Here is a 110,471-nt window from a genome sequence, read left to right on the forward strand (position 1 = left end):
CGGCGCAAAGCCGAAGGACGCGGCGTAGAAGGCGGCGGGGACGCTCTCGCGGGCCGCATTATATTCGGCCGAGGCGTTGTTGAAGAAGCGCCGCGCCGCCGCGATCTTGTTCTCCACGTCGGACAGCTCGCTCTGCAGCTGCTGAAAGTTCTGATTGGCTTTCAGATCTGGATAATTCTCGGCGAGGGCGAACAGCCGGCCGAGCACGCCGTTGAGCGCGCTCTCGGCCGCGGCCTGCGCCTGCGGCCCCTGCGCGGCGACGGCCTTGTTGCGGGCGGCGACGAGCTCCTCGAGCGTGCCGCGCTCATGGGCGGCGTAGCCCTTCACCGTCTCCACCAGATTGGGGATGAGGTCGTGACGCTGCTTGAGCTGCACGTCTATGTCCGAGAAAGCCTGGCGGCAGCGCTGCCGCAACGTCACCAGGCTATTGTAGGAGCCGACGAGCCAGAGGACGGCGAGGGCCAATACGCCGAGAAGGACGAGAGCGGTCATTTGGGGCTCCTTGATCTTCCCGCCGCACGCCAGCGGCGGAATGCGCAAGTCGTATCCGGCTTTCACGACCCGCGAAAGTGCGCCGACGCACAATGGAGCGGGACCCACCTGTCGAGCGTAAATCTGCCGAACGCCTCAAAGGGGCAAAGATCGAAGCCTGACATTCTTGCCGATCGGAATCTCATGCATCGAAGGCGGCGCGATCAATTTGGTGACGGCCTCGATTTCAGGCCACTTCCAGACGATCGTGGCCGCGACCTGATGCAACGGCGTCTTCTGATATGCGGGCGCGAGAACGAAGCCGTGAAGACCGGCCGAGCGAAGCGCAGCGCGTTCGGCCGCATTTTTCAAGATGCGGCCGTCTCCCGAAACGAACATCCATGCGTCGGGACTTTTCCGTAGATAGTCGATCCATTCGAAATCGGAGGCATGGCGGCCATTGGGCAACCCCGGCGCGTCTTTGATATGAAATGCGCGATGTCCAAATGATGAAACAAAGCCGTCTAAAGTCGACGCCATGACCGGCGCTGTGCAATTGTCGAACAGCACCTTCACGCGGCGAGCCGCCGCTCTAGCTCGGCCTCGAACTCGACAGCGCGTCTGACCGAGGTCTCGGGGACGTCAAACGCCACGGCGGCCGTCTCGACCCCGTCTCGATTTGCCGCCACGGCCAAGACCGCGGTCGGCACGCTCGTCGAAGCATCGATCGGCTGGCCGAACGACCTCGCTGGATCGACCACGATGCTCGTGCGACGCCCGGCCGGCCACCATTGAAAAGGCGCGCCTTTATCATCGAAATCGACCGACTTCAGCAATGGCTCGATGATCTGCTTGAACTCGTATTGACGCCGGAACAGGTTCAACAATCCTTCCCGCTCTTCCCCATGCTCGTCGGTTTCGGCGACGCGCAGAAAAATGTCTCGACCGTCTGTCCGAAATCGATCGGTCGACAGCGGCCGCTCATCGCCGATGATCTCGCGCGCGATCTGGATCGCCGCGCGCACGCGTCGGGACGAGACTCCGCAACGCATGAACTTGTCGGCAATTCGCGCTTCCATGAGATCGCGAAATCCCAAATAGACATGGCCGTTGTCGAGGTCGATTTGCGATTTCCAAAGCGGAGCATATTCATGCTCGCCGACGTGACGGCCGCGCAGCCACCGCGCCAGCTTTCCAGGAGCGATCGCGAGGAGCCGGCCCGCCTCCGCCGGGGTGTACAACCCCACGCCTATGAGATTTTCCATGAGCGCCTCCTGCGCCGTCATAGATTCAGCGCGATGGCGCGCTGTCAACAAAATCCTCGGCCAGTGCGCCGCCCGATCGCGCTTACATTGCGGAGCGAAGCGGAATATAATCTGCGACAAAGCCGCGCCGGCGTCCATTTGACGGAGACGGCGCGCATCCCTATTTCGACCGAGAAACCCTCGACCGCGAGACTTCAGGCGCGACAGCAATGGCCATTCGTCCCATCATCACCCTGCCCGATCCGCGGTTGCGGCTCGTTTCCGAGCCGGTCGCGACCTTCGACGGCGAGCTTCAGCTTCTGCTCGACGACATGCTCGAGACGATGTACGAGGCCCCTGGCGTGGGCTTGGCGGCGATCCAGATCGCCGTGCCCAAGCGCATCGTGGTCGCCGACGCGACGCGCGGCGACGAGCCGAAGAATCCCATGTTCTTCATCAATCCCGAGATCGTCTGGGCCTCCGAGGAGCTGTTCGTCTATCAGGAGGGCTGCCTCTCGGTCCCCGATTATTTCGAGGATGTGCAGCGCCCGGCCCGCGTGCGCGTGCGCTATCTCGACCGTACGGGCGCGACGCAGGAGATCGAGGCCGACGGGCTGCTCGCCACCGTGCTCCAGCACGAGATCGACCATCTCGAGGGCGGGCTGTTCATCGACCATCTCTCCCGGCTCAAGCGCGAGCGCGTGGTGAAGAAATTCGCCAAGGCCGCCGCGCGCGCCGCTCCCGTCGCCGACAAGGTCGAGGCGTAACGCCCTGATGCGCGTCGTCTTCATGGGCACGCCCGATTTCGCCGCGCCTCTGCTCCAGAGAATCGTCGCCGACGGCCATGAGGTCGCGGCCGTCTACACGCGCGCGCCGGCCCCGGCCGGCCGCGGCATGGAGCTGAAGCTCTCGCCCGTGCATCGGCTGGCCGAGACGCTCGCCATCCCCGTCTTCACGCCCAAGAGCTTCAAGAACGCCGAGACCATCGGCGCTTTCGCCGATCTTCGCGTCGATGTGGCGGTGGTCGCCGCCTATGGGCTCATTCTGCCGCAGGCGGCGCTGGACGCGCCGCGTTTCGGCTGCCTCAATCTGCATGGCTCCCTGCTGCCGCGCTGGCGCGGAGCGGCGCCGATCCAGCGCGCGGTGATGGCCGGAGACGCCGAGACGGGCGTGATGGTGATGAAGATGGAGGCCGGGCTCGACACCGGCCCCGTCGCCGCGACGGCGCGCATCGCCATCGGCGAGGATATGACGACGGGCGAATTGCATGACGCCCTCGCCGCCGCCGGCGCCGAGCTGTTGGCCAAATCGCTGCGCGATCTCTCGGAGGACGGCCTCTCCTTCGCGCCCCAGGCCGAAGAAGGCGTGACCTATGCGCAAAAGATCGACAAGAGCGAGAGCCGCATCGACTGGCGGCGCCCGGCGCGTGAGATTCACAATCTCGTGCGCGGGCTCTCGCCCTTTCCGGGAGCGTTCTTCGAGAGCGATCTCGGCCATGGCGTCGAGCGCGTGAAAGTGCTGCGCACCAAGCTCGAGACAGGCGAAGGCGCGCCCGGCGCGGCGCTCGACGACAAGGGCCTCATCGCCTGCGGCGAGGGCGCCGTTCGGCTCGTCGAGGTGCAGCGCGGCGGCAAGGCGCCCATGGCCATAGCCGAATTTCTGCGCGGCCGCCCGCTCGCGCCGGGCATGACGCTGGCGATCTGACAGTGACGACAATATCCAATACGGCCGCCCCACCTCCCCCTGGAGGGGGGAGGTCGATCGCCGCAGGCGAGCGCGAGGGGGCGCCCCCCGAGTCTCGGGATTTCACCCCACCCCGGACGGCTGCGCCGTCCGACCCTCCCCCTGAAGGGGAGGGTGGGCGCGCCGCCTTCCGCTATGCGCTCACCATCGAATATGACGGCTCTCCCTTCGTTGGCTGGCAGCGGCAGGAGAATGGCGTCTCCGTGCAGCAGCGCCTCGAGGAGGCGGTTTCGGCGCTGGAGGCCGGCGCGCGGCGCGTGGTGCATGGCGCCGGGCGCACCGACGCCGGCGTTCATGCGCTGGGGCAGGTCGGCCATGTCGATCTTTCGCGCGAATGGCGCGAGGACCGGCTGCGCGACGCGCTCAATGCGCATCTGCGGCCGTCGCCGATCGCCGTGCTGGAAACGCGCCGCGTCGCGCAGACTTTCGAGGCGCGCTTCTCGGCGATCCGCCGGCATTATCGCTATGTGATCGACAATCGCCGCGCGCCGCTGACCTTGCAGCGCGGCCGCGCCTGGCATGTGAAGCGGCCGATCGATGCGGAGGCCATGCACGCGGCGGCGCAGGCGCTGGTCGGCCGGCATGATTTCACGACATTCCGCTCGACCGAATGTCAGGCCAATTCGCCGGTGCGGACGCTGGAGCGGCTCGATGTGCGTCGCGACGGCGACATCATCGAAATCGTCACTTGCGCGCGGTCGTTCCTGCACAATCAGGTGCGCTCGCTGGCCGGCTCGCTGGAGCATGTCGGCTCCGGCAAATGGAGCGCCGACGATCTGCGCGCGGCGCTCGAGGCGAAGGACAGGACCCGCTGCGGTCAGGTCGCCCCGCCGCATGGGCTCTATCTCGTCGCCGTCGATTATTGACGGCGGACGCTCACAATCGTCTCGTCGCCTGCGCCAGCCATTTGCGCGTCTTTGCGTCGAGATGCGGCGACAATTCCGCGCGCACCCGCGCGTGATAGGCGTTGAGCCAGCGCGTCTCCTCGAGGCTCAAAAGCTTCGGCTCGACGAGGGCGAGATCGAAAGGCGCGAGAGTGAGCGTCTCGAAGCCGAGCATCTCGCGTTCGGCGCCTTCGATCTCCCGCTTCTCGACGACGATCAAATTTTCGAGGCGAATGCCATATTCGCCGGCGCGATAATATCCCGGCTCGTCGGAGAGGATCATGCCCGGCTGCAAGGGCGCCGAGCCGAGTTTCGATATGCGCTGCGGCCCCTCGTGCACCGAGAGATAGGCGCCGACGCCATGACCTGTGCCATGGTCGAAATCGAGCCCCGCCTCCCACAGGCTGCGGCGCGCGAAAGCGTCGAGCTGCGCGCCGCTAACGCCCGCGGGAAACACCGCGCGGGCGACGCCGATATGGCCCTGCAGCACGCGGGTGAAATGCTCGCGCAATTGCTTCGACGGCCGGCCGACGCCGATGGTGCGCGTCACATCGGTGGTGCCGTCGAGATATTGCGCGCCCGAATCGACGAGATAGCAGCCGCGCGAGATGCGTAGATCGCTCGCCTCCGTAACGCGGTAATGCGGGATGGCGGCGTGCGGGCCGAAGGCGGAGATGGTGGGAAAGGAGAGATCGCGCAGCTCGCCGCTCTCGCGACGGAAGGTCTCGAGCGCCTGAGCGGCGGAGATTTCCGTGAGCTTTCCTTTGGGCGCCGTCTCCGTGAACCAGGCGAGAAAGCGCGTCAGCGCCACGCCGTCGCGCAAATGGGCGGCGCGCGCGCCATCGAGCTCTATGTCGTTTTTGATCGCTTTGAGCAGCGCGATCGGATCATCGCCGAGCTTGGGCTTGCCGCCTTTGGCGCGGAAGAGCTCGACGAGCTTCGCCGGCGCGGTGGCGGAGTCGAACAGGATCGTCATGCCGCGCGCGCCGGCGTCGGAGAGATCCTCGACGACATCGGCCGGCTCATAAATATCGGCGAGGCCTTCGAGGCTGCTCCTCGTCTTGGCCGAGAGCTTGGCGGGATCGACATAGAGCAGCGGCTTGCCCTCCTTGGGAAGGACGGCGAAAGCGAGCGCGATCGGCGTATGCGCGACATCGGCGCCGCGCAGATTGAACAGCCATGCGAGCGCATGGGGATCGGAGACCAGCAGCGCATCGGCCTCGCCGAGCGCCTTGCGCACGCGCGCGATCTTCGTCTTGGCCGCGACGCCGGCGAGGCGCGGCGGATAGAGCGTTACGGCGCCTCGCGGCGGCTCCGGCCGATCGGTCCAAACAGCGTCGATCGGATTGCTGTCGAGCGGAACGAGCGTGACGTCCTTGCTCTCCAATGCTTTGGCGTAGCGTTCGATCTGCGCCGGCGTGTGCACCCAGGGATCATAGCCGATGCGCGCGCCCTGCTTCGCCGTCTCGGCGAGCCAGCGCGCGGGCGCCTTTTGCGAAATGTCGAAGACGGCGACGCGTTTCGTATCGACCTGCTCGGGCGCTTGCAGCGTATAGCGCCCGTCGACGAAGAGCGCCGCTTTGTCGGCCAGCACGACGACGACGCCGGCCGAGCCGGTGAAGCCGGTCAGCCAGGCGAGCCGCTCCGCCGATTTCGGCACATATTCGTTCTGATGCTCGTCGGCGCGGGGGGCGATGAAGCCGTCGATGCGGCGGCGCGCGAGCTCTGCGCGCAAGGCCGCGAGTCGCTCCGCGCTGTCCTGCCCGCAGGCGTCGTCGGCGAAGCTCTGGAATCTGCTCTCGAACATGTCTCGAACCTATGCCCTTCCCCGCTCTGCGGCAATATGTCGGCTACGGCATGTTCCCGAAAAGTGCGAAGCGGTTTTCGGGAAAGAACATGCAATTCAAATAGTGCTGGAGGCGAACCGCAGCGCCATCAGCGCTTCATCGAGATAGGCGCCCTCCGCCGTCTTCACCGACGCCGGCTCGACGCCATAGATCGTAAATCCCCAACGCTCGTAGAAGCGCCGCGCTCTTTCATTGTCGCGCATCACGGTCAGCGTGACGATCTCATAGGTTCCGCGCGCATGTTCCATCAGCGCGGCCATGAGCGCGTCGGCGCCGCCTGCGCCTCTGTGGCGCGCGCGCAGATACATGCCCCAGAGCAGCGCCTTGTGCTTCGTCTTGACGCCGGCGAAGCCCGCGAGCCCGGCGACGCCCTCGAGGCTTTCGCCCTCGAAAGCGCCGACGGCGAAATCGCGCGCCAGCCGCGCCGCGACCTCCGCGAGCGTAAGATGCGCCTCATCCTCGGGCGCGAAGCGAAACTCCCGCTCGTGCAGGCGAAATCCTTCCTGTCGCAGAGCGTGGAACTCGGCGGCGTCGGCGGTCGTGAGTCGTCGGATCGTCAGCGCCATTGTCGCGGTCGCATCCTCCTTCGTCGTATCTCGCGTAGCAAGGCGCGCGCCGATGTGCGAATCGAAGCCGCTTCCTTCGCTTCGGCTTTCTTTCGTTGGAGCGAATTCTGATCGATCGAACGATTCCGTTCGATCGGAATGCGCTCTAGACTTTCCGTGTTTCCAACGCCGAATCGGCGTCCACTTCGGCTGGAAGCGCTCGTAAAGGCGAGGGTCGGCCGGCGATAGCCGGACGGGGTGGGGTTTCGCGGCGAAGACCAGCGATCTGCCGACGGAACCGAAACGTTTCCAAAGAGCGAGCCCGAAAGCTCGCTCTTTTTCGTCCGTCAATCGCCTTTGCCGGCGAGGCGCGGCGTCATGATCTTGCTCACGAGACAGTGCGTGCCGTCGGTCGGATCCTCGGTGCGGCGCGGGCGCTTGGCCTTGCATTCCGCCTTGTCGGCCGGATTCGTCACGCCATAGAAAGCGTTGATGATCGCCTGCTCCTGCTCGTGATCGAAAGCGTGAGTCTGGCCGAACATCACATATTGGAAGACCAGCGGCTGCGTCTTCGGCACGAAGGCGATGAAATCGGCGGCTTCCTTCAGCGTGCCCGCCGCGCAGCCGCGGTAGGCCGCAGGACGCTGATATTTGAGGCCTGCGGGCGTCGATCTGCCGGACAGCGCATATGTGTAGCAGGCGCGCGGCTTGGACATTTGGCAATAATAATGGATCGTTATGTCCGACCAGTCGGTCGGCGCGTAATTGGTCTTGAGACAGTCGGCCGTATATTGATAGCCCTGGTCCGTATGCTTGGGCTCGCCGGCGCGGCGGCTGCCATAGATGTCGGCGCTCTGATTCATCGCCGCGAGGATCGCCGCGCCCGGTAGCGAGAGGCCGGCCGCCGCGGCGTTGGGTAGATAATTGCTGTAGGCCCGCGCCGGATCATTCTTGGCGGAAACGAGCTTGTCGATCTCCTCTTGCGTCGGAACGGCGATCCAATCGGCGACGGGCTTCGATGCGGAGACGCCGATCCCGAGCTTCTCCAGCGTCGCCGGATCGAGCGCGCCGCTCTGCGGCAGGCCGGACTTCTGCTGAAAGGCGGCGATCGCGGCGGTGGTCTTGGTCCCGACGACGCCGTCCAGCGTTCCCGGATCGAAGCCCTGGGCGGCGAGTTTCGACTGCGCCGCCTGGGCGACGGGATTATAGGGGCCGGCGAGGCTCGCAGAGCCGATGGACGAAGTCAGGACGATCCCGAGCGCCGCGAAGGCGGCGCGCATACCGATGCGCATTTACAAACTCCCTTCGAGAAAATCTCATGTCGAAACAGCGACGGCGAGGAGTCTTATCATTCGCCGCCGCGCCGCCAAGGTTTTTTCCTCTCGCATTTTTTCTCGCGGCTGCCTCCGCCCGCTTGTCCCGGCTCGCCTCTGTCAGGCGAGCAGGTCGGCGCGCGGCGCTTGAATCCAGGGCCCGTCGTTGGAGGCCTTGTTGACATCCGGGCCGATCTCGAAAAATTCGAGCGCGTCTTCCGGCGCCGGGACCAGCAGGCGCCAGGCCGCCTCGGCGGCATATTCGTCGAGGCCGAGCCAGAGATCGAAGTCTTTCGGCGCGAGAATGGCCGGCATACGGTCGTGAATGGCGACCGTCGCGCCATTGGCCGAGACGGTGAGAATGCAGGCGGTGTCGAGCTCGCCGCCGTCGCTGCCGATCCATGTCTCATAGAGGCCGGCGAGCGCCAGCGGCGTTCCATCGGAGTGGCGGAAGAGATAGGGCCGGCTCGCGCGGGCGCGTCCCTTGGCCCCCTCACGGCGCCATTCGTAATAGGCGTCGGCGATGAAGAGACAGCGGCGCCGTTTCATCGCGGCGCGGAAGCTGGGCTTTTCCGGCGCGCTCTCGGCGCGCGCGTTGACGATGAGCGGAAAGCTCGCCGGGTCTTTCACGAAGCCCGGCAGAAAGCCCCAGCGAACGAGCTGAAAGCGTCGCGCCTCGCCGCCGCGCGGGTCGCGCTCCTGCCGCACGATGGGGACGGGCTGCGTCGGCGCGATATTGTAGCGCGGCGGAAAATTCGGCTGATCGACATAGCCGAAATAGTCGCGCGCCGCTTGCGGCGGCAGGGTGATGGCGTATCTCCCGCACATGACGTCCTCGCGTTCCCCTTTTGCGGCGCCGCGAAACCGCGGAAATCGCGCGCATTCTCCCTATCGCGTCGGCGATCTGGAAAGAGATTCTTATCAATTCGCGCTCATATTGGGCCCCAACATATCGGGATTTCCTATGACGGCTGACGCGCAATTCGCGACGCTCGATCAAGTCGACGGCTCTCGGGCGCCGAATCACTTTTCCGCCACCAAGCCGCTGATCAGCCCGGTCTCCGGGCTGGCCAACGACTATCTCAACCTGTTCAACGAGCTGGTCATGATGCTGGAGCAGCTTCCGCACATGCCCGAGCTCATCGACGATCTGCTGGCCTGGCGGCCGGTGACCTACAAGGAATATTTCGAGCGCTCGCAGCTGCCCGGCCGTCATTCGGCGCTCGCGGCCTATGAGAAAGTGAGCCCGGACTTCAAGCGTCGCTTCGAAGCCTATGTCGCCGAGCTCGACACCATCGCCGTCGCCAGCGTTGCAGCCGTGCGCCTGCAATATCGTTCCGGCCCGCCGCAGAATATGGAGCGGCTCGCCGGAACCTGCGCCCGCGCCGGCGAGAAGATGCGCGGCATATTGTTCAAGGCGTCGCGTCTCGTGAACTACGCCAGACTGTCGGACGACTGAGCCTGTCGTCGCTCGGTCACGCTTTCTTCACGCGAGCCGGGTCCCGCTTCGCTCGAAAGCGCTCTATAGCTCGCCGTCCTTCACGCCGGCGAAAAAGGCCTCGAGCCGGGCGCGGGTCTCCCGCGTCGTCAACGCCGCCGCGAACAGAGCGGCCTCCTCCTCTATGCGGTCGGCGATCGTCGCCGCATCGCCGCGCAGCAGCCGCCTCGTCGCGGCGAGCGCCGCGCGCGGCTTGGCGGCGAGCCGGCGGGCGGCGTCGAGCGCCATCTCCTCCACCTCGTCGAAGCCGGCGATCGCATTGACGACGCCGAGACGCAGCGCCTCGCTCGCTCCGAAGCTCTCGCACAGCAGCATGAATTCCGTGGCCTTGACGTGGCCGATGCGCTGCGGGACCAGCAGGGTCGACGCCGCCTCCGGGATCACGCCGAGATCGACGAAAGGCATTTTGAAGCGCGCGCCATGCGAGGCGTAGACGAGATCGCAATGGAACAGCATGGTGACGCCGACGCCGATGGCGTCGCCGACCACTGCGGCGACGATGGGCGTCTGCAACGCCGCGAGCGCGCGTACGAAACGCAGCGCCGAGAATTCCTGCACATTGTCCAGCGGGCGCCGGAAATCCTCGAGATCATTGCCGGCGGTGAAATCACCGCCCGCGCTCGACAGCACGATGGCGCGAATCTCCTCATCCGCATCGGCCTTGGCGAAGGCCGCGATCATCGCCTCGTACATGGGCCGGCTGAGCGCGTTGCGTTTGGCCGGCCGGTCGATGACGATCCGCATCAGCGGGCCGTCCCGGCTCACGATCAGCTCGCGGTTCTGCATGAACGTCTCTCTCGTCTCAATCGCCGCCGGACGACAGCAGCGCCAGCCCGGCGCCGACGGAGTCGCCGCCGTCGACGATGGCGCGCTCCAGCCCCTCCGCCGCCACGGCGAGATTATCGGCGAAGAAGCGCGCCGTGACGATCCGGTCCTGCGCCGCGGCGTCGCCGGCGCGCCGCGCGGCGAGCGCTCCGGCCCCGAGCAGGGTGACGCCGCGCGCGAGCGCGAAGAGCCGCAGATAGGGGGTCGCTCCGGCGAGCGTCTCCGGCCCGCGCGGATCGGGCGTCGCCGACAGAAAGTCGGTCGCCCGCTCGAAAGCGTCGACCGCCGCCGCGGCGCGCCGGGACATTGCGACGAAGAGCGCGTCATTGCTCGCCGCCATCGCGTCTATGTCGGCGCGCATATCGTCGATCTCCCGCCAGACGGCGGCGCCTTTGGAGAGGCGCAGCTTGCGGGTGACGAGATCGATCGCCTGAATTCCGTTGGTCCCTTCATAGATGGGCGTGATGCGCGCGTCGCGCAGCAATTGCGCGGCGCCGGTCTCCTCTATGAAGCCCATGCCGCCGTGGATCTGAACGCCGAGCGAGGCGACTTCGCAGCTTATGTCGGTGGAATAGGCCTTGGCGAGCGGCGTCAGCAGGCCGGCGCGCTCCTGCGCCGCCTGCGCCTGCGCCCCTTCGAGCCGCCGGGCGCGATCCAGCGAGGCGGCCGTGAGATAGCAGATCCCCCGCGCCGCGGCGGTCTGCGCCTTCATCGTCAGCAGCATTCGGACGACGTCCGGATGCTCGACGATGGGCGCCGGATCACCGGAGGGGCCGCGGCCCTGGCGGCGCTCGCGCGCATAGGCCAGCGCCGTCTGCGTCGCCCGCTCGGCGAGGCCGACGCCCTGCAGGCCGACCGAGAGCCGCGCATTGTTCATCATGGCGAACATGCAGGCGAGGCCCTCATTCTCGCGGCCGACGAGAAAAGCGATCGCGCCGCCAGTGTCGCCATAGGACATCGTGCAGGTCGGCGAGCCGTGAATGCCGAGCTTGCGCTCGATCCCGACACAGCGGACATCGTTGCGCGCGCCGGGACGCCCGTCCGGCCCCGGCAGGAATTTGGGCGCTAAAAACAAGGAAATTCCGCGCGTGCCGGCGGGCGCGTCGGGCAGCCGCGCCAGAACCAGATGAATGATGTTCTCGGACAGGTCGTGCTCGCCATAGGTGATGAAAATCTTCTGGCCGAACAGACGATAGGAGCCATCCCCGGCGCGCTCGGCGCGCGTGCGCAAATTGGCGAGATCGGAGCCCGCCTGGGGCTCGGTGAGATTCATCGTCGCCGGCCATTCGCCCGAGATCATCTTCGGCAGATAGGCGGATTTCAGCGCCTCGCTCGCATGAATCTCCATCGCCTCTATCGCGCCCTGGCCGAGCAGCGGGCAGAGCGCGAAGGAGATATTGGCGGCGTTCCAAATCTCCGTGCAGGCGGCGGCGAGCAGCAGCGGCAGCCCCATGCCGCCATGACCGGGCGGCGCAGAAAGCGCGTTCCAGCCGCCTTCCACCCAGAGCGAATAGGCCTCGCGCCAGCCGGGCGCGGTCGTCACCGTTCCGACCGAAAAGTTCACCCCGTCGCGGTCGCCGACGTGATCGAGCGGCGCCAGCGCATTCTCGGCGAATTTGGCGGCCTCCTCGAGCGTTGCCGCGGCGGTCGCCGCGTCGAGATCGGCATAGAGCCCGCCGGGCGCGAAGGCGGCCTCGCCCGCCGCCCGCCGCATGGCGAAGAGCAGATCGTCGATTGGCGCGCGATACGGCATGGGCGGGCTCCCAAAGAGAATCGTTCCGTCATTCTAGCGCCGCCGCCGCGCTATTCCACCAAGGCGCGCGATTTCGAAAATCCCATGTCGGAGGAGCTTCGGCGCGCTGCGCGGGCGTGCTGAAAACTCTTGTTCGCCACGCCGAACCGGCGTCTACTCGTTATGTGAGCTGCAGGCTCGCTCGAGCGCGGAGAAGCGTCTTGACTCATGTTCGAATTCTCGCCGCCGTCGCATCGGCGCTGATCGCGACCGCCGCGCAGGCCGGCTCCGCTCCGAAGGCGAAAGCGCCCGCACGGCCCGCGGAAGACGGCTATTACGTCCCTCATGTCACGGGTCCCGGCGGCGAGAAGCGCCCTGTGATGGAAATTCCCGGCAGCGTCACCGTCGTGTCGCGCAAATTCATGGACGATATTCAGGCGACGACGATCGGCGAGGCGCTGCGCTTCGTCCCCGGCGTTCAGTCGATGGGGCGCTGAGCGGCGGCCGCCGCCTCGGCATGGTGAACGAAGGCTTTACGGCGCACATCGATTTGCGCGCGCTTCCCGGCGCTCGGGTTAAAACAATCGCGGTAGGACTGGCTCACGAGAACATCGTGATCGAGGACAATACCGTGTCATTGGCGCTTTCCAGCATCTCCTCCTACAGCCTGCCCACCGTGCCGAGCGTCGAGCGCCGGCCGTCGACCCCCGATGTCGCGGCGGTCGACGCGCAGCGCGCGCAGAATTCGTCGCGCGCCGACGCCGAGGCCGGCTCCGACCCTTATGCGCAGATCGACGCTCTGCTCGCGAGCTTGCGCGATCTCACGCTCGGCGGCGCGAAGCTCGACAGCGCCTCGACGACCTCTCGGGCCAATGCGGCCTACGCCGCCTATTCGAATTGACCTTCACGCGCGCGCGGCCTTCGCCTTCAGCTCATAGAGCGCGGCGAGAGCCTCGCGCGGCGTCAGCGCATCGGGATCGATCGCCGCCAGCGTCTCGCGCAGCGCGTCCTTCGGCGGAGCCGCCTGCGCCGCGCGCGCGAAGAGCGGCAGATCGTCGATGAGCTTTTCGACCGGCGCGCGCCGATCGGCCGCCTCCAGCTCGGCGAGAATGGCGTGCGCGCGCGCCACCACGCTCGCCGGAAGCCCGGCCAGCTCGGCGACATGCACGCCATAAGAACGATCGGCCGCGCCTTTCGCCACCTCGTGCAGGAAGACCACCTCGCCGGCGTGATCCTTCACCTTCATGGTGAGATTGACGAGCCGCCCCATGCGCTTCGTCAATTGCGTCAGCTCGTGGAAATGCGTCGCGAACAGCGCGCGCGCGCGATTGACCTCATGCAGATGCTCGATCGTCGCCCAGGCGATGGAGAGGCCGTCGAATGTCGCCGTGCCGCGGCCGATCTCGTCGAGAATGACCAGCGAGCGCGGGCCGGCGCAATTCAATATGGCCGCCGTTTCCACCATCTCCACCATGAAGGTGGAGCGCCCACGCGCGAGATCATCCGCCGCGCCGACGCGCGAGAACAAGCGATCGACCGCGCCGAGCCGCGCGCTCTTGGCCGGCACGAAGGAGCCCGCCTGCGCGAGAATGGCGATCAGCGCGTTTTGGCGCAGATAGGTGGATTTGCCGGCCATGTTCGGCCCGGTGACGACGGCGATTTTTCCGGCGCGCGCGTCGCCGAGATCGCAATCATTGGCGGCGAAGATTTTTCCCTGCGCTTCCAGCGAGGCTTCGACGACGGGATGACGCCCGCCGATAATCTCGAAATCGAGCGAAGAATCGACATGCGGGCGCGTCCAATCGCGTTTTGTCGCCAGCTCGCCGAGCGCCGCGAAGACGTCGAGCGCGGCGAAGCCTTGCGCGAGACGTTGCAGCTCTTGCGCGCGCGCTAGAACGGCGCCCGCGAGTTCCTCGAACAGCGCCAGCTCGCGCTCTTGCGCGCGATCGGCGGCGGAGGCGATCTTTGCCTCCAGCTCGGCGAGCTCGCGCGTCGAGAAGCGCATGGCGTCCTGCATCGTCTGGCGATGGGTGAACACCGCGTCGAGAGGCGGACGCAGCAGCTTCTCGCCCTGCGCCTGCGGAACCTCGATGAAGAAGCCGAGAAAGTTGTTGTGCTTGATCTTGAGCTGCTTGGTCTCGGCCAGCTCGACATAGCGCTGCTGCAGGCTCGCGATGACGCGGCGGCTCTCGTCGCGCAGCGCGCGCGCTTCGTCCAGCTCGGCGTCGAAGCCCTGCGCGATGAAATTTCCGGCGCGCTTGTCGAGCGGCGGATCGTCGGCGAGGCGCGTCGCAATGGCGCGCTCCAATTCGCCGTCCGAGACGGCCAGCTCGGCGATCTCCTGCGCGACCAGCGACGCCGCTTCCTGCGCGGAAAAGAGCGCGACGATCTCGCGCGCGGCGGCGAGCGCCGCGCGAATATTGCCGAGATCGCGCGGGCCGCCGCGCTGCAAGGACAGACGCGAGAGCGCCCGCGCCACATCCGGCGCGCGGGCGAGAATGGCGCGCAGCCGCGCGCGCAGCTCCGGCGCGGTGACAAAGAAGGAGACGGCGTCGAGCCGCTGCGCGATCAGTTCCGGCTCGGTGGAGGGCGCGGCGATGCGCTCGGCGAGCAGGCGCGCGCCGGCGGGCGTCGCGGTCATGTCGATCGTCGCCAGCAGCGAGCCGTCGCGCTCGCCCTTCAGCGTGCGCGTCAGCTCGAGATTGACGCGCGTCGCCGCGTCTATCTCCAGAGTCGCGCTGCGGCGCAGGCTCGAGGGACGGCGTAATGCGGGGCGCTTTCCCTTTTGCGTGCGCTCGACATAGAGAATGGCCGCGGCCGCCGCCGCGATCTCCGCCTCACCGAGCGCGCCGAAACCCTCTAACGTCGCGACGCCGAAGAAATCGAGCAATCGCCGCGTGGCGCTCTCGCCGCCGACATCGCGTCCGAGCGCGGTCAGCGGCGCGTCGAGATGCGCGAGCTGCGATGTGAGCCGTGCATCGGCGCAGATCGCTTCCGCCGCGACGATCTCGCGCGGCTCCAGCCGCGCCAATTCGCCGGCCAGCTCCGCCTCGCCGACCTCCGCGACATCGAAGGCGCCGGTGGAAATATCGACGCAGGCGAGCCCATAGCGCCAGCCTCCATCGCAGGCGCGCAGCCGCGAAAGCGCCGCGAAGGCGTTGGGGCGCGCTGGATCGAGCAGTTGCTCCTCGGTGATGGTGCCGGGCGTGACGAGCCGCACGACGTCGCGTCTGACGACGGATTTATTGCCGCGCTTGCGCGCCTCGGCGGGGTCTTCCATCTGCTCGCAGACGGCGACGCGATGGCCGAGCGAGATGAGCTTTTGCAGATAATCATCGGCGCGCTCCACCGGCACGCCGCACATGGGGATATCGGCGCCCTGATGCTTGCCGCGTTTGGTGAGCATGATGCCGAGCGCGCGCGAGGCGGTCTCGGCGTCCTCGAAGAACAGCTCGTAGAAATCGCCCATGCGATAGAAGAGCAGGCAATCGGGATTGGCCGATTTGATCTCTATATATTGCGCCATCATCGGCGTCGGCCGGGCGGCCTTGTCGTCGGATCGCGGTTTCTCGTCCATGAGACGCTTCATGCTCTTTTTCGGTTCGCGTCTCACTAAGACACAAAGGGCAGGAAGTTCAAAGGGAGCGCGCGGCGCTGGGCGGGGCGTTCGGATGAACGCCCGAGCGCCTTCGGCGTTTCCGGGCGAGAGAAAGAAGCGCGCTATCCCTGGCGCGCCAGCAGCGCTTTGATCTGCTCCACCAATTCGCTCTCCGGCGCAGAGAATTGCGCCGGCCGGGCGGATTTCCATTCCTCATTGGTGGAGATTGCGGCGCTCGCTCGCGCGCCCTCGATCAAATCCTTGATCTGCACCTCGCCCTTGGCGCGCTCGTCCGAGCCTTGGATCACCACGGCCGGGCTGTTGCGCTTATCGGCGTATTTCATCTGCGCCTTCATGCCGGAGGAGCCGAGATAGAGCTCCGCCGAAACGCCGGCGTTGCGCAGAGCGGCGACCATGCGCTGATAATCGGCGATATGGTCGCGGTCGAGCGCCAGCACCACCACCGGGCCGAGCCGCGTCACGGCCGAGACGACCGGGCTGCCGACGAGCTTCAGCGCCGCATAGAGGCGCGAGACGCCGATCGAAAATCCGGTCGCCGGCGTGCTCTCCGAACGGAAACGGCCGATGAGCCCGTCATAGCGCCCGCCGCCGCCGACCGAGCCGAAGCGCACCGGATGGCCCTTCTCGTCCTTGGTCTCGAAAGTGAGGTCGGCCTCGAACACCGGCCCCGTGTAATATTCGAGCCCGCGCACGATGGAGGGATCGATGCGGATGCGGTCCGGGCCGAAGCCGGCGTCACGGACGAGATCCTCTATCTCGAGCAATTCCTCGGCGCCTTCCGCGCCGACATTGCTGCGGCCGAGCAGCTCGAACAGGCCGAAGCGCGGCTCGCCGTCTTTATATTGCCCGCCGAGCGTGAAGGAGAGGATCGTCGCCACGGCGTCATCGGCGAGGCCGGCGCCTTTGGTGAAGTCGCCGCTCTCGTCCTTGCGGCCGGGGCCGAGCAGCAGGCGGACGCCCTCGGGGCCGAGGCGGTCCATCTTGTCGATGGCGCGCAGCACGGTGAGGCGGCGGCCGGCGTTCTCGTCGCCCTCCAGGCCGATGGCCTTCATCACCCCGTCCAGCACTTTGCGGCTGTTGATCTTGATGACGTAATCGCCGCGCGGAATGCCGAGCTTTTCCAGCGTGTCGGCGGCCATCATGCAGATTTCGGCGTCGGCGGCCGGCGAGGCCGCGCCCACCGTATCGGCGTCGAATTGCATGAATTGGCGGAAGCGCCCCGGCCCCGGCTTCTCGTTTCGATAGACATTGCCGAAGCGATAGGACCGGAACGGCTTCGGAAGCCGGTCGAAATTCTGCGCGACATAGCGGGCCAGCGGCGCGGTGAGGTCATAGCGCAGCGACAGCCATTGCTCGTCGTCGTCCTGAAAGGAGAACACGCCCTCATTGGGGCGGTCCTGGTCCGGCAGGAATTTTCCCAGCGCGTCGGTATATTCGATCGCCGGGGTTTCCAGCGCCTCGAAGCCGTAAAGCTCATAGACGGAGCGGATGACGTCGATCATGCGGCCGGTCGCGGCCAGCTCGGCGGCGTCGCGGTCGGCGAGGCCGCGCGGGGAACGCGCCTCTATCTTGGATTTTTTTTCGTCTGACATTGGTTGATGCGCCTTTTCGGCGCTCTTCCTAGCATTTTTGCGCGGCGAGGAAAGCCGGGGCTTCGCCCATGGGCCAGAACAGCAGATGGCTGCGGCAGCGCGGGCAGTCCGAGGAGCCGAATCCCGCGAGCGGGACCGGCAGCGCAGCGAGCGCCGCGACGAGATCGCATTCGCCCTTCGCCTCAGTGATCCAGGCGCCGAGCGATTCGCCCGCCTCGGTCAGCTGGTCGATATGCCAGCGGCGCCGCTTGCCCTGCCGCATGTGCCGGCCGAGCCGGGCGCGCAGCCCGCCCGGCCCTTTGGCGGAGCCGCAATAGAGATAGAGCCCCGGCGCGAGCGTCGCCGCGCGGCGTCCCGCGCTGGCCTCGAGCGGATGCGTCAGCCCGATGAGCAGCGCATAGGCCCCGGGCGCGGCCGGCGCCTGTGACGCGGCGCGAATGAAAGCGAGCGCGGAAAACGAATCGTCGGGAGCCGGCGGGCGCTCAGCGCGGGCTGTCTCGAAGAAAAGCGTTTCTGACGCCATAATGCAGGCCGAGCTTTCGTCCGATGATCGAGATGCGCATTTCCGGCGGAATGACGAGATCGAGCGCCCTCTGGTCGAAGCGCGCCGGCAGGCGGGCCTCCCGGTGCAGGGCCTCGACCGCGTCGAAGCCGATCGTCGCTTCCCGATAGAAGCCGTTGACATAGCGCATTCGGATTTCGCCGATCAAATCGAAGGCGCGTTTCAGCCGATCGGGAGTGCGGCTGCGATCGCCGCCATGGGCGATCACCAGGCCCGGCCGGGCGAGGTAGAAAATCCCGAGCGCGGTCGCTTTCTCGCAGCGCGGCTGCCGCATGATCCAGAACAGGGGCGCGTCGCCGAGCTCGCGATTATGGCCGAGAATCATTCTGTGCCAGTCGTCGCTCGAGGCGAGCGGCAGCCAATCGGCGATGAATTGCGCATATTCGCCGTCGCCGGGGTCCGGGCTCGCGGCGCGCTCTTCGACCCAGCGGCGCAAAAGATCGTCGACCGCGAACATCGGCAGGACTCCCCATCGGCTCGAAACATGGACGAGCACAGGCCGCTCGTTTCGACAGGCGAGAGGGCGACGCGGCGACGGGCTCTGCGGGCGGGTTCGCGTGCGACCACGCGATGTCTCTTCCCGAGCGACGGTTTTTCGGGATAGAACGCGATAGAAAAGGGGCTCCCCGTCCCGCGCGTGCGCGAAACGGGGAGTTTGGACAACACCGTGAGAACCTGAACCGCAAAGACCGACCTCGACGGATGAGGCCCGCTCCGGAGGGAAGAGCGTCATCGAAAGGAGAACCGCCTCTACGAGCCGAGCGATGTCGCAAGTCGCAAAGTCGTCGAGGCGGGACCTTAACTGGTGCTTTGCAAGACGATTACCCGTTTGGGCGCTCTCTTTATGCCTCGGCTCGTTATGTAACGCAACTACATAAAATAGGCGGAATGCCCGATTTGGCATGCGTCTCCTGCAAAAACAACCGGCAATCCGGGCTCGGGCGTTTCCGTCGCCGAGCCGGAGTCCGCTTCTATAATTAGCGACGATGCGAGCGACCCGACGAGAGTTTTTCCATTATGGCGCCGCGGCTCTGGCGGGCCTCGCGCAGCTTCGGCGCGCTCACGCCGCCGCGCCCGACGCCACGGACTGGCTGCGGCGACGTCTGGCGGAGACCGCCCGCGGAGGCGTGTTGCGCTTGCCGGCCGGCGTGCTGCGCATTCGCTCGCTGACGATCGATAGCGACATCGCCATTCTCGGCGCCGCCGCGGGGACGACTCTGCAGGCCAGCGGGCCGCCGGGCCCTCTGCTGCGCGCGGCCGCCTTCGGGGCGCTGACGCTCGAGAATTTGCGCTTCGAGGGCGCGGGCGGTCGTTTCGCCGATCCGAAACAAGGGCTCCTCGATCTCGCCGATATACCGAAGCTCGCGATCCATGGCTGCGCGATTCGCCGTTCGGGCGGAAAGGGCGTCAATCTGCTGCGCTGCGGCGGGCGTTTCGCGCAGAACATCGTCGAGGATGTGCGCGACGCCGGCTATTTCTCGCTCGACGGGCTCGGCGTCGACATAGACAATAACAAGGTCCGCCGCTGCGGCGACAATGGCGTGCAAGTGTGGACCACGACTGCCGGCCGCTACGAGGGCTCGCGCATCCGCAACAATGAGATCGTCGATATTCGCAATCTTTCCGGCGGCGACGGCGCCTATGGCAATGGCGTCGGCATATGGGGCTCCGGCTTCGTGCGCGTGGAAAAGAATGTCATTCGCCGCTGCGCCTATACGGCGGTGCGCAACAATGCGGGCCATGACGTCGAGGTCGTCGGCAATGATTGCTCCGGCTTCGGCGAGCGCGCCATGTATGCGGAGTTCGGCGCCAAGCGCGCGAGCTTCCGCGACAATAAGATCGACGACGCCGGCGCCGGAATAGCGCTCGCCAACGCCGAGCGCGGCACGGATATCGGCTTCGTCACCGGCAATCGGATCACCGGCCTGCACGAGACGCATCCCGATGACGAGTTCGGTCCGATTATGAGCTGGCTCACCGGCATAGAGGCGGAGAGCAATGTCGAGATCGCCGGTAATACGGTCATCGGCGGCTGGATGGGCGTGCGCTGCGGCGGCTATCGCCAGAACATACGCGTCGAGGGCAATCGCCTCGTCGACAATGATTATGGCGTGACCTTTCAGATCGGCGAGGGCGTCGGCCCGGCGGTCATTGCCCGCAATAAGATTATCGGCGCGAAAAAGGCGGCGATCGCGGCGATAGCGGGTCAGGATATTCAGCCGGGCGACGTCGCCCGGCCGGGCGCGGCGGCCAAATATCCGCGATTGACGATCGAGGGCAATGAGCTCGAAACTTAACATTGCGTCAACACTCTCTGGCGCAGAATGGCGGGCCTGACCCGGAACGCCTCCATGACGACGCTCTCCACCTATCTGCAGATCGCCAATAACCAGTCGAAATGGCAGGCGATGACCGCCAAATCGCCGGAGGTGGCGACGCAGACGAAATATTTCGAGGACCATATCGGCGAGGTGACGTCGATCGACGAATTCATGAAGGACGCGCGTCTGTTCAATTACGCCATGACCGCCTTCGGCATCGGCGATATGAGCTACGCCAAGGGCCTCATGCGGAAAGTGCTGGAGGGCGGCCTCACCGACAGCTCGTCGCTCGCCAACAGGATCAACAACGCCAATATCAAGGCCTTCACCGAGGCTTTCGATTTCGCCGACAATGGCGCGGAGACGACGTCGTCCTCGACGCTCGTCGACAATGTGGTGAGCCGCTACACCGAGCAGGCGCTGGAGACGAGCCAGGGCGAGCAGAATCCGGGCGTGCAGCTCGCGCTCTATTTCGAGCAGCGCGCGCCGAGCCTGACCAGCGTCTATGGAATTCTCGCCGACAGCAAAATATTGACCGTCGTGCAGACCGCGCTCGGCATTTCGTCGAGCACCTCCTCGCAGTCGATCGACACGCAATATCGCCTCTTGTCCTCGAAGGTGAAGCTGGACGATTTCAAGGATCCGAAGAAGTTGCAGCAATTCATCGCCCGCTTCGCCGCGCAATACGACTACAACAATGGCGGCGACGCCAATTCGCAGAGCTCGCTGCTTTCGACGCTGTTCGACACGTCGAGCTCTGGATCGAGCTTCGGGCTCGACTCCAGCCTGCTGCTGAGCGTGCAGGGGAAGAAATTCGGCTATTTCTGATCGCGCAGAGCCGACTGAGGCGGTTTCGGCGGCTCCGCCAGAAATTCGGCGCGACTTCGCCGCCGGATGGAAATATTTCCAACCTGCCGGACAAACGAAGGAAATCCTGATCGACGAAGCCGAAGCGGGGGCGTCGAAACGAGGATTTTTTTCAATGAAGCCTGTCATCACGGCTCTGGCTCTCGCCGCAGCTTACACCGCCGGCGCCGCGCAGGCGGCCGACCTGCCTTCGCAGAAGGCGCCCATCGCGCCGCAGCTTATACCGCCGGCCTTCTCCTGGACCGGGCTCTACGCCGGTCTCGACATAGGCGGCGGCATGCTGGCGGGGGGCGCTTCGAATGGCGGCGTCTCCGGCGGCGGCCTCGTGGGCTACAACCACCAGATCGGCCCGGCCTTCGTCGTCGGCCTCGAGACCGATTTTTCGGGAACGAGCCTTGCGGGCGGCGGCCGCGGGACGGACCCGCTGGGCCTGCGTCCGCCGGAGGGGCCGCGGTCATTGCCCTGGTTCGGGACGGTGCGCGGGCGCTTCGGCGTCACCGGCTTCGATTCGCGCGTGCTGCTCTATGGCGCCGGCGGCTTCGCTTATGGCGAGACGGGCGGGAGGATAAGCGAAGGCTGGACCGTTGGCGGCGGCGTCGAATGGGCCTTCGCGCCCAAATGGTCGGCGAAGACCGAATATTTGTATACCGATCTCGGCAAGAACGGCGGCCGCGAAGGGGGCGCGTCTCGCGGCGCGGATTTTCATACTGTCCGCGTCGGCGTGAATTATCACTTCGATCTGCCGATGCTGGCGAGCGCGCGGCGCTGATCCGCGAAGCACGGCTTGCTCGCCGCCTGCCGAATTGCTAGATTGAAGCGCGGATGGCTGGCGGGGTTTCCCTTCCAGCCTCTCCGTATTTGAAACACCCTGGGTATTTTCGATCGGGCCGCGCCGGCCGGTTCTCTCGCCAGAACTCTCGTTTCCTCCATGGTTCCGCTCACGCGGCGGGAGGAGGCCTCCGATCGAAGACGCCCGATCCGCAACGCCAACCCCATGCCGGCGCCGCGCCCGAAAGGGCATTCCAGGAGAACTCATGTCAGCTGCTACTGAGCGCGCCCCGTCGCGCGAGGACTTTGCCGCCCTGCTCGAAGAAAGCTACGGAGAAAACGAAGCTTTCGAGGGTTCCGTCATCAAGGGCCGCGTGGTCGCCATCGAGAAGGACGTCGCCGTCATCGATGTGGGCCTCAAGACCGAAGGGCGCGTCGCCCTCAAGGAATTCACCGGCTTCGGCCGCGACCCGGCCCCGAAAGTGGGCGAAGAGGTCGAGGTCTATCTCGAGCGCATCGAGAACGCGCTCGGCGAGGCCGTCATCTCGCGCGACAAGGCGCGCCGCGAGGAGAGCTGGGTCAAGCTCGAGAAGGCCTTCGAAAGCAATGAGAAGGTCGAGGGCGTCATCTTCAATCAGGTCAAGGGCGGCTTCACCGTCGATCTCGACGGCGCCGTGGCCTTCCTGCCGCGTTCGCAGGTGGACATTCGTCCGATCCGCGACGTCGGCCCGCTGCTGAATGTGCCGCAGCCCTTCCATATTCTCAAAATGGATCGCCGCCGCGGCAATATCGTCGTCTCTCGCCGCACCGTGCTCGAGGAGAGCCGCGCCGAGCAGCGTCACGAGATCGTGGCCAACCTCGAAGAGGGGCAGGTCATCGAGGGCGTCGTCAAGAACATCACCGATTACGGCGCTTTCGTCGACCTCGGCGGCATCGACGGCCTGCTGCATGTCACCGATGTGGCCTGGCGCCGCGTCAATCATCCGAGCGAGGTTCTGTCCATCGGCCAGACCGTGCGCGTGAAGATCATCAAGATCAATCACGAGACGCACCGCATCTCGCTCGGCATGAAGCAGCTGCTGGAAGATCCGTGGCAGGGCATCGAGGCCAAATATCCGATCGGCGCCAAGTTCCACGGCCGCGTGACCAATATCACCGACTACGGCGCCTTCGTGGAGCTGGAGCCGGGGATCGAGGGCCTCGTCCACGTCTCGGAAATGTCCTGGACGAAGAAGAATGTGCATCCCGGCAAGATCGTCTCGACGAGCCAGGAAGTCGACGTTCAGGTGCTCGAGGTCGATCCGGTCAAGCGCCGCATCTCGCTCGGCCTCAAGCAGACGCTGCAAAATCCGTGGGAGGCCTTCGCCGAGAAGCACCCGCAGGGCTCGACCGTCTCCGGCGAGGTCAAGAACAAGACCGAGTTCGGTCTCTTCATCGGCCTCGACGGCGATGTGGACGGCATGGTCCATCTCTCCGATCTCGACTGGAACCGCCCCGGCGAGCAGGTCATCGAAGAGTATAAGAAGGGCGACGTCATCACCGCTCAGGTGCTCGACGTCGACATCGAGAAGGAGCGCATCTCGCTCGGCGTGAAGCAGCTCGCCAATGATCCTTTCGCCTCGGTCGCCGAAGAGGGCGCTGGTGGCGAGGTGAAGAAGGGCGCTGTCGTCACCACCGAGGTGATCGAGGTGAAGGAAGCCGGTCTCGAGGTGAAGATCACCGGCACCGATCTCACCACCTTCATCAAGCGCAACGAGCTGGCGCGCGACCGCGCCGACCAGCGTCCCGAGCGCTTCGCCGTCGGCGAGAAGATCGACGCGCGCGTCACTTTGTTCGACCGCAAGGCGCGCAAGGTGGCGGTGTCGATCAAGGCGCTGGAAGTGGCCGAGGAGAAGGAGGCGATCGCCCAATATGGCTCCGCCGATTCGGGCGCCTCGCTCGGCGACATTCTCGGCGCGGCCCTCAAGGCCCGCGAAGAAGCGCCGAAGAAGTAAGACGACGCGTAAACCTTCTCCCACTCGTGGGAGAAGGTGGCCCTCGCGTCAGCGAGGGTCGGATGAGGGTCCGTCGTGTCTCGTGGAAATCATGAGGACACGACGGATGCAAAGAAAAGGCGAAGCCGAGGTCGGACCCTCATCCGACCTCGCTTCGCGAGGCCACCTTCTCCCACAAGTGGGAGAAGGAAGCGCCCTTCCTCTCGAGACCTCGCCCGTTTCTACTCCGCGGCGGTCTTCAATTCCTCCCCGCGCACCACATCCAATCCGCGGAAGATCGCGCAGCGCTGGAACACGGCGATGTCGGGCGAGACTTGCTTCTGATGGCAGAATTTCGCCGTCAGCTTGGCGAGGCCCTTGATGTCGCGGCCCGTCGCAAAGGGGAAGACGGTGACGAGATCGTCGATCAGCGCATCGGCGAGCTTCAGCTCGAACTGATCCGACATCACGCGCCAGATGCGGCGCTTCGCGTCATCGTCCGGCGGGCTGTATTTGATGAGCGCGATGCAGCGGGAGACGATCGCCTCGTCGATATCGTCGACGCGATTGGTCGTCAGGAACAGCAGGCCGTTGAAATATTCCAGCACGCGCAGGAACACGCCGACCACGGCGTTCATGGCGATATTGTCGTCGCGCCGCTTGATGTAGACGTCGGCCTCGTCGATCAGCATCACCGCGCCCCAGCGTTGCGCGCGGGTGAGGATTTCCTTCAGCGCGGTCTCCATCGTCGCGACATTGAGGCCGAGCTGGCCGGAATGCACGCGATAGAGCGGCCGCTGAATGATCTCCGAATAGACTTCCGCGGTAAGGGTTTTGCCGACGCCGGGCGGGCCGGCGCAGAGCACTGTGGTGCCGCCCGACTTGCCGGCGACGATATCGTCCATCAGCACGTCCATCTCGGCGGTCAGAATGTCGATGAGATCGGTCTGCTCGGCGGGCAGCACCAGCTTCTGCTTCAGCGCGGGCTTATATTCATAGAGCTTCATCTCGTCGACATGCACCCACACATGGTGATGCAGATCGAGATGGAACATCAGAATGTAAGGATGCACCGGAATGCGCTTGAACAAATGTTCCGGAATCTGCTGCTGCATCACCGCGAGCTCGTCCTCGACGGTGAACTTATTGCTCTTCGACGCTTTGCGGATGAAATTGCCGAGCACGTCGCCGGGCGATTCCAGCGTCAGGCTGCGCGCCGAGAGAATGGCCTCGTCATTGACGAGACGGGCGTCGCCGCCGCTGGTCGACAGCACCACGACATCCTTGCGCGACCAATCCGTGTCGCGATGCGAGGCGTTGGGGTCCTCGGCGTGAAAGCCGGTGCCGCGGCCGGTGAACTGCTGGCCATAGCGGCCGCGCCAGTCGAAATAGGTCTCAGTCGCCGCGTCGAAGGCTTCGACCAGCTCCGGCGTCTCGCGAATATAGCCCTTGGCGGCGAGGATCTCGTTGATCGTGCGCCCCGCGACCTCCGCCGCCATGATGCGAATGGCGTTGGTGGTCAGCACGCCCTTGGCGTTGGATTTCAGCTCGATCATCACCTTGCCCGCCTCGTCGTTGGAGGCCGGCACATAGTCGAAGCGGGTGATGACGTAAGGCAGAGGCTTGGAGGCGACGCTCGCCGTGAACAGCCAGCCGCGTATGGCGTCGGCGGTGAGATAGCGCACCATCGCCGGCAGCACCTGCTCGAGCTCATTGGCCTCGAAGCGCTTGCCGCCGGCCTTCAGCGCGTCGCGCAGCGTCGCGAGCTGCGCGGCGCGGGCGCGCATGTCCGGGCCGGCCGCGCGATAGAGCTCCTCGAGAAAGGTCAGCTCCTCGTCGGAGAGATGGGCGAAGTCGATTTCGACCCTGTCGCTGAAGCGCAATTGCTCGGCGAGCCCGGCGCGAGCCGGGAATCGCGCCATCAGCGCTTCGACATATTGGCGTTCGATCTGAATATTCATCGCCGCTCTCGTCTGTCATCGGGATAGGGGGGAAGCGTCAGAATGCGCGTGTCTTCGACAGGCCCTCCGACGGTGAAGTGGTAGACGTCCTGGAACTGCATATCGCCCGGCGTCAGGCCCAGAAGCTCATGGACCGTGTCGTCGAAGAAGCAGCCGATGCCGGTGCCGGCGATCCCCGCCGCGGTGGCCCAGAGATAGAGAGCCTGGCCGATGAGGCCGGCCTCGAAATGCAGGCGCCGATAGGCGAAGGCGCCGTCGGCCGCGAGCGCGCGATCGAATTCGGCGATCATCGCGACGCTGAAGCAGCCCTTGCCGGAAATGGGCTGCAGACAGGCGAGCTTGGTCGCCTCTTTCTCCACCGAGCCCGCATAGAGCCGATAGAGCGGCAGACCTTCCAGCTCGACCAGCGCCCATTCGAAGTCCTTGCGCGAGGCTTCGCGCAGCCGCGCGGCGACGTCGCTGTCGCGCTGCAGCGCATAGAGGCCGGGCTCCAAGCCATCGACGCGATGCACGAAGAGGATGAGCGTGATCGCCGCGCCCCAGGGGAAGGCGGAGAGCAGAGTGGATTCGCTCGGCAGCGTCGAGGCGATCAGCGCGGCGAAGGCCTCGCGCGAGATGGAGGTGGTTCCATCCATCTTCTGCGCGCTGCGGCGCTTGCGCACGGCGGCGCCGATGGAGACGCCCTCGAAAGTCGGCGCCGGCCATTGCGCGCGCGTCGGCGCCGGGGGCTTGGGCTGGCGCGGCTTGCGGCAGAACTGCCCAGCGAGATCGATGATCGGCCAGCCGTCGTGATCCTCGCTCAGCCGATTGGCTTGGCCGCGGAACTCGCGCGGCGCGTCGATGAGAGCGAAGAGGTCGAGCGGCGTCGCCGGTCCCGGCTCGGTCGCGATCCACATCAGCAGATCGGGATGCTCCGGCTCGCGTTTGTGCCAAGCGTCGTCGCGATCGAGGCCGATGAGCGCGGCGATCTCGCCGTCGGACGGATCGGCCAGCGCCTGCGCCCGCCAGCCGAGCGCGGCGGCGGCCTGAGCGACGGCGCCGATCGCATGGCCAGCGTCGAGCTGGCAATAGCGAAAGGCGCGCTCGCCATATTTCCACGCCTCGCGCCAGGGGATGGAGGAGAGGGCGAGCAGAAAGCCGCCCTTGGGCAGCACGCGCGGCGCCGTATAGGTCGCGCGCTCCTCGAGCGCGTGCAGCAGCGGCGCATAATGATAGAGAGCGGCGCTCCCGCCGAGGCCTTCCACCGCATCGAGCAGCACATAGGATTCGGTCGGGTGGAGATTGCCGGAGGAGGGATTGTTGCGCAGCGCCCAGGTCGAGCCCTCATAGCTCTTCCAGGCGCTTATGCCGAAGGAAAGCTCGAGAAACAGGCCGAGCGCCCGAAGATCGAGCGCGGAAGGCTGCGGCGCAGGGCCGGGGAAGGCCGGGGTCTCTTCGATGATCGGCAACGGCGTCTGCCGCACGCCTTCGAAGAGGCGGAAGGGCGAGGGCTGCGACGTCCAATCGAGAAAGCCCGGCCCCATCGCATAGCGGTTCGGCGCATGTTTTGTGCGACGATGGTAGCCGCGAATGTCCGTCGGCATGGTGTCGCGATCGTCGAAGCTCATCTCGTCTCCCGCTCCCCGTCGCTGGCGGCGGGGAAGGTATGGATTTTGATTGTCGGCCGCTCGATAGGAGCCCGACCCGTAGCCGATGGGATTCAAGGATCGTGCCTTGTTCGCTGCGCCGCAAAAAAATGATCGGCGCCAGCAAAATCAGTCTGATAGTTAAATGCAGCCGTATCGATTGGGGAACGGCTCGGACAAAAGGAGCCTGCGAATGTCGCAAATCGTCGAAGTCGCCGCCGCCGAGCATCGGCATTTTGGCGCATTGGTGACGATTCGCATGGGCGAGCAGCCGGTGCGGCGACTGACCCCCAATGAGGCCGGCATTCTCTCGCGGGCGTTGAAGGCGGTCGCCGATGGCGCCAGCCTCGAGAAGCAAATTTTCATGAGCCCCATCGCCAGCGATCATGAATTCGAGGCGCTGGCGCATCCGGAGGGGGTCGCGGTGAAGGCTCCAGGCTGCCCGGATGTTTTTCTGGATTGGAAAGAGACGCGCGCTCTGGCCGAGGCGCTGGCGAAGCTGGCGGGCTGAGCGGGCTGCATTTTTCCTCTTGCGTCCTCATGCTTGCAACCCGAGACGAAGGCGCGTATTTTCATGAGCAGATCGGCGAAGCGCCGACGAGACCGAGGAACTGAACTTGGCGGCAATGGCCTCCATCACGAAAGACGCGGCGCGCTCCTCGGCGCGTGATGCCGCACGTCTTCTTTCGAGCCTGCTGCTTCTTAGTCGCCCCTGAACGCCCCCAGGGCCGCCCGGCCCAGGCATTCAGGGGACTGCCGAGCTAAGACGAAACGAGAGCGCCCGCCGAGCGGGTCGAGCAGTTCAGGACGATATCATGACCGACAATAACGCTTCCGCCACTCGCGACGCCGATCGCGTCGTCATTTTCGACACCACTCTGCGCGACGGCGAGCAATCGCCCGGCGCCTCCATGACCTTCGAGGAGAAGCTCGAGGTCGCCGATATTCTGGACGAGCTGGGCGTCGACATCATCGAGGCCGGCTTCCCCGTCGCCAGCCAGGGCGATTTCGATTCGGTGCTCGAGATCGCCAAGCGCGTGAAGAACGCGACCATCGCCGGCCTCGCCCGCGCCGCCGCCAAGGACATAGACCGCTGCGCCGAGGCGCTGCGTCACGCCCGCAACGCGCGCATCCACACCTTCATCTCCACCTCGCCCGTCCATATGAAATACAAGCTCCAGATGGAGCCGGAAAAAGTATTGGAGATGATCGCGTCTTCCGTCTCGCGGGCGCGCAATCATGTCGCGGACGTCGAATGGTCGGCCGAGGACGGCACGCGCACGGAACATGATTTCCTGTGCCGCTGCGTGGAGACGGCGATCAATGCGGGCGCGACGACGATCAACATTCCCGACACGGTGGGCTACGCCACGCCGCAGGAATATGAGGCGCTGTTCCGCATGGTGCGCGAGCGCGTGCCCAATGCCGATAAGGCGATCTTCTCGGTTCATTGCCATGACGATCTCGGCCTCGCGGTCTCCAACTCGCTGGCCGGCGTGCGCGGCGGCGCGCGGCAGATCGAATGCACCATCAACGGCATAGGCGAGCGCGCCGGCAACGCCGCGCTGGAAGAAGTGGTGATGGCGATGCGCACGCGCCCCGATGCGCTGCCCTTCCGCACCAATATCGACGCGAAACTCCTGACGCGCGCGTCGAAGCTCGTGTCGGCGGTGACGTCTTTCCCGGTGCAATATAATAAGGCCATCGTCGGCCGGAACGCCTTCGCGCATGAGAGCGGCATCCATCAGGACGGCATGCTCAAGAACGCGCATACGTACGAAATCATGACGCCGGAGAGCGTCGGCGTGTCCAAGACCTCGCTGGTGATGGGCAAGCATTCCGGCCGTCACGCCTTCAAGGAGAAGCTCAAAGAACTGGGCTATGAGCTGGGCGAGAATGCGCTGGAGGACGCCTTCAAGCGCTTCAAGGATTTGGCCGATCGCAAGAAGCTCGTCTATGACGAGGATATCGTCGCGCTGGTCGACGACGAGATCGTGACCGCCAATGACCATATAAAGGTCGCGGCGCTCACCGTCATCGCCGGCACGGCCGGGCCGCAGACGGCGGCGCTGACCCTGGACATAGACGGCGAGAAGAAAACGCATCAGGCGACCGGCAATGGTCCCGTCGATGCGATCTTCAACGCCATCAAAGCGCTGGCGCCGCATGAGGCCGCGCTCGAATTGTTCCAGGTCCATGCCGTCACCGAAGGCACCGACGCCCAAGCGGAAGTCTCCGTGCGTCTGTCGGAGGACGGCAAATCGGTGACGGGCCGCGGCGCCGATCCGGATACGCTGGTCGCCTCGGCGCGCGCTTACGTGGCGGCGCTCAACAGACTGATCATCAAGCGCGGCAAGACCGAGCCGGAAGCGATGAGAGCGGGCTGAGGCTTTCGCCATTCATATTATTCGAGGGACGCGGCGAGGCGTCCCTCGTTTCGTTTTGCCCGCTGGCCCGAAATTCTCTACAAGGTCGCGGAAGGCGCGATGCGCCGTCAGTGCGAGGAGCGAAGCGGCAACATCGAAAGAGCGACGTTGTCTGAAAAGTGAGGCGATTCCACCTTCCCCCTCGAGGGGGGAGGTCGAGCGCCGAAGGCGCTCGGGAGGGGGTGCTTCCCGAGTCTCGGGGTCTCACCCCACCCCGGACCGCTTCGCGGTCCGACCCTCCCCCTGAAGGGGAGGGTGAAGAGCCGCAGCGCCCGATCGTTTTGCTCGCATTGACAGCCCGCGCGCCCTGCCCGTCATCGACTCCAAGCGAAGGAAGCGCGAAATGCCGTCACTCGACAGTTTCAAAGCCCTAGAGACGCTAAAGGTCGGAGACGACGCCTATCACTTTTTCTCGCTGAAGGCGGCCGAGGCCAATGGCCTCGAGGGCGTCTCGCGCCTTCCCTATTCCCTGCGCGTGCTGCTCGAGAATCTGCTGCGCAACGAGGACGGCCGCTCCGTCACCAAGGAGAATATCGAAGGCTTCTCCAAATGGCTGACCGAGAAGGGCAAGGCCGAGCGTGAGATCGCCTTCCGCCCGGCCCGCGTGCTGATGCAGGATTTCACCGGCGTTCCCGCCGTCGTCGATCTCGCGGCGATGCGTGACGCTTTTGTCGCGCTCGGCGGCGATCCGCAGAAGATCAATCCGCTCGTGCCGGTCGATCTCGTCATCGATCATTCGGTCATCGTCGACGAATTCGGCACTAGAAAAGCGCTCGATGCCAATGTCGAGCTCGAATATGAGCGCAATGGCGAGCGCTATCGCTTTTTGAAATGGGGCCAATCCTCCTTCGACAATTTCCGCGTCGTGCCGCCCGGCACGGGCATTTGCCATCAGGTCAATCTCGAATATCTCGCCCAGACCGTCTGGACGAAGAAGGAGAAGATTAAGGCCAATGGCAAGAAAGAGACGATCGAATACGCCTATCCAGACACTCTGGTCGGCACCGATTCGCACACGACCATGGTGAATGGTCTCGCCGTGCTCGGCTGGGGCGTCGGCGGCATCGAGGCGGAGGCCGCCATGCTGGGCCAGCCGCTTTCGATGCTCATTCCCGAGGTCGTCGGCTTCGAGCTCACTGGCGAGCCGAAAGAGGGCGTCACCGCCACCGATATTGTGCTTACCGTCACGCAAATGCTGCGCAAAAAGGGCGTGGTCGGCAAATTCGTCGAATTCTTCGGCAAGGGGCTGCCGCATCTCTCGCTCGCGGATCGCGCGACCATCGCCAATATGGCCCCGGAATATGGCGCGACCTGCGGCTTCTTCCCCGTGGACGAGGAGACGCTGGACTATCTGAAAATGTCCGGCCGCTCCAATTCGCGCATCGATCTCGTCGAGGCCTACGCCAAGGCGCAGGGTCTCTTCCGCGAGGCCGACACGCCCGATCCGGAATTCACCGACACAATCTCGCTCGATCTTTCGACTGTGGTTCCGTCCCTCGCCGGGCCCAAGCGCCCGGAGGGCCACGTCGCGCTCGAGGATGTGGGAACCGCTTTCGCCGCCGCGCTCGCGAGCGAATATAAGAAGCCCGGCGATGTGACGCAGCGCTTCTCGGTCGAGGGGACGAATTACGATCTCGGCCATGGCGATGTGGTGATCGCGGCGATCACCTCCTGCACCAACACCTCGAATCCGAGCGTGCTGATCGGCGCCGGCCTGCTCGCCGCCGCCGCCCATGAGCGCGGGCTCAAGGTAAAGCCCTGGGTGAAGACCTCGCTGGCGCCGGGAAGCCGCGTCGTCGCCGAATATCTCGACAAGGCCGGGCTGCAGAAGGATCTCGACAAGCTCGGCTTCAATCTCGTCGGCTTCGGCTGCACCACCTGCATCGGCAATTCTGGCCCGCTGCCGGCGCCCGTTTCCAAGACGATCAACGATCATGATATCGTCGCGGCGGCGGTGCTGTCCGGCAATCGCAACTTTGAAGGCCGCGTCAATCCGGATGTGCAGGCGAACTACCTCGCCTCGCCGCCGCTGGTCGTCGCCTTCGCGCTGGCGGGCTCGGTCGCCAAGGATCTGACGAAGGAGCCGCTCGGCCATGACAAGAAGGGCGAGCCGGTGTTCCTGCGCGACATCTGGCCGAGCAACGCCGACATTCAGAAATATATCCGCAAGAATGTGACGCGCTCGCTGTTCCGCGACACTTATTCGGATGTCTTCGAGGGCGACAAGCATTGGCGCAAGGTCGATGCGCCATCGGGCGAGACCTATAAATGGTCGGGCGGCTCCACCTATGTGCGCAACCCGCCCTATTTCGAGGGGCTGACCAAAGAGCCCAAGCCGATTCAGGATATCGTCGAGGCGCGGATTCTCGCCCTCTTCGGCGACAAGATCACCACCGACCACATCTCGCCCGCGGGCTCGATCAAAGCCGCCTCGCCGGCCGGACGCTGGCTCACCGAGCGCCAGGTTTCGCCGGCGGATTTCAACCAATATGGCACGCGCCGCGGCAATCACGAGGTGATGATGCGCGGCACTTTCGCCAATATCCGCATCAAGAACCATATTCTGCGCGACGAGGCCGGCAATGTGCCGGAAGGCGGGAACACCAAGCATTTCCCCGATGGCGAGACGCTCTCCATCTATGACGCCGCGGCGAAATACGCCGAGGAGGGCGCGCCGCTGGTCGTCTTCGCCGGCGCCGAATATGGCAATGGCTCCTCGCGCGACTGGGCGGCCAAGGGCACCATGTTGCTCGGCGTGCGCGCCGTCATTGCCCAGAGCTTCGAGCGCATCCACCGCTCCAATCTCGTCGGCATGGGCATTCTGCCTCTGACCTTCGAGGCCGGGACGAGCTGGGCCTCGCTCGGCCTCACCGGCGCGGAGAAGGTGACGATCCGCGGTCTCGCCGGCGACACGCTGACGCCGCGCCAGACGCTGCACGCCGAGATCGTCTATCCCGACGGCAAGGTTCTGAGCGTTCCCCTGCTGGCGCGCATCGATACGCTGGACGAGCTCGAATATTTCAAGAATGGCGGCATTCTGCCTTATGTGCTGAGGCAGCTCGCAGACTGATACGCCGCTCTTCCTTCTCCCACTCGCGGGAGAAGGAAGAGCGCGAATGCGCGACGGATGGGCCTTTCGGCGCGCAACTTGCTTCCCGCGATAGCGGAGGCGCGCGATGAAATTCTATATGACGCCGGGGTCCTGCTCGACCGGAATTCACATTCTGCTCGAGGAGATCGGCCTCGTCTTCGAGGCCTATATCCTCAATCTGCCGCGGGGCGATCATCTCGAGCCGGAATATCTGGCCATCAACCCGCATGGCACGATACCGACGCTGGTGCGCGACGACGGCACGGCGCTCTGCGATTTTGTCTCGATCGCGACATGGCTCGCCGAGACCTATCCGCGCCGCAAGCTGCTGCCCGAGGACCCCGCCGGCAGGGAGCGGGCGATGGAAGCGCTCAATTTCGCGACGCGCTACATTCATGGCGAGGGCTTCCGCCGCGTCTTCACGCCGGAGCGCTACGCCGTCGCGGGCGACATAGAGGCGGTGAAGGCGCAGGGGCGCGAGATCGTCGCCGAGGCGCTCTCGAAAGTGAACGGCGACCTCGACGGCGAGAGCTACGCCGTCGGCGCCTTCTCGATCGCCGACGCGGGCCTGTTCTATGTGGAGTTCTGGGCCGACAAGATCGGCATGGAGCTGCCGGTCAATTGCCGCGCCCATTACGAGCTGATGAAGACGCGGCCCGCTGTGCGGCAGGTGCTGGCCGAGGAAGGCTATCGCTGAGCTTCTGTCTTTGCGCGCGACAACTTGCCGCAGGAGAGCCTTCGAGGGCGCCTTGACCCTTCACGGCCGCTCCCCTAGCGTGACCTCTCGCAGCTCGGAGTAGGCGGCCCGTGCAAGTCGAGACCCTTTCGATCTTCAGAATGGCGAGAGCCGTCGTCGGCATGATGACGGTTGCTGTCCTTCTGTCGCAGATCGTGGCCATCGGCTTCGCGACCGGGGCAATGGCCCAGGACGGCGCGTTCGGCGTCGTCTGCGTCACCGCTCAGCCGGGTTCTCCCTCCTCCGACACCGCGCCTGTCGAGAAGCATGTCGGCCCTTGCTGTATGCTCCATTGCAGCTCGGCGGCGGAGATCGATGGCTCCGATGCGGTGGTCATCGTCCTCGCTTTCGACTTCCCTGCGGCCTCTCCCCCGGTCTTCGACGATCGGACGGCCGTGGCTGCCGCTGCGCCGCCGGAATTGCGGCCCCTCTCGCCACGCGCGCCACCCGCCGCCTTCGCCTGATCCCATTGTGACATCGGGGACGCGTTTCGCCGTCTCCGAGCCGGGAACAGGCCGCGTCTGACGATCGAAGCGCCTCTCGCCGCCGATCGCGACGCCTGAAAGCGGGTTTGGAGAGCGATCGACTCTTCCCCCGTCCTTCAATCGATGAATTTCCGCCTGTGTCTCGCCGAGCGATCGCGCGTCTCGAACGCGTGGGCTCGCAGGCTCATCGGGCGATCCCATCGGCGCAGCGCCCATAGATGGCGCGCGCCTCTTCTCTTCACTCGGAAGCTCTCCTCCGAGTGGGGCTCCCAACTTTCAACCCCGCCCGATGACGATGGTCTCGGGCGGGTCTTTTTTTTTGGCAGGGGAGGGGGAGAAATCAGGCCGCGGCGGCGGTGACGCGATTGCGCCCGCCGCTCTTCGACTCGTAGAGGGCCTTGTCGGCGCGGCGCAGCAGCGCCTCGGCGTTGGCGTCCTTGCCGCGCTCGGCGATGCCGATCGAGGTCGTCACCGGAATGGCGCGGCCGTTCCGGTCGATGCAGAAAGGCTCGGACTGTATGGCGGCGCGCACGCGCTCGGCCACTTTGGCGGCGACGACGAGCGGCGTGTCTGGCATCACGATGACGAATTCCTCGCCGCCGAGACGGCAGATGAGATCGGCGCTGCGCACCACGCGGCGCATCCTCTGGGCGAAATGCTTCAGCACCTCGTCGCCGGCGTCATGGCCGTGGGTGTCGTTGACCGATTTGAAGTGATCGATGTCGAGCATCATCAGCGTCAGCGCGCGGCCCTTATGGGCGGCCTGGTCGAGCAGAGCGGCGAGATGCTTCTCGAGATAGCGCCGGTTGTTGAGGCCGGTCAGCGAATCGACGGCGGCGAGCTCGATGGCGGCCTGCAGATCGGACCGCAGGCTGTCGGCGTAGCGCTTGCGGCGCAGCTGGCTGCGCACGCGGGCGACCAGCTCGTTGCGGTCGATCGGACGCAGAATATAATCATTCACGCCGAGATCGAGCCCTCGCAATACGCGATTGCGGTCGTCGGTCTCGGCTATGACGAGAATGGGCAGCGCGCGCGTGCGCTCGAGCGAGCGAATCTGGCTGCAGAAGCGCAGCGCGTCGAAGCCCTCGAGGTCGAGGCTGACGGCGATGAGGTCGAAATCGCCGTCCGCGGCGCGGAACAGCGCGTCCTGCGGATCGGAGACGATCGTTACCTCATGCTGATCGCGCAGCGCCATGGTGATGCGCTCGGCCGAGCTGCCGCGATCCTCGAGCACGAGAATGCGGCCGTTCTTGCCGGCGTCGGCCATTGCGCGCGCGCCCTTGTCGCCGAGGCCGAGGCTGGCGGATGTGTCGGCGCGTGCGCGCAGCTCGTCGAGCATCACCTTGAGGCGGGCGAGCGAGCGGACCCGTGCGATGAGCGCGATCTCGTCGACGGGCTTGGTGAGGAAGTCGTCGGCGCCGGCCTCGAGGCCGCGCAGCCGGTCGGCCGGCTGATCGAGCGCCGTGATCATCACCACCGGAATATGCGCGCTGACGGGATCCGCCTTGAGGCGCCGGCACACTTCGAAGCCGTCCATGCCGGGCATCATGACGTCGAGCAGCACGATGTCGCAGCGTCCCTCGTGGCAGAGCGCGATCGCCTCCGGCCCGTTGGTCGCCGAGAGGACGTCGAAATATTCGGCGGTCAGCCGCGCCTCGAGCAATTTGATGTTGGGCAAAAGATCGTCGACGATCAGAATGCGTGCGGTCATGACGCTCGGCCTCTCACCTGTCCACCAAAAAAGCGTTCACTGTTTCCAAAAAGCGGGCCACGGAGATCGGCTTCGAGAGATAGGCCTCGCAGCCGCCCTGGCGAATTTTCTCCTCATCGCCCTTCATCGCGAAGGCGGTGATGGCGATGATCGGGATGGAGCGCAGCTGCTCGTCGTCCTTGAGCCAGCGCGTGACCTCGAGCCCGGAGATTTCCGGCAGCTGAATGTCCATCAAAATGAGGTCCGGCGAGTGGCTGCGCGCCAGCGCGATCGCCTCGACGCCGCTCTTTGTCTGCAGCGTCGAATGCCCATTGGCCTCGAGGAGATCGTTGAAGAGCTTCATGTTGAGCTCATTATCCTCTACGATGAGGACTGTTTTCGGCATTGGCTGCGACTCTCGCGATTCTGCTCTCGTTTCGGCGCGGCGCGCGCCCATTGGCGTCTCGTTCCCGAAGGCGGCGGCGGAAGGTTCCGTCTCGTCTCGAAATCGAAAGCCGGTGCATTCGAAGACGATCTCGCCTTCGGGTTAGCAGATGAAGATTGATGAAATGAAAATCGAAAAGACTAGACACCGTCTCGGTGGCGAAAAGCGGGCAGCCGCGCCATCGAAATCGGAAGCCCGATCTATGGCGTTGCGATCATTGGTCTTTCTGGCTGCGGATGATGATCGCATGGGTCGCTTTCTGGCGCTCACCGGCGTCGATCCTGGCGATATTCGCGCGCTGATGGGCGAGGAAGGCTTTCAGATCGCTCTGCTCGCGCATATTTGCGGCGACGAGCCGCTGCTCATCGATTTCGCCAGCGGAGAAAATATTTCGCCCGAGAGCGTCGTCGCGGCGCTGATGGCGCTATCCGGCCCCATAATGGATTGAGGCGCGAAAGCGGCGCAACGGAGTCGAAGCGCCGAATCATCGCCGCTTTTCGTCATGATTGCCCATCATCCAGGCTATCGGCCCCCGCTTTCGCGACGATTCCATCCTGGAAGGATTGCACGCCGGAGACGCCGATCGCTCCCACAATATCGCCGCGATAGACGAGCGGCAGGCCGCCTTCCACCGCCGTGATCCCGGGCAGGCTGAGCATGGCGACGCGGCCGCCGGCGACGATGTCCTCGAGCGCCTTGCTCGGACGCTTGAACAAGGCCGCTGTGCGCGCCTTCTGCGTCGCGATCTCGGCGGAGGCGGGCTGCGTTCCGTCGATGCGCTGCAAAAGCACGAGATGACCGCCCTCGTCTACGATGGCGATGACGACGCTCCAGCCATTCTTCACCGCTTCGGCCTCGGCCGTGGCGGCGACATGTCTGGCGTCGGCGAGAGTGAGAGCGAATCTGGTCTTCATCGTCTGGGAGTCCTCTTCTTCGCAACCGCAGCGAGCGCCGCTCTTGCACGTCGGCGCCCGCTCGAATAGGGAGGTTACGAGCACGACACGGCCGGGACGCGCAAGCCGGCCGCAGCGCCGAGCCGCAGTTTCGGCAATTTAGTGAGACCGCATGTCCCTCCTCATGCCGCTGCCCGAGCAGGCGATAATGGCGCGCCGCGAGGAGCTGATCGCGCGCCTTCGCGCCATTCTGCCCGCAGCCAATGTCATCGCGGACGAAACCGCGCGCCGCGCTTATGAATGCGACGCGCTGGTCATGTATCGCGCTCTGCCGCTGGTCGTGGCGCTGCCGGAGACGGTGGCGCAGGTGAGCGCGATCATGGCGCTGGCGCAGGAGATGAGTGTGAAAGTGGTGCCGCGCGGCGCCGGCACCTCGCTCTCCGGCGGCGCGCTGCCGCTCGAGGACGGCATTCTGCTCGGAATGTCCAAGTTCAATCGCATATTGGAGGTGGATTTCGAGAATCGCTGCGCGCGCGTGCAGCCCGGCGTGCAAAATCTCGCCATTTCGAAAGCCGTCGAATATGCGGGCTTCTATTATGCGCCCGATCCCTCCTCGCAGATCGCCTGCACCATAGGCGGCAATGTCGGCGAGAACGCCGGCGGCGTGCATTGCCTGAAATATGGGCTGACCACCAACAACATACTCGGCCTCGAGATGGTGCTGATGGGCGGCGAGGTGCTGCGCCTCGGCGGCAAGCATCTGGACAGCGAGCTCTATGATCTCATGGGGCTGATGACGGGCTCGGAAGGGCTGCTCGGCGTGGTGACGGAAGTGACGGTGCGGCTGCTGCAAAAGCCGGTTTCCGCCCGCGGCCTGCTGCTCGCTTTTCCCACAGTGGAGGCCGGCGCGCGCTGTGTCGGCGCCATTATCGCGCATGGCATTATTCCGGGCGGGCTCGAGATGATGGACGCCGCCACCATTGGCGCTGTCGAGAATTTCCAGCCCTGCGGCTATCCGCTCGACGCCGGCGCCATCGTCATCGTGGAACTGGACGGCACGCCGGCCGAGGTCGATCATCTCGTCGCCGTCGTCGAGAGCATCGCTCGCGATGAAGGCGCAACGCAGACGCGCGTCTCGCAGAACGAGGCGGAGCGGCTACGCTTCTGGGCCGGACGCAAGAACGCTTTTCCGGCGGTGAGCTGCATCGGCCCGGATTATCTCTGCATGGACGGCACGATCCCGCGCGGCCGGCTGCCGGAGGTGCTCACGCGCATGGACGGACTGGCGAAGTTTCACGGGCTTCGCGTCGCCAATGTGTTCCACGCCGGAGACGGCAATCTGCATCCGCTCATTCTCTATGACGCCTCCAAGGAGGGCGATATCGAACGGGCCGAAAAGCTCGGCGCCGATATTCTCCGCCTCTGCGTCGAAGTCGGCGGCGTGCTGACCGGCGAGCATGGCGTCGGCGTCGAGAAGCGCGATCTGATGGGCGAGATGTTCGACGAGACTGATCTGGCGCAGCAGCAGCGGGTCAAATGCGCCTTCGATCCGCAGCACAGGCTCAATCCGGGAAAAGTGTTTCCGACTCTACATCGCTGCGCCGAACTCGGCATGATGCATGTGCAGAGCGGCAAGCTGCCGTTCCCAGAGCTGCCGAGGTTTTGAGCGCGATGAATGCCGGTTTTCAACCATCTCCGTGCGCGCTCCTTCTCCCGCCGAGCGGGAGAAGGAGGGGCTGTCAGATGAAATGGATTCATTCATCATCTTACGGCAAAGCCTTTGACAAACGGACCGATCGCCTTCATGAGATGAATAAATCTCATTTATGAGAGGCGGCGATGCGGGCTCTGCCCTCGCTTGTGTCCTTGAGGGCTTTCGAGGCGGCCGCGCGGCGGGAGAGCTTCAAGCTCGCCGCCGCCGAGCTCGGCGTCACGCCGACGGCGATCAGCCATCAGATCAAGGGCCTCGAAACCGAGCTCGGCCTGCGTCTCTTCACGCGCAAGGCGCGCGAGGTCGCGCTGACGCCGCGAGGGCTGGCGCTCTATCTCGATCTGCGCGTCGCCTTCGATTCCATGGCCGAGGCGGTGGATCGCGCGCGCCGGCCGACCGAGCGCAAGCAGGCGGCGACCCTCTCTGCGACTGTCGCCTTCACCTCGCGAGCGCTGGCGCCGCGCGCGGAATCCTTCCGCGGCCGCAATCCCGGCTGGGACTTGCGGCTGCACGCCTCCGACCGGCCGGCCAATCTGCGCGCCGGCGAGGCCGACGCCGCGATTCGCTGCGGCGTCGGCCACTATTCCGGCCAGGTGGCGACGCCGCTGTTCACCGATCGCTATGCGCCCGTATGCAGCCCGCGTCTCGACATACGCCGCCCCAAGCATCTCGCCGGGGCGACGCTCATTCATCGCGAATGGGGCCCGCACGCCAATGGCCCGCGCCTGCCGAGCTGGCGCCGCTGGGCCGACGAGCGCGGCGCCAAGAGCTTCGACCCGGAACTCGGAATCGTCGTCGCGGACGAGGAGAGCGCCATTCGCGCCGCGGTCGCCGGTCGAGGCGTGGCGCTCGCCAGCCTGTCGCTGGTCGCCGCCGAACTCGCCTCCGGCGCGCTCACGCAGCCCTTCGGCCCCGTGCTCGACGGGCTGCAATATGACTTCGTCCACCCGCTCGGCGCGGATGACCGTCCGGCGGTCGCCGCGCTCAAAGACTGGGCCGTCGCCGAATTCGCGACCGAGCCGGCAAAGGCCGCGCTCGGCTGAATCGGCTGCGCGACGTCAATAGCCGAAGGGGCTCGTCATCGGTGCGGATTGCCAGCTCTTCACGCTCGAGGTGATGGAGCGATAGCGCTGGCTCGGCCCATAGGCGAGCGCATGGGAGCGGTGCGGCCGATGCAGCTTCGCCACCTGGGCGCGATGCGTCTTATGCGCCGCATAGCGCGTGGGCGACGAGCCGGTGATGGAAATCTGCGCGCCTTCCTGTTGAACGAGCTTGTAGAGCGTCGCGGCGTTGGCCGGCGAGATGCGCACGCAGCCATGCGAGGCCGGACGGCCGAGCGCGCCGGTCGCATTGGTGCCGTGGATCGCATAGCCGCCGTTGAAGAAGATCGAATGCGGCATGGCCGAATTGTGATATTTGCGCGAATAATGCATTTTTTGCAGGCTGGTCGGCGAATAGACGCCGCGCGGCGTCACATAGCCCGCGCGCGCCGTCGAGACAGGCCAGCTATGGGAGCCTTTGGAGGACTCGACCTGCATTCTCTGGGTCGAGAGATCGATATGGATTTGCACGGTCGCCTGAGCCGCGCCGATCGATGCGAACAGCGCGACGAGAACGAGCCCGAGGGCTTTGAAACAACGCATCACAACACTCCCCACGAACACGAGACACATGCCGCACAGTTAGGGCGGCATAAAATGGCGCCTCTTACGTAGGGGCAATCTATATCCGAGGGTAAGGTTGACGCGAAAGCCGAAAAACGAGGCGATTCGATTCGCCTTCTCTTTCCGATGCTGCGCGGACTGGCGAAAAGACCGAAAAGCGACCAGATTCCGACCGATTCTCGCTTTACCTTCCCCCCTCATCGCTGCGAAGGGCCGCAAAAATGATCCAACCGAGATCGGCCGCATTCGTTCTCTGGCTCGCCGCGATCGCCCCGGCCTTCGCGCAGGACAAGGGCACGCTGGATCCCAAGCCCTTGCCGCCGCTCGCCCATCCCGATGATCCATCGACGCCCGCCAAGGAGCTGTTCGGCCGCGCGACCGGCCCGGCCCCGCTCGATCCCGATCCGGTCGGCTTTTATTCGCATGGCTGTCTCGCCGGCGCCGAGGCGCTGCCGGTGAACGGTCCGAATTGGCAGATCATGCGCCTGTCGCGCAATCGCTTCTGGGGCCATCCGGCGCTCATCGGCTTTCTGCAACGCCTCGCCCCGGCGGCGTCGCAGGCCTCCGGCTGGCCGGGCCTGCTCATCGGCGATATTTCGCAGCCGCGCGGCGGCCCCATGCTCACCGGCCACGCCTCGCATCAGATCGGCCTCGACGCCGACATTTGGCTCACCCCCATGCCGCAGCGGGAATTGTCGCGCGCCGAGCGGGAGGAGATGTCGGCCACCGATATGGTGCGCGAGGATCGGCTCGATATCGATCCCGAGGTCTGGACCGAGGGCCATCTCGCCGTTCTGCGCACGGCGGCGCGCGCGCCGGAGGTGCAGCGTATCTTCGTCAACGCCGCCATCAAAAGGGCGCTGTGCCGGCAGGCGACCGGCGATCGCTCCTGGCTCGCCAAGGTGCGCCCCATGTTCGGGCACAATTACCACTTCCACATAAGGCTCTATTGCCCGAAGGATGCGGAGAGCTGCAAGGATCAGGACCCCGTGCCGGCGGGCGACGGCTGCGATTCATCCCTCGCCTGGTGGTTCACCGACGAGGCGCTGCACCCGAAGAAATCGACCAAGACCTGGCCGCCCATGACCATGTCCAAGCTGCCCGCCGAATGCCGCCAGGTTCTGAAGGCGAAGTAGCTCGTTGAAGGCGCGATAGGTGAATTGAATTCAGCCTGGATTCGCGCCCGGCTCGACGCCGAGCCCCACGGGGCAGGCGACGCCCGTCCCGCCGAGGCCGCAATAGCCGTCGGGGTTCTTGGCGAGATATTGCTGGTGATACTCCTCGGCGTAATAGAAGTGCGGGGCCGGCGCGATCTGCGTCGTGATCGGCCCGAAGCCTCGGCCCGCCAGCGCCTCGCCATAGGCGCGCTTGGACGCCTCGGCGATCCGCAGCTGCTCGTCCGAATAGCAGAAGATCGCCGAGCGATATTGTGTGCCGACGTCATTGCCCTGCCGATTGCCCTGCGTCGGGTCATGGCTCTCCCAAAAGACGCGCAGCAGCTCCTCATAGGAGATTTTCGCCGGATCGAAGACGACGAGCACCACTTCCGCATGGAAGGTGCGGCCGGTGCAGACCTCCTTATAGGTGGGGTTTTCGGTGGTCCCGCCGGCATAGCCGACGGCGGTCGTATAGACGCTCTCACCGAGCTTCCAAAAGCGCCGCTCCGCGCCCCAGAAGCAGCCGAGGCCGAAGACGGCCTGTTCCAGCCCCGGCGGGAAGGGACCGCGGATCGGGTGATGATTGACGAAGTGATCGGTCATCTCTGTCGACCTTTCGCTCATTGAGCGCCGAGACCTCGATATGGCCCTGCGGCGCCGGCGGCGTAAGGGCGGTCAGCGTAAAGGATAGTCGATCGCCCGGCGGCGCTTGCGGCTCAAAGCAATGAGCAGGCCACCGAGGCCGGTGAGCGTGAGGCTCAAAGGCGCGAGCAGAAGCGCGAAGACGATAGAGGCCCAGATTTGCGGGGCCTTTTCTTCCAAGGCGATGCGGAAAGCCTTCATCTGAGCCGGAAAGAGATCGGCCGCGCCTTCGCTCAGCGGCGTGACATGGAGCCCATCCCCGGCGAGCGAGCGCGTGCCGTCGACGATGAGCGCCGCGAATCCGCCGGCGAGGAGGAGAAGACCGAGAAAACGAATGAGCAATCTCAGCATGGCGGTTTCGACCCCGATGCGAAGGCTCATGAATAGAATGGGCGGGGCCGTCTGTCCATGGAGGCGGCTACGGGGCGCCGCTACGTTCCCTTTTCCGCCACCGGCGTCCACAAAACCTGCTCGATGCGCTCCGCCCCGCCGGCCAGCATGACCAGCCGATCGAAGCCGAGCGCGATCCCGCTCGCCGGCGGCATATGGGCGAGCGCGGCGAGAAAATCCTCATCCACCGGATAGCGGTCGCCATAGATGCGGGCGCGCTTTTCCATCTGCTCCTCGAAGCGGCGGCGCTGCTCGGCGGGGTCGGTCAGCTCGCCGAAGCCATTGGCGAGCTCCACCCCGCAGGCGAAGAGCTCGAAACGCTCGGCGAAGCGCGGGTCGTCCGCCTTGGGCCGGGCCAGCGCCGCCTCGCTCGCCGGATAATCGCAGAGCAGCGTCGCGCGCGCCCGGCCGAGCTGCGGCTCCACTTTCTCGGAGAGAATCTTGCTGAAGAGATCGGACCAATCATCATCCTCGGCGACGCGGATCCCGTCCAGCGCGGCGACGCGGGCGAGGCCGTCGCGGTCGCCGAGCAGAGCGGCGAGGTCCATGCTGGCGTAGCGGTCGAAGGCCTCGCGGCAGGAGATCGCCTCCGGCTCCTCATAAGGATCGACGCTCGCGCCTCTATAGGCGAATCGCTCGACGCCGAGCGCCTCGGCCGCGGCGGCGAGCAGGCCGGCGCAATCCTCCATCAGCCGCTCGGGCGGCTCATGCGCCCTATACCATTCCAGCATTGTGAATTCGGGATGGTGGAGGGCGCTGCGCTCGCGGTTGCGGAACACGCGGGCGAAGGTGAAGATGCGCTCCTCCCCCGCCGCCAGCAGCTTTTTGCAGGAAAATTCCGGCGACGTATGGAGATAGAGCCGGCTCGCCTCGCCTGCGTCGGAGACGAGATCGACGCCGAAAGCCGAAATATGGGTCTCATTGCCGGGCGAGAGCTGAAGGGCCGCCGTCTCCACCTCAACAAAGCCTTGGGTAGAGAAAAACTGCCGCAGGGCGGCGGAGATCCGCGCGCGAGCCTTGAGAAATGGCTTGCGATCGGCGTAAACATCCCTGGCCCACCAGGGCGACACTCGCGTCATTCGTCGGGCCATCATGGGTTCGAGGGCGGCGGCCGGGTCCCGCGCGAGAGGCGCGGACGAGCCTTTTTCGAGCGATCTGATCGCTCCAATGCGAATCGGACCCTTTTTTGATCCGACCGGATCAGAAAAGGGTCCGAGCCGTTCATAGACCGGCCGAACGCGGCCAGCAATCGAGGATAAAACACGTGAAAGTCATCGCCAGCTCGATCCGAAAGGGCAATATCATCGAGAAGGAGGACGGCCATCTCTATGTCGTTCTGAAGGCCGAGAGCTTCTTCCCCGGCAAGGGTACGCCCACGACGCAGATCGACATGCGCCGCCTTTCCGACGGGGTGAAGGTCGCCGACCGCTACAAGACCACCGAGCAGGTCGAGCGCGCCTTCGTCGAGGATCAGGATTTCAGCTATCTCTTCGGCGACGACGATGGCTTCACCTTCATGAACACCGCGACCTATGATCAGGTCATCGTGCCCAAGGATGTGCTCGGCGATCAGGCGCAATGGCTGCAGGAAGGCATGGTCTGCATTCTGTCGCTGTTCAATGGCGTGGCGGTCGGAATCCAGCTCCCGGCGCGCGTCACGCTCGAGATCACCGAGACCGAGCCGGCGATGAAGGGCCAGACGGCCTCCTCTTCCTACAAGCCCGCCATCGCCTCCAACGGCGCCCGCGTGATGGTGCCGCCGCATATTCAGGCCGGCACGCGCATCGTCATCCAGACGGAAGACGGCTCCTACGTCGAGCGTGCGAAGGATTGATTCGAGCGAATAGCGAGTAGGGAGTAGCGAATAGAGCTTCTTCTATTCGCTATTCGCTATTCCCTATTCCCTAAGAACTCCCTCAGCTTCGCTTCCAGCGCCCCTTTATCCTTCAGCTCGCATTCCCACACGATGAGCGCGCGCCAGCCGAGGCTCGCGAGCTTTTCCTGATGGGCAATGTCGCGCGCGCGATTGCGGGCGATCTTGGCGCGCCAATAGTCGGCGTTGGTTTTCGGCGTTCGCGCGCCCCGCGCACAATCATGTCCGTGCCAGAAGCAGCCATGCACAAATATGGCCCGCTTTCTCCCCACATAGGCGATATCGGGATTGCCCGGCACATCCTTGCGATGCAGCCGGTAATGCGGCGCGAAGCCGCGCAGCAGCGCGCGCACGGCTTTTTCCGGAGAGGTGTCGCGCGATTTCACCGCGCGCATGATGGCGGAGCGTTTGGCGGGGTCTTCGGCCATCGATTACCGCGCGGCTAACGTAGCCACTCAAGAAAACGCGCGAGCCAGGGAAAATACGCTGGCGCGGAATCCGCTATGGATTGCAGCTCTGAAGCATGTATCGAGATAAATTGCCATGCGGCGTCGGTGAATACAATAAGTCCGCTAATAACAAGTTGCCCAGGGCTCGACTTCTTGATCGCTTCGGAGATCAGTGATGAAACAATAGATGAAATAAAATTACGCGCTGTTAGTAGGCTGAACAAGGTGCTTCTTTGAGGCGCTCTCCCCTCTCCCGCAGCTTCGGTTGTGCTTTCGATAAATTTTGCAGTATTAGAGTCGACGATGGCTTCTCGTTCTGCTGATTTAATTAGCTGGACTGTTATTGACTTAAATTTTTGCAAATCGACAGTGTCGCCATCTGACATCGCTGTGAAAGTCAGAAGCTTTTTTCCCTCCTCTGTGCTTGCGACAAAAGCACCATGCAATATGATAAAAGAATCAACAAGTGTACGCCTCTCAATGTCTAGAGGAGGCTCTTCACCTTCTGAATCAGCTAAGAGATCGACATAACGCTCGACCTGTAGCCCTGTGGCATAAATGACAAAAACATTTATATCGTTTCTGTCTTTCTGTATCTCGGTAAGATACTGACTAAGTAGCGATCTAAGAAAACCATAGTAATTATCCGCTCTACTGAAGCTGCTCACGACGCTTTCGGTGACGATTCTCGTCTGCGTTAGGATGTTTTTGACAAAAATAACATCATCTCTGTCTGCATGCACTCTTCCGTGTTGCAGAGAAATCTTTGAGTCCCTTACAATAAATCGAGGGCCTGCGTGTTCGCTATCAGATGTAGGGAGATCCAGACTTCTTAAGTCGGCATGGTATTTTTTATTTATCTCTTCAGCCCAAAATTTTGCAATCGCTTGCAATAAATCATCGTCAGCAGATATGGGTACAATATCGTTAAGCCAATCAACATAGTATCTTGCTCTGTTTATGCTTCCGCGGCTCGTCCTGCCTCCCTCGCCCAAAAAAGAGGCGGGTAAATAAACCTCTCTTTCGGCGAGCAAATTTGCTACCCGTTGACCACTAAGCCCTTTTATTTGTCCACGATCCGTGAGAAACTTATCAAGTGAGAATGGTCTATTCACAGACGAAAGTTGGCAAGTAACATAGAATAACGTGCAAAGCTTACCAAGAGAACGAGCATCATTCTCCTCCGCAAACTTTTCAAGCATCGAAATTTCAAAGCTCATGCGGCATCCTTCGCATTTTCTGCAAAAAAGTCGGAGGCTCGTGCTTTTTCGACTAGAGAAGAGAGCAGCTGCATTTCCAAGAAACTTACAACCGGCGGAACGACACCGTCTCCCAGCAAATGCATTGTTTCATTATACCGCATTGGGAGATTATATGTATCGGCGAGGCCCATCAGCCGTGCGCATTCTCTCGGTGACAGCAGCCGGCTTCTTATCTGCGTATCGTTCACTACGAGCAAAATTTGGCGGCTCGATCCTCCTGCCGGGGTTCGCAAGCATCCAGCTAGCCCATCGAAACGAACCTCCGCCCTTTGAATAGTACCTGACGATCGATTTCCGCGCATCCTTCGGAAAACTGTTCCTACGGTCAAACGACATTCCCGCTTCGCCATGAGTATTTTGTCCCGATTGACGTCATCCATCAGGGCTAGCAGGGCTCGCGTTTCATCCCGTTCGTGCCAATTAACTCCCTCGGGCCGCTCATCGATGATTGCTGCAAGAGGCGTATTGCGCGCCGGCGGTTCGTTGAGCCGCCACCATACCCACTTCTCGCGCAGATCGTCACGTAGGCGTTCCTGTGCAGTCCTCAGTGCCCTTGTATGCCAAAGAGCCGAGGGGGTTTGGGTTATCAGTTCGGGAGGCGTTGCGACGTCGCCATGCAGCGCGACGATGAACAAGCGTGGCCGCGATTGTGGCACGAACAGCGCGGCGTCTATGACCAGCGCGCCGAAGCGATAGCCTTCGCCGGCCAGCGCGCCGCAGAGCGCTCCGAAATCCTCGCCGCCATGCGATGTCAGCGCGCCGCAGACATTCTCCAGCACCAGCAGCGGCGGATGCCGTCCCTCCTTGCGCAGCGCTTTGACGATCTCGAAAAAGGGCCAGAACGTCCCGGAGCGTTCGCCCTTCAGCCCCGCGCCGGCGCCGGCGAGCGAGAGGTCCTGACAGGGGAAGGAGGCCCAGACGAGATCGGCGCGGCCGGGCAGATCGGCGGTCGTCACCTTGCGCACATCGCCGGGGAAGAGCTCTTCGCCGCCCCAATTGGCGCGATAGGTCCCGCATTTCTTCAGGTCGAAATCATTGGCGAAGAGGCATCGCCAGCCAGCGCCGAGCCCGGCGCGCGCCATGCCGCCGCCGGCGAAGAATTCGTAATAGCTCGGTCTGTCCATGCCGCGAGTCTAGCGCGATTCGAGAGGCCGCGACATGCCCCCTCCCCAGCCCTCCCCCGCTATGCGGGAGAGGGGGCCGACTCGGCGCTTCATGAAGGGCTCGCGTCGCCCTGGCCGCTTCCCTCTCCTGCGTCACTTCGAGAGGGAGGCGGCTCCACGCCCAACGCCTGCAATTGCGCGCGCTCTTCCGCGGTGAGCATCGCTGGATCGATGCGCCGACGCCCGCGGCGCACGGCGGCGAAGATCGCCCAGACGCCGCCGAGCAGCGCCAGCGCCGGAGCGGCCCAGAGCAGCAGGGTCTCTCGCTTTACCGGCGGGCGCAGCAGCACGAAATCGCCGTAGCGCGCCACCACATAATCGCGCACCTCGGCGTCGCTCGCGCCGTCCTTCAGCCGCTCGCGCACGATGACGCGCAGGTCCTTGGCGAGCGGCGCGTCGGAATCGTCGATCGATTGATTCTGGCAGACGAGGCAGCGCAATTCGCTGGCGATGGCGCGCGCGCGCGCCTCGAGCTTGGGATCGGCGAGCTTTTCGGAAGGCTCCACAGCGAGGGCGGGAGACAGGAGCATGGCGCCGAGCGCGAGTGACAAAAGAAAGAGCGCTCCCCTCTCCCACGAGTGGGAGAAGGATCGCTCCCATAGATTCCGCGACATCTGCATCACTCCGCCGCCTGCGGCTGCGCAGCCGTGCGGGCGCGGCTGGCGACGCCGATGCGCAGGCGCCGATCGGCCAGCGACAATCCGCCGCCGAGCGCCATCACCACGGCGCCGAGCCAGATCAGCAGCACCAGCGGCTTGTAATAGAGCCGCGCGTCCAACGTTCCATCCTCATGCTGCTCGCCCAGCGCCGCATAGACCTGGCCGAGGCCGAGCGTGACGATGCCCGCCTCCGTGCGCGCCATGCGCCGCGCCTGATAGAAGCGCTTCGCCGGCTCGATATGCGCGATCGTCTCGCCGCCCTTGCGCAGCGCCATGACGGCGTAGGTCTCCGCATAATTGGGGCCGGCGCGCGAGGCGATATCCTCGATCGTGATTTGGTAGGGGCCGACCTCTTGGGCGACGCCCGGCTTCATGGCGACGATCTGCTCGACGCCCCAGCCGGTCGCGGCGAGGCCGAGCAGCGACAGGCCCATTCCCGCATGGGCGATCGACGTTCCCCAGGCCGAGAGCGGCAGGCCCTTCAATCGCGCCAAGACATTCCCTTGCGCCGCGCGCTGGGCAATGTCGGTGAAGGCGCCGATGACGAGATAGACGGCGAGGCCGGCGCTCACAATGGAGAGAACCGGCGCGCCATAGAACGCGCCGAAAGCCGCCAGCGCGACGACGCCCGCCGCAAAAGCCGCGCGCAGACGCTGCAGCGCGGCGGCGAGATCGCCGCGCTTCCAGGCGAGCATTTGGCCGATCGGCATCAGCAGCACGAGCGGCAGAGCGATCGGGATCAGCACCGTATCGAAGAAAGGCGCGCCGACGGAAATCTTGTCGCCGGTCAGCGCCTCCAGAGCCAGCGGATAGAGCGTGCCGATGACGACCGTCGCGCAGGCGACGGTCAGCAGCAGATTATTGACGACCAGCGCGCCCTCGCGCGAGATCGACGCGAAGAGGCCGCCCGTCGGCAGAGCGCTCGCGCGAAAGGCGAAGAGCGCCAAAGCGCCGCCGATGAAGGCGACGAGTATGGCGAGAATGAACACGCCGCGCTGCGGATCGCTGGCGAAGGCATGCACGGAGGTGAGCACGCCGGAGCGCACGAGGAAAGTGCCGAGCAGCGACAGCGAGAAGGCGAGAATGGAGAGGAAGATCGTCCAGACTTTCAGCGCCTCGCGCTTCTCCATCACCGCCGCGCAATGCAGCAGCGCCGTGCCGGCGAGCCAGGGCATGAGCGAGGCGTTCTCGACCGGATCCCAGAACCAGAAGCCGCCCCAGCCCAAAGTGTAATAGGCCCAGTACGAGCCCATCGCTATGCCGAGCGTCAGGAAGATCCAGGCGGCGAGCGTCCATGGCCGCACGAAGCGCGCCCAGGCGGCGTCTATGCGTCCGCCGATCAGCGCCGCAGCGGCGAAGGAGAAGACGATCGAGAAGCCGACATAGCCGAGATAGAGCAGCGGCGGATGAATGGCGAGGCCGGGGTCTTGCAAGATCGGGTTGAGGTCGCGCCCCTGCCAGGGCGGATCGGCGACGCGCGCGAAGGGATTGGAGGTCAGCAGGATGAAGGCGAGAAAGGCCGCGCCCATCAATCCCTGCACGGCGAGCGTGTCGGCGCGCAGCAAATCCGGCATGGCGCGCGAGAGCAATGCGATGGCCGCGCCGCAGGAGGAGAGCACCAGCACCCACAGCAGCATGGAGCCTTCGTGATTTCCCCAGACGCCGGAGATTTTATAGATCATCGGCTTCAAGGAATGGGAGTTCTCGATCACATTGACGAGCGAGAAATCCGAGACGACATGCGCATAGGTCAGCGCGCCATAGGCCGTGGCGACGAGGAGAAATTGCGCCACCGCCACAGGGCGTGCGACGCGCATCAGCGCGACATCGCGAAGCCGCGCGCCGACGAAGGGGAGAATGGCCTGCGCCAGCGCGAGAGCCAGCGCCAGAACGAGCGCGAAATGGCCGGTCTCGACGATCATTTCTTCGTCCCTTCGCCCTGCCACACGCCCTGCTTCTTCAGCGCGTCGGCGACGTCCCGCGGCATGTAGCGCTCGTCGTGCTTGGCCAGCACGCTGTCGGCGCGAAAGGCGCCGTCGGCGCCGAGCGCGCCATCGACGACGACGCCCTGTCCCTCGCGGAACAGGTCCGGCAGCAGGCCCTTATAGGTCACGCCGAGATCTGCGGTTCTGTCGGTCACTGTGAAGGCGACGTTGCGATCGTCGCCGCGCTGCACCGAGCCTTCCTTCACCAGCCCGCCGATGCGCAGCCTGGTCCCCGGCGCGACATGCTTTTGCGCGAGCTCTGCGGGCGAATAGAAGAACACGATATTGTCGCGCAGCGCGAACAGCACCAGCCCGACGGCGATAGCGAGTATCGCGAGCGCGCCGGAGATGAGCGCGAGCCTCTTGCCCTTGCGAGTCATGTCAACCTCCAACGCCCAATTCGCGCGCCAGCGCATCGACGCGGGCGAGCCCGTCCTTGTCCTGCGCGAGCGCCTTATGGGCGCCGTCGAGCGCGGTCTTGGCCTTTTCCGTCTCGGCCAGCACGCTATAGGCGCGGATGAGCCGCAGCCAGCCCTCGACATCGGCGCCGTTCTGCTCGAGCTTGCCGCGCAGCCGCTCGACCATCGTGCGAATGGCGTCCATTCGTTGCGCCTCGGGCATTGCGGCGATCTTCGCGCCTTCCTCGCTCGCCGGCGCGGATTCGGGCGCAGGCGCGCCGCGCAATTGCGCGAGCAGCGCCTCCACGCGTGGACGCCAGGGGGCGTCGGCCGGGCCGTCGGAGACGAGCTTGGTCCAGATGTCCTCGGCCTTTTCGCGCGCGCCGGCCTGCGCCGCCTCGAGGCCCATGTAGAAGCGCGCCATGGCGGATTTCGGGTCGAGCGCCAGAGCCGCGTCGAACTCGCGCATGGCCTCCGGCGTCACGCGGCCTTCCGAGGCCAGCACGCGCGCTTCGCCCAGCGAATTGTGGCGATGCGGCGTCGGCCCCAGCAGGCGCAGCGCTTTCTCATAGGCGGCGGCGGCGTCCGCCGCGCGGCCATTGCGCAGATAGAAGGGCGCGATCACCTCATAGCCGCGTCCATCCTCGGGATGCTCGGCGAGATGCGCCTCGATGCGCGCCACGGCGCTCGCAATGTCGGTATGGCCGGGCTTGGCCTCGAGCCTCGCCTCCAGCGAGGCGTCCGGCAGATCGGGACGGCCGAGCTTGCCATAGAGCAGCAGAGCGAGAGCGGGGATCAGAATGATCGCGCTCGCCGCCGCCACAATGGCGTTGCGGCGGGAGGAGGCGGCGGCGCCAGAGCTCGCGCCGCGGGCGCGCAGCAGGCGGCGGGCGGCCTCGGTCCGGGCGGTCTCGGCGTCCTCGGCGGAAAGGCGCTCCTCGGCGCTCTCGCGCTCGATCTCGGCGATCTGCTCCTCGAAAAAGGCGATGTCGGGGGCGGCGGCGTCGGCGGCGTCGCTTTCGCGGGCGAGCGGCCATAGCACGCTCATGACTGCGGCGCCGGTCAGGAGAGCGAAGAGAAGCCAGATCATGGCCCGGCTGTTTAGAGGGAATCCGACTAAGAGGGAAGGGAGATAGAATTTCCGCACGTCACCGCGAGCGCAGCGTCGCGAAAGCCTCGAGCGCTCTTTGGCGCGCGGCGGCGTGATCGACGATGGGGCGCGGATAGGTCTCGCCGAGCGTGACGCCGGCCTCGCGCAGAATGCGCTCCGGCGCGGTCCAGGGCTTGTGGATGTATTTGGCGCCGAGGCGCGCCAGCTCCGGGACGAAGCGGCGCACGAACGCCCCGTCGGGATCGAATTTCTCGCCCTGCAGCACGGGATTGAAGATGCGGAAATAAGGCGCGGCGTCGGCGCCGCAGCCGGCGACCCATTGCCAATTGCCGGAATTATCGGCGAGATCGGCGTCGACAAGCGTGTCCCAGAACCAGCGTTCGCCCTCCCGCCAGGGAAGCAGCAGATGCTTCGCCAGAAAGGAGGCGGCGACCATGCGCAGCCGATTATGCATGAAGCCCGTGCGCCACAGCTGGCGCATGGCGGCGTCGACCAGCGGATAGCCGGTCTCGCCCTTTTTCCAGGCTGCGAGCGCGCCTGCGTCATTCGCCCAGGGGAAATGCGCGAAGGATTTATCGAGCGGCGCCTCCGGCATATCGGGATGGGCGGCGAGCAGATGGTGACAAAATTCCCGCCAGCCGAGCTCGCGCAGAAAGGCGAGGCGGCCCTCCTGCGGAGCGGCGACAGTCGCGCTCCAAATCTGCGATGGCGTAATCTCGCCCCAATGGAGATGCGGCGAGAGGCGAGAGGCGCCGTCCTTCGCCGGAAAATCCCGCAGCAGAGCATAGGCTCCTATGCCGTCGCGCAGAAAATCGGCGAGGCGCCGCTGCGCGCCGGCCTCGCCCGGCCGCCAGCTCTCGCGCAGGCTTTCCGCCCAATCCGGCGCCTTCGGCTGCAGCCGCCAATCGTCGAGCCGATCGCTCGCGGGGGCGGGCGCAGCGTGGAGCTTCTTTGGCGCGGGCAGAGGCGGCGCCGGCTGCAGAAGCCCGGCGAGCGCGCGCCAGAAGGCCGAGAAGACGCGGAAGGGCTTCCCTTGCGCATTGCAGACCGAGCCCGGCTCTGCGAGCAGCGCGCCGGGGAAGCTTTGCGCCGTGACGCCGCGCTCGCGCAGCTGCGCGTCCAGCCGCGCGTCGCGCTTTGTCGCCCAGGGCTCATAAATGCGGCCCCAATAGACGGCGGCGGCGCCGGTCTCCGCGACGAGGCGCGAGAGTTCCGCCTGCGCGTCGCCGCGCCGCAGCGTCAGCGGCGCGCCGCGCTTCTCGAGATCGCGCGAGAGGGCGGCGAGGCTCTCGCGCAGCCACCAGCGCGAGGCGCCGCCGAGCCGCCATTCGTCGCCTTCTTCCTCATCGAGAATGAAGGCGGGGATCAGCGGCGCGCCGGAGGCGATGGCGGCGCTCAGGGCGCAATTGTCGGCGAGCCGAAGATCGCGCCGAAACCAGACTATGGCCGGCGCGCTCAACGCCTCACCTGCGGCGGGTGCGCAGGCTGCCGTAGAAATAATAGAGCGCGAGCCCGGCCGCCATCCAGACGAAGAGGCGGATCCAGGTTTCGATCGGCAGCGCGCCCATCAGCGCGAGGCAGGAGAAAATGCCGCAAATCGGCACCCACGGAATGCCCGGCGCGCGGAAGGGACGATGCAGCTCCGGGTTCTTGCGACGCAGATAGAGCACCGCGCCGCAGACGAGCGCAAAAGCGGAGAGCGTGCCGATCGACACCATCTCGTCGAGAATCTCGATGGGGAAGAGGCCGGCGGCGATCGCCACCAGCATGCCGACGACGATCTGGCTGATCGCCGGCGTTTTATAGACCGGATGCAGCTTGGCGAAGACGGGCGGCAGCATGCCGTCATGCGCCATGGAGTAGAAGACGCGCGTCTGGCCGAAGAGCAGCGCCAGAATGACGGTGGTGAGGCCGGCGAGCGCGCCGATCTTGACGATCCAGGCCATCCAGGAGGCGCCGGTGGCGTCCATCGCCACGGCGATCGGGTCCGGCACATTGAGCGCCGTGTAGGAGACGACGCCCGTCGCCACGCCGGCGACGCCGATGAACAGCACGGTGCAAATGGCGAGCGAGCCGATGATGCCGATCGGCACATCGCGCTGCGGGAGCTTCGCCTCCTGCGCCGCGGTCGAGACGGCGTCGAAGCCGATATAGGAGAAGAAGACGACGGAAGCGCCGCGCAGCACGCCGCTCCAGCCGAAATGGCCGAATTCCCCGGTGTTCTCGGGCACGAAAGGCGTCCAATGCGCCGTGTCGACGTAGGAGACGCCGAAGAAGATGACGATCAGCACCACGGCGAGCTTCACAAAGACGATGAAATTGTTGAAGCGCGAGGATTCGTGCGTGCCGCGCGCGAGCAGCAGAGAGAGCGCCAGCACCACCAGCGCCGCCGGCAGGTTGAAGACGCCATGGCCGGCCGCCGCGCCCGCATGGCTCGGATCGGCGAAATAGGCCGTCGTCCATTCCGGCGGCAAATCAATTCCCAATCCATGCAGAACGCGGTTGAAATAGCCGGCCCATCCGACCGCGACAGTCGCTGCGCCGAGGCCATATTCGAGCACCAGATCCCAGCCGATGATCCAGGCGAAAATTTCGCCCAGCGTGGCGTAGGTATAGGTGTAGGCGCTGCCCGCGACGGGAATGAGCGCCGCGAGCTCGGAATAGCAGAGCGCGACAAAGGCGCAGGCGAGCCCGGCGAGCGCGAAGGAGAAGACGACGCCCGGCCCGGCGAATTTCGCCGCCACAGTGCCGGTGAGCACGAAAATGCCGGCGCCGATGATGCCGCCTATGCCGAGCGCGGTGAGCGAGAAGGGCCCGAGCGCGCGCGCGAAATTGCCGCCGTCCTCGAGATGATTCTCGGCGAGAATTTCATCTACGCTCTTGCGAGCGAAAAAATTGCGCGTCGGCGCAGGCGCGCCGGTCGTCGTGTCTTGCACCACGAGGAGACCCCTTCTCAGCATCGGCGCCGACGCGAAATCGCGCAGCCCGTGATCGGGCCGCGATTATGGTTGCGCTGTGAATAGGATACAAGAGGCGCAGGCGCGACCGGAGCCATGGCGGAATTGTCGTGTTTCCGACGCGGGCCGCCGCGCGACTTCGCCGAAAGAGCCGAATCGTGCGGTTTCGGTCGCGAAACGCCGAGGCGCTCGCGCGCGGCTCGGTTGTTGCAAGTCTTCGCCGATACTCCCCCGGCGCCCGGCCGGGCCAGCTGGAGCGGCGCGATGAATCCGCGTTTTGGTTATCTCTGCCTGTTCGACAATCCGACCTCGGAGGCCGGCCGCGCCTTGACGCGCCAGCTCATATTGGTGCGCGAAGCCGAGCGAATGCGTTTCGACGACATATGGTTCGCCGAGCATCATTTCGACGATTATTTTCCGAGCGGCGCCTGCTCGGTGATGCTCGGCTATGCGGCCGGCGTCACCATGCGCGCGCGCATCGGCTCGGCGTCCTTCCTCCCGGCGCTGCGCGATCCGGTCCAGCTCGCGGAAGACGTCGCCAGCATCGATCTCCTGACCAAGGGGCGCTTCAATTTCGGCGTCGCCAGCGGCGCGGATTTTCCCAAGCAGACGGTCGATTTCGGCATTGCGCCGGAAGACGCCAATGCGCGCGGGCTGGAGGCGCTGGAGCTCGTCGAGCGCCTGTTCGCGGAGAGCGAGGTCACGCATAAGGGCAAATATTTCTCGGTCGAGAAGCTGAGCCTCGCGCCGCGGCCCGAGCAGAAGGTGCCGACCTGGATCGCGACGACGGAGAAGAGCACGATTCGTCTCGCCGCGCGCAAGGGCTATGGGCTCATGGCCGCGGCGACTTGCGGCAATGAAGAGCTACGTCGCATTCTCGACATCTATAAAAGCGAGGCCCCGGAGGGCGATCCGCGTCTCATTCTGGCGCGTTTCGGCTTTGCGACGCAGGAACGCGACGAGGCGGTGTCGATCGCCACGCCCTATCTCGAGGATTATTGCGCCAAGGCCAATGCGACGCGCGTCGGCGAGGCGCTCGATCCGCAGGCGCTTTTGTCCATGTCGCTGGTCGGCAGCTATAAGGAGGTCGCCGACCATGTGAACAGGCTGAACGAGGAGTTCGGCGTGCATGGAATCGCGGTCATTCCGACGAGCGCGCAATTCGATACGGTGAAGCGCTGCCTCGCGGCCTTCGTCGACGAGATCCGTCTGCGCCTGCCGGTGGATTGAGGCGAGAGCTGCTTCGCGCCAGCGGCTCTCGCTGTTTCTCACTTGAGCTGATCGGCGACCTTGTCGAGCGCCGCCTTGGCGCAGGCCTCGTCCTTGTCGCCGCCCGGCGCGCCGGAGACGCCGACGCCGCCGATCACGACATCGCCCGCCTTGATCGGCAGAGCGCCCTGCGCCGCGATCACATTGGCGAGATGCACGGCGCTCGTCGTCGGATTGTCCTTCACCCGCTGCGCGAATTCGCCCGACGGCGTGCGGAATGTGCGCGAGGTGTAGGCCTTGCGATGGCTGTTTTCGAAAGTATGCGGCGAGGCGCCGTCGCCGCGAATGGCGATGAGAATCTGACCCTGCTCGCCGACCACCGTCACCGAAATGCGATAGCCCTGCTGATAGCAGGCGTCATAAGCGGTCTGCGCGATGGCGAGCGCGATCGGCGTCGAAAGAGTTTTCTGCGTGACGAGTTCGGCATGGGTGGGAGCGAGCGTCGCAATGAGCGCGCCGGCGGCGGCGAAAGAGGCGAGGATTTTCGACTTCATAGTCACTCCGGGGAATGCGCGATGTCGTGACGGAATGTCTCGATCGAACCCGAATGGGACGATAAATCGATAATTGCTATAGACTATATTTCAAGTCAAGCGATTTGCTAGGGTTTGGCTGCGCGGTTCCCATTCTTCGGGCGTCGGCGCCGCGAGACGATAATTCTCTCATTATACTCAATAAAAGAAGGATAATTCGTTGTACGCGGATGCGGCGCCATCGCCGAAGACGCGGCCAAAAATGCTTGACCACGGCCGAAGCCGCCCATTACAAAATATGTTCCAAATGGGATTTATAGATGACGAAATCGAAGCCTTCCGCCGTCGCCGAACCGCCGCTCCGCAGTGGGATGGAAAATTCCGAGCGCCTCGCAGATACGGTCGCGCGGCGGCTCGAGCGATTGATCACGCGCAAGGGACGCAGCTTGGAGCGCATCGCCGAATTGAGCGGCGTCGACGCCGCGGAGCTGCGCGCGATCGTGGACGGATCGACGGCGGCGACGATCGCGCATCTGTGGCGTATCGCCAATGCGATCGGCGTTCCCTTCGGAAGCCTCGTCGCCGCGAAGGAGCGCAGCGGCGTGCTCGTGATGCGCAAGGCCAGCCCGCAGGTCATCGGATCGCAGGACGGAAATTTTCTGTCCCGCCCTTTGTTTCCTTACGACAGCGCGCGTCCTGTGGAGTTCTACGAAGTCACCATTGCGCCGCTGCATCGCGAGCGCGCCGAGGCCCATGCGCCGGGCGCGAAGGAGACGCTGGTCATCGCGCAGGGCGAGATCGAGATCGTCGCGGGACGTGAGCCGCCGGTGCGACTCGCAGCGGGCGATGCGGTCGATTTCCTCGCCGACGTGCCACATAGCTATCGCAATCTCGGCGAGACGCCGGCGATAATGTTTTTGGTGATGTCCTACGCAGACCCCGAAGCGACGATCGACGATTGATCGAGGGATGCGGCTGCGCCCGACGTCGTGACAGCGGCGGCGTGGAGCGGGCAAAATTTCGACCATAATCCTGTCTTTTTTGTAGACTTTATGAATCGCCCCGCTTAAACTCCACTTACAGCATCGGAAATTAGCCGTGCATGTCACGGAATTCAGAGGCTACCTCTTACGAAAGCACATGCAGTCGATAGGCTGTAGAGAAACGAGGGTTGCGGGCTCATGACGAAGACATTGAAAAGATCCGTGATCGCAATGATGTTGAGCGCCTCCGTGGCCGCCCTCGCGATCGCCGAGGAGCAGAAGGCTCCGGCCCAGGATTCGCCGCGCGCGAGCAAGCCGCATTGGGCGTGGCAGCCGGTCTATCAGCCCTTCGCGCCCGATGTGCAAAAGAAGGATTGGGCGCGCTCGTCCTTCGACGCCTTCGTGCTCGCGAAGATCGAAGGGCGCAAACTGACGCCGTCGCCGGAGGCCGATCGCGCCACTTTCATCCGCCGCGCGACGTTGGACGCCTGGGGCCTCATTCCGACGCCCGAAGAGGTCGCGGCTTTCGAAAGCGACGCCAGCCCCGACGTCTATGAGAAGCTCGTCGATCGTCTGCTCGCTTCGCCGCGCTACGGCGAACGGCAGGCGCGGCTGTGGCTCGATCTCGCGCGCTACGCCGACAGCGCCGGCTTCCAGAACGACAATAATCGCCTCAACATGTTTCGCTATCGCGATTATGTGATCGGCGCCTTCAACGCGGACAAGCCCTATTCGCAATTCATCCGCGAGCAGATCGCGGCGGACGAGATCGCGCCGGGCGATCAGGAGGCCCTGGTCGCGACCGGATTTCTCGCCGGCTATCCGGACAACAGCAATTCGCGCGATCTGGTGCAGCGCAAATATCAGATCACGACGGATATAGTGGACACGGTCGGCCAGGCGATCCTCGGCACGACGGTCGGCTGCGCGCGCTGCCACAATCACAAGACCGACAAGTTCACGCAGAAGGATTATTACTCGCTGCAGGCCTTCTTCGCCAACACCGCCTTCGACGAGCGGCTGCCGGCCAAGAAGGGCGAGGTGGAAGCCGAATTCCAGAAGGAGCAGGCCGTCTATAACGAGGCGACCAGGGCCATTCGCGCGCGGCAGAAGGAGATCATCGACTCGGTCCGCGAGGCGGCGCTCAAATATCACAAGGAGCGCTATCTCACCGACAGCCGCGAATCGATCTTCAAGCCGAAGGACCAATGGACCGCATTGGACCGCTGGGTCAATCACCGTCTCGATTCGGTGACGAACGACGCCGCCCTCGCCGGCTTTCTGCGTTATGCCGCCGATGACAAGAGCGCGCCCGAGCACAGCAAGGAGATCGTCGAGAAGGCGGACGAATATCAAAAGCTGACGCAAGAGCTGCGCAAGTTCCAGAATGTGCGCTCGAACAAGGGCTCGCTCAATTATACCGCCGCCACCGAGCTCGGCCATAGCGATGCGCCGCCCACCTATATTTTCTTCGGCGGCAATCACGAGAAGCCGCTCGAGGAGGTGCAGCCCGCCTTCCCCGAGGCGTTGACGAGCGAGACGCCGGACATAAAGCCGACGGCGACCTCCTCCGGCCGCCGCACCGCGCTCGCCGATTGGCTGGTGAGCGAGAAGAACCCGCTCACCGCCCGCGTCTTCGTCAATCGTGTGTGGAACCAATATTTCGGCAAGGGAATCGTCGGCACGGTCAGTGATTTCGGCAAGGCCGGCGACAAGCCGGCCAATCAGGAGCTGCTCGATCATCTCGCTTTCACTTTCGTGAAGGACGGCTGGAGCGTGAAGCGGCTGCATCGCTCCATCCTGCTCTCGGCGACTTATCGTCAATCCTCCGACTATCGCGAGGATGTCGCCAAGGCCGATCCCGAGAACAAGCTGCTCGCCGTCTTCCCGCGCAAGCGTCTCGAGGCGGAAGAGATTCGCGATTCTATCCTGCTGGCGTCCGGCCGTCTGAACGAGCGCGTCGGCGGACCGAGCGTGTTTCCGCCCATTCCCGCCAATCTCGCCGGCAGCGGCAATTTCAACAATACGGATCCATCCTGGACGACCTCGAAGGACCCGCAGGATCACGTGCGTCGCAGCCTCTATATTTTCACGCGCCGCAGCCTGCCCTATCCGCTGCTGGAAACCTTCGACATGGCGAATCCGCAGCAGATCCACAGCAAGCGCGATGTGACGACGACGCCGCTGCAGGCGTTGACGCTCTACAACAGCGATCTCGTCTTTCAATGGTCGCAGGCGCTCGCGGGTCGGGTGATCGAGGAGGCGGGCGACAATGAGCGCGCGCAGATCGAGCGGCTCTATCTGGTCCTCTTCGGCCGCAAGCCGAGCGAGGCGGAGACGAAGGCGCTGAACGCCTTCCTCGACCAGCATCAAAAGACGATCGCCGCCAAGGCGGAGAACGGCAAATTGTCGCTCGCCGTTCCAGTGACGACGAAAGCGCGTTTCGTCGATCCGCTGCGGGCGTCTGCCTTCGTCGATCTCGTGCACACCGTCGTGAACAGCAACGACTTCGTCTATCGCTTCTGAACCAGGGAGAGCAGACAATGCTCATCGAGACATCGCGTCGCGAATGGCTGCGCAGCGCAGCCTATGGAGTGGGTGGTTTCGCCGTCGGCGGCATGATGCCCGGCGGCGGCTGGCTCGGCGTTCCGCAGGCCAACGCCGCGAGCTTCGTCGATCCGCTGGCGGCCAAGCAGCCGCATTTCCCGGCCAAGGTGAAATCGGTCATCTGGCTGCATATGGACGGCGCGCCGAGCACGCTCGATCTCTACGACTACAAGCCCGAGCTCGAGCGGCTCGCCGGGCAGGACATTCCGGCCTCTTTCCTCGAGGGCATCAAGACCTCGACTCAGGGCGGCGTCGGCAAGCTCTTCGTCTCCAACAAGCGCAGCTGGAAGCAATATGGCGAGAGCGGCGCCTGGTTCTCCGACCTCCTGCCCAATCTCGCCCAGCACGCCGACAAGCTGACCTTCGTCAAATCCAGCGTCACTGTCGGCGCCACGCACGACATTTCGATCTTGAAGCTCAACACCGGCGATTTGAGCCCCGGCCGTCCCTCGCTCGGCGCCTGGGTGGCTTATGCGCTCGGCGCCGCGAACCCCGATCTGCCGCCCTATGTCGTGCTCTATGGCGGCCAGCGCGAGCCGCGCGCCGGCTCGGTCAATTGGAGCTCGGGATTTCTGCCGGCGGTCTATCAGGGCACGGCGTTCCGTCCCGGCGCGCAGCCGATATTGCATCAGGCGCCGCCGGAGCTGATCGGCCTGGAGCAGCAGCGCGAGAGCCTCGACCTCCTGCATCGGCTCAACGATCTTCGCTCCGCCGCGCGCCCCGACGACAGCGAGCTCGCGGCGCGGACCAATTCCTACGATCTCGCCTATCGCATGGAGGCCACCGCGCCGGAGGCCGTCGATCTCTCCAAGGAAACCGAGGCCACCAAGGCGCTCTACGGCCTCGACAATGAGGCGACGGTCAACATGGGCACTGTGCTGCTGCGCGCCCGTCGTCTTGTCGAACGCAATGTGCGCTTCGTGCATGTCGTGTCCGGCCCGATCAATGCGCTCGGCCAGGGCGACGACGCCAGCTGGGACGCGCATCGCGCGCTCGAGCGCAATCACGGCAATCATGCGCGCGCGATCGACAAGCCGGTCGCCGGCCTGCTCGCCGATCTGCAGTCGCGCGGCCTGCTCGACGACACGCTCGTCGTGTGGACGTCGGAATTCGGCCGCACGCCCTACGGCCAGAGCGGCGATGGGCGCGATCATAATCCGTGGGGCTATACGCAATGGCTCGCCGGCGGCGGCTTGAAGCATGGCCTCACCTATGGCCGCACCGACGAGCTCGGCCTCAAGACGGTCGAGAATCCGGTCGACACCTATGACCTTCACGCAACTGTGCTGCAGCTCCTCGGCCTCGATCATCTGAAGACGATCTATCTGCGCGCCGGCCGCGCCGAGCGTCCGACTGTCGTCTATGGCAAGGTCGTGAACGACATTCTCGCCTGACGAGAGGCGCCGGAGCTATGACGCTCCGGCGCGCCCCGCATTCGAAAACCTCGAGCAGGATTTCAAAGCAGCGTCATGAGCCGCAATCCCGCCTATCGCATTTTCCTCACACGTTCGGCGCTCTGCGCCATCCTCGTCGCCACGCCGGCGCTGGCGGCGCTGGACCTGCGCGATTACGACGACGATCTGATGCGCGATCTCGAAAAGACCATCAAATATTTCGAGCCGGACATCACCGCGCAAAATGCGCAGGCGGCGAAAGAGGATGCGGAAGTGCTGCTCGATGGATTTCGCTATACGGAGGACTATTTCGCCAAGCGCGGCAAGGACGACGCCGTGGCGATCTCGCGCGACGGCGCGCGCCTCGTCGCGGATGTCGTCGCCAAGGTCGAGATCGGCGAATTCGAAGCCGCAGCCGCCTCGGCGCGCGAGGCGACGCAAGTCTGCAAATCCTGCCATGAAATCTACAAGCCCCGTCTCGCACGCTGAGCCAGAGGAAATTTCGATGACGCGTAAGACCGCAAACGAGTTCCCGCCCGGAATTTTGAAGCTCTTCGATCTCTTCGTGCATGGCGACATCGATCGCCGCGGCTTCGTCGAAGGCGCCAAGACATTCGCCATCGGCGCCGCTGCCGCGACGGCCTTCCTCGAGGAGCTGCAGCCGCGCTTCGCCGAGGCGGAAGTGGTCAAGAAGGACGATCCGGGCATCATCGGCAAGACGATCGAGGTTCCCTCGCCGGAGGGCAATGGCGTGGCGAAGGGTTATTTCGTGCAGCCCGCCAAGCCGCAGGGCAAATTGCCGGCGGTGCTGGTGATCCACGAAAATCGCGGTCTCAATCCGCACATAGAGGATATCGCCCGCCGCCTCGCGCTCGCCGATTTCATCGTCTTCGCGCCGGATGCGCTGGCGCCGCTCGGCGGCTATCCCGGCGACGAGGACCAGGCGCGCCAGCTCTTCCAAAAGCTCGATCAGCCGAAGACGCGCAATGATTTCATCGCCGCCTTCGGCGCGCTGAAGAATTCCCCGCTCGGCAATGGCAAGGTCGGCGCTGTGGGCTTCTGCTATGGCGGCGGCGTGGTGAATTTCCTCGCCACCAAATTGCCCGACCTCGCCGCCGGCGTTCCCTTCTATGGCGCGCAGCCGCCGGCCGAGGAGGTCGCGAAGATCAAATCCCCGCTGCTCATCCAATATGCGGGCGTCGACGATCGCATCAACGCCGGCTGGCCCGCCTATGAGACGGCGCTGAAAGCCGCTCACGTCGATTATCAGGCCTTCGTCTATCCGGGCGTGCAGCACGGCTTCAACAATGACACGACGCCGCGCTATGACGCCGCGGCCGCCGAGCTCGCCTGGAAGCGCACCGTCGATTTCTTCAACGCGCGTCTGCGCGCCTGACCGGATAGGACACGCTATGAAAGCCACGACGCTCTTCCTCGGCCTCGCGCTCGGCGCCGCCTCGACGGCGCTATTCGCCGCCGGCGCCTTTGCGCAGCAGGCGGCGACGCCCGCTGCTCCTGCGCCCGCGGCTACAGCGCCTGCTGCTCTTGCGCCCGCTGCTCCTGCAGCCGCCGCGCCCGTCACGCCGCAGAACGATCCGGCCTATACCTATAAGACGCTGCGCCTCAATCGCGCCGCCTTCGACGCGCTGCTGGCGAAGCCGGAGACGCTGCTGGTTCTCGACATTCGCCGGCCCGACGAACTGACCAAGATCGGCGGCTTCCCCGCCTATCTGAGCATTCAGACGAAAGACATTCAGAAATATCTCTCCTTCATTCCGCGCGACCGGCTGATCGTCACCGTCTCCAATCGCGCGCATCGGGCCGGCGCCGTGGGCGATATTCTCGCCGGGCTCGGCTATCATGTCGTCGGCGCGATCGGCGTGCGGGACTATCAGGACGAGGGCGGAGTTCTGACCAAGATCGAGCACCCGGCGCCGACGGCCGCCGCTGCGGCGCCGGCCAATAGCGCCAAGTGAGGCGAAGATGCGTAAATCTGCAATTCTCTCGGCGATGCTGGCGGCGTTCGCCGCTTCTCCCGCCTCTGCCGCTCTGAAGACGGGCGCCGCCGCGCCCGATTTCAGCGCGCCGGCCGCGATCGGCGGAAAGGACTTCGTCTTCTCTTTGGCCGAGGCGCTGAAGAAAGGACCCGTGGTCCTATATTTCTACCCCAAATCCTTCACGCGCGGCTGCACGATAGAAGCGCATGAGTTCGCCGAAAATTACGACAATTTCGCCGCGGCCGGCGCATCGCTGATCGGCGTTTCCGCCGATTCGATCGCGACGCAGCGCGAATTCTCCACCAAGGAGTGCCGCGACAAATTCCCCGTCGCCGCGGACCCGAATTTCTCCATCATCGACGCCTATGACGCCAAGCGCGACCGCCCGGCGCAGAATGGCGCCGCGGTCTCGGACCGCATCTCCTATGTCGTGACGCCGGACGGCAAGATCGGCTCGACCTTTGTGAGCGCCGATCCGCTCGAGCATGTCTCACAAACGCTGCAATTCGTACGACAATGGCGGGACAGCCACAAGCACTGAAAGCCCAACCTCTGCATAAAGGGACGAATATGAGTCGGCATTTCAATACCGCGCGCGCGCTCGTCGGCGGCGCGCTCGTCGCCGCTTGCGTTGCGATAAGCACGGCCGATGCGCAGGCGCCCGGCCCCTCTCCGGCGAAAATCGCGGTCGAGAATCGCAAGGCGGAATTCACGCTCATCGGCAATTTCTTCCGCTGGTTCGGCGCCGTCGCCAGGGGCAACGCCCCCTATGACGAGGCCGAGGCGAAGAAGCGCGCCGCGCGCATCGCTTATCTCGCAGAGTTTCTCGACGAATCCTTCCCCGAGATTTCCAATGTCGGCGAGCCGGACAGCAAGGCGAAGCCGGAGGTCTGGAAAGAGAAGGCGGATTTCGACAAGAAGCTCGCCAAATTCAAGGACGACGCCCGCATCTTCGCGGAGACGGTCGCCAAGGAGAAAGGCGCGACCGAAGCCTTCAAGACCGCGGTGGCGAACCTCGGCCAGGACTGCAAGGGCTGTCACGACTCCTACAAGGCGAAGTGAGCCCGAACGCGACAGCGCGACGAGACGAATGACAGCAGTAATCGACAGGCCGCCCGACACAGGGGCGGCCGCGCAATCGAAAGAACGGCGGCTGGTGTGGGATCTGCCTTTGCGGCTGTTCCACTGGTCGCTCGTCGTCTCCTTCATCGGCGCCTATGTGACCAACAGGCTCGGAGTCGCCTGGTTCGATTGGCATGTGCGATTCGGCTACGCCGTCCTCACGCTCGTCGTCTTTCGCGCGCTCTGGGGCCTGTTCGGCGCCGAGCACGCGCGATTCGCGAGCTTTCTGCGGCATCCGCGAGAGGCGTGGCTCTATGGGCGTCGCCTTTTGCGTAACGAGGCGCCGCTCTACCCCGGGCACAATCCGCTCGGCGCGCTGATGGTCGTCGCTCTGCTGCTCGGCCTATTGGCGCAGGCGACGATGGGGCTGTTCGCCAATGACGAGATTTTCAATGTCGGCCCCTTCGCCAGCGCGGTGAGCAAGGAGACGAGCCTTCTGCTCACCTCTCTGCACAAGAGGGGTTTCTATGTGCTGGCGGCCGCGGTTTTCATTCATGTCGCGGCGGTGATCGCCTATCTGGCGGTGAAGCGCGAAAACCTCGTGCGCGCCATGATCACCGGCTATAAGCGCGCCGAATCCGTCCATCCGAAGGATGAGATCACGAGCTCCCGCCTGCCGCTGGCGGCGCTGTTGCTGCTTCTCGTCGCTCTCGCGCTCGCCGCGCTGACCTCGCTCGCGCCTGTCGTCGGCGCCGGGGGCGATGGGTTTTGAGCAGAGAGCGGCGCCGCGGCGACGAAAAAGCGCCGGCGCTGCGGCGTCCGGCGTCGAGCCCGCCGCAGCGGAAATCGACCTGCGCCCCGAGTTCGACAAGAATGGAGCGAGACAGCGGCGCCAGGCGTCGTCATTCGATGGGACGTGGTTCGACGCCGCTCGGGCGATGAAATGATGGCGCGTTTTTTTCCGGCTCGATGGCGATGGTCGCGGTCATTTTTGGTGCGAGCAGCAAGTCCGCATTGGGAGCGTCGAGAACGATCCTATATGAAGCGGCTTTGGCGGCGCCGGGCGCCAGCCTGGAGATTTGCGTCACTTGTCCGGAGAAGACGCGTTTCGGGAGAGACGCGACGACGAAGGTCGCGGGGCTTCCGATTCTCACCTCTCCTATCTCGTCCGCTTCATGCAGGATCGCGTCGATCTTCACGACGCCGGGGTCGGTGGAGACGAGGAAAAGCGCCTTGTGCGCGTCGCCGACCGTTTGTCCGACCTCCGCGTCACGCGCGACCACTGTTCCCGCGACCGGTGCCGCGATCTTCGTTCGGGCGAGATCGTCTTCCGCTGCGCGCAGAGCCGCGCGGCTCGAGGCGTAGGACTCTTCCTCCGCCGCCACGCGTCGCTGCGCCGCTTCGAGCATCGTCATAAAACGGGCCTTCGGCCGGCCGCTTTCGATCTGCTTCCTGACGCGCGCCAGATGGGCCTTCGCCTGCTCGAGCCGGCGTGTCGCCGAGGTGAGATCGGCCTTGCTCTGCGAGGCGATGGTCCGATACGGCCCAGGATCGATCTCGGCGCAGATCTGGCCCGCCACGACCTTGGTTCCACGATCGCAATAGACCGCTTCGATCCTTCCCGAAATACGCGTCTCGATCGGCGTCGCGCCGATCGCCTCGACGACGCCTTCCGCCGTCACCGACGGCGAACGAAAGGGGCTCCCCCACCGGCCATAGAGCCAGACGCTTCCCAGCATGATCGCGAGCGCGAGCGCGCCGAGCGCCAGCCGTCGGCGCCATCTCGCGCCGCGCATCGCGTCCGAGACCCGGTCGAGCGCCGACGCGGCTCCTTCGGTTCTCGCGCGTTCGATAGTCCGAGCTCGCTCCCGACCGAGCGGCGGCGAAGCCGCCTGCTCGTAAATGTCCTCCTCCTGCGCATTGTGCAGGCGCGCAAGAGCTTCGATCGACTCGATGATGCGCTGCCCGTCGCGGATCGCATATTTGTCGGGCTCATTGTCGCGCAGTCCGTCCGACAGGCGCGCCAGGAGCCTCGCCTGGTGACGAATCTCGCGATGGGCGCGACTCATGGCGCCGAGCGCCGCGCCGTCCGGAAGAAAGCTCGAAATGCGCGGATAGATGGCGCTCTCGTCCTCGCGCTCATGCGCGAGGATCGTCTCGCCGACGAGCCGATCGGCCTCGAGGATATAATCGGCCGCGCGCTGCGGCGGCGCCTCGTCCAATGCGTCGGCGATCTGCCGCAGGCGATCGAGACACGCTGTGATTTCTTCATGGCCCTTCCGCAAGGCGCGCGCGGCGGTCTCCGGCATCGGCGTTCGGCCAGCGGCGACGCCGGGGCCGAGCGCGCGCAGCGCATTGAGGATCACGGCGATGTCGATCGCCTCCTGGATCAGCGCTCCAGCGACCGGGGTCACGAAACCGAAAGCGGCGGCGGCCATCGTCACGCCGGACAGCGTCATCCCGACCACTATGCTTTGAAGTGCGATGGCGCGGGTGCGGCGCGCGATGGCCACCGCCTCCGGCACGCTGTCGATGCGATCGACGAGAATGACGACGTCGGCGGCCTCCGAGGAGGCGCTGGCGCCGCGCGCGCCCATGGCGACCCCGACATCGGCGGCAGCCAAAGCGGGGGCGTCATTGATTCCGTCGCCGACCATCAGAGTCGGCGCGAGCCGCTGCTCCATCGCGACAGCGTCGACCTTATCGGAGGGGACTCTGTCGGCGAGCACGGCGTCGAGATCGAGAGCCGCCGCGATCGTTTCGGCCGCGTCCGGCCTATCGCCCGTCACCATGATGATCTTCGAGACGCCGATGTCGCGAAGGGCGCGAACCGCGCGCGGCGCTTCGCGGCGAAGCTCGTCGGCGAGCAGCAGCGCGGCGATGGGCCGTCCGTCCACGGATATGAAGACCGTGAGAGCGGAGCGCCAGGAGGCGCGACGCGCGGCGCGGGCCGCCCAGTCCGCGACGGGCGTCCCCTGGTGAACGAATGAAAGGGAGCCGACGCGCAGCGCGGCGCCCTCGACCTCGCCTGCGATTCCGGTCCCGAGCGTCTCGCGGACATTGCGCGGAACCTGCAGCGCGAGGCCCCGCTGCGTCGCGGCGGAGACGATGGCGGCGGCGATTACATGATGAGACGCCTGCTCGAGCGAGGCGGCGAGCCGCAGCGCTTCATCTTGCGCCTCGTCCGGGGCCGTCTCGATCGCGACGAGCCGCGCGCCGCCGACCGTCAGCGTCCCGGTCTTGTCGAACATGACTGTGCGGGTGCGGGCGAGCGCCTCCAGAGGCCCGCCCCCTTTGATCAATATGCCGCGCCGCGCGGCCTGAGAGGCGCCCGCGATGAAAGCCGCCGGCGCGGCGAGGATCAAAGGACAGGGCGTCGCTGCGACGAGCACAGCCAAGCCGCGAACCGGGTCCTGCGAGAGCGCCCATGCGGCGCCGGCGACCAGGAGCGCGGCGGGCAAGAGCAGCAGCGCATAGCGATCCGCCATCCGCATGAAGGGGGCCTTGGCGCTCTGCGCCGCCGTCACCAGAGCGACGATGCCGGCGTAAGCGCTCTCCCCCGCCAGAGCGGAGGCCTGCATCTCGAAGGCTTCGCCGGCGTTCACGGTTCCGCTCAGCACGGCTTCGCCGGCGTGGCGAATGACCGGCAGTGGCTCGCCCGTCACCGCCGATTCGTCGAGCGAGGCTTCCGAGCTGGCGATCTGGCCATCGACCGGGACGACCTCGCCGGCGCGGACCAGCAGCATGTCGCCGACCCGGATCGCATCGATGGGGACGTCCTCGATCTCTTGCGCGACGCGCCGATGGGCGGAGCGAGGAGCGCGATCGACCAGCGATCTCAAATCGCGCTCGGCGCGCCCGACGGCGAGATCCTCCAGCACATTGCCGCCCGCATACATGACGGCCACGATCACGCCGGCCAGCGTCTCGCCGAGCGCCAAGGCCGCCGCCATGGACAGAAAGGCGATGGCGTCGACGCCGGTGCGCCCGGCGCGAAGGTCGCGAATGATCGCGATGGCGAGGCTCGCTGCAACTGGGACCGCGCCCGCGGCCCAGATCCAGCGCGCGACGCCGGGCGATCCGATGAAAGCGACGACGAGGCCCGCCATCAAAGATGCGAGGGAAAATAGGATCAGGGCTCGGCGCCAGAACCGTTCTTTCGCTGTCGGACTCATTCTGTCCACGCCGAAACGTCGCGACGGACCCGCGCGCGGATCGCCGAAGAGCGGCTCGACCGAAAGCACGAGCCGATCCGAAGGCCGCCGCAGCTGCGAATCCTCCCACGATCGAGGTCTGAAAGGCGGCTCGCGCACGACCCACCCGGTTGAAATATCCTTTTGCAACTCGGAACGCCAATAAGGCGAGGCCCGTCGCGAAGATCGAGCTTCGCAGCGCCGCCTCGAGCCGCCGCTTCTGCATTGGACAGACGCAGCAGACGCTCGGCGAAAGGCGCAGCCCCTGCTACGGAGCTCGACAATGACCATTTCGATGCTTCAATGAGTCCGGGCGGTGAAACCCGGAAAGGCGGCTCCTTCGTAGCGAGCGGATTCGAAAGCCCGAAGACCTTCGATCGCGAGCGGTCGTCACGCTTTGCGAGCGCTGCCCGGCAAATTCGTCGAGCCGGAGCCCTCGCGCCGCCAACTTAGCGCGATGCGGCTCTAATGACTATGGCGCGTCGGCGCGCGCTCGCTTCCTCTACGATCCTCAGCTTGGACGCCAGCAGCCATGCCCGCCTACGCAGGCGACGCCAGGAAGCGGATGGCGGAACGGGAGGCGGCTCCGAGGAAAGCGGTCACTCGCCGCTCGCCGCGGAAAGCGAGCCTGAAGGCTCGCGGTCCGGGGAGCGGATCGGACCGCGAGTCTTCAGGCTCGCTTCCACCTCCGCGCGGATCGGCTCCAACTCCTCCTCCGAAAAGGTCTCCTTATCGAGCAGCCGCTTCGCCGACTCCTCATGAATGCTCGCGCACGCCTTCAAAATCCCAGTCGCGCGGATGAAAGCGTCGTTCACCAGCTCCCGCACGGCGCGGTCGATGCGGGCGCTGGTCTCCTCGCTCGCCTCAGAGCGCTGGCCGAGATCGCCGATGTCGAGATAGCGCGGCCGCTCCGCGATATAGGAGGCCTGACCGACCGCGGGCTCCATGCCGTAGCGCGTCGCCATGGAGCGGGCCATTTCGGTGGCGCGTTGCAGATCGTCGGCGGCGCCGGTCGTCGCCTCGTGGAACACATTCATCTCCGCCGCGCGGCCGCCGAGCAGAACCGTCATGCGATTCATCAGCTCCGAGCGCGTCATCAGATAGCGATCCTCGGTCGGCATTTGCATCGTATAGCCGAGCGCGCCCATGCCGCGCGGAATGATCGAGACCTTCTTGATCGGATCCATATCCGGCAGCGCCATGGCGACGATCGCATGGCCCATCTCGTGATAGGCGACGATGCGCCGCTCGCGCGGATGCAGCAGGCGATTGCGCTTCTCCGGCCCCGCGATCACGCGCTCGATCGCAGAAGTGAAGTCGTCCAACGTCACCGAGACCGCGCGCCGCCGCGTCGCCAATGTCGCCGCCTCATTGACGAGATTGGCGAGATCGGCGCCGGTGAAGCCCGGCGTCATCGCCGCAATCTGCGCGGGATCGATATCGGCGCCGAGCTTGATCTTGCGCAAATGCACCCCGAGAATCGCGGCGCGGCCGATCTTGTCCGGCCGATCGACAGAAATCTGCCGATCGAAGCGCCCGGCGCGCAGCAGCGCCGGATCGAGCACCTCGGGCCGATTGGTGGCGGCGAGCAGCACGACGCCGGAAGAAGGATCGAATCCGTCCAATTCGGCGAGCAATTGATTGAGCGTCTGCTCCTTCTCGTCATGCCCGCCGGAAAGGCCGGAGATTCCGCGCGCGCGGCCGAGCGCGTCCAATTCGTCGATGAAGATGATGCAGGGCGCAGAGGCGCGCGCCTGCGTGAAGAGATCGCGCACGCGCGCGGCGCCGACGCCGACGAACATCTCCACGAATTCCGAGCCGGTGATAGAGAAGAAGGGCACGCCCGCCTCGCCCGCCACGGCGCGGGCGAGCAGGGTCTTGCCGGTGCCGGGCGGGCCGACGAGAAGAATGCCTTTGGGAACGCGCGCCCCGAGACGCCCATAAGTCTTGGGATCTTTCAGAAAGGCGACGATCTCCTGCAATTCCTCCTTCGCCTCGTCGACGCCGGCGACATCGGCGAAGCCGACCTTCACATCCGTCTCGACGAAAATCTTGGCGCGGCTCTGGCCGATCTGCATGACCGAGCCGAGACCTTGCGTCATGCGGCGCGACAAATAGCTCCAGACGAGAAAAAACAGCGCGATCGGCACGACCCAGGAGAGCAGAGTCGAAACCCATGTGTTTTCGACGACGCCGGAATATTGGACCTTCGCCGCCTCCAGCTCCGCGGCGACGTCGGTCGGCACGCGCACGGCGACGATCTGCTTGCGGCCATCCTTCATCGGCTCCTTCAGAGTCGCGCGCATGATGTCGGCGCCGACCTCGACCGAGGCGATCTTGCTGTCGCGCAGAAGGGTCTGGAACTCGCTATAGGGAACCACCTCGGTCTGGCGATAGACTGTCCACATCTGCTGCAATATGAGCACGCCGGTCAGCGCCAGAAGAAAATAGGCGATGTGAAAAGACCAAGCCTTGTCTTTCGGGGGCTTCTCCATCGTCGGGCCTCGTCGTCGCTCTATGTGGCTCGCACGGAGAGGCGAGCCGTTTACATATAGGCGCCGACGCGAGCTTATCCACTCCGCGACGACCGCACGCTCAGACGAGGCGCCCGCGCGCCGCGGCCTCGAGGAAATCCTCGAGCGCATGGATGTAATCCATATCCTCGAAAGCCCTGTGCTTGTTCGCGGCGACGAAGCCGGCGAGCGAAGCGCGCGCGGCGCGGTCGCGTCCCAGGCGCACGGCGATCTCGACATAATCGTCGAGCGAAGAGGCGATCGTCTCCTCGCAGCCGATGCGGCGCAATATCGCCGCCGTATGGCGCCCGCGCATGAAATCGCCCGGCAGCGTCACGATCGGGCGATCGGCGCCGAGCAGGTCGAGCGTCGAGCGGCCGCCCGACCAGCCGGGCGTGTCGAGAATGATGTCGGAAGCGGCCGCGGCCGCGATGAACAGCTCCTGCGGCATTTGCGGCAGGATCACGCAATGGTCGTCCGCACGGAGCCCCGCCGCGGCGAAGACGCGCTCCATTCGCGCGCGAAACGCCGCCGTCACCGCCTCGCTCTTGGCGAAGGCGATGAAGAGGAATTTGCACGGACCGACCGCTGCGGCGATGCGCGGAAAGACGGCGTCGTAGCAGGGCAGATATTTGTAGAGCGCCTGTCCCGAGAAGAAGATCGGCGCATAGGGCTCCGCGCCGAAGAGCGTGCGGTCGAGCTTTTGCGGCGCGAGCGTCTCCGCCGTGTAATGCAGGCCGAGATTGGGCATAGGCGCCAGGCGCTCCGTATAGAAGCGTTCGGCGCCGTCCGGCTCCATCAGCGCGCTCGACAGAAAATAATCGATCGTCGACAGGCCGCTCGTTTCCGGCTGGCCCCAGGCCATGCATTGAACGGGCGCGAGACGCTGCGCCGCCAGCCAGCCGGACACGGGATCCATGCCGATCTCGGGATAGAGCAGAACATGCGGAGCGGCGGCGACGATGGCGTCGCGCCAGCCTTCTGGCGTCGAAGGCTCGCGCGGAAAATGCTCGCAGGCCTGCGCGGCGCGAATCGTGTCGGCGTCCTCGGTCTTGCCCGTATGAAAGCCGATGAGCTCGAAGCGCGTGCTGTCGAGCTCGGCGATCCAGCTCTCGAGAAAGAGACGAAAAACCGTGTGACGGCAGAAGAAGCCGCTCACTATGCCGACGCGTATGCGCTCGCCGGCCGCCGGCGGCGCGGCGAGCGGCGCCGCGGGATAGGCCCGCGCCAGAACGCGGCAGGCGAATTCGCCATAGAGCGTCTGCAATTTTCGATCGTCTTCGCCCTGATAGGGAAGGAAGAAGGGCTGCGTCGCGCCGATCGCCGGCGCGAGCGTGGCGGCGATCATTGCATCCTGCGAAGACTCGGCGAGACGATCGAGCGCTTGCGCATAGCGCGCGCGGCGCAGGGCGATCTCCTCCTGCGTGTCATAGAGGATCGGCAGCTCGGCCATTGCGAGCGCGATGCGCGCGCCGCCGTGACGCGGATCGGCCGCGATCGCGGCGCGATGACGCGCGACCGCGTGATCCGTGCGTCCCTCGAGATGCAGCAGGCAGCCGAGATTATAATGCGCGTCGGACAGGTCGGGCTTCAGCGCGAGCGCGCTCTCATAGCAGACGATCGCTTCCGTATGGCGGCCGAGCTCTTGAAGCACGACGGCGAGATTGTTCCAATAAGCGGCGTCGCCGGGCGCGAGACGAACGGCGATCGAGAGCCGCGTCGCCGCTTCGCTCCAGCGTCCGCGCCGCATCAGCCAGGCGCCGAAATTGCCTTGCGCCTCGACGAGCCGCGGCTCGAGCTCTATGGCGCGCAGAAAGGCCGCTTCCGCCTGCGCGGCCGGTCCGATCTCGGCCAGCGCATTGGCGAGATTGTACCAGATTTCCGGCCGGTCCGGCGCGCAGCGCGCGGCCTCGGCGTAATGCTTGGCGGCTTCCGCGCGGCGGCCGAGCTCGGCCAGCGCGATGGCGAGATTGCAATGCAGCTCGCCCGAGCCCGGACGCAGCGCCACGGCGGCGCGATAATCCTCCACCGCCTCGTCGCGCCGCCCGAGCGAGCGCAGCGCGAGCGCGCGGCTGTGGTGATAGATCGCATGGCCCGGGGCGATAGCCATCGCCTCGTCGATCAAGCAGAGGCCGGCCTCCATCGCGCCGCGCTCCACCTCGAGCAGACCGAGAAGATGCAGGCTGTCGGCATGTCTCGGGTGGGAAGCGAGAACGCCGCGATAGAGCGCGGCCGCTTCCTCGACCTCGCCCGCCTCATGGCGCGCGCGCGCCTCTCGAAAAGCCGAATCCGGCGTAACATCGTTCATGAGCGTCGCGAATCGTCCCGCGTCGGTCGCGCCCGAATCGGGCAGGATCGCAATCTTTGCTCTATCTCGGCCATAGCTGTTGCGCCAGCTTGTTCGGCGTGTTTCTGAAACGCGAATGAATGCGCCATGCTCTGCGCCGCGCTAGATGTCGGTGGGACGCGAGGCGGCATTGCAAGCCTCGGTAGGTCGTTCGCCGGCGGCGCTCGCCGTGAGAGTGAGAGGTCCAATGGACGCGCTCCAGCCGAATGCGGCTCCCCGCTGGGAATGGCGCATCTTCGGCGCCGATCTCGCGGCGCTGGAGGCCAGGCTCGGCTCGCCGACGAGCCTGCCGCGCCGCAGCGACGAAATCTATCTTCTGAACGCGCTGACGCCGCATTCGGCCAAGATTCGCGACGCGGCGCTCGAGGTGAAGCGGCTGCTGCGCGTCGACGACGGATTGGAATTATGGGAGCCGGCTTTCAGAGCGGCGTTTCCGCTGACGGCGGAGCGTCTGGCGGCCGCCGCCGCCGCTCTGGCGCTGCCGCCGAGCCGTCTCGATCGCAGCGCCTACGACGAGGCGCATTTTCTCGAGGAGGTCGTCGCCCCTTGCCCCGCTCTGCGCGCCGTCGCGGTGCGAAAATCGCGTCTGCGCTTTTGCTTTCACGGTTGCGCGGCGGAATTCGTGCGATTGCAGATCGGCCCCGCGCCGATGGAGAGCGTCGCGCTCGAGAGCGCGGACGAGCGGCGGCTCGCCGAAGCGCTCGCCGCCCTCGACGCCGATCCGCGGGTCAATGTGAATTTTCCCAAAGGCGTCGAACGCGCCGCCGCTCTGGCGAGCTGATCACGAGGAGGAGGATGGAATGGGCGTGGAGATCGAGCGAAAATTTCTGGTGACGCGCGAGCTGTGGCGGCCGCGCAACGACGGCGTCGCCTTTCGCCAGGGCTATCTCTCGCGCGTCGAGGATCGCGTGGTGCGCGTGCGCACCGCTGGCGGCGCCGCCTTTCTGACGATCAAGGGCCGCACGTCCAACGTCACCCGCTCGGAATTCGAATATCCCATTCCCGTCGAGGATGCGCAGCTCATGCTCGATCGCCTCTGCGAGCGCCCGCTCATCGAGAAGACGCGCTATGAGGAGGTGTTCGGCGGCCATATCTGGACCGTCGACGTGTTCCAGGGCGAGAATGACGGTCTGATCGTCGCCGAGATCGAGCTCGGCTCGGAGGAGGAGAACTTCGACCGTCCCGGCTGGCTCGGCCGCGAAGTCTCGGGCGATCCGCGCTATTTCAACTCGGAATTGTCCAAACGGCCCTTCGGCTATTGGGACGCGCCATAGGCCGCGGGCCGCCCCGCTTCGACAAAACCCCCGGAAATCGGCTAAAGCTCGCTCTCCCTCGAGAAAGCGAATCAAAAGCCATGACCATCCGCCTGCATTCGGGCGACCTGCCGGACGGCGCCGATCTCGGCCCCGTCGTCGCCATCGATACGGAAACGCTCGGCCTCAATCCGCATCGCGACCGGCTCTGCCTCGTCCAGCTCTCCGGCGGGAACGGCGACGCCGATCTCGTGCGCATCGCCCCGGGCCAGACCGCCGCGCCCAATCTGACGCGTCTGCTGGCCGACCCGAAAGTGCTGAAGCTCTTTCATTTCGCGCGCTTCGACATCGCTATCCTCGCCAAGACCTTCGGCGTGACGGCGGAGCCCGTCTATTGCACCAAGATCGCCTCCAAGCTCACCCGCACCTATACGGATCGGCATGGGCTGAAGGATCTCGTGCGCGAATTGCTCGGCGTGGAAATCTCCAAGCAGCAGCAATCCTCCGACTGGGGCGCGGCGACGCTCTCGGACGCCCAGCTCGCCTATGCGGCCTCCGACGTGCTCTATCTCCATGCGCTGCGCGAGAAGCTGGACGCCACGCTGGCGCGCGAGGGGCGCGCCGATCTCGCCGCCCGCTGCTTCGACTTTCTGCCGACGCGCGCGCGGCTCGACCTCGCCGGCTGGCCGGAGACAGATATTTTCTCGCATGAATGACGCCTCGAATTCGCCATGCGGCCGGCGTTATCTCGCGGGGCTCGAGCAGGGACCGAATGAACGACGCATCGCCGCCGACCGATAGACGCGATCGGCTCGCCTCCATCATCGCCCCCCGCCGCGACGCCATTCCGCAGGCGCGGCGCCATTCGCAGCGCGTCGCCCGGCTGCGGCGCTGGCTGCTGTGGGGCAGCGGCGCGATCATCGCCGCCGTGGCCGTGGGCGTCGCCTTCCATTCGCTGCGCTTTCTGCCGGCCGATCTGCGCTTTTCGCGCATCGCCACAGAAGGCACGCGCATCACCATAGAGAGCCCCAAGCTCGTCGGCTATCGCAAGGACGGCCGCCCCTATGAGCTGCGCGCCCGCACCGGCGTGCAGGATATCGCCAAGCCCGATGTGTTCGAGCTGGAGCAGCTCGAAGTGCGCATACAGAGCGACAACGACTCCAATGTCGTGCTGACGGCGGAAAAAGGCCTCTATGACGCCAAGAAGGACCGCGCCGATCTCTCCGGCGGCGCCCACCTCTATGACGGCAAGCATTACGACTTGCGCACCGACGCCGCCGTCATCGACTTTCGCGGCAATATCGTCACCTCGGACCAGCCCACGAGGCTGACGTTGGACAAATCGATCGTGACGGCGCGATCGGTCGAATTCTCGCAGAACGAGCGGCGCGCGACATTTTCCGGCGCCGTGCACACGACGCTGCCCGGCGACGACGACGCGGAGACCGGCGCGGCGCAAGGATCGGCTCCATGAAAATCGTCTCTATGAAAATCGTCTCCATGAAAATCGGCTCCCTCAAAGTCATTATCCTCCCCGTCGCCATGGCCGCGCTTCTGGCCGCTGCGCCAATCGCCGCCAAAGGCCGCTCCGGCGGCATTCTCCCCGGCTCCAGCGCCAAGGATCCGGTCGACATAGACGCGGGCAAGCTCGACTATTTCGACAAGGAGCAGAAGCTCGTCTATTCGGGCGGCGTCGTCGTCGTGAACGGCCCGTCCACGCTGAAGGCCTCTCGCCTCATTCTGCTGCTGGACAAGGCGCAGCAGGGCCAGGAGGGCAATGGCGGCAGCGACCGCGTTCGCCACATAGACGCGGAAGGGCCGGTGACGCTCGTCTCCAAGGATCAGATCGGAACCGGCGACCGCGGCAGCTACGACCGCAACGAAAGCAAGGTCTATCTCATCGGCAATGTGACGCTCACGCAGGGCGACAGCGTCGTGAAAGGCGACAAGCTCGTCTACGACACCTCGACAGGCCAGGCGACAGTCGTCGAGAAGCCCGGCCAGCGCGTGCGCAGCATCTTCACGCCCGGCGAGGCCAAGGGCGAGAAGAAGGAGAAAAAAGAGTCGGCCCCCGCCGCGGAGCGCCGCGCCGACTGAGCCCAGCTCTCAGCGCCGATAGACGCCGACGAGCGCCGTCTCCTCGAGCAGGGCCTCATTGGCGGCGCGCTCCACCTCGAGACAGCTCGGCTCCTTGCGCGCCACCGGCAGCGAGGCCGTCGAGAGCGCCATCAGGCGGAAGCGGTAGCGATGCGCGCCATGGCGCGGCGGCGGACAGGGCCCGCCATAGCCCGAACCGTCGAAATCATTGATCCCTTGCGAGAAGCCGCGCTGCGGCCCGGGACGCCCGGCGCCCTCGGGCAGCCCGGCGGCGTCGTGCGAGAGATCATAGACCGCCCAATGACGCCAGACGCCCGCCGGCGCGTCGGGATCGTCGCAGAGCAGAACGAAGCTCTTCGTATTCGCGGGCGCGCCGCTCCAGCTCAGCGGCGGCGAGACATTGGCGCCGTCGCATGTGTATTTGCGGGGAATCTCTTCGCCGTGGGCGAAGGCGGACGATTGCAACCGCATGTGACGCTCCTCGTGGAATCTCAAGCTTTCAAAAACGCTTCCGCCGGCGTGAAAGCCAGGCCGAGCGCCGCGGCGACGGAGGCGTTGACGATCGCGCCGCGCGCCACTGTGAGGCCCGCAGCGAGATGAGGATCGTCGCGCAATGCGCCGAGCCCTTTGTCGGCGAGCGCCAGCACGAAAGGCAAAGTCGCGCTGGCGAGCGCGAAAGTGGAGGTGCGCGGCACGGCGCCGGGCATGTTGGTCACGCAATAATGAACGACGCCGTCGACGACATAGGTCGGATCGCTATGCGTCGTCGGCCGCGACGTCTCGCAGCAGCCGCCCTGATCGATCGCCACATCGACGATGACCGCGCCGGCTTTCATGCCCGCGATCATGCCGCGGCTGACGAGCTTGGGCGCCGCCGCGCCTGGAATGAGCGCGGCGCCGATGACGAGATCGGCGCGGCGCACGAGCTCTGCGATCGCCGTCGGCGTCGAGAATATCGTGCGCGCCGCGCAGCCGAAGCGCGCGGAGAGGCGCCGCAACGGTTCGGCGCCGCGATCGGCGACGATGACGCTCGCGCCCATGCCGAGCGCGATCATCGTCGCCTGCGTTCCCACTGTTCCGGCGCCGAGAATCACCACTTCCGCCGGCGGCGCGCCCGGCGCGCCGGAGAGCAGCACGCCGCGCCCGCCCATGGATTTTTCGAGACAGCGCGCGCCCGCCTGCGGCGCGAGACGCCCGGCGATCTCGGACATCGGCGTGAGCAGCGGCAGGCCGCCGAAGGGCGACGTCACTGTCTCATAGGCGATGCAGATCGCGCCGGAAATCATGAGCTCCTGCGCCTGCGCGCGATCGGCGGCGAGATGCAGATAGGCGAACAGCAACTGCCCCGGCCGCAAGCGCGCGCGCTCCTGCGGCTGCGGCTCCTTCACTTTCACGATGAGATCGGCGGAGGAAAAAATCGACTCCGGCCCCTCGACGAGAGCCGCGCCCGCCGTCTGAAATTCGCCGTCGGAAATCCCGGCGCCGACGCCGGCGCCGCGCTCCACCATGACGAAATGGCCCCGCTGGACGAGCTCATAGACGCCCGCCGGCGTCAACGCCACGCGAAACTCATTGTCCTTGACTTCCCTCGGCGCGCCGACGCGCATCAGCGTCTCCCATCATGAAAGCGGCGTGAAGCGATCGAGAATGGCGATCACCTCTTCATCGTCGACTTGATGAAAATTCTCATAGAAAAATCCGATCGCGCCGAAGTCCCGATAATGTTCGAGGCAGACGATCGCATCGGCCTCGCGGCGCAATGCGGCGAGCGCATCGGTCGGCGCGACGGGAATAGCGAGAATGAGCTTGCGCGGATGCAGCGCGCGCACGGCGCGCAACGCGGCGCGCGTCGTCGCGCCGGTGGCGACGCCGTCGTCGACGACGACGGCGAGCTTGCCGGCCGGATCTGGCCGCGCCCTGCCGCCGAGATAGGCCTCGCGCCGCCGCTCGATCTCGGCGCGCTCGCGCGCGCAAACGGCCTGGAAGACCGACTCTGTCACTTCCGCCGCGGCGATCACATCCTCATTGCGCACGATGATCGGCGCGCCGCCATCGGCGAGCGCGCCCATGGCGAGCTCTGGCTGATAGGGAACGCCGATCTTGCGCACCAGCACGAGGTCGAGCGGCGCCTTCAGCCGCTCTGCGATATGCGCGGCGACGGGAACGCCGCCGCGCGGCAACGCATAGACCACAGCCGCTTCTCCCGCATAGGCGCCGAGCGCATCGGCGAGGCGACGACCGGCGTCGTCACGATCACGAAACGGCATGGCGTAGCGGCTCCGGCGGAAATGCGCGACGCGCTCGATATAATCGAGCGCCGCGCCGATGCGAAGGCCGCACGCTCACGAAGGCGCCCGTTCGCCGAGCGGCCGCACTGCGCTCGCCTGCGGGCCTTTCTCACCGTCTTCAGGCACATAGCGCACGCGATCGCCGCGTTCGAGCGCTGCGAATCCCGCGCCTTCGACGCTATTGCGGTGAAAATAGAGTTCGAGTCCGTCTTCGCTTTCTAGGAATCCATAGCCATCCTCGCGCATCAGCCGTCGCACCACGCCGATCGCCGGCTCGGCATGTTGCTTCACATGCCCCTCGAGCCGACGAACCTGATCCTGCAAGCGCCGCCGCGCGCGCTTGAAGGCGTCATTCAGCGCAAAGTCGAAATCCTGATAGCGCTCGTCCTCCGGCGGCGTGCGCTCGACAATCGCCTCGCGCCCATCCGGCAGAGCGAGACGAATGTTGATCTCATATTGCCCGCCCGTCTGATGACGCGCGCTCGGCGCCTTGACGACGACGCGGCAAGCGGTGACGCGGCCGAAGCGCGTCTCGAGCTCGTCTATATGACGCGCGATGCGCGCTTGCGCCTGCGGCGAAGCCTCCATGCCTTGAAAATCGATTTCGGGCGTCGTCTGCATGGCCGAGCCTCCGTCCTCGTGACGCGAATTTCGCCGACGCTCGCGCGGCGGCGCGATAGTTAGATAGGGCGGGCGCGAGAGCGCATCATGCGCGGCAGCGACGACGAAGGATGCGCGTCATGACCATCGTGGAATCGGAGGTCGCCATCGGCCAGTATCGCCTCGGCGCTGCGCTGGCCATTCCGCAACAGGCGCGCGGACTGGTGATTTTCGTCCATGGCTCGGGCTCCTCGCGATTCAGCCCGCGCAACCGCTTCGTCGCCGCAGCATTGCATGAGCGCGGCTTTGCGACGCTGCTGCTGGATCTCCTGACCGAGGCCGAAGCGCAGGATCGCCGCAATGTCTTCGACATCCCTCTGCTCGCCGAGCGCGTCGTCGAGGCGATCGACTGGGCTGCGGACGAGCCTCTGCTCTGTGAATTGCCGATCGGCCTCTTCAGCGCGAGCACGGGCGCGGCGGCGGCGCTCATGGCGGCGGCGGAGCGTCCGCAAAATGTGCAGGCGATCGTTTCGCGCGGCGGTCGGCCCGATCTCGCGGGCGAGGCTTTGGCGCGAGCGCGAGCGCCGACATTGCTCATCGTCGGCAGCCGCGATTCGGAAGTTCTTAATCTCAATCGCACGGCCGCGGGACGTCTGCCCGACGCCCGCCTCGACATCGTGCCCGGAGCGACACATTTGTTCGAGGAGCCTGGAACTCTGGAGCAGGTCGTCGCGCTGGCCGCGACATGGTTCGCCGAGAAACTGACGCGGCGCGATCACAGCGAGAGGTTCGCATGACGACGCTGGCCGAGACGCGACCCTTTCTGAAGCGTCTCTTCGAGCGCCTCGATTTCGCGCCGCGCCCGATCGGCGTTCAGACGAAGCACGCGCTCGACCATTGGCTGACGTCGCGCCGCGGCGTCGCTCCGACCTTCGCCGATGTCGTCGCGGATCTGCGCAATTGCGGCTTCGCCTTTCGCGCCGTTCCCGACGCGCGCGATTATGAGATCGTCATCGGCGCCAAGGCGGCCGCCGCCCTGCTCGGCGCGGTGGCGGACGGCGCGCGCTTGAGCGAAGCGCCCAATCGACGCGGCGCCGTGCGCCTGCGCCGGCTCTTCGACGAAGTCCTGCGCGCCGGCGAGCCGGCGCTCGTCGAATTCACGCTCGTCGCAAAAGGCCGCGATCGCGCCGGCGTCGAGCTCCTCGCCGCGCCGCTCGCGCTCGCCGACGGAACGCTCGGCGCCGTGCTGGGCGCGCTGAACATAGAGCGCTATGAAACGCCGGCGCCGTCGCGCGAGCCGCTCCCTGAGAGCGACGAGCAAATCCTCCTATTCGCGCTCGGCTCGAGCCGCGCGCTCGGCGAACGAATCGCGCATGAAATGGGCTGCTCGCTCGCGCCGCATGAAGAGCGCCGATTTGAGGACGGCGAGCGCAAGGTCCGGCCGCTCGTCGGCGTGCGCGACAAGGATGTCTATGTCCTCTCGAGCCTCGAGGGCGAGACGGGCGACAGCGGCGCCGACAAGCTCCTGCGCCTTCTCTTCTTCATCGGCGCGCTGCGCGACGCCGGCGCCGCGCGCATCACCGCCGTCGCGCCCTATCTCTGCTATGCGCGCAAGGATCGCCGCACCAAGCCGCTCGATCCCGTCGCGACGCGCTATGTCGCGCAATTGCTGGAGAGCGTCGGCGCCGATCGCATCGCGACCATAGACGCGCATAATGTCGCGGCCTTCGAGAACGCCTTCCGCATCGAAAGCGTCGCGCTCGACGCGCAAGCCTTGTTCGCGCGCTATTTCGCGCATCGGCTCGGCGGCGATCCGGTCGCCGTCGTCTCGCCCGATCTCGGCGGCGAGAAGCGCGCCGAGCTGTTTCGGCAGCGCTTGGAGACCATTCTCGCGCGGCCGGTCGCCAAAGGCTTCATGAACAAGCATCGCAGCATGGGCGAGATCACCGGCGAGATTTTCGCCGGCGATGTGGCCGGCCGCGCCGTCGTCATTCTCGACGATCTCATCAGCAGCGGCGCCACCATGGCGCGCGCCGCGCGCGCCTGCCGGGCCAATGGCGCGACGCGCATATTCCTCGCCGCGACCCATGCGCTATTCGCGCGCGACGCCGAGGCCGCGCTGCGCGAGGCGCCGATCGAGGAGATCGTCGTCACCGACACTGTCGCGCCGAGCGAGGCCGCCGCGCTGCGTCTGCGTGGACGCCTCGTCACGCTCGGCGTCGAGACGCTGCTCGCCGAAGCGATCGTCTGTCTGCACAGCGGCGGCTCCATAGACGAATTGCTCGACGCTGGTCCGAAAGGCGCCCCATGACGGCCTCTGCTCTCTTCGTCGATCTCTATGAGATCGCCATGTTGCGCGCCTATTTCGAGCTCGGCATGGCGGAGCGCCGCGCCAGCTTCGGCCTCTTTGTCCGGCGCCTGCCGCAGGAGCGCAATTTCCTGCTCGCCTGCGGCCTCGCCGATCTGCTCGAAGAGCTGCGAGCGCTTCGCTTTGACGACGACGATTTGCGCTATCTCGCTTCGCTCGGCTCATTTCCGGCGGAGTTTCTCGACTGGCTCGCGCGATTGCGATTCACTGGCGACATTCGCGCGCTGCCCGAGGGAACGCCCGTCTTCGCCAATGAGCCCATACTCGAAGTCTCGGCGCCGATCGGCGAAGCGCAGATCGTCGAGACGCTGATCCTCAATCAGATCGGGCTGCAGACGATGCTCGCCTCCAAGGCGGCGCGCATGGTCTTCGCCGCGCGGGGACGCGCGATCGTCGATTTCGGCGCGCGCCGCGCGCAGGGCTTCGACGCCGCCGTGAAAGGCGCACGGGCCTTTCATGTCGCCGGCGTCGCCGCGACCTCCGATCTCGCCGCCGGCCGCGCGCATAAAATTCCCGTCGCCGGAACAATGGCGCACAGCTTCGTCGAGGCCTGTCCTTCAGAGGCCGCCGCCTTCGAGGCCTACGCCCGCATTTTTCCCCGAACCACGCTGCTCGTCGACACTTACGACACGCTCGAAAGCGTGCGCAAAATCGTCGCGCTGGCGCGGGAGATGGGTGCGGATTTCGACGTCCATGCGATCCGGCTCGACTCCGGCGATCTCCTCGCGCTGTCGCGGCAGGCGCGGCGCATATTGGACGAAGCCGGCCTCACCCATATCGAGATCGTCGCCAGCGGCGGACTCGATGAAGCGCGCATCGATCGCCTCGCCGCCGCCCATGCGCCGATCGACCTGTTCGGCGTCGGCACGGAAATGGCCGCCTCCACAGACGCGCCCGCGCTCGACATCGCCTATAAGCTCGTCGAATACGCCGGCGAAGGACGCATGAAGCTCTCGCCCGGAAAGCGCAGCCTTCCCGGCCGCAAGCAGATCTTCCGCCAATTCCACGACGGCGTCGCCGTGCGCGACGTCATCGCGCGCGAAGACGAGCGCTATTCCGGCGTTCCGCTGCTCGAGCCCGTGATGCGCGACGGCGAGATCGTGAAGGCGCCGTCGAGCCTCGCCGACATTCGCGACCATGCGCGCGCCGCTATGGCGGCGCTGCCGGCGGATGTGCGCGGCCTCGCGCCTTGCGCCTCGCCCTATCCGGTGACGATCAGCCTGCGTCTCGTCGAATATGAGCGCGAAGTAGAGGCCTCTCTGGCGCGGCGGACGTGGCCGCGCGCGAGACAGCCGCATCTCACCCGATGTTCGTGAGGCGCGCGCGTGCGAGCGCGAGATAGCGGCGCGCGAGCGGCTCCCACTTCTCTTTTCGACGCGGCGCGGGATCGAGCAGATGAGCGAGACAAAGACGCGCGCGCAAAAGCGCACGACAGGCGCCATAGAGCGCAAAGAGCGCAGGCGGCGGCGCGCCGCCGAGACGCTGCGCCGTGGCGGCGACGATCGCCGCGCCGATCTGCGGCGCGCCGAGCAAATCGCATTCGAGAGCGAGAAAGGCGAGCTCGTCGAAAGGATCGACCTGACGCAATCGATCATTGAATTCGAGACAATCGAAAATCGCCAGCGGCTCGCAAAAGCAGATATGGTCGGGCCTCAAATCCCCATGTCCGTCGACGATGCGCTTTTCGCGCACGCGCGCCGCGAGCGCCGGCTCTTGCGTGACGAGCAGTCGATCGGCCTCGTCGAGCACAGCCTTTGCGTCACAATGATCGAGCGCGAAGTCGCGCATGGCGATGATGCGGCGGTTTTCCGCCTGCTCCCGAAAGAACCGCGCGATGTAATCGCGCTCGGAAATCGTCGAGCGCGCGGCGGCCGCGTAGAATTCGGCGAGTCGCGCCGCGAGCTCCTCTATCCGGCCCGTATCGACGTCCCCGCTCGCGAGCAGCCGATCGAGCATCAGCTCGGCGGGCAGGCGCTTCATCACGACGAGCCAGTCGATAGTCTCGCCTTCGCCTCCGATCGACAATTTTCCCGCGTCGAACGTCAGCGGAACCACATCGAGATAGACATCCGGGGCGAGCCGCCGGTTGAGCCGCAGCTCGGCGCGGCAATCGGCCTCGCGCGCGAGCGGCGTCGAGAAATCGAGGAAGGCGAAGCGCACCGGCTTCTTCATTTTGTAGACGCGGTCTCCCGCGAGGAACAAGTGAGACATATGTGTCTCGAGGAGATCGACGCGCGCGGGCGCGTGCGGATAGGCCGAAGGCTCGGCGAGACGCTTCAGCTCATCGGCGAGAGACGGGCGATCGATCTGTGCTCGGCTGGGATCCGAAAGCATGTGCGGCTTCATCGGAGGAGGTCGCGATGAGAAAGAAGATAGGGCTGCGCTCGACCGACGCTCTGCTGATCGTCGATCTGCAGCTCGACTTTTTTTCGGGCGGCAAGCTCGCGGTTCCGCACGCCGAAGAGATTCTTCCCGTCGTGAATGATCTCGTCGACGAAGCGCGCAAGTCGGGAACGCAGATCATCGTCTCGCGCGATTGGCATCCGCCGGATCATATCAGCTTTGCCGCTCAGGGCGGCGATTGGCCGCAGCATTGCGTGCGCGGCACCAGAGGCGCGGAATTTCATCCGCAGCTGCGCCTGCCGGCGGGCGTGCTGTTCGTCTCCAAGGCCAAGCGTCCCGAGCGCGAGCAATATTCCGATTTCGACGGCACCAGCCTCGCCGAGGAGCTGCGCCGACGCGCGATCGATCGCATTTTCGTCGTCGGCCTCGCCGAGGATTTCTGCGTGAAATGCAGCGCGATCGACGCCGCGCGGCTCGGTTTCGAGACCCATGTTCTGCGCGCCGCCACGCGTCCGGTGACGCGAGAGGGCGGCGAGAGTGCGCGCGCGGAAATGCGCGCCGCGGGCGTGACGGTGATCGAGCCGTCGCGCTCCCCCCAAGATGTCGATCACCTTTCGAGGATATGAGCCATGCCGGAGATCAATACCGACAAAGTGTGTTTCGTCATCGTCAAAGCGCGCGAGCTCGAGGCCGAGGATGAAGGAATGCGGCCCGACGCGTCCAATCCATCCGACGATAAATTCGTGAGCGTGCTGACGGAAGAAGGCTGGTCGCCCAATCGCCGCGAGCTCGTGGAATTCATCGAGGCGATGGATGACGACGAGCAGGCGGAGCTGGTCGCGCTCTGCTGGGTGGGGCGCGGCGATTTCACCGCCGATGATTGGGATTCCGCCGTCATTCAGGCGAAGGAGCGGCGCAAAGGCCAGACGTCGAAATATCTGCTCGGCATTCCGCTGCTCGCGAGCTATCTCGAAGCGGGACTCGACGAATTCGACGAGAGCTGCGAAGGCTTCGAGGACGATCGACAATAGTCACAAGCGAAAGCGCGCGACGAGCGGCGCGTGCAGTGATCCGAGGATCGGGTCCGGCGCCGTCGCTTCGTCGGCGAGGCCCTGATTCAATATCGTCACGTCCTCGCAGCGCGCCGCCAGCGCGGGCGAGGCCATTATCTGGTCGAGAAGCGTCTTTCTGCCCGCGTGAATCACGGTGAAGCGCGCCGGCTCCGCGATACGCAGGGCGAGCGGCGTCAGGCTGCGCGGCCCGTCCGCTGCCTCTTCCGCGCCCCATAATATGCGCGCGGGCGCGTCATAGGCGTCGCAGTTGAGATCGCCGCAGAGCGCGATGAGCGGCGCGCTTTCCGCATCGAATATCCGATCGACGAAGAGCCGCGCCTCCAGCGCCTGCCCTTCGCGCTTTTGCGCGGCGAGCCATTGCCCCTCCGCATAGGCGCGACCGGCTCCACGATCCGCTTCTCCCGGCAGAGGCACGGCGCGCGGCGCGCGCAAATGCAGATCGAGCACATGCAAGGCCGCGCCGCCTGGAAGCGCGATGCGCGCATAGAGAATTGGACGTTCGAACAAAATATCGATCGGCTGGGCGACAGCGTGATCGGCGGGCGGCGTCCAGCGCCAGGGCGCGACAATGTCGTGAAAGAGCTGGCGCCGCTCGACGATCGGCCAGCGCGAGAGCAGGGCGAGATTATGGATGTCCGCCGGCGCGTCTCCGCCAGGCCGCAATGTCGTCGCGCGGAAGAAACGCTCGTAGCCGCCGCCCGCGACGAGGCGGTCGAGCGCGACGAAGCGGCGCGGCTCATGCGCGCTCGGACGCTGCGCGTCGACTTCCTGAAGGCAGAGAATATCGGCGTCGATGGCGGCGAGCTGCGGCCGCAACACGGCGAGGCGCCGCTCGAATTCGTCCTGCGCCGAAGGCGACCAGTCCAAATTCTCTATGTTGAAAGTCGCGAGGCGAAAGCGGCCCGCCATTCGTCGGAAGTCCGGCGCGCCCTCTCCCGCGCGCTGCGGGAGAGGAAGATTGCAAATGTCCGCGTCATGCGGCCTTTATGTCGATGGTCTTCTCGGCCTTTTGCGCCTGCGCGGATTTCGGCAGGCGGACGGTCAGCACGCCTTTGGCGAAGCTGGCGTCGATCTTGTCGGCCTCGACATTCTCCGGCACGCGAAAGGCGCGACGGAAAGAGCCATAGCGACGCTCGGACAGGAAATAGCCTTTGTCCTTCTCCTCGCGCTGCTCTTTCTTCTCGCCGCTGATGATCAGCGAGCCATTGGAGAGCTTCACCTCGACATTCTTCTCGTCCATGCCGGGAATTTCCGCGGTGATCTGATATTCCTGGTCCTTCTCGACGAGATCGACGGCGGGCGTCGCCGCCCAGCCTATGGTGACGCGGCCGAAGGGCTCGAGATCGGGCGTCGCTCCCTTCTGGAAAGGCGCGTCCTCGAACAAGCGGTCGATCTGCCGCCGCAAGGTTTCCAGAGGATGCCAATCGAACAAGCCATAGTTCGGCAGCGTCTCCTTCGATTCTTTCACGGGAACTCTCGTCTGCGCTTCCGCCATTTCCGCCTCCTGATGCAAGTCTGGGAAACCGGCGCCGGCGCGCCGGCGCATCGCGCTCGCACGACGCCTCAGACGTAGGAGAGCGGCGAAAAAAAACAATCGGGCGCGAGCGGCCTTCGGGCCGCATAGGCAAATGGTCGCAGCCGTTTATATTGATCACAGGCGGAGCGCTGCGACATGTCCGAAGAGCCGGCGATGACCGAAGACGACATCATGCGCGCGCTGGAGACGCGGCTCGGGCGTCTCCATGCGCGCCAGCGGCTCGGCATAGAGCGCGACCATGAGGCGCAGATATTCGGCCAGGGCCTCAATTTCTTCCATCCGGAAAATCTCGCCGCCTCGCCATTGCTGATCCGCGCCGCGCTCACGATCGCCGGACTCTATCGCCGCGGCCTGGGCAATGCGGAGAATGTGCGGCTGCGCGAGAATACGATCGTCAGCGCGAGGCTGCCGCGCGCCTTCGACGGTTACACGATTCTTCACTTGAGCGATCTGCATGTCGACATGTGTCCGCAGGCGATGGCGCGCGTGCGCGCGCTCGTCGCGGATCTCTCTTATGATCTTTGCGTGCTGACCGGCGATTATCGCGGCGCGACGCACGGTCCGCACGAGGCCGCGCTCGCCGGCATGGCGGAGCTGCGCGACGTTCTGCGCGCGCCGATCCTCGCCGTGCTCGGCAATCACGACACGATCATGATGACGCCGCGGCTCGAGCAAATGGGAATGCGCGTTCTGCTCAATGAGCGCGAGACGCTCTGGCGCAAAGGCGCATGTCTTCATGTCGCGGGCGTCGACGACGCGCATTATTTTCGTGTCGACAATATAGAGAAGGCCGGGGAGGGAATTCCGCAAGGAGAATTCTCCATTCTCCTCTCGCATACGCCGGAGATTTTCCGCCAGGCGGCCCATGCCGGCTTCGACATTCTTCTCGCCGGCCACACCCATGGCGGGCAGATCTGCCTGCCGGGCGGCGTCGCGCTCACGCTCGACTCCGCGCTGCCGCGCGCCTATGGCGCCGGCGCTTGGAAATATCACGACATGCAGGGCTATACTTCGGTCGGCGCCGGCTCCTCCGTGCTGCCGGTGCGCTTCAATTGCCCGCCGGAGATCACGCTTCATCGGCTGATGACGGCCTGAAAGACGAATTCGCCCGCGCATCTGGTCGAGCTTGTCGCCCCCCGCTAGAATATGACGCTAGCGTGAAGGAAAGGGCGTTCGATGCGAGGCGGTGTGCGAAGGGCGGGCGCGGGGCGTCGCGGCTTGCGAACGGCGATCGGCGCGGCGCTGCTGCTCGCGGCCAGCGTAGCGGCGGCCGTAGCGGCGCTCTATCCGCGCGAGGCGCGGCGATTCATGGCGGAGGAGGATTTTCGGCGCTATCCCGGCGCCGGCGTGCTGATGTGCCGGACCGAGGAAGGCGTTCCCGAGCGGGCCGCCGCCGCTTGGCTCATCGGCGACCGCGGGCTCGTCGTCCTCAACGCCCATAATTTCGTCGATCGCAAGCTGCGGCCGACCCATCCCATCGACGATTGCACTTTCTTCATCGGCGAGAAGGAGTATTTCTTCGAGACGGAGAGCCTGCGCTTCGGCTTTTCCCGCGACGCCAAGGCGCTGAACATCACCGACGATTGGGCGCTGGTGCGGCTGCGCGAGCCGGTCGACGCAGCCATAGCGCCGCAGCCGATCCCCGACGGGCCGATGCCGCCGACCGGCGTCGGGACCCTGCGCGTGGTGATGGTGTCGCCCGCCGGCCACTCCAATTTCCGCCGCGCGACCAGCATAGAAGAATGCCAGATCCGCCAGATCGACGCGCCGACGGAGGCCGGGATTCGCCGCGCGCGGCATGATTGCAACGACGGCTATGGCGGCTCGGGCTCCGGGGTTTTCGCCGATGATGGACGGCTCATCGCCATGCACAGCGCCTCGCTGGATATGAATTCGCGCCGAGATTTCGACATGGAGCGTCATTTCGGCATGGCGCTGCTGTTCGAGGGCGAATTGCTGGACGCCATTCGGGCGAATCTGCGCGCGGACGCGCGCTGAACGTGGCCTAGCGGCTCACGGCCCCCCGCGCGGTGGAATCGTTCGCAGCCAGAGGATGAGCGCGTCCAAATCCTGTGGCGTCATCTTGGCGAAATGCGCCTTGGAGAGATTGGCCATGGTCGGCTTGAGCGGCCTGCCGTCGCGGCCGACGCCCTTGGTGATGGCGGCTTTGATCTCCTCGTCGCTCCAGGCGCCGATCCCGGCTGTCGGATGCTGTGTGATATTGGCGCCGACCGCCGTTCCCGCCGGCGTGCGGAACAGCTTGCCGCCGGCGCCGAGCTTCTCTCTATGGTCGAGCGCGCCATTGGTCTCGCCGCTGTGGCATTCCATGCAGCGCGCCAGAGTCGCGACATAAAAGCCGCGCCGTAGCGGATCGTCGAGCGCCTTCTCCTCGAAGGGCGCCTCGGCGCCGGGGAAGGTTTCGGCTGTCGGCTCGCCGTCGCGGCGCTGCTCCGGCCGCGCCGATGCGACGGGCGCCGCCTCGCGCAGATAGGCGACCACCGCCTCGAGGTCGCGCATGGTGAGAATGCGGTAATATTCGGAGGGCATGGCCGGCGCGAGGCGCCCATCCGGGCCGATCCCGGCGACGATGGCGGCTTTCACCGCATCGTCGCTCCAGGCGCCGACCCCCGACGCGGCGTCGGACGAAATATTCGGCCCGCGGACGCTGTAATTCGGCCCGGTGAAAGTCTGCGGCCCGCCGGAGAGGCGCTTCTCCCGCACATAACCATCGGGCCCCCGCGGCGTATGGCAATTGTCGCAGGCGGTCAGCGCCTCGACGAGATAGCGGCCGCGCTCGATATCGGCGGCGGCGGCCGGGGCGGCGAGGGCGAGAGCGAGACAGAGCGGCGAAAGAACGCGGCGCGCCCGGAGGCGGAGGGAGGTGGCGGACACAGCCTATCCAATCGATCGGAATGTCGCGCTAAAATAGACAGCGGCGCGGCGCGCTTCATTTCAAAAAAGTCTCGAAAAGCTCGGCGAATTCTCCCGCTCAGAACGGGCGCTCGCGCACGCGGAGGTCGAACATCAGCCGCGAGAGCGCTCGAGAGCCGAAAAAGAACAGGCCTGTGACGATGGCGATCTCCGCCGCGCCGAGGCCAGCGGGCGCGGCGATGGCGAGCAGCGGAAGCAGCGCCTCGGGAATTTGATCGAGGCCGGGCGCGCGGCTGCTGGCCGGCAGTGCGAGCCGGCGTTTGACGAAGCTCGACAAGAGGTCGCCCGCCATGGCGAAAGCCGCGAGCTGCGCGCCGAGCACGGCCGGCAATCCGACGAGCGGCGCGCAGACGGCGGTCGCGACGAGGGCGAGAGCGACGCCGCGCCAGGTCTTCGCCGCGCCCAGCAGCGGCCGCCCGTCGAAAAAGCGCGCGCCGCCGTCGATCGGCCGAGCGAAAGCCGCGCCCAGCAGCCGCTTGCCGAGAACCGGCGCGCCATTGGCGACGATCAGCAGAAACAGCAGACGGAGAATCAGAACTCCATCCATGCGCGCATCCTCGCCTGCGGCGCCCTAACCACACCAGACGAAACCCACGCCAGGGCTCATGGCTTCCTCGCCATATAGCGGGCGCCGCGGCGTCGTCATGGGCGCGAATAGCCTCTCGATCCGATCAGGCGCCTTTTCATGCGTCGTGACCTTGTCGGCGGACTCTCTCCTCTCTACATGACGACCGAAATCCCGCGTGGCGCGGTCTTCGAGGCGGACTATGGGCGAGGACGCAGTGGCGGCCGAGGGCCCCGATTTCTCGCTCGGCGTCGCCGTCGCCGATCTGGCCGACGGCGCGATGCGCGTCGGCCGCGTCGGCTCCGAGCCGGCGCTGCTCATTCGCAGTGGCGACGAGTTCTTCGCGATCGGCGCCGTCTGCACCCATTATCAGGGCCCGCTCGCCGAGGGCCTCGTCGTCGCCGACACGATCCGCTGTCCGTGGCATCACGCCTGCTTCAGCCTGCGCGATGGAGCGGCGTTGCGGGCGCCGGCGCTCGACCCCGTTCCCTGCTGGCGGACGGAAAGGCGCGGCGCGCTCCTTTTCGCGGTCGAGAAGATCGATCCGACGGAGCGCGAGCGTCCGCCGCCGCCGCCGCGCCTCGGCCGCATCGTCATCATCGGCGGCGGAGCGGCGGGCCTCGCCGCCGCCCACGAGTTGCGGGAAGAGGGTTATTCCGGCTCGCTCGTCATGATCAGCGCCGATGCCGCCGCGCCCTATGACCGGCCCAATCTGTCGAAGGATTACCTCGCAGGCTCGGCGCCGGAGGAATGGCTGCCGCTGCGCCCGCGCGATTATTACGAAAATCGGCGCATAGAGCTGTTGCTCGAGACGCGCGTGCGCGCCATCGATCCCCGCGCGCGCCTCGTCGCGCTCGAGCATGGCGAGCCGCTGCGCTATGACGCGCTCCTGCTCGCGACCGGCGCGGAGCCGCTGCGCCTCGCCATTCCCGGCGCCGCGCTGCCGCATGTGCATTATCTGCGCAGCCTCGCCGACAGCCGCGCGCTCATCGCCGCGGCGGCGGCGCCCTCGCGACGCGTCGCAGTGATCGGCGCGAGCTTCATCGGCCTCGAGACCGCGGCCGCGCTGCGCGAGCGCGGGCTCGACGTCCATGTCGTGGCGCCGGATGCGACGCCCATGCAGAAGACTCTCGGCGAGGACATAGGCAGGCTGGTGCGCGCCGAGCACGAGGCGCATGGCGTCGTCTTTCATCTTTGCGAGAGCGTCGCGGCGATCGGCGAAGATCATATCGTTCTGGCCAGCGGCGCGAAGATCGCCGCCGATCTCGTCGTCGTCGGAATCGGCGTTCGCCCGCTCACGCGCCTCGCCGAGGACGCCGGACTCGCGGCGGATCGGGGCGTCCTCGTCGACGAATATCTCGAAACCAGCGCGCGCGGCGTCTTCGCGGCCGGCGACATTGCGCGCTGGCCGGATCGCCGCAGCGGCGAAAAGATCAGAATCGAGCATTTCGTCACCGCCGAACGCCAAGGCCAGACAGCGGCGCGCAACATGCTGGGCGCGCAAGAGCGCTTCGAAGCGGCGCCCTTCTTCTGGAGCCGCCATTACGACATGACGATCGCTTATGTCGGACACGCCCGCGCATGGGATCGCGTCGAAATCGCCGGCAGCGTCGAGAAAAAGGATTGCGTCGTCGCCTATTTCTGTCGCGATCACAGAATGGCCGTGGCGACGATCGGCCGCGACTTGGACAATTTGCGCGCCGAAGTGGAGCTCGAGGAGTCGACCGGCGGTTGAATCAACATAGTCTGCGCGCAGGCGCTGCATTCGACTTCGATCCGCGACTTGAATTCGGCCAATTCTTCTGCCGAATGACGGCGGGTTCCTTTCGCGTTACGCCTGCAGACTCTGCTGTCGAAGTCAAACGGCGGCGTCGACGGCCGCTCGATTTCCGAGCGTAGTTCTACGTAGCAGTCGCAGCAAATATTTATGCCCAGATTTAGTGGAGCTTGGTTAGGAATTAGTTGCGAGGGGTAGAGCATTGATGTATAGCTGACAATGTCTTTGCGGTCGATACGGCGCAGACTAGTTCGCCCTGGAAATTGCCGGGCTTCGGCCCTTCGACCGCACCGCCTGTCAGGAATAGCGGCGCCGAAACGAGAAAGTGAAGAGTGAAGAGATGACATCGACGAACAACATCGAACTCGCGGCCGACATCGTTTCCGCCTATGTGAGCAACAACTCGGTTCCCGCCGGCGATCTCCCGGGCCTCATCAACGAAGTCTATGGCGCGCTCATGCGAGTTGGCTCCGGCGTGGTCGCCGAGCCGGCCGAAGCGCCCAAACCCGCCATTTCGGTGCGCAAGTCGGTGACGAACGACTTCATCGTCTGCCTCGAGGACGGTAAGAAGTTCAAGTCTCTCAAGCGCCATCTGCGCACGCAATACGGTCTCTCGCCGGAAGAATATCGCGAGAAGTGGGGTCTTGCGGCCGATTATCCGATGGTCGCTCCCAATTACGCCAAGGCGCGCTCCACGCTCGCCAAGCAGATGGGCCTCGGCCAGCAGCGTCGCCGCCGCGGCAGCCGCTGATCCGCGAGTCGACGAGGCGCGCCGGGCTCCGGCGCGCCCGAGGGCGACGGCTCCGCCGCAATCGCTTCGTCGCCGCGAGAGTCTAAACGATCATCCCGCGCGCTTTCGCCTCGAGCGAGGGCGTGCGAAGAAACGACGCCGGATCCGACATCCGGCCTCGCAACGCGGTCGCGCCAGCGGCCGCGGCCGCTCGATTGTTGTCACTGAGGCGAATGGGGGAAGCTCATGCGGCGTATCGCAGTTGCTCTGTGCATTTTATTCACGAGTTGCTCGGCCGGGTCTGCGTACGAAACAGGGGGCTTGGCCGGATTGTTCGATTTGAGTCCGCGTGGACAACAGCAGCCGGCCGACGGCCGGCCGCAGGCGACCGCCGTCGCCCGCGAGATCGTGTCCTATCCCGGCGGCTATTCGCCGGGCACCATCGTCGTTTCGACCAATGAGCGGCGGCTCTATTACGTGCTCGGCAATAATCAGGCGATCCGCTATGGCGTCGGCGTCGGCCGGCCGGGCTTCGAATGGACCGGCACGCGCGTCGTCTCCAGCAAGCGCGAATGGCCGGCTTGGACGCCGCCGGCGCAAATGCTGCGCCGACGTCCCGACCTGCCGCGCCACATGCAGGGCGGGCTCGCCAATCCGCTCGGCGCGCGCGCCATGTATCTCGGCGGCTCGCTCTACCGCATCCACGGCTCCAACGAGCCGGAGACCATCGGCCAGGCGGTCTCCTCCGGCTGCATCCGCATGACCAATGAGGATGTCGTCGATCTCTACGAGCGCGTGCGCGTCGGCGCGCGGGTCATCGTCAACCGCTGATCTCCAAACACGTAAAAATCGCGCGCCGAGGCCCGCAAGGGTCCGGCGCGCATTTTTTTATCGCTCGCCGGGCCGATCCCGATCGAGGCCCTTTTCCGCGAGCTCCTGTTCATAGGCCGCGAAATCCGCCGCGCCGCCGGCGCCGAGCTCGTAGAGATAGCCCCAGGTGTAGATGCCCGTATTGTGCAGATCGTCGAAATCGAGCCGCACGGCGTAATGGCCCACCGGCTCGACGCCGATTATGGCGACATTGCGCTTGCCACCGACCGTCTTGCGCTCCTCCGGCGAATGGCCCTGCACCTCGGCCGAGGGGCTGCGCACCCGCAAATGCTCGGCGGAGAGATCATAGCTCGCGCCATCCTCGAAGCTCACCTTGAGCTTGCGCCCCTCTTCCATGAGGCGTATCTCGCTCGGCCATATATCCGCGTCGGCCATATCCTTCTCCCGCTCGGCTCGTCGCCCGCCCGCCCTCTCCACTCGTCACTCGGGGCTTCACGCGCGGCCATTCCGTCAATATATAGGAACCCTCTCGGGACCCTATACGCCGGACGGGACGCCGCAAACGGTCGACTATATGAATCCGCATCCGAAAATCGCCTATGATCCGACGGCCCCCGCGCCGCTTCTCGACCCGTTCGGACGGGCCATTTCCTACCTGCGCGTTTCGGTCACGGATCGTTGCGATTTCCGCTGCGTCTACTGCATGTCCGAGCACATGCAATTTTTGCCCCGCCGCGATCTGCTGACGCTGGAGGAGCTCGACCGTCTCTGCGCCGCCTTCATCGAGCGGGGAACCCGCAAGCTGCGCATCACCGGCGGCGAGCCCTTGATGCGGCGCGACATTCTCTCGCTGTTCGAGCGCTTGTCCCGCCATCTCCTCTCCGGCCGGCTGGAAGAGCTGACGCTCACCACCAATGGCTCGCAGCTCGAGCGTTTCGCGCGAGCGCTCGCCGATTGCGGCGTCAATCGCATCAATGTCTCGCTCGACACGCTCGATGCGGAGCGTTTCCGACAATTGACGCGCACCGGCGATCATGCGCGCGTGCTCGCCGGAATCGACGCCGCGCTGCGCGCCGGTCTTTCCGTGAAGCTCAACGCCGTGGCGCTGAAGGGCGTCAATGAGGACGAATTCGTCGCTCTGACGCGTTTCGCCCATGAGCGCGGCATGGATATGACTTTCATCGAGGTGATGCCGCTCGGCGAGATCGATGGCGGCGAGCGCATCGATCAATATGTCCCGCTCACCCTGGTGCGCGAGCGTCTCGCCGAGCGCTTCACCCTGGCGGAGATCGACTATCGCAGCGGCGGCCCGGCCCGCTATATGCGCGTCGCCGAGACCGGCGGGCGCGTCGGCTTCATCACGCCGCTCTCGCATAATTTCTGCGAATCCTGCAATCGTGTGCGCGTCACCTGCACCGGCACGCTGTTCATGTGCCTCGGCCAGGAGGACGCCGCCGATCTGCGCGCCCCGCTGCGCGCCGATCCGAGCGACGTCTCGCTCAACGCCGCCATAGACGAGGCCATCGCCCGCAAGCCCAAGGGCCATGATTTCGTCATCGACCGGGCCACGCGGGCGCCTGCCGTCGCGCGGCATATGAGCACGACCGGGGGATGAGCCGGCGCTTCGTCCTCGCCGCGGCGACGATCGCCCTCCACTTCGCGCCGGCCGCCGCCGAGCCGCGCCATTTGCGCGTCGCCAGCGAGGGCGCGCGGCCGCCCTTCAACTATCTCGACGCCAATAATCAGCTCGCCGGCTTCGAGATCGAGCTGACGCGCGAAATCTGCCGGCGGATCGAGGCCGATTGCGTCTTCGTCACGCAAGAGTGGGAGAGCCTGATCTCCGGGCTCGAGAGCAAGCAATATGATCTCGTCGCCTCCGCCATGGAGATAAACGACGACCGGCTGCGCAAGATCGCCTTCTCCAAGCCCTATGCGCATACGCCCTCGGCGCTGATCGCGCAGCGGCAGTCGGCGCTCGCCAGCGCGGAGCCGAAGGCGCTGCGGGGCCAGCGCATCGGCGTCGTCGCGGACAGCGCCCAGCAGGCCTACGCCGAGGACAAGCTCGAGGGAAGCGAGGTGCAGCGCTATGCGACGCTCGAAGCCGCCATGCTGGACCTCGCCGAGGGCCGCGTCGACATCGTCGCCGAGGACAAGCTCGCCGCCGTCGATTTTCTGCGCGAGCGCAAGGAGGGGCGCTGCTGCCGCATCGTCGCCGATCTGCCGCCGGACGCCGCCTATTTCGGCGGCGGCTTCGGCTTCGGCCTGCGCAAAGGCGATATAGCCTTGAAGAGCGCCATAGACGCGGCGCTCGACGCCATCGTCAATGACGGAACCTATCGCACGATCCGCAGCAAATATTTCGATTTCGACATACGCTGACGGGAAGCGGCCGGCCTCCGCCTCGCTTTCTCGCACGCGCATCTCACCCGAGAGGACCGACCAATGACCGAGCCGACCGTCGCTTTCATCGGATTGGGCGTGATGGGCTATCCGATGGCCGGCCATCTCGCCACGTGCGGCGGGCGCAAAGTCGTCGTCTACAATCGCACGCCGGAGAAGGCCGCGCGTTTCGCCGCGCAATTTTCCGCGAAGACGGCGCCGACGCCGCGCCTCGCCGCCGAGGGCGCGGATTTCGTCTTCTCCTGCGTCGGCAATGACGATGATCTGCGCCAGGTCGCGATCGGCGCGGACGGCGCCTTTCACGCGCTGAAAGCCGGCGCGGTCTTCGTCGATCACACCACCGCCTCGGCGGAGGTGGCGCGTGAGCTCTATTCGCACGCGAAACAGGCCGGCTTCGGATTCATCGACGCGCCGATCTCCGGCGGCCAATCGGGCGCCGAGAATGGCGCGCTCACCGTGATGTGCGGCGGCGACGCGGAGGATTTCGCCCGTATCGAGCCGGTGGTCGCGGCCTATGCGCGCGCCTGCCGGCTGATGGGGCCGCCCGGCGCCGGACAGCTCACCAAAATGGTCAATCAGATCTGCATCGCCGGCCTCGTCCAGGGACTCGCGGAAGCGCTGGATTTCGCGACCCGCGCCGGGCTCGACGGCGCCGCGGTCGTCGATCTCATCAAGAATGGCGCGGCGCAATCCTGGCAGATGGAGAATCGCCACAAGACCATGCTGGCCGGCGAATATGATTTCGGCTTCGCGGTCGAATGGATGCGCAAGGACCTCGGCATCTGCTTCGCCGAGGCGCGCCGCAATGGCGCCAGCCTGCCGGTCGCCGCGCTCGTGGACCAATTCTACGCCGAGGTGGAGAAAATGGGAGGCCGACGCTGGGACACGTCGAGCCTCATGGCGCGGCTGCGCAAATAGCGCGCGCTCGAATTCTCATGCTCTTTTCCGAAAAACCGCTTCGCATCCGTGTTTCATCGAAACAGGGAAAGACTCTAGGCCTTTGTTTTGACGCGTTTCCAACGCCGAACCGGCGTTCACTGCGGCTGGATACTCTAGCGCAGCAGCAGATAGCCCCGGCGCTCGAGGCAGGCGTTCACGACGAGAACATAATCCTGCATCGCCTGCTCCGCCGTCATGGCGCCATGCCCGGCCGCCGCCGCGCTGCCGCCGGCCCCGACCGGGCGGCCGCGGGAAGAATGGGAAGCGGAACTGTCGACCATGCCGGGAAACCGCCGCCGCGAGCGGAATCGAAGCGGCGTTTCAAATCGTTCCGCGAGTGTTATGGTCCCGCCCGGCCCTGGAAAACCGGGTCGCGCGCGCCGCCCGCGGGCGGCGCGCGAAAAAGGAGAAAAAAATGAAAGCCAAGATCGTTTCGGGCTCGACCATCGCCGCGGCCGCTATCGCGCTGGCGCTCGCGGGCGGCGTTTCGACGCAGGCCTCCGCCAAGCATTCCAAACATGTCTGCAATATGGAAAAAGGCCATTGCGGCGGCAAGACGAAGTGCATGACCAAGAAGGGCGTCTGCAAGCACAAGAAGAGCCATAAGGCTTCTTGCAGCGCCAAGGGCTCCTGCGCCGGCCGCTGAAAGGTCGAAACCGTCGATCGCGCCGATGTCGGGCGCGATCGATCTCGCGGCGGGGGCGACGCGAAAGAGCAGGTGGAGCGCGAGACATGACCAGACCCCCCGCTTTGGGACACGGCCTCGGACTGAGGCCGATCTATTACGACGAAATTCTCTCGACCCGCCCCGCGGTCGACTGGTTCGAGATCATCTCGGAAAATTACATGGTGGGCGGCGGCCGGCCGACCGCCATGCTGGAGCGCGTGCGCGCCGATTATCCGATCGTCATGCATGGCGTCGCAATGTCGCTCGCCTCTACCGATCCGCTCGACTTCGACTATCTGAGCGAATTGAAAGCCCTCGCCGAGCGCATCGAGCCCGCTTGGGTCTCCGATCATCTCGCCTGGACCGGCGTGCATGGCGTGACGCTGCATGATCTCCTGCCGATTCCTTATACGGAGGAAGCGCTCGCTCATGTCGCCGAGCGCGTGATGCGCGTGCAGGATTTCCTCGGCCGCCGGCTGGTCGTCGAGAACGCCTCCACCTATGTCGCCTTTCGCGAATCCGAGATGAGCGAATGGACCTTCGTCAACGAGCTGGCGCGCCGCGCCGACTGCCTGCTGCTGCTCGACGTCAACAATGTCTTCGTCTCGGGCTTCAATCACGGCTTCGACGCCAATGAGTTCATCGACACGATAGATCCCGATCGCGTCGCGCAATTTCATATGGCCGGCCATACCGACAATGGCACGCATCGCATCGACACGCATGACCAGCCGGTCTGCGACGAAGTGTGGGCGCTCTATGAGCGTGCGCGGCGACGCTTCGGCGCCGTCTCGACGATGATCGAGCGCGACGATAATTTTCCGCCTTTCGACGAATTGCTCGCCGAACTCGGCCATATGCGCGAGATCGCCGCCCGCATAGACGCCGAAAACACGCGGAGCGCCGCATGAGGCTCGCCGATCTGCAGGCCATGTTCCAGGCCGGCGTGCTGGCCGGCGCCGAGGATGGCGCGCGCATTCTCGAATCGGTGAAGAATTCGCGTCAGGCCGACCGCACCACGCTGTTCGGCGTCTATGTGAACGCCTATCACGCGCGGCTCGCCGAATTTCTCGCGGCGGATTTCCCCGCCCTTCGCGCGCTCATCGGCGAAGCGGCCTTCGACGCGCTCGCCGACGCCTATATCGGCGCGCAGCCCTCGCGCGAGCGCAACGCCCGCTGGTACACGACGCGCTTTCCCGACTTCCTGCGCGAGCAGGACGCTTGGCGCGACAATGCGCGGGCGATCGACCTCGCAATGTTCGAGCGCGCGCTCACCGACGCTTTCGACGCGCCCGACGCCGAAGCTCTGCCGATCGAGGAGCTGGCCGCCTTCGCGCCCGAGCAATGGCCGCGCCTCTCCTTCGCCTTTCACCCGAGCCTCATATTGCTGGAGCTGGAGGAAGGGACGATCGCGACGCATGAGGCGGCGATGGAGCAGCAGGACCTGCCGCCGCCGGGCGAAGGCCGCGGCCATGTCGCGATCTGGCGCGCCGATCTCGACTCCGTGCATTGCCCGCTGGAGGCGGACGAATTCATGGCGCTGTCGCTGGCGATGGAAGGTCACGCTTTCGGCGACATCTGCCAAATGGCCGCCTTCCGCGATCTCGCGGACGCCTCGCCGGAGCGCCTCGCGCAAATGCTCACCGGCTGGTTCCAGGAAGGGCTGGTGGTGGGCGCAAAGGCGCGCGAGGAGGGCTGACGGCGCAGCCTTTCGAGCCGCGACGGTCGCGCTTTGCGGTCTCCACATTTGGGGGCATATCGCCAATCGGGCGGTGATTCGCCTTCCGTTCTCCTGTATTCTCCGCGCTTCGAAGGAGAATCGCCTTGTCACCAGCGCCGGAAGATTTCACCCCGCTCGAGGGCGGCGTCGCCGCGCGCGCCGCGGCGCTCGCCGGACGCGGGCGCTTTCTGGAGGCGCTGAACCCAGAGCAGCGCGCCGCCGTCGAGACCATCGACGGCCCGCTGCTGGTGCTCGCCGGCGCCGGCACAGGCAAGACGCGCGTGCTGACGACGCGCATCGCGCATATTCTCTCCAGCGGGCGGGCGCGGCCGTGGGAAATCCTCGCCGTCACCTTCACCAACAAGGCCGCGCGCGAAATGCGCGAGCGCATCGAGAGCTTGGCCGGCCCCGGCGCCGAGGCGCTGCAATGGCTCGGCACGTTTCACGCGATCAGCGCGAAAATCCTGCGCCGCCATGCCGAGCTGGCGGGGCTCAAATCCAATTTCACCATTCTCGACACCGACGATCAGATCCGCCTGCTCAAACAGGTTCTGCAGGCCGAGAATATCGACGACAAGCGCTGGCCGCCGCGCGCGCTGGCGCATCAGATCGACGCCTGGAAGAACAGAGGACTTTCGCCGGATCATGTTCCCGCGGGCGAGGCGCAGAGCTTCGCCGATGGCAAGGGCAAGAAGCTCTATGCGCTCTATCAGGAGCGCTTGAAGGTGCTGAACGCCGTCGATTTCGGTGATCTTCTGCTCGAGACGCTGCGGCTCTTTCGCGAGAACGCCGATGTGCTCGACGAATATCGGCAGCGCTTCAAATATATTCTCGTCGACGAATATCAGGACACCAACACAGCGCAATATCTCTGGCTGCGCCTCATCGCCCAGGGGCGGCACAATGTCTGCTGCGTCGGCGACGACGATCAGAGCGTGTACGGTTGGCGCGGCGCCGAGGTGGAGAATATTCTGCGCTTCGAGAAGGATTTTCCCGGCGCGAAAATCGTGCGGCTGGAGCGCAATTATCGCTCCACGGGGCATATTCTCGCGGCGGCCTCGCATCTCATCGCGCGCAATGAGGGACGGCTCGGCAAGACGCTTTTCACCGAAGGCGCCGATGGCGAGAAGCCGACCGTCACCGGCGTCTGGGACAGCGAGGAAGAAGCGCGCGCCATCGGCGAAGACATAGAGCAATTGCAGCGCAAGGGGCATGATCTCGAGGAGATCGCCATTCTCGTGCGCGCCTCGTTCCAGATGCGCGAGTTCGAGGAGCGCTTCATCACGCTCGGCCTGCCCTATCGCGTGATCGGCGGCCCGCGCTTCTATGAGCGGCTGGAGATACGCGACGCGCTCGCCTATCTGCGCTGCGTCGCGCAGCCTTTCGACGATCTCGCCTTCGAGCGCATCGTCAACACGCCCAAGCGCGGATTGGGCGACGCCACTCTGCAAGTGCTGCACGAATATTCGCGCCGCGAGAGCGCGCCGCTGATGCAGGCGGCGCGCGTGATCGTGGAGACGGAGGAGCTGAAGCCCAAGCCGCGCGCGACGTTGCGCACGCTGATCGCCGATTTCGATCGCTGGCGCAGCCTCATCGAGACGACGCCGCAGAACGAGCTCGCCGAAATGGTGCTGGACGAATCCGGCTATACGCAAATGTGGCGCGACGACAAGACGCCGGAGGCTGCGGGCCGGCTCGAGAATTTGAAAGAGCTGGTGCGCGCCATGGAGGAATTCCCCGATCTCGCGGGATTTCTCGAGCATGTGTCGCTGGTGATGGAGACGGATGAATCCGCCGATCAGCGGCGCGTGTCGATCATGACGCTGCATGGCGCCAAGGGGCTCGAATTCGAGACCGTCTATCTGCCCGGCTGGGAGGAGGGGCTGTTCCCGCATCAGCGCTCGCTGGACGACAGCGGCCGCGCCGGCCTCGAGGAAGAGCGCCGCCTCGCCTATGTGGGCATTACCCGCGCCAAGCGGCGATTGAAGATTTTCTTCGCCACCAATCGGCGCATTCACGGCCTGTGGCAAACGACTTTGCCCTCGCGTTTCCTCGATGATCTGCCGGCCGCCAATGTCGAGGTGAAAGAAGCCTCCGGCGGCTCGCAATACGGCTCTTACGGCGTCTCGCGCTTCGCCAATATGGACAGCTATGGCTCGAGCTATTCGACGCCGGGCTGGAAGCGCGCGCAGACCGCGCGCGAGAGCGGCGCGAGCAAGCCCGCGCGCCGCACGCCGCCGATGATCGAAGGCGAAGTGCTGGCGAAATCCTCCGCCAGCGCGCGCTTCGTGGCGGGCGCGCGCGTGTTCCACCAGAAATTCGGGCCCGGCACAGTGGCCAATGTGGACGGCAACAAGCTGCAGGTCGATTTCGACAAAGCCGGACGCAAAATGGTGCTGGAGAGCTTCGTCGAACCTACGTGATCGCCACAAGTCATAGGCTTATTCCGGCAATTTACAGAGCCGGATTCGGCCGTATATGATCGCCACATTACGTGAACGGAAAGCGGGGCGATCACGACGATTTCAATCGCGCCGCGGCTCGTCACGACCGGTTCCTGGGCTCTCTCATGCAAAGGAGTATCGACGTCTCGCCGCCCGGCGCAGCGAACGGCTGCGTCTTTTTGAAATTTCGATCGCATCGTCCGAACCGACGCAGGCTCTCCGCATCGGTAGCGGCTCGGGGCGTCGCCGCATTGCAGAAGCAGTCGAGGTTTGTCATGGCGTCATTGGTCGGAAGAGATACTGTCGAAATCGATTTCCCGCACCGCGCGCATGGTTGGGTCGTCGTGAACACGCGGCCCCATCAAGAGCGTGTCGCGCTCGAAAATCTCCAGCGTCAGCAATATCACGCCTATTGCCCATTGGCGCTCAAGCGCGTCCGACATGCGCGCCGCACGCAGGACGTCCCCCGGCCTTTGTTTCCGGGCTATATTTTCGTCGAGATGACACCGCAGTCGCGATGGGCGCCGATCTGCTCGACATTCGGCGTGAGAACGCTCGTTCGCCTGGGCGATCGACCGAGCTTCCTTCCGTCGGATTTCGTCGAGACTCTCAGATCGAGAGAGATCGACGGCTTGATCGCCAAGCCGGAGCAAGCCTTCGAGATCGGCCAGAAGGTTCGCATCGCCGGCGGAGCCTTCCATGATTTCGTCGCGACGATCGTCGAAATGAACGAGCGTGATCGCATCGTCGTTCTGATGGAATTGCTCAATCGACCCGTAAAGGTCAAAGTGACGCAGACGCAGCTCGTCGCCTGCTGACGATCGGCGTCGGCGCCGCTCAATGTTTCGTCGCGAGTCCCGCGGTCGCGTTGCGCGCGGGCGCTCGCGCATGGTCGCGCTGCAGCGGGATCAGCCGATAGCCCTCCTCATGCGTCAGCCAGGAGAGATAGACGACGCCTCTGCTCTCGACGAGCAGAGGATGATCGGAAGCCTCCGCGGTCTGCGCGAGCGCGCGCGGCGCGTCGAAGCTCTTGCCGCCGTCGCGCGATATCTGCGCGAGGATCGTCGTCGTCGTTCCGTCGAACTCCTTCCAGGCGCGATAGAGCGCGCCGCCGGAGGCGAGCAGCTGCGGGCGCTGCGGGGCTCGCTCGGCGTCGCCGATGCGCTCGGGCTCGGAGAAGCTCTTGCCGCCATCCTCGCTGCGCGCATAGAAGAGGCCCTGGCGCGTCTTGCCGCGCGTGAACCAGGCGATATGCCAGCGCCCGGCGGCGTCGATCGCCAGGGCCGGGCCCTGATGCGGGCAGCTCGTCGCCCAATCGTCGAGGCTGACGCGCGCGCCGGTCAGCGTCTTGCCGTCGGCGGAGAGCTTGGCGGCCATATGGTCGCGGCGATTATTCTCGAACACATGCCGCCAGACGAAGACGGGCTGGCCGTCGCGATCGAGCGCCGCGCCGATGCGGCAGCATTCGCAGCTGTGATCGAGCAGAATGCTCTTGCCGGAAAAGCTTTTGCCCGCATCATCGGACCATGCGACCGCTATGCCGCTGCCCTCGAAGCTCTCGCCGGCGGCTTTCGCTCTGGCGGCGTCGCGCTTGTCGAGCCAGGCGGCGAAGAGGCGCCCTTTGGGGCCGAGGATGAAGGTCTCGAAGCGCTGACCCTTGTCGTCGACGAGCGGCTGCGGCGGCGCGAAGCTCCGGCCCTCGTCGGTCGAGCGCGTGACGAAGACCGTGCCTTCGTAACTTTTCTCGGGCCGCGTGGTGTAGCTCGCCAGCAAGGTCCCATCGGCCAGAGCGACGATCTTGGGCCGCGCCTCGCCATTGTCGTCGAGCGTTCCCGCCGGCGCCGCTATGACGAAAGGCGGCGCGAAGCTCTTGCCATTGTCGCGAGACATTGCGCCATAGACCTTGCCGGCGACGGAATAGGTCAGCCACAGCCGCCCATCGGCGCCGAAGGACGGCGTCGCGCTGACCGCGCATCTGGGAAGCGGATCGGCGCAGGCGGGCGCCGCGGCATGGGCCATCCGGCCCATTTTCTCTCGGGCGCCTTTCTCCGCTTCTTTCTCCTGCGCGAGCGCGCTCGAAGCGGCGAGAAGGGACAGCAGAGCGAGCGCGGCGCGTTTCATGGCGATGTCTTTCTCAGCGGAAGCCGAAAATCTGCTCGACGGAATGGAGAATTGCCATCCCCGGGTCAGTGGAAGTTGAACCTCTGCGATCCTTCGAAGAAGCCGCCGGGCGGCGGCGGAGTCTCGAGGCCGGTGAGGATTTTGCGGACGATCTCCGCATGTTTCGGGCTGCTCGATTGGGCGATCGTCACCTTGTCGACCTTGCCCGCGGCGTCGATGTGGAAGCTGGCCGTCGCCGAGCCGGGCCCGGCGGGACTCGTCATCGGCGTGCGCTTGGCGATCTCGCTATAGAGCAAGCCGAGGAACTTGCTCTGCGAGAGGCCCGAAGGGGTCGGCGCGGCGGGAGCCGGGCCATTGGCGTCGCCGGCGGCCTGCGCCGCGATGGCGAAGAGTGAAAAAGCGAGAACAAAGATCGAGCGTCTCATCTGGCCTGTCCTTCACGCACGAAAACGAAACGATAACGCAGGCGGTATTGTCCTCGTGGCGTTGACGCGCGACAGGCTGACCCGCGCCAGCCTGTCGCGCGTCAACGCCACGAGGCGCGCATCGGAACCCCGCAGGCGTCCGCGCCTATCTCGATCTCGGCGTCGACCCGTCCTGCGGGATGCGGCGCCGGAAAAGTCTGCCGGTCCAGCACGCCCTTTACGAGAAGGACATAAACGGTCGAATGCTTCGGCTCGCCGCCGAGGGCGGCCCCCGCGCAGAGTGTGAACGCTATCGCGAGGGTCGGGGATTTCATTAGCCTTTCCGCCGATCAGTGGAAGTTGAATTCCTGCACCGCGGAAAAGGAGCCGCCGGGCGGCGGCACGGTGCGGACCGCAGCGAGTATATGCGTGACGACAGGCTCGAGCGCGGGATTGGACGCGCTCTGCACCTTGTGCGACACGACGCGGCCGGCGGAGCCGATGGTGAAGGCGACATGGATCGAGCCGGTCTGCGCCTCCGAGGACTTTGGCGCATGGCGCTTGATCTCCGCGGCGAGCAGCTTGACATAGGCCTGCCTCGAGACGGCGGGCTTCGCCTTCTCGGCTTGCTTTCTGTCCTTGCTCTTGTCTTTGTCCGCGTCCTTGCTCTTGTCGTGCGTCTCGGCTTTGGCCGCCCTGGGCTTGCTCTCGGCGGGCGCAGCAGCAGGGGAAGGTTCGGCGGCGGAGGGAGCGGCGGTGGGGGTCTCGGCGGGAGCGGCGGCCGATATCGGCGCTGCATTCTCCACCGCATAGGCGGGGCCAGCGATCAGGCCGGCCGCTATTGCAAGAGCGATCTTTCTCATAGGACGTCCTCGATATGTCTTCGGATCAGTGGAAATGAAAATTCTGGCTCGCGAAAAAGGCTCCGCCGGGCGGCGGCGGGGCGTGGACGGAGGCCAATATGCGCCGCGCCAGCGCGGCGTGGGCGGGTGACGAGCCGGTCGCGGAAATGCTGGAGATGCTGCCGCCCGCCGTCACATGGAAGGAGCACTGCGCGGTTCCCTCGCCGAGCGCCGAGCTTCCCGGCGTATGCTCTAGGATCGCTCTCCTGAGCATCGCCTTATAGGCGCTCTGCGACATGCCCTCGCTCTGCGATTGGCCTTCCGGCGCGCCGATGCGGCGCTTCGCCTGCGCCTCGCGCTTCTTGTCGTGGTCGACCTCGCGCTTTTTCTCGACGATTTTCTTTTTCTTCTCGACGATCTCTTTCTGCTGCGGCAGCGACGGCGCATCGGGCGCCATCACTTGCGGCGGCGGAATGGCGAGATCGGGCTGCTCGATCTCCTCGGGCGGCGGCGGCTCTTCCTCCGCGGCGCTCACTTCTTGCGATTCGAAGAAGTCGCCCTGCGGGATGAGCTCCATGCTGACCGAGTCGAGGCTGGCGATGCTCGGCACCGCCAGTTTCAGCAGCAGCCAGCCGACCGCCGCATGGGCGACGACCACGCCCGCGACGCTCGCCGGCCGCAGCCACGCCGGCTTGACGGAGGGTGGATCGCCCATGGAGGTTCCGCCGCTTTCGAAGGATGAGAGGATCGCATCCGTCATTTCGTCGCCCCTCCCGCTGGGACCGCCGCCGCAGGAGCCGGGGCCGCAGGAGCGGAGGCGGCAGGCGTCGCAGCCGCTGCGCCCTTGGGCCGCGAGTCGGTGAGTATGGCGATATGGGTGATGCCATTGGTCGCCAATTTGTCCATCACGGCGATCACCTCGCCGTAATTGGCCTCCTTGTCGCCGCGAACATGAACGATGCGGCTCGTGTCGGAGCCCATCATCGCCTTGATGCCGTCGACCAGCGCGTCGGCCGACACTTCATCGGCGCCGAGCGCCACCTTGCCGTCCTTGGAGACGGCGACGACGATCGGCTCCTTGGGATTGAGCGGCTGCGCCGCCTTGGACTGCGGGAGATTGACCTTCATGCCCTTGGCGAGCAGAGGCGCCGTCACCATGAAGATGATGAGCAGCACCAGCATGACGTCGACGAGCGGCGTCACATTTATCTCGGAGAGCGGCTGATAGAGGCTGTCGCCGCTCTTGAAGCGCGTCGGAAGTCCGGCCATCACGCAGCCTCCCGCTTTCTGGAGGCGACGATGTGGCCGCTGGTGACGGCGAGCGCCTTGTCCTCGACATAATGAGCGACCTGCTGGCCGGCGCGCGAGAAGGAGGCGCCGATGCGGTTATAGCCGACCGAGGCGGGAATGGCGGCCGCGAGGCCATAGGCGGTGGCGGCGAGCGCCTCGGCGATGCCCGGCGCGACCACAGCGAGGCTGGTGTCCTGCGATTGGGCGATGCCGGCGAAGCTCGTCATAATGCCCCACACCGTGCCGAACAGGCCGACGAAAGGCGCGACCGAGGAAATGACGGCGAGATTGGGCAAGCCGCCCTCCGCCTTGGTCATCAGCTCGCGGCCGACGCGGCTCATGATCTCGGCGACGCGCTCGCGCTTCTCGCCGATCGACTCGCCCGGAAGGTCGAAGCCCGCGGCATGTTCGCCCGCCGCCTCTATGGGCGCGAGCAGGCCGGCCGGCCCGCCCGAGCGCGCGATCCGCGCCGCCTTGCCGATGCGAACGGAGGCGACGACGCCTTCGACGATGAGCACCCAGGTCCATACCGAGGCCAAGAGCAGGACGGCCATCACGACCTTGCCTACCGGGCCGGCGTTGATGAACATGGTGACAGGAGAAATTGAGCCGTATTCCATAGGACGCACTCGCGCTTGGGGTTCCCCGATCTCACGGCGCCCGCCGCGGATCAGCAGATTGTTGTTGCTTGTGATTTTGTTCGTCCAACGGCAATGTCCCGTCCGCGAGGGAAGAGGACGCTCCGTCGAAGCCCGTCTTCGCCGATCCCGCGCGCCAGCGGCGCGGAACCCGCCTGTCGTCAGGAGAGAGCGAGCGGACCGGCGGGCGGCGCCCTTGCGCCATTGACCGCCTGCGACAGAGCGAAAGGCGGCCGCGCGGCGGCGAAGACTCGATAGACGGCAGGCTGCGCCGCGACCTCCCGGCGGAGGGCGGCGGAAATGCGGTCGGGCAGCACGGCCGGACCGGAATGCGCGGCGAGGCAGCAGGGGCAATTCGCCCCTTTCTTCATAGGCCGGCCCGGCGTTCCGACATTCGCATCCGTGAGCGCGTCATGGCACACGCCGCGGACGATCTGATCGCCCGCGCGTCCATCGGCGGCGGCGCTCGAAAGCCGATGCGGCGCGCCGGAAACGAGGAGAGCGAAAACGAGCGCGAAAACGGCGGCGATCGCGCAGATCGCCCGCAGTTCTATGCGCTGGCCCCCCGTGTGTGACATAAATGTCTCTTAATGGATTTTTTAACTTCTGACAATCTGCGGGATCTTGGATTTATTTGGAAGAGCGCGCTAATTCGCGTCTGGTTAATCGGTAGAGTCAACGCGCGCGATGGCGGCGGTCGCCAAGCTCCTCTTCCTTTTCGCACTGCTGGGTCAGGCGCTGAGCGCGCCTCTCGGCGGAGCGCGCACGCATGTCGCGGGCGGCGAGGCGACGAGGCTCTGCGTCGTCGCCCATGTCGTGGCGAGCGCTGCTTCCGCGGCGAGCGATCGCGGCGAGCCCACGCGCAAAAGCGATCCATCGCATCGGCACGGAGCTTGCGGCTTTTGCGAGCTCGGCGCCGGCGGCCTCCCGTTTCTCGCTCTCGCCGAGCGGGTCGGCGCGCCGCCTTTGCGCGCGGCGACGACGCGCCCGTCCACGATATTCGCCGCCATTCCCTTCTCGCGCGACGACAGCAACGCGCCGACCCGCGCCTCCCCCTCCTTTTCCTGACGCGACATGACCGCGGCGCGCGAGCGCCGCAATTCGACGCGCGCCCTCGCGAGGGCGTCAGGGGAAGGATATCCGAATATGCATCGCCATCATTTGCTGCGCGGCGTCTCCGCCGGCGCGCTCTTCATCGTCTGTTCCGCGGCGCTTCCGCCGGCCCGCGCCCAGGAGGCGCTGCCGACGATCGACATCGCCGGGGACGGGCGGCCCACACAGTCACGGCCCGCGCCGGCCTCCGTCTGGTCGCCGACGCTTCCCGACGGCAAACCGGCCTTCGTGCAGAAATTCGCTCTGCCGAACACTGTCGCCAGCATCACCCGCAAGCAGATCGACGAGACGATCAACGTCATCGACACGGAAGACGTGGTCAAATATCTGCCGAGCCTGTTCGTGCGCAAACGCAACAACGGCGACACACAGGCCGTGCTGCAGACGCGCACATGGGGCGTCTCGTCGAGCGCCCGCAGTCTCGTCTATGCCGACGATCTGCTGCTCACCGCCCTCATCGGCAATGACAACAGCATCGGCGCCCCGCGCTGGGGCCTCGTCGCGCCGGAGGAGATCGAGCGCGTCGACATGCTCTACGGGCCGTTCTCGGCGCAATATCCGGGCAATTCGATGGGCGGCGTGCTGCAGATCACCACGCGCATGCCCGACAAGCTGGAAGTCACCGCCAAGCAGAGCGTCTCGCTGCAGGACTTCTCGCTCTATGGAACGAGCAAGCTGTTCCACACCGAGGTGACGAGCGCCTCCGTCGGCGACAAGATCGGCGATTTCTCCTGGTTCCTCACCGGCAATTACGCCCATGGCACGACGCAGCCGCTCACCTATGTGACGTCGAGCAGCCTCTACGGCTGGCCTGGCGCCTATTTCAGCAACACCAAATCCGGCGGGCCGGCCACCGTTCTCGGCTCCTCCGGCAATCTCGAGAACGATCAGGTCAACGCCAAGCTGAAATTGGCCTACGACTTCTCGCCGACCATCCGCGCGACCTACACGCTCGGCTTCTGGAGCAATGACGGAACCTCCATTCCGCAATCCTATGTCTCCGGCGGCCTGCAGGCCTTCGGCGCGACGAGCGGAACGGGCAGCATCGGCTCCGCGGCGATGCAGAGCTTCGGCAGCGGCTATTACCGCGTGCAGGAGAAGATGCTCACCAATGCGCTGGCGGTGAAATCCAACACGGGCGGACCCTTCGATTTCGAAATCTCCGCCTCGCATTTCACCTATCTGCAATCCGATCAGCGCTCGCCTTACACGGCGGCGCCGGTGGGCTATTCCTCGACCGGCAAGGATGTCCGCTACAACGGCACCTATTGGACGCTGCTCGATCTCAAGGGCATTCTGCGGCCGGACGGCGTGCTCGCGGGCCACGACATCAGCTTCGGCCTGCATGGGGATCAGTTCCATCTGAACAATCCCACCTGGCTCACCACCAATTGGACGAGCGGCATGGCCTCGTCCTATGGCGTCGCGGCCTCCATCGGCCAAGGCACGACCCGCACCCAGGCCCTATGGGCGCAGGACGCGTGGAGGATATCGAAAGAGTTCAAATTCACCGTCGGCGGCCGCTGGGAGCATTGGGTCGCGTCGGACGGCTATAATCAATCGCTCGGAAGCATCAACGCCAATGGCTTCGGCTCGACGGCCACGGCGCTCAGCATGTTGCCGACTTATCAGCCCGTTCTCAATCATACGCGCTTCTCGCCCAAGGGCTCGTTGCAATGGACGCCGGACGAGGATTGGACGATCACCGGCTCGATCGGCCTCGCCAATCGCTTCCCGACCGCCAAGGAGCTCTATAATCTGACGACGATCGCCGGCGCCTCGGGCACGCTGGTCAATCCCAACCCCAATCTGCGGCCGGAAGTGGCGCTCAGCAAGGAGCTCGCGGTCGAGCGCAAGATCGGCGCGGACGGCTCGGTGCGCGTCTCTCTCTTCGACGAGGAAGTGCGCGACGCGATCATCTCGCAGAGCACTTTCGTCACCGGGCAGAATTTCACCGCGTCGCAGACGACCAATGTCGATCGCGTCCGCAACAGCGGCGTCGAGGTCGCGGCGCGCAAGGACAATGTTCTCGTGCAAGGGCTCGAGCTCGTCGGCAGCGCGACCTATCTCAACGCCCGCGTCATT

109 protein-coding genes and 1 pseudogene (2 of these 110 only partly in view) are annotated in these 110,471 nt (G+C 65.4%); 55 read left to right on the plus strand and 55 right to left on the minus strand.

Annotation, left to right across the window (positions count from 1 at the left end; all coding sequences use genetic code 11):
* The 3 genes from FMZ75_RS03605 to FMZ75_RS03615 all read right to left on the minus strand — a co-directional run.
* On the minus strand, positions 1-492 hold the 5' portion of the coding sequence (locus tag FMZ75_RS03605) for a LemA family protein (RefSeq protein ID WP_166141344.1). Its footprint begins 69 nt before the window's first position; only the first 492 of its 561 coding nucleotides appear in the window; it begins with the start codon at positions 490-492; its stop codon lies off the left edge, out of view.
* A 135-nt stretch (positions 493-627) separates the two neighbouring features.
* Complete coding sequence (locus tag FMZ75_RS03610) at positions 628-1,047, minus strand: hypothetical protein (RefSeq protein ID WP_166141345.1); 420 nt, start codon at positions 1,045-1,047, stop codon at positions 628-630.
* On the minus strand, positions 1,044-1,736 hold the full coding sequence (locus tag FMZ75_RS03615) for a hypothetical protein (RefSeq protein WP_246728750.1): 693 nt from the start codon (positions 1,734-1,736) through the stop codon (positions 1,044-1,046). Before FMZ75_RS03615 ends, FMZ75_RS03610 begins: the two co-directional genes overlap by 4 nt.
* A 209-nt stretch (positions 1,737-1,945) precedes the next feature.
* Here FMZ75_RS03615 and def point away from each other — a divergent pair, with 209 nt between their 5' ends.
* The 3 genes from def (at position 1,946) to truA (ending at position 4,324) form a co-directional block, all read left to right on the plus strand.
* The gene (def, locus tag FMZ75_RS03620; protein WP_166141347.1) at positions 1,946-2,482 is read left to right on the plus strand and encodes a peptide deformylase; all 537 of its coding nucleotides are present in this window, start codon (positions 1,946-1,948) and stop codon (positions 2,480-2,482) included.
* A 7-nt stretch (positions 2,483-2,489) separates the two neighbouring features.
* On the plus strand, positions 2,490-3,419 hold the full coding sequence (fmt, locus tag FMZ75_RS03625; RefSeq protein WP_166141348.1) for a methionyl-tRNA formyltransferase: 930 nt from the start codon (positions 2,490-2,492) through the stop codon (positions 3,417-3,419).
* Between the two features lie 185 nt (positions 3,420-3,604).
* Positions 3,605-4,324, plus strand: coding sequence for a tRNA pseudouridine(38-40) synthase TruA (gene truA / locus FMZ75_RS03630; RefSeq protein WP_166141457.1), 720 nt, complete (start codon positions 3,605-3,607; stop codon positions 4,322-4,324).
* A gap of 10 nt (positions 4,325-4,334) precedes the next feature.
* On the opposite strand, the gene FMZ75_RS03635 is transcribed toward truA, so the two are convergent.
* The 4 genes from FMZ75_RS03635 to FMZ75_RS03650 all read right to left on the minus strand — a co-directional run bounded on the left by FMZ75_RS03635 (position 4,335) and on the right by FMZ75_RS03650 (position 8,875).
* Positions 4,335-6,149: an aminopeptidase P family protein gene (locus tag FMZ75_RS03635; RefSeq protein WP_166141349.1), complete on the minus strand. Its 1,815-nt coding sequence runs from the start codon at positions 6,147-6,149 to the stop codon at positions 4,335-4,337.
* A gap of 96 nt (positions 6,150-6,245) precedes the next feature.
* A complete protein-coding gene (locus FMZ75_RS03640) occupies positions 6,246-6,755 on the minus strand; it encodes a GNAT family N-acetyltransferase (protein WP_166141350.1) in 510 nt (169 codons plus the stop codon).
* Positions 6,756-7,081: 326 nt separating this feature from the next.
* Entirely contained in the window at positions 7,082-8,026 is a 945-nt protein-coding gene (locus FMZ75_RS03645) for a peptidoglycan-binding protein (protein WP_207783268.1), read from the minus strand.
* 141 nt (positions 8,027-8,167) lie between these two features.
* A complete protein-coding gene (locus FMZ75_RS03650) occupies positions 8,168-8,875 on the minus strand; it encodes an SOS response-associated peptidase (protein WP_142862807.1) in 708 nt (235 codons plus the stop codon).
* A 136-nt stretch (positions 8,876-9,011) separates the two neighbouring features.
* Between FMZ75_RS03650 and FMZ75_RS03655 the strand changes: the two genes are divergently transcribed.
* The gene (locus FMZ75_RS03655; RefSeq protein ID WP_142862806.1) at positions 9,012-9,506 is read left to right on the plus strand and encodes a hypothetical protein; all 495 of its coding nucleotides are present in this window, start codon (positions 9,012-9,014) and stop codon (positions 9,504-9,506) included.
* Positions 9,507-9,569: 63 nt separating this feature from the next.
* Here the strand turns inward: FMZ75_RS03655 and FMZ75_RS03660 are convergent, their stop codons facing one another.
* Positions 9,570-10,331, minus strand: a complete 762-nt coding sequence (locus tag FMZ75_RS03660; RefSeq protein WP_166141351.1) for an enoyl-CoA hydratase-related protein — start codon at positions 10,329-10,331, stop codon at positions 9,570-9,572.
* A 16-nt stretch (positions 10,332-10,347) separates the two neighbouring features.
* The gene (locus FMZ75_RS03665) at positions 10,348-12,123 is read right to left on the minus strand and encodes an acyl-CoA dehydrogenase (RefSeq protein WP_166141352.1); all 1,776 of its coding nucleotides are present in this window, start codon (positions 12,121-12,123) and stop codon (positions 10,348-10,350) included.
* Positions 12,124-12,323: 200 nt separating this feature from the next.
* On the opposite strand from FMZ75_RS03665, the gene FMZ75_RS03670 reads away from it, so the two are divergent.
* A complete protein-coding gene (locus FMZ75_RS03670; RefSeq protein WP_108915412.1) occupies positions 12,324-12,599 on the plus strand; it encodes a TonB-dependent receptor plug domain-containing protein in 276 nt (91 codons plus the stop codon).
* Positions 12,600-12,715: 116 nt separating this feature from the next.
* The gene (locus FMZ75_RS03675) at positions 12,716-13,003 is read left to right on the plus strand and encodes a hypothetical protein (RefSeq protein WP_166141353.1); all 288 of its coding nucleotides are present in this window, start codon (positions 12,716-12,718) and stop codon (positions 13,001-13,003) included.
* A gap of 3 nt (positions 13,004-13,006) precedes the next feature.
* Here the strand turns inward: FMZ75_RS03675 and mutS are convergent, their stop codons facing one another.
* The 4 genes from mutS to FMZ75_RS03695 all read right to left on the minus strand — a co-directional run bounded on the left by mutS (position 13,007) and on the right by FMZ75_RS03695 (position 18,332).
* Positions 13,007-15,691: a DNA mismatch repair protein MutS gene (mutS, locus tag FMZ75_RS03680; RefSeq protein ID WP_166141354.1), complete on the minus strand. Its 2,685-nt coding sequence runs from the start codon at positions 15,689-15,691 to the stop codon at positions 13,007-13,009.
* A gap of 131 nt (positions 15,692-15,822) precedes the next feature.
* On the minus strand, positions 15,823-17,313 hold the full coding sequence (gene hisS, locus FMZ75_RS03685; RefSeq protein WP_166141355.1) for a histidine--tRNA ligase: 1,491 nt from the start codon (positions 17,311-17,313) through the stop codon (positions 15,823-15,825).
* A gap of 28 nt (positions 17,314-17,341) precedes the next feature.
* The gene (locus FMZ75_RS03690) at positions 17,342-17,836 is read right to left on the minus strand and encodes a DUF123 domain-containing protein (RefSeq protein ID WP_166141356.1); all 495 of its coding nucleotides are present in this window, start codon (positions 17,834-17,836) and stop codon (positions 17,342-17,344) included.
* Positions 17,796-18,332 (minus strand): DUF4274 domain-containing protein, encoded by a 537-nt coding sequence (locus FMZ75_RS03695; RefSeq protein ID WP_166141357.1) that lies wholly within the window; start codon positions 18,330-18,332, stop codon positions 17,796-17,798. Before FMZ75_RS03695 ends, FMZ75_RS03690 begins: the two co-directional genes overlap by 41 nt.
* Before the next feature lie 529 nt (positions 18,333-18,861).
* On the opposite strand from FMZ75_RS03695, the gene FMZ75_RS03700 reads away from it, so the two are divergent.
* The 4 genes from FMZ75_RS03700 (at position 18,862) to rpsA (ending at position 23,825) form a co-directional block, all read left to right on the plus strand.
* Positions 18,862-20,172 carry a TIGR03808 family TAT-translocated repetitive protein gene (locus FMZ75_RS03700; RefSeq protein ID WP_166141358.1) on the plus strand — a complete coding sequence of 437 codons (1,311 nt, stop codon included), beginning with the start codon at positions 18,862-18,864 and terminating at the stop codon, positions 20,170-20,172.
* A gap of 54 nt (positions 20,173-20,226) precedes the next feature.
* Entirely contained in the window at positions 20,227-21,024 is a 798-nt protein-coding gene (locus FMZ75_RS03705) for a DUF1217 domain-containing protein (RefSeq protein WP_166141359.1), read from the plus strand.
* 154 nt (positions 21,025-21,178) lie between these two features.
* Complete coding sequence (locus FMZ75_RS03710; RefSeq protein WP_166141360.1) at positions 21,179-21,832, plus strand: outer membrane protein; 654 nt, start codon at positions 21,179-21,181, stop codon at positions 21,830-21,832.
* Positions 21,833-22,097: 265 nt separating this feature from the next.
* Positions 22,098-23,825: a 30S ribosomal protein S1 gene (gene rpsA / locus FMZ75_RS03715; protein ID WP_166141361.1), complete on the plus strand. Its 1,728-nt coding sequence runs from the start codon at positions 22,098-22,100 to the stop codon at positions 23,823-23,825.
* A gap of 221 nt (positions 23,826-24,046) precedes the next feature.
* Here the strand turns inward: rpsA and FMZ75_RS03720 are convergent, their stop codons facing one another.
* Together FMZ75_RS03720 and FMZ75_RS03725 are read right to left on the minus strand one after the other, a co-directional pair.
* Entirely contained in the window at positions 24,047-25,765 is a 1,719-nt protein-coding gene (locus FMZ75_RS03720; RefSeq protein WP_142862794.1) for an ATP-binding protein, read from the minus strand.
* The gene (locus tag FMZ75_RS03725; RefSeq protein WP_166141362.1) at positions 25,762-27,372 is read right to left on the minus strand and encodes a SagB/ThcOx family dehydrogenase; all 1,611 of its coding nucleotides are present in this window, start codon (positions 27,370-27,372) and stop codon (positions 25,762-25,764) included. Before FMZ75_RS03725 ends, FMZ75_RS03720 begins: the two co-directional genes overlap by 4 nt.
* 211 nt (positions 27,373-27,583) lie before the next feature.
* Between FMZ75_RS03725 and FMZ75_RS03730 the strand changes: the two genes are divergently transcribed.
* The 5 genes from FMZ75_RS03730 (at position 27,584) to FMZ75_RS03750 (ending at position 34,107) form a co-directional block, all read left to right on the plus strand.
* Complete coding sequence (locus FMZ75_RS03730; RefSeq protein ID WP_166141363.1) at positions 27,584-27,901, plus strand: hypothetical protein; 318 nt, start codon at positions 27,584-27,586, stop codon at positions 27,899-27,901.
* Positions 27,902-28,205: 304 nt separating this feature from the next.
* Positions 28,206-29,777, plus strand: a complete 1,572-nt coding sequence (locus tag FMZ75_RS03735; RefSeq protein ID WP_166141364.1) for a 2-isopropylmalate synthase — start codon at positions 28,206-28,208, stop codon at positions 29,775-29,777.
* Between the two features lie 382 nt (positions 29,778-30,159).
* Complete coding sequence (gene acnA, locus FMZ75_RS03740) at positions 30,160-32,886, plus strand: aconitate hydratase AcnA (protein WP_166141365.1); 2,727 nt, start codon at positions 30,160-30,162, stop codon at positions 32,884-32,886.
* Between the two features lie 106 nt (positions 32,887-32,992).
* Positions 32,993-33,604 (plus strand): glutathione S-transferase family protein, encoded by a 612-nt coding sequence (locus tag FMZ75_RS03745; RefSeq protein WP_166141366.1) that lies wholly within the window; start codon positions 32,993-32,995, stop codon positions 33,602-33,604.
* A gap of 140 nt (positions 33,605-33,744) precedes the next feature.
* A complete protein-coding gene (locus tag FMZ75_RS03750) occupies positions 33,745-34,107 on the plus strand; it encodes a hypothetical protein (protein ID WP_166141367.1) in 363 nt (120 codons plus the stop codon).
* Positions 34,108-34,468: 361 nt separating this feature from the next.
* Here FMZ75_RS03750 and FMZ75_RS03755 read toward each other — a convergent pair whose 3' ends face one another.
* Entirely contained in the window at positions 34,469-35,839 is a 1,371-nt protein-coding gene (locus FMZ75_RS03755) for a PleD family two-component system response regulator (protein ID WP_166141368.1), read from the minus strand.
* 13 nt (positions 35,840-35,852) lie between these two features.
* Positions 35,853-36,224: a response regulator gene (locus FMZ75_RS03760; protein WP_108915396.1), complete on the minus strand. Its 372-nt coding sequence runs from the start codon at positions 36,222-36,224 to the stop codon at positions 35,853-35,855.
* Positions 36,225-36,387: 163 nt separating this feature from the next.
* Here FMZ75_RS03760 and FMZ75_RS21870 point away from each other — a divergent pair, with 163 nt between their 5' ends.
* A complete protein-coding gene (locus FMZ75_RS21870; protein WP_255461777.1) occupies positions 36,388-36,711 on the plus strand; it encodes a DUF3572 domain-containing protein in 324 nt (107 codons plus the stop codon).
* A 52-nt stretch (positions 36,712-36,763) separates the two neighbouring features.
* Here the strand turns inward: FMZ75_RS21870 and FMZ75_RS03770 are convergent, their stop codons facing one another.
* Positions 36,764-37,177 (minus strand): heme-binding protein, encoded by a 414-nt coding sequence (locus FMZ75_RS03770; RefSeq protein ID WP_166141370.1) that lies wholly within the window; start codon positions 37,175-37,177, stop codon positions 36,764-36,766.
* Positions 37,178-37,328: 151 nt separating this feature from the next.
* On the opposite strand from FMZ75_RS03770, the gene FMZ75_RS03775 reads away from it, so the two are divergent.
* Both FMZ75_RS03775 and FMZ75_RS03780 read left to right on the plus strand, forming a co-directional pair.
* Positions 37,329-38,822 (plus strand): FAD-linked oxidase C-terminal domain-containing protein, encoded by a 1,494-nt coding sequence (locus FMZ75_RS03775; protein ID WP_108915393.1) that lies wholly within the window; start codon positions 37,329-37,331, stop codon positions 38,820-38,822.
* 173 nt (positions 38,823-38,995) lie between these two features.
* Entirely contained in the window at positions 38,996-39,910 is a 915-nt protein-coding gene (locus FMZ75_RS03780) for a LysR substrate-binding domain-containing protein (RefSeq protein WP_166141371.1), read from the plus strand.
* 15 nt (positions 39,911-39,925) lie between these two features.
* On the opposite strand, the gene FMZ75_RS03785 is transcribed toward FMZ75_RS03780, so the two are convergent.
* Positions 39,926-40,510, minus strand: coding sequence for a L,D-transpeptidase (locus FMZ75_RS03785; RefSeq protein ID WP_166141372.1), 585 nt, complete (start codon positions 40,508-40,510; stop codon positions 39,926-39,928).
* A gap of 242 nt (positions 40,511-40,752) precedes the next feature.
* On the opposite strand from FMZ75_RS03785, the gene mepA reads away from it, so the two are divergent.
* Entirely contained in the window at positions 40,753-41,667 is a 915-nt protein-coding gene (gene mepA, locus FMZ75_RS03790; RefSeq protein ID WP_166141373.1) for a penicillin-insensitive murein endopeptidase, read from the plus strand.
* 30 nt (positions 41,668-41,697) lie between these two features.
* On the opposite strand, the gene msrA is transcribed toward mepA, so the two are convergent.
* From msrA to epmA, 3 genes are all read right to left on the minus strand, one after another.
* Positions 41,698-42,291 carry a peptide-methionine (S)-S-oxide reductase MsrA gene (gene msrA / locus FMZ75_RS03795; RefSeq protein ID WP_108915602.1) on the minus strand — a complete coding sequence of 198 codons (594 nt, stop codon included), beginning with the start codon at positions 42,289-42,291 and terminating at the stop codon, positions 41,698-41,700.
* A gap of 72 nt (positions 42,292-42,363) precedes the next feature.
* On the minus strand, positions 42,364-42,681 hold the full coding sequence (locus tag FMZ75_RS03800; RefSeq protein ID WP_108915601.1) for a hypothetical protein: 318 nt from the start codon (positions 42,679-42,681) through the stop codon (positions 42,364-42,366).
* Between the two features lie 80 nt (positions 42,682-42,761).
* Positions 42,762-43,799, minus strand: coding sequence for an EF-P lysine aminoacylase EpmA (gene epmA / locus FMZ75_RS03805; protein ID WP_166141374.1), 1,038 nt, complete (start codon positions 43,797-43,799; stop codon positions 42,762-42,764).
* 185 nt (positions 43,800-43,984) lie between these two features.
* Between epmA and efp the strand changes: the two genes are divergently transcribed.
* The gene (efp, locus tag FMZ75_RS03810; RefSeq protein ID WP_024877988.1) at positions 43,985-44,554 is read left to right on the plus strand and encodes an elongation factor P; all 570 of its coding nucleotides are present in this window, start codon (positions 43,985-43,987) and stop codon (positions 44,552-44,554) included.
* 56 nt (positions 44,555-44,610) lie between these two features.
* On the opposite strand, the gene FMZ75_RS03815 is transcribed toward efp, so the two are convergent.
* The 9 genes from FMZ75_RS03815 to FMZ75_RS03855 all read right to left on the minus strand — a co-directional run bounded on the left by FMZ75_RS03815 (position 44,611) and on the right by FMZ75_RS03855 (position 54,559).
* Positions 44,611-45,021 carry a very short patch repair endonuclease gene (locus FMZ75_RS03815; protein WP_166141375.1) on the minus strand — a complete coding sequence of 137 codons (411 nt, stop codon included), beginning with the start codon at positions 45,019-45,021 and terminating at the stop codon, positions 44,611-44,613.
* A 14-nt stretch (positions 45,022-45,035) separates the two neighbouring features.
* Positions 45,036-46,262 carry a DUF4928 family protein gene (locus FMZ75_RS03820; protein WP_166141376.1) on the minus strand — a complete coding sequence of 409 codons (1,227 nt, stop codon included), beginning with the start codon at positions 46,260-46,262 and terminating at the stop codon, positions 45,036-45,038.
* Positions 46,259-47,428 carry a DNA cytosine methyltransferase gene (locus FMZ75_RS03825; protein ID WP_166141377.1) on the minus strand — a complete coding sequence of 390 codons (1,170 nt, stop codon included), beginning with the start codon at positions 47,426-47,428 and terminating at the stop codon, positions 46,259-46,261. The genes FMZ75_RS03820 and FMZ75_RS03825 overlap by 4 nt, the downstream gene beginning before the upstream one ends.
* An 89-nt stretch (positions 47,429-47,517) precedes the next feature.
* Positions 47,518-48,018 carry a cytochrome c-type biogenesis protein gene (locus FMZ75_RS03830; RefSeq protein ID WP_370464663.1) on the minus strand — a complete coding sequence of 167 codons (501 nt, stop codon included), beginning with the start codon at positions 48,016-48,018 and terminating at the stop codon, positions 47,518-47,520.
* 68 nt (positions 48,019-48,086) lie between these two features.
* On the minus strand, positions 48,087-50,048 hold the full coding sequence (locus FMZ75_RS03835; protein ID WP_166141378.1) for a heme lyase CcmF/NrfE family subunit: 1,962 nt from the start codon (positions 50,046-50,048) through the stop codon (positions 48,087-48,089).
* Entirely contained in the window at positions 50,045-50,491 is a 447-nt protein-coding gene (gene ccmE / locus FMZ75_RS03840) for a cytochrome c maturation protein CcmE (RefSeq protein WP_166141379.1), read from the minus strand. The genes FMZ75_RS03835 and ccmE overlap by 4 nt, the downstream gene beginning before the upstream one ends.
* 1 nt (position 50,492) lies before the next feature.
* Positions 50,493-51,599 carry a c-type cytochrome biogenesis protein CcmI gene (gene ccmI, locus FMZ75_RS03845; RefSeq protein ID WP_166141380.1) on the minus strand — a complete coding sequence of 369 codons (1,107 nt, stop codon included), beginning with the start codon at positions 51,597-51,599 and terminating at the stop codon, positions 50,493-50,495.
* Between the two features lie 58 nt (positions 51,600-51,657).
* Complete coding sequence (locus tag FMZ75_RS03850; protein ID WP_166141381.1) at positions 51,658-53,079, minus strand: deoxyribodipyrimidine photo-lyase; 1,422 nt, start codon at positions 53,077-53,079, stop codon at positions 51,658-51,660.
* A 4-nt stretch (positions 53,080-53,083) separates the two neighbouring features.
* Positions 53,084-54,559: an amino acid permease gene (locus FMZ75_RS03855; protein WP_166141382.1), complete on the minus strand. Its 1,476-nt coding sequence runs from the start codon at positions 54,557-54,559 to the stop codon at positions 53,084-53,086.
* A 282-nt stretch (positions 54,560-54,841) separates the two neighbouring features.
* Between FMZ75_RS03855 and FMZ75_RS03860 the strand changes: the two genes are divergently transcribed.
* Positions 54,842-55,807: an LLM class flavin-dependent oxidoreductase gene (locus FMZ75_RS03860; protein ID WP_246728751.1), complete on the plus strand. Its 966-nt coding sequence runs from the start codon at positions 54,842-54,844 to the stop codon at positions 55,805-55,807.
* Between the two features lie 38 nt (positions 55,808-55,845).
* Here FMZ75_RS03860 and FMZ75_RS03865 read toward each other — a convergent pair whose 3' ends face one another.
* Entirely contained in the window at positions 55,846-56,340 is a 495-nt protein-coding gene (locus FMZ75_RS03865; RefSeq protein WP_142862771.1) for a heme-binding protein, read from the minus strand.
* A 299-nt stretch (positions 56,341-56,639) separates the two neighbouring features.
* Between FMZ75_RS03865 and FMZ75_RS03870 the strand changes: the two genes are divergently transcribed.
* The 9 genes from FMZ75_RS03870 to FMZ75_RS03910 all read left to right on the plus strand — a co-directional run bounded on the left by FMZ75_RS03870 (position 56,640) and on the right by FMZ75_RS03910 (position 65,134).
* Positions 56,640-57,281, plus strand: coding sequence for a helix-turn-helix domain-containing protein (locus tag FMZ75_RS03870; RefSeq protein WP_142862770.1), 642 nt, complete (start codon positions 56,640-56,642; stop codon positions 57,279-57,281).
* A 219-nt stretch (positions 57,282-57,500) separates the two neighbouring features.
* Positions 57,501-59,828 carry a DUF1549 and DUF1553 domain-containing protein gene (locus tag FMZ75_RS03875; protein ID WP_166141384.1) on the plus strand — a complete coding sequence of 776 codons (2,328 nt, stop codon included), beginning with the start codon at positions 57,501-57,503 and terminating at the stop codon, positions 59,826-59,828.
* 17 nt (positions 59,829-59,845) lie between these two features.
* Complete coding sequence (locus FMZ75_RS03880) at positions 59,846-61,303, plus strand: DUF1501 domain-containing protein (RefSeq protein ID WP_108915378.1); 1,458 nt, start codon at positions 59,846-59,848, stop codon at positions 61,301-61,303.
* A gap of 75 nt (positions 61,304-61,378) precedes the next feature.
* Positions 61,379-61,792: a hypothetical protein gene (locus FMZ75_RS03885; protein WP_108915377.1), complete on the plus strand. Its 414-nt coding sequence runs from the start codon at positions 61,379-61,381 to the stop codon at positions 61,790-61,792.
* A 16-nt stretch (positions 61,793-61,808) separates the two neighbouring features.
* Positions 61,809-62,699 carry a dienelactone hydrolase family protein gene (locus FMZ75_RS03890; protein ID WP_166141385.1) on the plus strand — a complete coding sequence of 297 codons (891 nt, stop codon included), beginning with the start codon at positions 61,809-61,811 and terminating at the stop codon, positions 62,697-62,699.
* Between the two features lie 16 nt (positions 62,700-62,715).
* Positions 62,716-63,279 carry a rhodanese-like domain-containing protein gene (locus FMZ75_RS03895; RefSeq protein ID WP_246728752.1) on the plus strand — a complete coding sequence of 188 codons (564 nt, stop codon included), beginning with the start codon at positions 62,716-62,718 and terminating at the stop codon, positions 63,277-63,279.
* A gap of 7 nt (positions 63,280-63,286) precedes the next feature.
* Positions 63,287-63,841, plus strand: coding sequence for a peroxiredoxin (locus FMZ75_RS03900; protein ID WP_166141387.1), 555 nt, complete (start codon positions 63,287-63,289; stop codon positions 63,839-63,841).
* Between the two features lie 29 nt (positions 63,842-63,870).
* Positions 63,871-64,362: a cytochrome c gene (locus tag FMZ75_RS03905; RefSeq protein ID WP_142862764.1), complete on the plus strand. Its 492-nt coding sequence runs from the start codon at positions 63,871-63,873 to the stop codon at positions 64,360-64,362.
* A 28-nt stretch (positions 64,363-64,390) separates the two neighbouring features.
* A complete protein-coding gene (locus FMZ75_RS03910) occupies positions 64,391-65,134 on the plus strand; it encodes a cytochrome b/b6 domain-containing protein (RefSeq protein WP_142862763.1) in 744 nt (247 codons plus the stop codon).
* 130 nt (positions 65,135-65,264) lie between these two features.
* On the opposite strand, the gene FMZ75_RS21490 is transcribed toward FMZ75_RS03910, so the two are convergent.
* The 4 genes and pseudogenes from FMZ75_RS21490 to FMZ75_RS03925 all read right to left on the minus strand — a co-directional run bounded on the left by FMZ75_RS21490 (position 65,265) and on the right by FMZ75_RS03925 (position 73,376).
* Entirely contained in the window at positions 65,265-66,158 is an 894-nt protein-coding gene (locus FMZ75_RS21490; protein WP_370464666.1) for an efflux RND transporter periplasmic adaptor subunit, read from the minus strand.
* Positions 66,159-66,245: 87 nt separating this feature from the next.
* Positions 66,246-68,537 (minus strand): annotated as a pseudogene (locus tag FMZ75_RS03915) (heavy metal translocating P-type ATPase); the annotation flags it as partial.
* 617 nt (positions 68,538-69,154) lie between these two features.
* Positions 69,155-71,050, minus strand: coding sequence for an ATP-dependent zinc metalloprotease FtsH (gene ftsH, locus FMZ75_RS03920; protein ID WP_142862761.1), 1,896 nt, complete (start codon positions 71,048-71,050; stop codon positions 69,155-69,157).
* 100 nt (positions 71,051-71,150) lie between these two features.
* Positions 71,151-73,376 (minus strand): tetratricopeptide repeat protein, encoded by a 2,226-nt coding sequence (locus tag FMZ75_RS03925; protein ID WP_166141388.1) that lies wholly within the window; start codon positions 73,374-73,376, stop codon positions 71,151-71,153.
* A gap of 226 nt (positions 73,377-73,602) precedes the next feature.
* Here FMZ75_RS03925 and FMZ75_RS03930 point away from each other — a divergent pair, with 226 nt between their 5' ends.
* The 5 genes from FMZ75_RS03930 (at position 73,603) to FMZ75_RS03950 (ending at position 76,765) form a co-directional block, all read left to right on the plus strand.
* Positions 73,603-74,196 carry a hypothetical protein gene (locus FMZ75_RS03930; protein ID WP_166141389.1) on the plus strand — a complete coding sequence of 198 codons (594 nt, stop codon included), beginning with the start codon at positions 73,603-73,605 and terminating at the stop codon, positions 74,194-74,196.
* Positions 74,197-74,215: 19 nt separating this feature from the next.
* Positions 74,216-74,689, plus strand: coding sequence for a CYTH domain-containing protein (locus tag FMZ75_RS03935; protein ID WP_166141390.1), 474 nt, complete (start codon positions 74,216-74,218; stop codon positions 74,687-74,689).
* Positions 74,690-74,769: 80 nt separating this feature from the next.
* Entirely contained in the window at positions 74,770-75,384 is a 615-nt protein-coding gene (locus tag FMZ75_RS03940) for a ribonuclease D (RefSeq protein ID WP_166141391.1), read from the plus strand.
* A 56-nt stretch (positions 75,385-75,440) separates the two neighbouring features.
* A complete protein-coding gene (lptC, locus tag FMZ75_RS03945) occupies positions 75,441-76,142 on the plus strand; it encodes an LPS export ABC transporter periplasmic protein LptC (RefSeq protein ID WP_166141392.1) in 702 nt (233 codons plus the stop codon).
* Entirely contained in the window at positions 76,139-76,765 is a 627-nt protein-coding gene (locus FMZ75_RS03950) for an LptA/OstA family protein (protein WP_246728753.1), read from the plus strand. Before lptC ends, FMZ75_RS03950 begins: the two co-directional genes overlap by 4 nt.
* Positions 76,766-76,774: 9 nt before the next feature.
* Here the strand turns inward: FMZ75_RS03950 and FMZ75_RS03955 are convergent, their stop codons facing one another.
* The 4 genes from FMZ75_RS03955 to FMZ75_RS03970 all read right to left on the minus strand — a co-directional run bounded on the left by FMZ75_RS03955 (position 76,775) and on the right by FMZ75_RS03970 (position 79,674).
* Complete coding sequence (locus FMZ75_RS03955) at positions 76,775-77,236, minus strand: YbhB/YbcL family Raf kinase inhibitor-like protein (protein ID WP_108915363.1); 462 nt, start codon at positions 77,234-77,236, stop codon at positions 76,775-76,777.
* Positions 77,237-77,256: 20 nt separating this feature from the next.
* A complete protein-coding gene (gene ald / locus FMZ75_RS03960) occupies positions 77,257-78,372 on the minus strand; it encodes an alanine dehydrogenase (protein WP_166141393.1) in 1,116 nt (371 codons plus the stop codon).
* 12 nt (positions 78,373-78,384) lie between these two features.
* Complete coding sequence (locus FMZ75_RS03965) at positions 78,385-79,032, minus strand: phosphoribosyltransferase (protein ID WP_166141394.1); 648 nt, start codon at positions 79,030-79,032, stop codon at positions 78,385-78,387.
* A 75-nt stretch (positions 79,033-79,107) separates the two neighbouring features.
* Positions 79,108-79,674 (minus strand): cold shock domain-containing protein, encoded by a 567-nt coding sequence (locus tag FMZ75_RS03970; protein WP_166141395.1) that lies wholly within the window; start codon positions 79,672-79,674, stop codon positions 79,108-79,110.
* Between the two features lie 119 nt (positions 79,675-79,793).
* Between FMZ75_RS03970 and FMZ75_RS03975 the strand changes: the two genes are divergently transcribed.
* Genes FMZ75_RS03975 through FMZ75_RS03985 form a run of 3 tightly spaced genes read left to right on the plus strand, consistent with a single transcriptional unit; the run spans position 79,794 to position 83,337 of the window.
* The gene (locus FMZ75_RS03975; protein ID WP_246728755.1) at positions 79,794-80,450 is read left to right on the plus strand and encodes a dienelactone hydrolase family protein; all 657 of its coding nucleotides are present in this window, start codon (positions 79,794-79,796) and stop codon (positions 80,448-80,450) included.
* Entirely contained in the window at positions 80,447-81,964 is a 1,518-nt protein-coding gene (locus FMZ75_RS03980) for a ribose-phosphate pyrophosphokinase (RefSeq protein ID WP_207783270.1), read from the plus strand. The genes FMZ75_RS03975 and FMZ75_RS03980 overlap by 4 nt, the downstream gene beginning before the upstream one ends.
* A complete protein-coding gene (locus FMZ75_RS03985; RefSeq protein WP_166141397.1) occupies positions 81,961-83,337 on the plus strand; it encodes a nicotinate phosphoribosyltransferase in 1,377 nt (458 codons plus the stop codon). The genes FMZ75_RS03980 and FMZ75_RS03985 overlap by 4 nt, the downstream gene beginning before the upstream one ends.
* Here the strand turns inward: FMZ75_RS03985 and FMZ75_RS03990 are convergent.
* The gene (locus FMZ75_RS03990) at positions 83,321-84,355 is read right to left on the minus strand and encodes a hypothetical protein (protein WP_166141398.1); all 1,035 of its coding nucleotides are present in this window, start codon (positions 84,353-84,355) and stop codon (positions 83,321-83,323) included. The genes FMZ75_RS03985 and FMZ75_RS03990 overlap by 17 nt on opposite strands.
* Positions 84,356-84,381: 26 nt before the next feature.
* Between FMZ75_RS03990 and FMZ75_RS03995 the strand changes: the two genes are divergently transcribed.
* Both FMZ75_RS03995 and FMZ75_RS04000 read left to right on the plus strand, forming a co-directional pair.
* The gene (locus tag FMZ75_RS03995; protein WP_166141399.1) at positions 84,382-84,990 is read left to right on the plus strand and encodes a nicotinamidase; all 609 of its coding nucleotides are present in this window, start codon (positions 84,382-84,384) and stop codon (positions 84,988-84,990) included.
* A gap of 3 nt (positions 84,991-84,993) precedes the next feature.
* Positions 84,994-85,395, plus strand: a complete 402-nt coding sequence (locus tag FMZ75_RS04000) for a DUF3775 domain-containing protein (protein WP_166141400.1) — start codon at positions 84,994-84,996, stop codon at positions 85,393-85,395.
* Here FMZ75_RS04000 and FMZ75_RS04005 read toward each other — a convergent pair whose 3' ends face one another.
* Positions 85,396-86,346, minus strand: a complete 951-nt coding sequence (locus FMZ75_RS04005) for an endonuclease/exonuclease/phosphatase family protein (protein WP_166141401.1) — start codon at positions 86,344-86,346, stop codon at positions 85,396-85,398. It lies immediately after the preceding gene.
* A 64-nt stretch (positions 86,347-86,410) separates the two neighbouring features.
* The gene (locus FMZ75_RS04010) at positions 86,411-86,932 is read right to left on the minus strand and encodes an Hsp20/alpha crystallin family protein (protein ID WP_166141402.1); all 522 of its coding nucleotides are present in this window, start codon (positions 86,930-86,932) and stop codon (positions 86,411-86,413) included.
* Between the two features lie 195 nt (positions 86,933-87,127).
* Here FMZ75_RS04010 and FMZ75_RS04015 point away from each other — a divergent pair, with 195 nt between their 5' ends.
* Together FMZ75_RS04015 and FMZ75_RS04020 are read left to right on the plus strand one after the other, a co-directional pair.
* Positions 87,128-88,069: a metallophosphoesterase gene (locus FMZ75_RS04015; protein WP_166141403.1), complete on the plus strand. Its 942-nt coding sequence runs from the start codon at positions 87,128-87,130 to the stop codon at positions 88,067-88,069.
* Between the two features lie 123 nt (positions 88,070-88,192).
* Entirely contained in the window at positions 88,193-88,972 is a 780-nt protein-coding gene (locus FMZ75_RS04020) for a serine protease (protein ID WP_244594517.1), read from the plus strand.
* 15 nt (positions 88,973-88,987) lie between these two features.
* Here FMZ75_RS04020 and FMZ75_RS22105 read toward each other — a convergent pair whose 3' ends face one another.
* Positions 88,988-89,866 carry a c-type cytochrome gene (locus FMZ75_RS22105; RefSeq protein WP_166141405.1) on the minus strand — a complete coding sequence of 293 codons (879 nt, stop codon included), beginning with the start codon at positions 89,864-89,866 and terminating at the stop codon, positions 88,988-88,990.
* Between the two features lie 97 nt (positions 89,867-89,963).
* Entirely contained in the window at positions 89,964-90,452 is a 489-nt protein-coding gene (locus FMZ75_RS04030) for a CDP-archaeol synthase (RefSeq protein ID WP_166141406.1), read from the minus strand.
* A gap of 220 nt (positions 90,453-90,672) precedes the next feature.
* Here FMZ75_RS04030 and FMZ75_RS04035 point away from each other — a divergent pair, with 220 nt between their 5' ends.
* From FMZ75_RS04035 to FMZ75_RS04045, 3 genes are all read left to right on the plus strand, one after another.
* Complete coding sequence (locus tag FMZ75_RS04035) at positions 90,673-92,205, plus strand: FAD-dependent oxidoreductase (RefSeq protein WP_166141407.1); 1,533 nt, start codon at positions 90,673-90,675, stop codon at positions 92,203-92,205.
* A gap of 382 nt (positions 92,206-92,587) precedes the next feature.
* Positions 92,588-92,998, plus strand: a complete 411-nt coding sequence (locus FMZ75_RS04040; protein WP_166141408.1) for a MucR family transcriptional regulator — start codon at positions 92,588-92,590, stop codon at positions 92,996-92,998.
* Between the two features lie 225 nt (positions 92,999-93,223).
* Positions 93,224-93,808: a L,D-transpeptidase gene (locus FMZ75_RS04045; protein WP_246728757.1), complete on the plus strand. Its 585-nt coding sequence runs from the start codon at positions 93,224-93,226 to the stop codon at positions 93,806-93,808.
* Between the two features lie 57 nt (positions 93,809-93,865).
* On the opposite strand, the gene FMZ75_RS04050 is transcribed toward FMZ75_RS04045, so the two are convergent.
* Positions 93,866-94,243: a gamma-butyrobetaine hydroxylase-like domain-containing protein gene (locus FMZ75_RS04050; protein WP_166141409.1), complete on the minus strand. Its 378-nt coding sequence runs from the start codon at positions 94,241-94,243 to the stop codon at positions 93,866-93,868.
* 139 nt (positions 94,244-94,382) lie between these two features.
* Here FMZ75_RS04050 and moaA point away from each other — a divergent pair, with 139 nt between their 5' ends.
* From moaA to FMZ75_RS04065, 3 genes are all read left to right on the plus strand, one after another.
* Positions 94,383-95,423 carry a GTP 3',8-cyclase MoaA gene (moaA, locus tag FMZ75_RS04055; protein ID WP_166141410.1) on the plus strand — a complete coding sequence of 347 codons (1,041 nt, stop codon included), beginning with the start codon at positions 94,383-94,385 and terminating at the stop codon, positions 95,421-95,423.
* Entirely contained in the window at positions 95,420-96,187 is a 768-nt protein-coding gene (locus tag FMZ75_RS04060; protein ID WP_166141411.1) for a transporter substrate-binding domain-containing protein, read from the plus strand. The genes moaA and FMZ75_RS04060 overlap by 4 nt, the downstream gene beginning before the upstream one ends.
* Before the next feature lie 63 nt (positions 96,188-96,250).
* A complete protein-coding gene (locus FMZ75_RS04065; protein ID WP_166141412.1) occupies positions 96,251-97,126 on the plus strand; it encodes an NAD(P)-dependent oxidoreductase in 876 nt (291 codons plus the stop codon).
* 134 nt (positions 97,127-97,260) lie between these two features.
* On the opposite strand, the gene FMZ75_RS04070 is transcribed toward FMZ75_RS04065, so the two are convergent.
* Positions 97,261-97,428 carry a hypothetical protein gene (locus FMZ75_RS04070; protein WP_166141413.1) on the minus strand — a complete coding sequence of 56 codons (168 nt, stop codon included), beginning with the start codon at positions 97,426-97,428 and terminating at the stop codon, positions 97,261-97,263.
* A 134-nt stretch (positions 97,429-97,562) separates the two neighbouring features.
* Between FMZ75_RS04070 and FMZ75_RS04075 the strand changes: the two genes are divergently transcribed.
* The 5 genes from FMZ75_RS04075 to FMZ75_RS04095 all read left to right on the plus strand — a co-directional run bounded on the left by FMZ75_RS04075 (position 97,563) and on the right by FMZ75_RS04095 (position 102,796).
* Complete coding sequence (locus FMZ75_RS04075; protein ID WP_108915593.1) at positions 97,563-97,793, plus strand: hypothetical protein; 231 nt, start codon at positions 97,563-97,565, stop codon at positions 97,791-97,793.
* A gap of 86 nt (positions 97,794-97,879) precedes the next feature.
* Positions 97,880-98,725 carry a DUF692 domain-containing protein gene (locus FMZ75_RS04080; RefSeq protein WP_142862740.1) on the plus strand — a complete coding sequence of 282 codons (846 nt, stop codon included), beginning with the start codon at positions 97,880-97,882 and terminating at the stop codon, positions 98,723-98,725.
* A complete protein-coding gene (locus tag FMZ75_RS04085; RefSeq protein ID WP_142862739.1) occupies positions 98,722-99,513 on the plus strand; it encodes a DNA-binding domain-containing protein in 792 nt (263 codons plus the stop codon). The genes FMZ75_RS04080 and FMZ75_RS04085 overlap by 4 nt, the downstream gene beginning before the upstream one ends.
* Positions 99,514-99,638: 125 nt before the next feature.
* Positions 99,639-101,957, plus strand: coding sequence for an ATP-dependent helicase (locus FMZ75_RS04090; protein ID WP_207783271.1), 2,319 nt, complete (start codon positions 99,639-99,641; stop codon positions 101,955-101,957).
* 296 nt (positions 101,958-102,253) lie between these two features.
* Positions 102,254-102,796 (plus strand): transcription termination/antitermination protein NusG, encoded by a 543-nt coding sequence (locus FMZ75_RS04095; protein WP_166141414.1) that lies wholly within the window; start codon positions 102,254-102,256, stop codon positions 102,794-102,796.
* 19 nt (positions 102,797-102,815) lie between these two features.
* Here the strand turns inward: FMZ75_RS04095 and FMZ75_RS04100 are convergent, their stop codons facing one another.
* From FMZ75_RS04100 to FMZ75_RS04135, 8 genes are all read right to left on the minus strand, one after another.
* On the minus strand, positions 102,816-104,099 hold the full coding sequence (locus tag FMZ75_RS04100; protein WP_166141415.1) for a sialidase family protein: 1,284 nt from the start codon (positions 104,097-104,099) through the stop codon (positions 102,816-102,818).
* A gap of 65 nt (positions 104,100-104,164) precedes the next feature.
* Entirely contained in the window at positions 104,165-104,524 is a 360-nt protein-coding gene (locus tag FMZ75_RS04105; protein WP_166141416.1) for an energy transducer TonB, read from the minus strand.
* A 101-nt stretch (positions 104,525-104,625) separates the two neighbouring features.
* Positions 104,626-104,838: a hypothetical protein gene (locus FMZ75_RS04110; RefSeq protein ID WP_166141417.1), complete on the minus strand. Its 213-nt coding sequence runs from the start codon at positions 104,836-104,838 to the stop codon at positions 104,626-104,628.
* 15 nt (positions 104,839-104,853) lie between these two features.
* Entirely contained in the window at positions 104,854-105,366 is a 513-nt protein-coding gene (locus tag FMZ75_RS04115; RefSeq protein ID WP_142862732.1) for an energy transducer TonB, read from the minus strand.
* A 25-nt stretch (positions 105,367-105,391) separates the two neighbouring features.
* Positions 105,392-106,105, minus strand: a complete 714-nt coding sequence (locus tag FMZ75_RS04120; RefSeq protein ID WP_142862731.1) for a hypothetical protein — start codon at positions 106,103-106,105, stop codon at positions 105,392-105,394.
* On the minus strand, positions 106,102-106,614 hold the full coding sequence (locus tag FMZ75_RS04125; RefSeq protein ID WP_142862730.1) for a biopolymer transporter ExbD: 513 nt from the start codon (positions 106,612-106,614) through the stop codon (positions 106,102-106,104). Before FMZ75_RS04125 ends, FMZ75_RS04120 begins: the two co-directional genes overlap by 4 nt.
* A complete protein-coding gene (locus tag FMZ75_RS04130; RefSeq protein WP_108915335.1) occupies positions 106,614-107,255 on the minus strand; it encodes a MotA/TolQ/ExbB proton channel family protein in 642 nt (213 codons plus the stop codon). Before FMZ75_RS04130 ends, FMZ75_RS04125 begins: the two co-directional genes overlap by 1 nt.
* Positions 107,256-107,434: 179 nt before the next feature.
* Entirely contained in the window at positions 107,435-107,851 is a 417-nt protein-coding gene (locus FMZ75_RS04135) for a DUF2946 family protein (RefSeq protein WP_142862729.1), read from the minus strand.
* A 109-nt stretch (positions 107,852-107,960) separates the two neighbouring features.
* Here FMZ75_RS04135 and FMZ75_RS04140 point away from each other — a divergent pair, with 109 nt between their 5' ends.
* Positions 107,961-108,341: a DUF2946 family protein gene (locus FMZ75_RS04140; RefSeq protein ID WP_166141418.1), complete on the plus strand. Its 381-nt coding sequence runs from the start codon at positions 107,961-107,963 to the stop codon at positions 108,339-108,341.
* A gap of 78 nt (positions 108,342-108,419) precedes the next feature.
* Positions 108,420-110,471 carry the 5' portion of a TonB-dependent receptor gene (locus tag FMZ75_RS04145; RefSeq protein ID WP_166141419.1) on the plus strand. 453 nt of this gene lie beyond the right edge of the window, so 2,052 of the gene's 2,505 nt are visible here — the first part of the coding sequence; the start codon lies at positions 108,420-108,422; its stop codon lies off the right edge, out of view.

Source organism: Methylosinus sp. RM1, from assembly GCF_011378635.1.
Taxonomy (GTDB): Bacteria; Pseudomonadota; Alphaproteobacteria; order Rhizobiales; family Beijerinckiaceae; genus Methylosinus; species Methylosinus sporium.

Excerpts from the sequence above, each read along its gene's own strand:
- FMZ75_RS03615 (WP_246728750.1), bottom strand. The coding sequence starts at position 1,736 with ATGGAAAATCTCATAGGCGTGGGGTTGTACACCCCGGCGGAGGCGGGC.
- def (WP_166141347.1), top strand. The coding sequence starts at position 1,946 with ATGGCCATTCGTCCCATCATCACCCTGCCCGATCCGCGGTTGCGGCTC.
- fmt (WP_166141348.1), top strand. The coding sequence starts at position 2,490 with ATGCGCGTCGTCTTCATGGGCACGCCCGATTTCGCCGCGCCTCTGCTC.
- FMZ75_RS03635 (WP_166141349.1), bottom strand. The coding sequence starts at position 6,149 with ATGTTCGAGAGCAGATTCCAGAGCTTCGCCGACGACGCCTGCGGGCAG.
- FMZ75_RS03640 (WP_166141350.1), bottom strand. The coding sequence starts at position 6,755 with ATGGCGCTGACGATCCGACGACTCACGACCGCCGACGCCGCCGAGTTC.
- FMZ75_RS03645 (WP_207783268.1), bottom strand. The coding sequence starts at position 8,026 with ATGCGCATCGGTATGCGCGCCGCCTTCGCGGCGCTCGGGATCGTCCTG.
- FMZ75_RS03650 (WP_142862807.1), bottom strand. The coding sequence starts at position 8,875 with ATGTGCGGGAGATACGCCATCACCCTGCCGCCGCAAGCGGCGCGCGAC.
- FMZ75_RS03655 (WP_142862806.1), top strand. The coding sequence starts at position 9,012 with ATGACGGCTGACGCGCAATTCGCGACGCTCGATCAAGTCGACGGCTCT.
- FMZ75_RS03660 (WP_166141351.1), bottom strand. The coding sequence starts at position 10,331 with ATGCAGAACCGCGAGCTGATCGTGAGCCGGGACGGCCCGCTGATGCGG.
- FMZ75_RS03665 (WP_166141352.1), bottom strand. The coding sequence starts at position 12,123 with ATGCCGTATCGCGCGCCAATCGACGATCTGCTCTTCGCCATGCGGCGG.
- mutS (WP_166141354.1), bottom strand. The coding sequence starts at position 15,691 with ATGAAGCGTCTCATGGACGAGAAACCGCGATCCGACGACAAGGCCGCC.
- hisS (WP_166141355.1), bottom strand. The coding sequence starts at position 17,313 with ATGTCAGACGAAAAAAAATCCAAGATAGAGGCGCGTTCCCCGCGCGGC.
- FMZ75_RS03690 (WP_166141356.1), bottom strand. The coding sequence starts at position 17,836 with ATGGCGTCAGAAACGCTTTTCTTCGAGACAGCCCGCGCTGAGCGCCCG.
- FMZ75_RS03695 (WP_166141357.1), bottom strand. The coding sequence starts at position 18,332 with ATGTTCGCGGTCGACGATCTTTTGCGCCGCTGGGTCGAAGAGCGCGCC.
- FMZ75_RS03700 (WP_166141358.1), top strand. The coding sequence starts at position 18,862 with ATGCGAGCGACCCGACGAGAGTTTTTCCATTATGGCGCCGCGGCTCTG.
- FMZ75_RS03705 (WP_166141359.1), top strand. The coding sequence starts at position 20,227 with ATGACGACGCTCTCCACCTATCTGCAGATCGCCAATAACCAGTCGAAA.
- FMZ75_RS03710 (WP_166141360.1), top strand. The coding sequence starts at position 21,179 with ATGAAGCCTGTCATCACGGCTCTGGCTCTCGCCGCAGCTTACACCGCC.
- rpsA (WP_166141361.1), top strand. The coding sequence starts at position 22,098 with ATGTCAGCTGCTACTGAGCGCGCCCCGTCGCGCGAGGACTTTGCCGCC.
- FMZ75_RS03720 (WP_142862794.1), bottom strand. The coding sequence starts at position 25,765 with ATGAATATTCAGATCGAACGCCAATATGTCGAAGCGCTGATGGCGCGA.
- FMZ75_RS03725 (WP_166141362.1), bottom strand. The coding sequence starts at position 27,372 with ATGAGCTTCGACGATCGCGACACCATGCCGACGGACATTCGCGGCTAC.
- FMZ75_RS03730 (WP_166141363.1), top strand. The coding sequence starts at position 27,584 with ATGTCGCAAATCGTCGAAGTCGCCGCCGCCGAGCATCGGCATTTTGGC.
- FMZ75_RS03735 (WP_166141364.1), top strand. The coding sequence starts at position 28,206 with ATGACCGACAATAACGCTTCCGCCACTCGCGACGCCGATCGCGTCGTC.
- acnA (WP_166141365.1), top strand. The coding sequence starts at position 30,160 with ATGCCGTCACTCGACAGTTTCAAAGCCCTAGAGACGCTAAAGGTCGGA.
- FMZ75_RS03745 (WP_166141366.1), top strand. The coding sequence starts at position 32,993 with ATGAAATTCTATATGACGCCGGGGTCCTGCTCGACCGGAATTCACATT.
- FMZ75_RS03750 (WP_166141367.1), top strand. The coding sequence starts at position 33,745 with ATGGCGAGAGCCGTCGTCGGCATGATGACGGTTGCTGTCCTTCTGTCG.
- FMZ75_RS03755 (WP_166141368.1), bottom strand. The coding sequence starts at position 35,839 with ATGACCGCACGCATTCTGATCGTCGACGATCTTTTGCCCAACATCAAA.
- FMZ75_RS03760 (WP_108915396.1), bottom strand. The coding sequence starts at position 36,224 with ATGCCGAAAACAGTCCTCATCGTAGAGGATAATGAGCTCAACATGAAG.
- FMZ75_RS21870 (WP_255461777.1), top strand. The coding sequence starts at position 36,388 with ATGAAAATCGAAAAGACTAGACACCGTCTCGGTGGCGAAAAGCGGGCA.
- FMZ75_RS03770 (WP_166141370.1), bottom strand. The coding sequence starts at position 37,177 with ATGAAGACCAGATTCGCTCTCACTCTCGCCGACGCCAGACATGTCGCC.
- FMZ75_RS03775 (WP_108915393.1), top strand. The coding sequence starts at position 37,329 with ATGTCCCTCCTCATGCCGCTGCCCGAGCAGGCGATAATGGCGCGCCGC.
- FMZ75_RS03780 (WP_166141371.1), top strand. The coding sequence starts at position 38,996 with ATGCGGGCTCTGCCCTCGCTTGTGTCCTTGAGGGCTTTCGAGGCGGCC.
- FMZ75_RS03785 (WP_166141372.1), bottom strand. The coding sequence starts at position 40,510 with ATGCGTTGTTTCAAAGCCCTCGGGCTCGTTCTCGTCGCGCTGTTCGCA.
- mepA (WP_166141373.1), top strand. The coding sequence starts at position 40,753 with ATGATCCAACCGAGATCGGCCGCATTCGTTCTCTGGCTCGCCGCGATC.
- msrA (WP_108915602.1), bottom strand. The coding sequence starts at position 42,291 with ATGACCGATCACTTCGTCAATCATCACCCGATCCGCGGTCCCTTCCCG.
- FMZ75_RS03800 (WP_108915601.1), bottom strand. The coding sequence starts at position 42,681 with ATGCTGAGATTGCTCATTCGTTTTCTCGGTCTTCTCCTCCTCGCCGGC.
- epmA (WP_166141374.1), bottom strand. The coding sequence starts at position 43,799 with ATGACGCGAGTGTCGCCCTGGTGGGCCAGGGATGTTTACGCCGATCGC.
- FMZ75_RS03815 (WP_166141375.1), bottom strand. The coding sequence starts at position 45,021 with ATGGCCGAAGACCCCGCCAAACGCTCCGCCATCATGCGCGCGGTGAAA.
- FMZ75_RS03820 (WP_166141376.1), bottom strand. The coding sequence starts at position 46,262 with ATGAGCTTTGAAATTTCGATGCTTGAAAAGTTTGCGGAGGAGAATGAT.
- FMZ75_RS03825 (WP_166141377.1), bottom strand. The coding sequence starts at position 47,428 with ATGGACAGACCGAGCTATTACGAATTCTTCGCCGGCGGCGGCATGGCG.
- FMZ75_RS03835 (WP_166141378.1), bottom strand. The coding sequence starts at position 50,048 with ATGATCGTCGAGACCGGCCATTTCGCGCTCGTTCTGGCGCTGGCTCTC.
- ccmE (WP_166141379.1), bottom strand. The coding sequence starts at position 50,491 with ATGACTCGCAAGGGCAAGAGGCTCGCGCTCATCTCCGGCGCGCTCGCG.
- ccmI (WP_166141380.1), bottom strand. The coding sequence starts at position 51,599 with ATGATCTGGCTTCTCTTCGCTCTCCTGACCGGCGCCGCAGTCATGAGC.
- FMZ75_RS03860 (WP_246728751.1), top strand. The coding sequence starts at position 54,842 with ATGAATCCGCGTTTTGGTTATCTCTGCCTGTTCGACAATCCGACCTCG.
- FMZ75_RS03865 (WP_142862771.1), bottom strand. The coding sequence starts at position 56,340 with ATGAAGTCGAAAATCCTCGCCTCTTTCGCCGCCGCCGGCGCGCTCATT.
- FMZ75_RS03870 (WP_142862770.1), top strand. The coding sequence starts at position 56,640 with ATGACGAAATCGAAGCCTTCCGCCGTCGCCGAACCGCCGCTCCGCAGT.
- FMZ75_RS03875 (WP_166141384.1), top strand. The coding sequence starts at position 57,501 with ATGACGAAGACATTGAAAAGATCCGTGATCGCAATGATGTTGAGCGCC.
- FMZ75_RS03880 (WP_108915378.1), top strand. The coding sequence starts at position 59,846 with ATGCTCATCGAGACATCGCGTCGCGAATGGCTGCGCAGCGCAGCCTAT.
- FMZ75_RS03885 (WP_108915377.1), top strand. The coding sequence starts at position 61,379 with ATGAGCCGCAATCCCGCCTATCGCATTTTCCTCACACGTTCGGCGCTC.
- FMZ75_RS03890 (WP_166141385.1), top strand. The coding sequence starts at position 61,809 with ATGACGCGTAAGACCGCAAACGAGTTCCCGCCCGGAATTTTGAAGCTC.
- FMZ75_RS03895 (WP_246728752.1), top strand. The coding sequence starts at position 62,716 with ATGAAAGCCACGACGCTCTTCCTCGGCCTCGCGCTCGGCGCCGCCTCG.
- FMZ75_RS03900 (WP_166141387.1), top strand. The coding sequence starts at position 63,287 with ATGCGTAAATCTGCAATTCTCTCGGCGATGCTGGCGGCGTTCGCCGCT.
- FMZ75_RS03905 (WP_142862764.1), top strand. The coding sequence starts at position 63,871 with ATGAGTCGGCATTTCAATACCGCGCGCGCGCTCGTCGGCGGCGCGCTC.
- FMZ75_RS03910 (WP_142862763.1), top strand. The coding sequence starts at position 64,391 with ATGACAGCAGTAATCGACAGGCCGCCCGACACAGGGGCGGCCGCGCAA.
- FMZ75_RS21490 (WP_370464666.1), bottom strand. The coding sequence starts at position 66,158 with ATGCGCGGCGCGAGATGGCGCCGACGGCTGGCGCTCGGCGCGCTCGCG.
- ftsH (WP_142862761.1), bottom strand. The coding sequence starts at position 71,050 with ATGGAGAAGCCCCCGAAAGACAAGGCTTGGTCTTTTCACATCGCCTAT.
- FMZ75_RS03925 (WP_166141388.1), bottom strand. The coding sequence starts at position 73,376 with ATGAACGATGTTACGCCGGATTCGGCTTTTCGAGAGGCGCGCGCGCGC.
- FMZ75_RS03930 (WP_166141389.1), top strand. The coding sequence starts at position 73,603 with ATGGACGCGCTCCAGCCGAATGCGGCTCCCCGCTGGGAATGGCGCATC.
- FMZ75_RS03935 (WP_166141390.1), top strand. The coding sequence starts at position 74,216 with ATGGGCGTGGAGATCGAGCGAAAATTTCTGGTGACGCGCGAGCTGTGG.
- FMZ75_RS03940 (WP_166141391.1), top strand. The coding sequence starts at position 74,770 with ATGACCATCCGCCTGCATTCGGGCGACCTGCCGGACGGCGCCGATCTC.
- lptC (WP_166141392.1), top strand. The coding sequence starts at position 75,441 with ATGAACGACGCATCGCCGCCGACCGATAGACGCGATCGGCTCGCCTCC.
- FMZ75_RS03950 (WP_246728753.1), top strand. The coding sequence starts at position 76,139 with ATGAAAATCGTCTCTATGAAAATCGTCTCCATGAAAATCGGCTCCCTC.
- FMZ75_RS03955 (WP_108915363.1), bottom strand. The coding sequence starts at position 77,236 with ATGCGGTTGCAATCGTCCGCCTTCGCCCACGGCGAAGAGATTCCCCGC.
- ald (WP_166141393.1), bottom strand. The coding sequence starts at position 78,372 with ATGCGCGTCGGCGCGCCGAGGGAAGTCAAGGACAATGAGTTTCGCGTG.
- FMZ75_RS03965 (WP_166141394.1), bottom strand. The coding sequence starts at position 79,032 with ATGCCGTTTCGTGATCGTGACGACGCCGGTCGTCGCCTCGCCGATGCG.
- FMZ75_RS03970 (WP_166141395.1), bottom strand. The coding sequence starts at position 79,674 with ATGCAGACGACGCCCGAAATCGATTTTCAAGGCATGGAGGCTTCGCCG.
- FMZ75_RS03975 (WP_246728755.1), top strand. The coding sequence starts at position 79,794 with ATGACCATCGTGGAATCGGAGGTCGCCATCGGCCAGTATCGCCTCGGC.
- FMZ75_RS03980 (WP_207783270.1), top strand. The coding sequence starts at position 80,447 with ATGACGACGCTGGCCGAGACGCGACCCTTTCTGAAGCGTCTCTTCGAG.
- FMZ75_RS03985 (WP_166141397.1), top strand. The coding sequence starts at position 81,961 with ATGACGGCCTCTGCTCTCTTCGTCGATCTCTATGAGATCGCCATGTTG.
- FMZ75_RS03990 (WP_166141398.1), bottom strand. The coding sequence starts at position 84,355 with ATGCTTTCGGATCCCAGCCGAGCACAGATCGATCGCCCGTCTCTCGCC.
- FMZ75_RS03995 (WP_166141399.1), top strand. The coding sequence starts at position 84,382 with ATGAGAAAGAAGATAGGGCTGCGCTCGACCGACGCTCTGCTGATCGTC.
- FMZ75_RS04000 (WP_166141400.1), top strand. The coding sequence starts at position 84,994 with ATGCCGGAGATCAATACCGACAAAGTGTGTTTCGTCATCGTCAAAGCG.
- FMZ75_RS04005 (WP_166141401.1), bottom strand. The coding sequence starts at position 86,346 with ATGGCGGGCCGCTTTCGCCTCGCGACTTTCAACATAGAGAATTTGGAC.
- FMZ75_RS04010 (WP_166141402.1), bottom strand. The coding sequence starts at position 86,932 with ATGGCGGAAGCGCAGACGAGAGTTCCCGTGAAAGAATCGAAGGAGACG.
- FMZ75_RS04015 (WP_166141403.1), top strand. The coding sequence starts at position 87,128 with ATGACCGAAGACGACATCATGCGCGCGCTGGAGACGCGGCTCGGGCGT.
- FMZ75_RS04030 (WP_166141406.1), bottom strand. The coding sequence starts at position 90,452 with ATGGATGGAGTTCTGATTCTCCGTCTGCTGTTTCTGCTGATCGTCGCC.
- FMZ75_RS04035 (WP_166141407.1), top strand. The coding sequence starts at position 90,673 with ATGGGCGAGGACGCAGTGGCGGCCGAGGGCCCCGATTTCTCGCTCGGC.
- FMZ75_RS04040 (WP_166141408.1), top strand. The coding sequence starts at position 92,588 with ATGACATCGACGAACAACATCGAACTCGCGGCCGACATCGTTTCCGCC.
- FMZ75_RS04045 (WP_246728757.1), top strand. The coding sequence starts at position 93,224 with ATGCGGCGTATCGCAGTTGCTCTGTGCATTTTATTCACGAGTTGCTCG.
- FMZ75_RS04050 (WP_166141409.1), bottom strand. The coding sequence starts at position 94,243 with ATGGCCGACGCGGATATATGGCCGAGCGAGATACGCCTCATGGAAGAG.
- moaA (WP_166141410.1), top strand. The coding sequence starts at position 94,383 with ATGAATCCGCATCCGAAAATCGCCTATGATCCGACGGCCCCCGCGCCG.
- FMZ75_RS04060 (WP_166141411.1), top strand. The coding sequence starts at position 95,420 with ATGAGCCGGCGCTTCGTCCTCGCCGCGGCGACGATCGCCCTCCACTTC.
- FMZ75_RS04065 (WP_166141412.1), top strand. The coding sequence starts at position 96,251 with ATGACCGAGCCGACCGTCGCTTTCATCGGATTGGGCGTGATGGGCTAT.
- FMZ75_RS04070 (WP_166141413.1), bottom strand. The coding sequence starts at position 97,428 with ATGGTCGACAGTTCCGCTTCCCATTCTTCCCGCGGCCGCCCGGTCGGG.
- FMZ75_RS04075 (WP_108915593.1), top strand. The coding sequence starts at position 97,563 with ATGAAAGCCAAGATCGTTTCGGGCTCGACCATCGCCGCGGCCGCTATC.
- FMZ75_RS04080 (WP_142862740.1), top strand. The coding sequence starts at position 97,880 with ATGACCAGACCCCCCGCTTTGGGACACGGCCTCGGACTGAGGCCGATC.
- FMZ75_RS04085 (WP_142862739.1), top strand. The coding sequence starts at position 98,722 with ATGAGGCTCGCCGATCTGCAGGCCATGTTCCAGGCCGGCGTGCTGGCC.
- FMZ75_RS04095 (WP_166141414.1), top strand. The coding sequence starts at position 102,254 with ATGGCGTCATTGGTCGGAAGAGATACTGTCGAAATCGATTTCCCGCAC.
- FMZ75_RS04100 (WP_166141415.1), bottom strand. The coding sequence starts at position 104,099 with ATGAAACGCGCCGCGCTCGCTCTGCTGTCCCTTCTCGCCGCTTCGAGC.
- FMZ75_RS04105 (WP_166141416.1), bottom strand. The coding sequence starts at position 104,524 with ATGAGACGCTCGATCTTTGTTCTCGCTTTTTCACTCTTCGCCATCGCG.
- FMZ75_RS04110 (WP_166141417.1), bottom strand. The coding sequence starts at position 104,838 with ATGAAATCCCCGACCCTCGCGATAGCGTTCACACTCTGCGCGGGGGCC.
- FMZ75_RS04115 (WP_142862732.1), bottom strand. The coding sequence starts at position 105,366 with ATGAGAAAGATCGCTCTTGCAATAGCGGCCGGCCTGATCGCTGGCCCC.
- FMZ75_RS04120 (WP_142862731.1), bottom strand. The coding sequence starts at position 106,105 with ATGACGGATGCGATCCTCTCATCCTTCGAAAGCGGCGGAACCTCCATG.
- FMZ75_RS04125 (WP_142862730.1), bottom strand. The coding sequence starts at position 106,614 with ATGGCCGGACTTCCGACGCGCTTCAAGAGCGGCGACAGCCTCTATCAG.
- FMZ75_RS04130 (WP_108915335.1), bottom strand. The coding sequence starts at position 107,255 with ATGGAATACGGCTCAATTTCTCCTGTCACCATGTTCATCAACGCCGGC.
- FMZ75_RS04135 (WP_142862729.1), bottom strand. The coding sequence starts at position 107,851 with ATGTCACACACGGGGGGCCAGCGCATAGAACTGCGGGCGATCTGCGCG.
- FMZ75_RS04140 (WP_166141418.1), top strand. The coding sequence starts at position 107,961 with ATGGCGGCGGTCGCCAAGCTCCTCTTCCTTTTCGCACTGCTGGGTCAG.